The organism is Xanthomonas sp. WHRI 8393 (assembly GCF_040203315.1).
Classification (GTDB): Bacteria; Pseudomonadota; Gammaproteobacteria; order Xanthomonadales; family Xanthomonadaceae; genus Xanthomonas; species Xanthomonas arboricola.
In genome coordinates this window covers 57,672-173,014 of the sequence record NZ_JBEGGL010000003.1, presented here as the reverse complement: position 1 = coordinate 173,014, position 115,343 = coordinate 57,672, and the positions used below count along the sequence as shown (strand labels likewise).

Sequence of the window (115,343 nt, the reverse complement as noted above, 5' to 3'; positions counted from 1 at the left end):
CGGTGTTGGCCAGATCGTCGAAGCGCTTGCCGGACCCGAACAGGCTCGCGCCGACGCCGAATGCACCGAAGCTGCGGTCCGCATCGATGCGCCCGCTCTGCCGCGCGCGCCGCGGCAACCAGTTGCCGTTGTTGACCTCGCCATCGGCCTGCGGCTGCAGCCAGGTCAAGGCGCTGCGTACGGTCCAGCCGGCCAGCTCGGTGTCGTAGCCGGCTTCCACGCCGCGGATGCGCGCCTGATCGATATTGTTCGGCTGCCCGAACGGATGCGCCGCATCCACCAACGACGCGTCGTAGGCGATCAGATCGTCGATGCGGGTCTGGAACGCGCTCAGCGTCCAGGTGCCCCAGCCGTAGCTGCCACGCAGGCCGAGCTCGGCGCTCTTGGAGGTTTCCGGCCCCAGCAACGGATTGCCGAAATCGGGGTAATACAACTCGTTGAAGGTGGGTGCCTTGAACGCGGTGCCGTAGCTGGCGGTAAGGCGCAGATGCTCGGCAACATCCCAGCCCCACAGCAGGCTGCCGGTGGTCTTGCCGCCGAACTGGCTGTTGTCGTTGCGACGCAGGCTGGCCTGCAAGGACTGCGCACCGAAGCTCTGTTGCCACTGCGCGAATGCGGCGCGGTCGATGCGGCTGTCGGCATCGTAATTGTCGCTGCTGGCGATGGCGTCACGCTGCCAGTCGAAGCCGACCGTGAACAGGCCCGCGCCGGCAGCGATATCGGCCTGCAATGCGCCCTGCTTGCGGCGGGTGTCATAGGTGGACAGATACGCGCCGTCGTAATACGCATCGCTGAAGTCGGAACTGCTGCCGACGCTGGCAGTGAGCTTGACCGCATCGGTAGGCGCGTAACGCACACGGCCACCGACCGCCTGCTGCACGCCCTTTGACAGGTTGCCGCCGAAGGCCGAGCCGTCGTATTCGTTGCGGCTTTGCGCGCGCAAGGCATGCACGTCGGCGTCCCACTGGCGATTGAAGCGCCAGCCGCCCTGCATGCTCAGCGAATCGTTGCGGTAGCCATCGCGATCCGGGTCGTAGTCGCTGGAGCTGGTGTCCAGATACGCGTTGATGCCATCGGTTTCGTCATGCACCGCGTTGGCCGAATACCAGCCACCGCTTTCGCTCAGATCGCCTTCGCTGCGCCCGGCCAGGCCCGCGCTATAGCGGCGCGCATTGTCGCTTCCGGCCGCCGCGCTGAAGGTGGGTACGAAGCGGCCTTGCGGGCGCCGGGTAAAGATCTGGATCACCCCGCCCAGCGCCTCGGAACCGTACAGGCTGGAGAACGGACCACGCACGATCTCGATGCGCTCGATCTGCTCGATCGGCAGATCCTGCAACGCCGCCCCGCCCGAGGTGGCCGAGCCGATGCGCACACCATCGATCAGCACCACCACCTGATCGGACTCGGTGCCGCGCAGGAACAGCGAGGTCGGCTTGCCCGGGCCGCCGTTGTTGGCCAGCGCCACCCCGGCTTCGCCACGCAGCAGGTCCTGCAGCGAATTCACCTGGCGACGCTCGATCTGCGCGCGGTCGATCACGGTGACCGGCGCCAGCGTCTGGTCCTGGGTCTGCGCAGTACGCGAGGCGGTGACCACGACCTGGTCGAGATCGATGGCGGCCTCGGCATGGGCCAGGGTGGCCACGCACAGCGACAGCCCCGCGGCCAGCACCGCACGACGCGGCAAAACGGAAGAAACGGACATCGATTGCTGCTCCTGGAACCGCGCCTACCCGCGCGGGGGCAATGGGGACGGCAGGCAGCAACGGGCCAGCCGTCCAACGCGGCAGCGCCAGACGATCAAGGCCACGCCCACCGCGTGCCGGTTCAATCCCTCAGGCCGGTCTCCGGGCTCGCGAGTGGAAGCCTGCGCCTCCGATGCCGCGCCTTCCCATGCGACTGCACAGTGGCGTGTTGCGGCATCTGACCTCGCCCACCGTTGCGGGGGCAGCTCCGGCATTGCAGTTCGCCAAGGCGATCCGCGCACCGGATTCCCGTTTAAACCACCGGCAAACCGGCAGTCACCTCAGGGGCGCGCATGGTAGCAGGATTGGCCAGAGGCGCTTCCGAGGTCTGCGGCAGGCGGCCAGGCGCAACGCGTCTCCACGCACCGGGGGGACCAACCCCTTCTCCCACCGGGAGAAGGTGGCGCGCAGCGCCGGATGAGGGTACGGAGCGAAGCCTCATGCCATGGATGGAAGCAGCATGCCGGGACTACCGGCATGGCCGCATGCCTGCCACCGAGCGTCATCTCGCACATGCGAGTGGGCTTCGCCCCCGTACCCTCACCCCACCCCCCGCTCCGCGCCCCAGCCCGCGCTTGCGGCGCGGGCGCTCCCTGGCACGCGCGCCATGGCGCGCCAGCTGTGCCTCATCTCCCCGACGGGAGAGGGGCTTCGGGTAACTTCGTCATGACCGCGTTCAGCACTTTTCGAAGTCGCGGCAACAACGTGCCGAGGCGGCAGCGGGGCCGGGGATTGGCGGAGAGCGGCACAGGGATGTGCCGCGACGGCGAGTCAGACAGGATGTCTGCCGAGCCGAAGAGCCGATCCCCGGCCGCGCTGACGCCCTGACCGAAGCTAGTACCGACAGGCAGTGTGCTTCGCCGTACCCTTACACCTCACCCCTCACCCCTCACCGCTCACCCCAAGCCCCACTCCGCGCCACGGCCCGCCCTGCCAGCGCGGGGGGCACCAAGTCACGCGCCGGTGGCACGCAAGCTGCGCCTTGGCGCCACGTTGGAGGGAGGCCAGCTCGCTCTTCGCCTATTCCAACCCAGAAAGGGGCTCTAAAACTTCACGCCCTCTGCAGCGCCTGCTCCAGATCCGCAGCAGATCGTCGATGTGCTCGATGCCGACCGACAGCCGCACCGTGTCTTCGCTGACCCCGGCATGTTCCAGTTCGGCCGGGCCCAGCTGACGGTGCGTGGTCGATGCCGGATGCGTTGCCAGCGACTTCGCATCGCCGATGTTCACCAGCCGCGTGAACAACTGCAGCGCATCCAGAAAACGCGCGCCGGCCGCGCGCCCGCCGGGCAGGCCGAAGGTCAGCACGCCCGAGCCATGCCCGCCCAGATACTTCTGCGCCAACGCATGCTCCGGATGATCCGGCAGCGCGGCGTAATTGACCCAGGCAACCCGCGGGTGCTGTTGCAGATACGTCGCAATCGCCAGCGTGTTGGCATTGATGCGCTCCATTCGCAACGGCAGCGTTTCGATGCCTTGCAGGATCAGGAATGCGTTGAACGGCGACAGCGCCGCGCCGGTATTGCGCAGCGGCACCACGCGCGCACGGCCGATGTACGCCGCCTCGCCGAGCGCTTCGGTGTAGACCACGCCGTGATAGCTCACGTCCGGCTCGTTGAGCCGTGCAAACCGCTGTTTGTGCGCCGCCCACGGGAAGCGCCCGCTGTCCACGATCGCCCCGCCGATGCTGTTGCCATGGCCGCCCAGATACTTGGTCAGCGAGTGCACCACGATGTCGGCGCCGAAGTCGATCGGCCGCAGCAGCGACGGCGTGGCCACGGTGTTGTCCACGATCAGCGGCACGCCATGCGCATGCGCCACCGCGGCCACGGCCTCGATATCGGTGATGTTGCCGCGCGGATTGCCGATCGACTCCACGAACACCGCCTTGGTACGTTCATCGATCAAGCCGGCAAACGCCTGCGGATCGCGATAATCGGCAAAGCGCGTGCTGATGCCGAACTGCGGCAAGGTATGCGCGAACAGATTGTAGGTGCCGCCATACAACGCACTGGAGGAGACGATGTTGTCGCCGGCCTCGGCGATGGTCTGGATCGCATAGGTCACCGCAGCCTGCCCGGAGGCCAGCGCCAATGCACCGATGCCGCCTTCCAGCGCAGCCACGCGCTGCTCCAGCACGGCGTTGGTTGGGTTCATGATGCGGCTGTAGATATTGCCCTGCACCTTGAGGTCGAACAGGTCCGCGCCATGCTGGGTATCGTCGAAGGCGTAGGCGACGGTCTGGTAGATCGGCACCGCCACCGCCCGCGTGGTGGGATCGGGCTGGTAGCCGCCGTGCACGGCGATGGTTTCGGGCTTCCACTGCGGATCGGTCATGGCGCGGCTCGCTCGGACAGGACATTCGACAATACCCGGCTACCGGCCCGCACCTCATGCCAGCACGCCATGACGACATCGCCAGCGGTTAGTTCCGTTGACGCCCGGTTTGACTACGCGATTGCGTACCCAGTGCGCGACGATCAACGCACTGGCGTGTGATACGTCTCTTGCAGCATCCGCTTGTAATCGGCAATGGACGGCAACCCCACTGCGCGCCGCCGCGCATCGAGTCCCGCTTCGTCCTCGGTAGGTTGCAGCGACATGTGCCCGTCTGCTTCGGTCTCAAACTGCGTTCCGTAACGCTGCGGTTTGCCTTGTGCACGCAACACGCGATCAGTCAGCAACGCAACATGGTCTGCCGCTACATCTCTGCGGGAAAGCGCCGCTTCCAGCAACGGCAACATCTGCGCCTGAAACGTCGGATCTGCATCGGCATGCTGTACCAGTATCCACGCGGCCTCTGCGCCGTCCTCTCCAACCAGTTCATTGCCTGGCCAGCCTTGGCGTGCGACGACTTGCTTCAACCATGCGGTGTTATCGCGATCGACCGGTGCGATGCGTGCCCAATCTTCCGGCTTTCCGCCGGCAGCAATCGCGGCGCGACGGACCTGCTGGTCTTTTTCGACACGCGCCAGCAGTTCCTGTCGCAGCGCTTGATCCAAAAAAGCATTTTGCTGCGCACCAAGACGCTCTGCCTTCGCCAACAACGCTGGCCACGCCTCGGTCTTGCGTAGTCGATTGAGTCCGGGACGATCTTTACCACGCAGGTCTTCGACAGAGATACGACCGTGCGGAATCTCCGAATCGAGATAACGCAACGCTTCATCGGTGCGGCCAGCTGCCGCAAGACACTCCACCTGCAACAGCTGCGCATTTTGTGGAAACGGGATGGAAGCGCGTTGCAGCGAGCCTAAAATCTCCGCGCAGCGCGAATAGTCCTTTGCTTCATAGGCATCGACGGCAGCCACGAAATCCGGTGATTGGGCGGCGTGGCCCGCAACTGCCGAGCCTGTCCACATGACGATACCGATGATCAGATCAGCCATGCGCATCTGTGTTTCTTCCGTGGGTCTCTGGCCCGATAGTACCGGGAGACTGCTTGCCCCGGAACACCATCCGAACACGTTGCCCGACGTCAGCGGATCGTCCCGCATTCTGCGGGACGATCCTTACTCACTCAGCCCTTGCCAAACACCAGCCGCCCACCCTCGGCACGCACGCGCACGGTGTCGCCGCAGAGGTACTGGCCGGACAGGATCTGCTGGGCCAGCGGGTTTTCCGCCTGCGACTGGATCGCACGCTTGAGCGGGCGCGCGCCATACACCGGATCAAAACCGACATTGCCGAGTAATTCCAGCGCGGCATCGTCCAGGTCCAGCTTGAGGCCGCGCTCGGACAGGCGTTTTTCCAGCCCATGCAACTGGATGCGCGCGATCGACTTGATCTGCGCCTTGTCCAGCGGATGGAACACCACGATGTCGTCGAGCCGGTTGATGAACTCCGGGCGGAAATGCGCTTGCACCACGCCCATCACCGCTGCCTTCATCTGCGTATAGGCCTCGGCACTGCCGTCGCCGGACAGCTCCTGGATCTGGTGCGAGCCCAGGTTGGAGGTCATCACGATGACGGTGTTGCGGAAGTCCACCGTGCGGCCTTGGCCATCGGTCAGGCGGCCGTCGTCGAGCACCTGCAGCAGGATGTTGAAGACATCGGCATGCGCCTTTTCCACCTCGTCCAGCAGGATCAGCGAATACGGGCGCCGCCGCACCGCCTCGGTCAGATAGCCGCCTTCCTCATAGCCCACATAGCCTGGAGGCGCGCCGATCAACCGCGAGACCGAGTGCTTCTCCATGAACTCGCTCATGTCGATGCGGATCATCGCCTCGGTGCTGTCGAACAGGAAGTCCGCCAGCGCCTTGCACAACTCGGTCTTGCCCACGCCGGTCGGGCCCAGGAACAGGAACGAGCCGCTCGGGCGATTGGGATCGGACAGGCCGGCGCGCGAACGCCGCACCGCGTCGGAGACGACCTTGATCGCCTCGTTCTGGCCGACCACGCGCTGGTGCAGCTCGTCTTCCATGCGCAGCAGCTTGTCGCGTTCGCCCTCGAGCATCTTGTTGACTGGGATACCGGTCCAGCGCGACACCACCTCGGCGATTTCCTCGGCGGTCACGCGGTCCTGCACCAGCTTGAAGTCGTGATGTTCGACCTCGTTGGCCAGCGCCATCTGCTTTTCCAGCTGCGGCAGCACGCCGTACTGGATCTCGCTCATCTTGGCGTAGTCCTGGCGCCGTTGCGCGGCTTCCAGCTCCAGCTTGGCGTGCTCGATCTGCTCCTTGACCTTGGTGGTGCCCTGCAGCGCGGCCTTTTCCGACTTCCACAACTCGTTGAGGTCGTAGAACTCGCGCTCGAGCTTGTCGATGTCGGTTTCCAGATCGGCCAGGCGCTGACGCGAGGCGTCGTCCTTTTCCTTCTTCAGCATCTCGCGCTGGATCTTGAGCTGGATCAGGCGGCGCTCCAGGCGATCGAGTTCCTCCGGCTTGGAGTCGATCTCCATGCGGATGCGCGATGCCGCTTCGTCCATCAGATCGATCGCCTTGTCCGGCAGCTGGCGGTCGGTGATGTAGCGGTTGGACAAGGTGGCGGCGGCAACGATCGCCGGGTCGGTGATTTCCACGCCGTGATGCACCGCGTAGCGCTCCTTCAGCCCACGCAGGATCGCGATGGTGTCTTCCACCGTCGGTTCGCCCACGAACACCTTCTGGAAGCGCCGCTCCAGCGCCGCGTCCTTTTCGATGTACTTGCGGTATTCGTCCAGCGTGGTGGCGCCGATGCAATGCAGCTCGCCGCGCGCCAGCGCCGGCTTGAGCATGTTGCCGGCGTCCATCGCGCCATCGGCCTTGCCGGCGCCGACCATGGTGTGCAGCTCGTCGATGAACAGGATGATCTGGCCTTCGTTCTTGGACAGGTCGCTGAGCACCGCCTTTAGCCGCTCTTCGAACTCGCCGCGGAACTTGGCGCCAGCGATCAGCGCGCCCATGTCCAGCGACAGCACGCGCTTGCCGCGCAGGCCTTCGGGCACTTCGCCGTTGATGATGCGTTGCGCCAGGCCTTCGACAATGGCGGTCTTGCCCACGCCGGGTTCGCCGATCAGCACCGGGTTGTTCTTGGTGCGCCGCTGCAACACCTGAATGGTGCGGCGGATTTCTTCGTCGCGGCCGATCACCGGATCGAGCTTGCCGCTCTCCGCACGTGCGGTCAGGTCGATGGTGTATTTTTCCAGCGCCTGGCGTTGTTCCTCGGCATTTTCCGATTGCACGGTCTCGCCGCCGCGCAGCTTGTCGATGGCGGCTTCGATCTTCTTCTTGTCGCCGCCGGCCGCGCGCAAGGCCACGCCCAGCGGGCTGGCATCATCGGCGGCGGCCAGCACGAACCACTCGCTGGCGATGAAGGCGTCGCCATGTTGCTGGGCCAGCTTGTCGGTCTGGTTGAGCAGGCGGTTGAGATCGTTGCCGATCGACAGGTTGCCTTCCTGCCCGGAGACCTTGGGCAGCGTGTCCAGCGCCTCGCCCAGCCGCTCGCGCAGCAGCGGCACGTTGACGCCGGCCTGCGACAGCAGCGGGCGTGTGCTGCCGCCACTCTGGTCGAGCAAGGCGGCGAGCACGTGCACCGGCTCGATGATGTTGTGGTCGCGGCCCACGGCCAGCGACTGCGCGTCGGCCAGCGCCTGCTGGAACCGCGAGGTGAGCTTGTCCATCCGCATGGGGATAATCCTCTGAACTGGTGGCCGGCGACGCCGACGATACCGTGCAGATGCGGCTGCCGTGCGGGGTTTCAAGGTTTGGCGGCTGCGCAGGTGCCGATGCGGGACAGCCGGACCGGCTCACACGCGGTGGCGCCTGGGCTGGGCGGTGTGGGTTCGCCCACTGGCCTGGACCACCCCAGGCCGACGGACACGTCGTTACACGATCCGCCGCAGCGGCTGCGATGCAGGCGCCGCAGCAGGATTCTCCGCAGCCGCTGGCGCCGGCACGTGCGACGCCCCCAGCAGACGCGACAGCACCTGCGCCTGGATTGCCGCCAGGGCCGGCGCGCCGGGGGCACGCGGATGCGGCACCGGCACCGGCAGATCCAGGCCGATCTGGCCGTGTTCGATCAGCACGATGCGATCGGCCAGCGCACTCGCCTCGGCCACATCGTGGGTCACCAGAACCAGGGTGAAACCGTACTGCCGCCACAACTGCACGATCAGCTGCTGCATCTCGATGCGCGTCAACGCATCCAGTGCGCCCAGCGGTTCGTCCAGCAACAGCAGCCGCGGCCGGTGTACCAGTGCGCGCGCCAGGGCCACGCGCTGGCGTTGACCGCCTGACAGCGCCGCCGGCCACTCGCCACCGCGTGCACCCAGCCCCACCGCGTCCAGCGCCGCCTGTGCCTGCGCACGCCCGGCACGCCCCAGGCCCAGCGCCACGTTGTCGATCACGCGCTTCCACGGCAGCAGCCGCGCGTCCTGGAACATCAGCCGCACCGCATCGCGCTGCGCAGCCAGCGCTGCATGACCGCTGTCGACGGTGCCGGTATCGGCTGCTTCCAGCCCGGCGATCACGCGCAGCAAGGTGCTCTTGCCGCAGCCGCTGCGCCCGACCACCGCCACGCAGGCGCCAGGCGCGATCTCAAGGTCGACGCCACGCAAGACCTCGCTGTCGCCGTAGCGCTTGCCGATGCCGCGCAGGCTCAGCGGCAGGCCGGTGTCGGCCGCGCTCACCGGCGCAGCTCCGCACGCTGTTGCTGCGCCGGATGCCAGCCCAGCCACCAGGCTTCCAGCCCGCGTGCGGCCAGATCGGCCAGCTTGCCGAGCAGCGCGTACAGCACGATGGCCACCACCACGATGTCGGTCTGCAGAAACTCGCGTGCGTTGGTGGCCAGATAGCCGATGCCGGAACTGGCGGAAATGGTTTCGGCCACGATCAGGGTCAGCCACATCAGGCCCAACGCAAAGCGCAAGCCGACCAGAATCGACGGCAATGCGCCGGGCAACAACACATCGACAAACAGCTGCGGGCCGCGCAAACCGTAATTGCGCGCCATCTCGATCAAGGCCGGGTCCACGCTGCGGATGCCGTGATAGGTATTGAGATAGATCGGGAAGAATGTGCCCAGCGCCACCAGGAACAGCTTGGCGCCCTCGTCGATCCCGAACCACAGGATCACCAGCGGAATCAGCGCCAGATGCGGCACGTTGCGCAGCATCTGCAAGGTGCTGTCGAGCAGGCGTTCGGCCATACGCGACACGCCGGTGAGCAGGCCCAGCGCAAACCCGATGCTGCCGCCGATGGCCAGGCCCACGGCCGCGCGCCAGCTGCTGATGGCCAGGTGTTGCCACAACTCGCCGGTTTGCACCAACGTCACTGCGGCACGCAATACCGCATCCGGTGCGGGCAGGATGCGCTGCGGCAACCAGCCGCTAAAGGCCGCGATCTGCCAGGCCACCAGCAAGGCCAGCGGCACTAGCCAGGGCACCAGCACGTTGCCTAATCGCTGCGAGCGGCGACTCATCGCACGGCCTTGTTGGTTGGGCGATGCAGCGAAACAACGGCGTGCGCCCGCCCGCTCACGGATGCTGAGCACGCGTTCTGGCCTGCGCATGCGCTCCTGCGTGCGAGTGTATTCCTGCTTCCACGCATCACTTGCCCGCCGCCTGCTTGCCTGCCGCTGGCACCGCGGCAACCGCGGGCGCACGCCATACCGCCGGGGCCACCAGCACGCGTTTGGGCAGCAGACGTTGCGCGTAGAACAGATCGGCAGTGGCCTGCTGCGCCTTGATGACCTCGGCGCTGAGCGGTTGCACGCTGGCCGGCGGACGATGCGTCAGCGTGCGCTCGACCACCGCAGGCGACAGCCCGCTGACCTGCGCCAGCACCTTGATGCTGCCGGCGCGGTCGCGCTCCAGCAAGCCATCGGCCTGGTTGAGCTGCAGCATCACCTGCTGCACGAACGGACCCCACGCGGTGGCGTAACGCCGCGAGGACAGAAAGAACCCGCCGGTCAATCCCAGCCCCTCGCCGTTGGCGAGCAGGCGTGCGCTGCCATCCAGCGTCAATGCCGAATACCACGGGTCCCAGATCGCCCAGGCATCCACCTGCCCGGCCGCGAATGCCGCACGTGCGTTGGCCGGCGACAGATACAACGGCGTGATGTCGCGCATGCTCAGGCCGGACTTGGCCAACAACCGCAGCAGCAGGTTGTGCGCGCTGGAGCCCTTCTGGAAGGCCACCCGCTTGCCCTTGAGGTCGGCCACGCGCCGCAACGTGCTGCTGGCCGGCACCAGGATGGTCTCGGCCTTGGGCGTGGGCGGCACCCAGCCCACGTACAGCAGATCGGCACCGGCGGCCTGCGCGAACAATGGCGGAATATCGCCCGCACCGCCCAGGTCGATGCTGCCCACGTTCAAGGCTTCCAGCAGCTGCGGGCCGGCCGGAAACTCGACCCAGCTGATTCTGGTGCGCGGGAAGCGCTGCTCCAGCAACCGATGCTGCTTGGCCAGCACCAGGCTGGACACCGCTTTCTGATAGCCGATACGCAGCTGCGCCGGCTCGGCCGCCGCTGCGGGTTGCAGCCATGCGAGGCCGGACAACAGCAACGCAGCAATCAAAAAGCGGTAGCGCATCGGAGCGTTCCTCATTGCCAATCGGTGGACGGTTTTTCCCAGAGGTTGACGCCACCCTCGACCGCAAAGCGGTCGATCTCGGCCAACTCGTCCGCACTGAACCCGGGCGTCTGCAAGGCCGCGACGTTTTCGATCAACTGCTCCGGGCGGCTGGCGCCCAGCAATGCCGAGCTCACCCGCGGGTCGCGCAGCACCCAGGCCAGGGCCAGCTGCGCCAGGCTCTGCCCACGCCGCTGCGCGATCGCATCCAGCCCACGTGCGCGCTGCAGGTTGGCCTCGGACAGATGTTCCGGCCGCAGCGACTCGCCACCGGGACGATTCACGCGCGCATCGCTGGGTACGCCATTGAGGTACTTGCCGGTCAACAGGCCCTGCGCCAGTGGCGTGAATGCAATCACCCCCGCGCCGACGTCGTCGGTCGCATCGAACAGCTCATGCTCGGCCCAGCGATTGAACAGGTTGTAGGCCGGCTGGTGGATCAGCAGCGGCACCTTCCACTCGCGCAGCAACGCGGCGATCTCGCGCGTGCGCGCCGCCGAATACGACGACACGCCCACATACAGCGCCTTGCCCTGCTGCACCGCGCTGGCTAATGCGCCGGCGGTCTCTTCCAGCGGCGTGTCCGCATCGAAGCGGTGCGAGTAGAAGATGTCCACGTAGTCCACGCCCAGCCGCTGCAGGCTCTGATCCAGGCTGGACAGCAGGTATTTGCGCGAACTGCCGCCCTGCCCGTACGGACCCGGCCACATGTCCCAGCCGGCCTTGGTGGAGAGGATCAATTCATCGCGATACGGCTTGAAGTCTTCACGCAGCAGGCGGCCGAAGTTGATTTCCGCGCTGCCATACGGCGGGCCGTAGTTGTTGGCCAGATCGAAATGGGTGATGCCCAGGTCGAAGGCGGTCCGCAGCAATGCGCGCTGCGTGTCGATCGGTGTGCTGTCGCCGAAGTTGTGCCACAGGCCCAGCGACAGCGCAGGCAGGACAAGGCCGCTGCGGCCGACACGGCGGTAGGCGATGCGGTCGTAACGATCGGGATGTGCGAGATAGGTCATCAGGGTATCCGGTGAGTCAGCGTGCGCTGAAGCGATTGATGGGGCGTGCCAGCCCCAGATGATCGCGCAGGGTGCGTCCTGCATATTCACGCCGGAACAGTCCACGCCGCTGCAGCTCGGGCACCACGTGCGTGGCCACATCGGCCAGGCCGCCGGGCAGATGCGGCACCAGCACGTTGAAACCGTCCGCGGCCTCGCCTTCGAACCAGGCCTGCAGCTCGTCGGCAATCTGTGTCGGCGTGCCGATCAGGCTGTAATGCCCGCGTCCGCCTGCGATGCGCCGACCGAGCTGGGCAATGCTCAGTTGCTCCTGTCCGGCCAGCTCGGTAAACAACTGCTGGCGGCTGCGCTGGCCGGTTTCGGTGAGCGGCAGCTCCGGCAACGGGCCATCGGGGGGATAGCCGGACAGATCGAAGTTGCCCAGCATGCGCGACAGCAGCGCGATGCCGACCTCCGGCTCCACCAGCTCCTGGAACTGCGCGAACTTGTCCTGCGCCTCGGCCTGGCTCTGCCCGACCACGATGAACACACCCGGCATCACCTTCAACGCATCGCGCGCGCGCCCGAACTGTTCCAGCCGCCCCTTGATGTCGGCATAGAACGCCTGCGCCTTGGCCAGCGACGATTGCGCGGTGAACACCACCTCGGCGGTTTCCGCAGCCAGCGCGCGCCCGGGCTCGGACGAGCCGGCCTGCACCAGCACCGGATGCCCCTGCGGCGCGCGTGCGATGTTGAGCGGGCCGCGGACCTGGAAGTGCGCGCCGCGATGATCCAGCACATGCAGCCGCGCCGGATCGTAGTGCACGCCTGCAGCGGTGTCGGCGATGAAGGCATCGTCGTCCCAGCTGTCCCACAGCCCCGCGACCACCTGCTGGAATTCGCGCGCCCGCGCATAACGCTCGGCATGCACGTAATGCGCGTCGCGGTTGAAGTTCAATGCTTCGTCGGCGGCATCGGAGGTGACCAGATTCCAGCCGGCACGCCCACCGGACAGATGATCCAGCGAGGCGAACTTGCGCGCCACGTGATACGGCTCGTTGTAGCTGGTGGTCATGGTGGCGATCAGGCCGATGCGCTCGCTCACCACCGCCAACGCGCTCAGCAGCGTGAGCGGTTCGAACAGGCTGGAGCGCGCCATCCGCGACGCCACCGGCCCACCGGCCGCAGCCAGGCTGTCGGCGACGAACACCGCATCGAACTTGGCGGCTTCGGCGATGCGCACCATCTCGCGATAATGGTCGAACACCAGCGGGTCGGCACTGGCATGCGGGTGCCGCCATGCGGCCACGTGATGGCCGGTGGCCATCAGGAACGCACCGAGCGAGAGCTGTCGTGCAGCGCTCATCGCAGCCCACCGTGCGGTGCGCCTGCATTGCTCGAATCAGCATCAACAAACATCACGGACATCGTCAAAAATCCTTGTGCAGTTGCAGCCCGACATAGCGCTGGTCGTCGCGCGGCACCAGCCGGAACACGTTGCCGGTGGCATTGGCCAGCAACGGGGCGTATGAGCGGTCGCCGAGATTGCGGCCGAGCACCGCCACCCGCCAGCCATGCACATCGTCGGCCAGTGCGATGCTGGCATTCCAGATCGCATACGGGCCCTGGATGGTCTGCGGGGTCTGGCTGAGGTCGTACTGCACGCTGTCCTGCCAGCTCACGTCTCCGTTGAATTCCAGTGCCAGGCTGCCGCGCAGCGGCACCCGGTAACCGGCGCGCAGATTGCCCTTCCAGTCCGGCGAAAACGGCAACGGCCGGCCATCGACATTGCAATTGGCCGCCGCTGCGGTGGGGCAGGCAAACCGCTGGATGCGCGCCTGCGTGTAGGCCAGCGAGGCGGCCAGGCTGAGCCGCTCGGTGGGCCGGTAGTCCAGATCCAGTTCCAGGCCCTGCGTACGCACCTGCCCGGCGTTGATCAGGCGCGTCACCACCTGCCCGGCCACGGTGTCGAAGAAGTTGGCCTGGTAGTTGGCGTATTCGGTATGGAACAGCGCCACGTTCGCACTGAGGCGATCGTCCAGGGCGCGCGCCTTCAGGCCCAGCTCCCAGGCATTGGAGGTCTCCGGTTTCAGCGCCGGCGTATCGCGCGGCTGCATGTTGAAGAACACGTTGTAGGCCGGGCCCTTGTAGCCGCGCGAATAGGTGATGTAACCGGTGGTCCGCGCATCAAAGTCGTATTGCAGGCCGGTGCGGCCGGACACGCCGTTTTCTGCGGTGCTGCCGCTGCTTGCGGTGGACGGCTGGATGCCGGTGACTGCGGTTGCCGAGCTGGACAGGCGCTGATGCCGGTAGTCGAGCGTGTCACGTGTGAAGCGTGCGCCCAATAGCGCACGCAGATCCGGGCGCCAATGCCAGGTGGCCTCGCCGAAGGCGGCATAGGTTTCCGCGCGCGTGGCGTAATCGGCCACGCCCACATTGCTGGCGGTGGGCGTCGTCACCGTGCGGCGGTAGGTTTCGTCGTTACGCGCATGCAGGTAATACAGCCCGGCGACCGCCTCCACCGCACGATCGCGCGGGGTCTGGATGCGCACTTCCTGCGAATACTGCGTGTAGCCCAGGTCGCCACGGTCGTGCGAGGACGGGAACGCCGCGCTGCGTTGCGCGGTGCGATCGCCATCCTGGAACTGGGTGTTGTCCCATTGCCGCCATGCGCTGATCGAGGTCAGCAGCGCATCGCCGAGTTGCTGGTCCAGCTGCAGCGAGGCGCCCTTGTTGATGTCGTCCAGATACGTGCGGTAATCGCTGTTGATCTGCCGGTTGTCGTCCCTGGCGACGACCGGTGCCAGCGCCGCGGCGAAGTCGGCACGCGTGCTGTCCACCACCACACCGCTGGGCGCGTCGCTGTGCGATTGCAGGTAGTCAGCGAGCAACGTCGCGTTCAAGTCAGGGTTCGGGCTCAGGTCCAGCCGCAAGCGCGCGCCGGCGCGCCGGTAGCCATTGACGGTCTGGCCGTCGGCCACATTGCGCACGTTGCCGCCGTACTCGGCCCACACTGCCGACACGCTGGCCTTGAGCAGCTCCGGCACCAGCGTGCCGCCGACACTGGCACGCACGCGGTCTTCGTCGCCGCCACCGAAGTGCGAGTAATCCACATAGCCGCCGAACAGCTCCGGCGCCGGCCTGCTGACGATATTGAGCACGCCGGCGGAGGCGTTCTTGCCGAACAAGGTGCCCTGCGGCCCGCGCAGGACCTCGATGCGCTCGACATCGAGCAGGTCCAGCGTGGCCTGGCCCGGACGCCCCAGCACCACGCCGTCGATCACCGTCGCCACGCTGGGCTCGACCCCTGGCGAGGTGGAGATGGTGCCCACGCCACGCAGGAACAACGAGGTGTCCTTGTTGGAGGCACCGTTGCGAAAGCTCAGGCTGGGCACCAGCGCCGGCAGGTCGGCCACGCTGTTACGGTTTTCGCGCTCCAGCGTCTCGCCCTGCACGACGGACACCGCCACCGGCACATGCTGCAAGGTGGTTTCGCGACGCGTGGCGGTCACGGTGACCGCGCCCAGGGTCTGCGCGCCGTGCTCCGGTGTCGCAGCAGCCTCGCCCACTTCATCGGCCAGCACCGGCGCACATGCCCACACCAGACTCCAAGCAAGCACCTGCGGCCTGGCCAACCATCTCGAAGCAGCGAGGATCCTTGCAGGGGTCCGGTGTCGCGCAGGCATGTACGTCCTTTCGTGGCGTCGGCTGTCGTGCAGCAGCGTGGGGAGATTTCTTGCGAATTGGCCAGCGCCATGCATGCACGACGACCCGTCCGCAGTGCAGGCCGACACGGCGCTGCAATGCAGTAGCGCATGCTGTTTGCAGCGGCCGCGAGCGTCAAATAACCAATGTTTAGGTGGTTATTCACTCACGCGCCGCCGCGTGTCGACCACCCGTGCCCAGCGCTCGCCAAGATCTTTGCTGCATGACACCAGGCCAATGGCGATAATGGGCCCATGGATGCACCCAAGCCCTGGCACCTCTATCTGCTGCTATGTCGCAACGGCAGCTATTACGCCGGCATCACCAACGATCTGGAGCGGCGCTTCCAGGCGCATCAGCGCGGGACCGGCGCGCGCTATACCCGCGCAAACCCACCGCTGGAGCTGCTTGCCAGCCATCCGTATGCGGACCGCGCCGCCGCCTCGCGCGCAGAGTGGCAGCTCAAGCAGCAACCGCGCGCGCGCAAGCTGGCCTGGCTGCTGGCGCAGCCGCACGACGGCACCGGGTCACAGCCCGCTGACGCTTCGCTCACGCCCGCCTAGCCGCGCGGTTTCTACGCTGTAGCGCCATCGATCGCGGAGCAGCGCATGCACTATCAGCTCTATTACTGGACCGGTCTGCAGGGCCGTGGCGAATTCGTCCGGCTCGCACTGGAAGACGCCGGCGCCGACTACACCGACGTGGCGCGTGTCGAAGGCGATGAGGTGATGAATGCCTTTCTGGAAGGCCACCAGGCCGGCGCGCAGCCATTCGCACCACCCTTCCTCAAGGCCGGCGACACGGTGGTTGCGCAGGTGGCGGCCATCCTGCATGTCATCGGACCGCAACTGCAGCTGGTGCCGAACTCGGACGCACAGCGCATCCAGGCATTGCAGTTGCAGCTGACCATCGCCGACCTGGTGGCCGAGGTGCACGACAGCCATCATCCGATCGCCACCGGCCTGTATTACGAAGACCAGAAAGCCGAGGCAGCAAAGCGCGCCAAGGATCTACGCGACAACCGCCTGCCCAAGTTCCTGGGCTACTTCGAGCAGGTGCTGCAACAGGCCGGCGGCACGCATGTGCTGGGCACGCATTCCTATGTGGATCTGTCGTTGTTCCAGCTGATCAGCGGGCTGGAATACATGTTCCCCAAGCGCATGAAGACGCTGTCAGCCGAGCTGCCAGGCCTGAAAGCGCTGCAACAGCGCGTGGCCGCCCGCCCACGCATCGCCGGCTATCTCGCCTCCGAACGACGCGTGGCGTTCAATACCAACGGCATCTTCCGCCACTATCCGGAGCTGGATGCGGCGTAAGCGATGGCGGCGCGTGATGCACCGCGTGCCGCCGAAGTTGCGTTGTTTCCCTGCTGGGCTGGCGCACGACGCTGCATCCATGCATGCAGGGCCGCATTCGGGCGGCCTTCTCCTCACGTCATCCCACGCCGCGTCAGCGTCCCTGCAGCAACGCCGTCCGGATCCGCTGCAACTGTGCCTTCACTGCAGCCGCTTGCGCTGGCCCCAACCGCAGCAGCGCCTTTTGACCGACCGACAGCGACTCCAACGCGGGATCGACAAAACGATAACGGCCACGCTCGTCGCGCTGCACCTTGATCGGCCGTACCGGGTCGGGCGTGCGCAGCAGATGATCGATCACGTCGATCACGCGGTCGTTGAAGTAGCGGTCCGGCGCACCAAGATCGGCGTAGGCCTGCTGGAACAGCGGATAGAAACGCACATAACTGCGCACCAGCGCCTGCGCATCCACCTGGGTGAACGCCGCCACGTAAGGCGCATACCGCGCCGCATTGGCCTGATCGATCACCACACTGCCGCTGGCATCGGACACTGCCAACTCGCCCGCCACCGGCTGCAGCACCGAGGCGCGACGGCTGATGCTGGGCTGGGTGAGATTGTCGATCATCACCACCACGCGTTCGATCAGGTGCTTGCGCAGCACGATCGACAAGGCGCCATCGTCCTGCACCAGTTCCAGCAAGGCCTGCCACGCAGCGGCATCGCTCTGTGCCAGCGCAGGAATCGCGGCATCGGCGGCATCGGCCGAGGGCTGCTGCACCGGATGGCGCGGCCCGGCCGGTGCCGGCGGCGCGGGGGTCACCGCCGCTGCCACGGCGCTGGCGGTCTGGCTGATCGGCGCAGGCAACGTGCCCGGCGCCGTGGGTGACCCGCTGAATAGCCACCAGGCGGCGCCAGCCACCACCGGCACCGCCAGCAGCCACGGCCAACGCGAAGACTTGGATTGCATCGTGAAACTCCTTACATCGACGACATCCATGGTGTGACAACCAGATATCGCGGTGGTTCCATCGATGTGCGGCGATGACGCGATCAAGCAGACCATGTGCATCGCACAAGAGCGATTGGCCGCGAGGATGCCTGTCTCTGGCAGGAAACGCTGGCTGCAGCGCTAGAACTGGCAACGACATACGCGTGACCACCCTCCTCATTGCGAACCGATCACGCGCGCAGCGAAGTCCGATGCAGTCACAACTCAGTGATCGAGGGGCGCGATGCCCTCACCGCTTGCGGGACACGCCGTGAATCCGTCCGTGGAGGCTCCTTGGCGGCATCCATGCCGCCAAGAGTCCCGCAACCGGCAAGGACACCGCACCAGGAAGTTGGTCGACTGCTTTGTTAAAAGCCTGCCTGTCGCTCGGCTTGCGGTGGCGTGCTCAGGCGCTGGTCGACGCACACCACTCCGACCAGCGGATGCCATGCACCGCTTGCAACCATGCACACCGACCATCTCGACAGGTCCTTGCCGGCCCACCGTCGCGGGACCTTACGCGGCATGGATGCCGCGTAAGAGCCTACATGGACGTACTTGCGGCGTGTCCTGCGATGGTGGGCGGGCAAGGGCCCCGCAGCCACCCGGCAGATCATCCGAACAAGATGCATCGTGCATTGCTTGCACCATGCACACCGACCATCCCGACTGGTCCTTGCCGGCCCACCGTCGCGGGACCTTACGCGGCATGGATGCCGCGTAAGAGCCTACACGGACGTACTTGCGGCGTGTCCTGCGAGGGTGGGCGGGCAAGGGCCCTGCAGCCAAGCGGCAGATCAGCCGCTCTGCAGCTGATACATCGGCGTCGTCCAGTCCTTTGGAGCACAGCACCAAAAGCAATCTCGTGAAAAGCCGCTTGTCGCGCGTGTGTCGGACGTCGAGTATCGAACAACGCGCATCACGCACTGCTCTTACCGTGCACACAGACCATCTCCACTGGTCCTTGCCCGCTCACCGTCGCGGGACCTTACGCGGCATGGATGCCGCGTAAGGTCCTACAGGGATGTACTTGCGGCGTGTCCCGCGAGGGTGGGCGGGCAAGGGCCCCGCAGCCATCCGCAGATCACATGCTCTGGCTCTGGCTCTGGCTCTGGCTCTGGCTCTGGCTCTGGCTCTGGCTCTGGCTCTAGCTCTAGCTCTAGCTCTGGCTTTGACTCTCGCTCACCCACATCGCCAACGCTCGAACCAGAACGCCCAGCGTTGCCGCATCAAACGACAACACCGCCCGCCCGATGGCCGCGAGTGGCTGTCTCCGCCGCTCTCAGCTTGCGAAATCCAGCCGCGCGTTCACCCAGGCCGCCACGATGGCGGCGGCCGCCTGCTCGGCCTGCTTCGCAGGCAGGCGCTTCTCGCGCACCAGCCATGCGGCCGTGTCGGCGCGCACCTTCGGCAGTAACGCGCGCACGGCCTTGCGCTGTGCCGCCGGCCAGTCGCTGTCTTCCCCGGTCCAGGCGGCAATCGCCTTGTCCGGATCCTCGCCGTAGCGCTTGCGCAATGCCGGGGTCAGGTACAGCAATGGCGATACCGACGCGCGTAACGCGATGATTTTCCACTCGGCGTAACTGGCGTAGCGAATGGTGCCGGCGTCCTTGCTCAGGGCCTCGATCAACCCGTCGAAGCCGGCATCCAGCTGCTTCCAGCTGGCCAATGCAAACAGACCGCCCGGCGGCTCGCAGATCGGCGCGAACCCATCGCGTGTCGAGCCATACAGCGACCCGAACGCCTCATACGCCGGCTCGCCCACTGCAGCAAAGATGAAGCAATGCACGTAAGGACGATGATCGCTGTTGTCGCGTTCGATCCACATCCGCAGCAATGTCAGCACGCGTTCCTGCGCCTGCATGGCGGGCATGCCATCCACATCGTCGAGCAAGGATGCGGCGAAGTCGTCGACCTTGCGCAGCGCCTTGCGCGCACTTTCAAACCGCGCACTCGCCAGCTTCGCATCCACGCCCGCGGCGGGGACAAACTGATGCAGATACGCCAGCCACGCCGAAGCCAGCGGCGTGTCGTAGCCCTGCAACTGGCGCGCGGCGTCGGCAGGCGCAGTGGGAATCAAGGCGATGATGCGATCCAGCGCCTGTTGCTGCACAGTCAGCGCCTTGGCCAGCACATCGGCCCTGGCCTTCAATGTGCGTTGCAGGCAGTCGTCCGGCTTGGCGTCCTGCGCGCAGGCATTGCGCTGCCGCAGCCAGGCGCGTTGCTGATCACGCACGCCCGCGACCGCGCTACGCGGCGTGGTGTCCAGCAGCGCCCGATAGGACTCGTCCAGCTGATCGTCCAGATTGCCCAGCGCCGGCACCGCGCACAGCCGTTTTTCGACCGCCGTGCCGGCCTGCTTGCAATCGAACGACGCCGCCCAGGCACCGCCGGCGCCAAACAACAGCGCGCCGCCGATAGCCACCCGCAACACGCTGGAGCAGGCTGTCATTGCACTGCCTCCTTGCGTGCGGGCAGCAGCGAGAGCAGCAGCAGAGTCACCGCCAGCGCGACATAGGCACCCACGAACTGCCAGCTGATCACACGCGCCAGGCCGTGCAGCGACCACGGCAGATAGATGCCGCCGCGCGGGTCCACCGAATGGATCAGACCGAACAGCGTCAGCCCCGCGGCCACCAGCAGGAACACCGCGCCGCGTCGCAGGCGGCCATCGATCATCGCCGCCACGGCGGCGATCCACAGCATCGCGGTGATGATGAAGCCATTGCCCAACGCGAAGATCACCGCCAGCTCCGGCAGGCCATGCCCATCGAGTTTGGTGGTGAGTGCGACCAGTTGATCCGGCGCGATCCAGCCTGGTGCCTTGATGGTCAGCAGGTAGGCCACTGATGGCAGAAAGCCCAGCACCATCGCACCGGCATGCTGCCTGGGCGTGGCCTGGAACGCCTGCGTGGTGATGTCGATCGACACGTACACGATGATCGGTGCCAGCACCGCCAGCGGCAGCCATTGCACCAAGCCGGAGATCACACCGAGCATGCCGCCGATGCCGACGAACAGGCCGGTCAGCAGCGTGTAACCGGAGCGCGCGCCCATATGCTTGTAGGCCGGCTGGCCGATGTAGGGCGTGGTCTGCGCCACCCCGCCGCAGACGCCTGCGACCAGCGTCGCCAAGGCTTCCACCAGCAGGATGTCGCGGGTGCGGTAGTCATCGCCCGCGGCGCGTGCGCTCTCGCTGACATTGATGCCGCCTACCACCATCAACAGGCCGAACGGCAGCAGCAGCGGCAGGTACGCCAGCGTGGCGGGCAGGCCGTCGATGAAGCCCAGGTTCGGCAGCGGCAACACGATCTGCGGCGGCGTCCATTCCGGCACCGCGAAGCCCGGTGCGCCCAGGCCGGCCAGTCCCAGCCCGTAATACAACGCAGTGCCGATCACGAATGCCACCAGCACGCCGGGCAACTTGGTCGGCAACCGGCCCTTGGCCAGCAGCACGTACAGCAACAAACCCAGGGTGACGAAGCCAGCCACTGGCGAACGCAGGGTTTCCAGCAGCGGCAGCAGGCCCATCAACACCAGCGCGATGCCGGCGATGGAACCCAGCAAGGCCGCGCGCGGCAGCGCGCGCGTGACCGCCTCGCCAACGAACGACAGCACCAGCTTGAGCAGGCCCATCACCACCAACGCGGCCATGCCGAGTTTCCAGGTGGCGATGGCAGCCGCCTGCGGGTCCAGCCCCTGTGCCTTGAAGCCGACGAATGCCGGGCCAAGCACCAACAGCGCCATGCCGATGCTGGTCGGCGCATCCAGGCCCAGCGGCATCGCGGTGACGTCGTCGCGCCCGGTGCGTGCAGCCAGCCGCCGCGCCATCAAGGTGTAGAGCAGGTTGCCCACCAGCACGCCGAACGCGGTGCCGGGAAACATGCGCCCGAACACCACCTCGGCCGGGAACTGGAACATTCCGACCAATGCCATCGCGATGAAGCCGAGGATGGAGAGATTGTCGACGACCAGGCCGAAGAAGCCATTGAGGTCGCCGGCGACGAACCAGCGCGGCGATGCCGCAGTACGCGAGGAAGGGGCCGACATGGGAGCCAGGAAGCGTGGGGATCGACCGATGGTAGCCGCTGCTCCGCACGCGCGACAGCGGCGCGGTGGATCAGAGCGTGTCGCCGCGATTGCGCCGGTCTGTTCCATGCCAGGCGGCTGCGTGGCGGAACGGCCCTACTTCATCGCCGCAGCAACCTCGATCCAGCCGACGATGTCGCCACGGCCGGCACTGCGATAGCGCACCTGCACGCGCGTGGCATCGGCGCTGACATCCAGCGCGCCGGCCCGATCGCCTTGCACCAGATAGCGCTTGGTGCCGGTCGCCGTAGGGGTGGCGTAGAGCGGCAGACGCGCCACCTGCACGCGCAGTTGTACCGGCATCGGCGCGTCCAGGGTGGTGCCGATCTCGCTTGAAACCTTCGCCCCGCGCGCGTCGTAGCTGGGCCACACCGAGAGCGGCATGCCATCGCCGGTGCCTGGATCCAGCAAGGTCTGGATGTCGGGCGAGGCGATCGGCTGCTGCGTCCTGGCCACATACAACCGCCCATCGGCCGCGTAGCGATACACATCGGCGTACCACATCGGCCCGCTGCGGCAGGAGCTGGTCAGGCTGCGCTGCTGCCTGTCGGGCGTCAGATTGAAGAAGCTTTCGCACTGCACTGCCGGGCGCGTGGGCGCGGTCAGCGCACGAAAGCGCCGTTACGCCGGATCGAACACAAAGACCAGCACCGCTTCGTTGACCTGGCCGAGCATCGCCGACACCGCCAGATCCGCATGTCCGTCGAAGTTGTAGTCGTCGCTGTCCACACCAGCGCCGCCTTCGCCCTCGTCCAGGTTCGCGTCGAACCATTGCTCCTTGCCGCCCGGGCCCAACACCACATGCAGGCGCGCGCCGACCAGTGTGGCGGTCGCCTGTGTGTTTGCGTCCAGCGTCACCTGCACGCTGGTGTCGCGTGCAAAGCACGCAAACGACAGCCCACCCAGTGCGGCGAACAGCAGCTTGCGCGCAGCGCTCACGCGGAGCCGGTGCAGATGTTCAAGCCGCATGGTCGCCAGACTCAGAACGACACCTCCACCGCCTGCCGCGACCACAGCACCGACTGGTGGCCGGTGGCCTGCTTCCAGGCCAGGCGGATCGCCTCGATGTCGTTGCGCCGCTGCGGGGTGTCCTCGTGCAGGATCACCAGCACCTTGGTGCCCAGCCGGTTCGGCTCCTTGGCGCCGCGGAACAGCCATTGGCCATAAGCGTCGAACACGGTCAGGCCGTCGGGAAAGCGCGGGGTCACTTCCTTGTCCAGAAACGCGCGCCATTGGGTTTCGTCGATGGTACGGGTCTGCGGGCGATCGGCCGGGCCGGTTTCCTCGCCCACCCCGAAGTAAAGTTCGCTGCGCACCCAGCCGCGCGCCGCCGCCGGCCGCGCCGCATCGCCCTGCAGGCTGGCAGTGGTCGGGCCCGGCGCGCCGCCGGGGGTGGTGGCGCAGGCGGACAGCGCCAGCATGGCGGCAAGCAGGCAGGACGGCAGCAACTTCATCGACTTCTCCACAACGGGTACGTTTACGACGGATCGGGGGCGGGCTCATGCAGGGCCGGCATCAGCTGATGCCGGCGTGCGCGCACTGTGCCATCTCGCACGCGCCTGAACAACGCGATAATATCTCTCCATCCGGATGAATGTGGACGATCCGAACCCCCTTTGCGCCCCTGCCCGGCCGGATGCCGTCCGCGCGGCGCGTTCGCAGTTGCTGTCGCAGGAGAGAGAGATGACCCGCCCCACCCTTTCGGCTATCGGCCTGGCCGTGGCCGCCGTGTTGAGCGCCAACGCCCAGGCCCAGCAGGCCGCCCCCGGTGCCACCACGCTGGACACCGTGATCGTCACCGGCACCCGCGCCAGCGACCGCACCGTGCTGGAATCGACCGTGCCGGTGGACGTGCTCACCGCCGAGGACATCCGCAAGGCCGGCGTGGTCAACGGCGAGCTGGGCAGCGCGCTGCAGGCGTTGCTGCCCTCGTTCAACTTCCCGCGCCAGTCCAACTCCGGTGGTGCCGACCATATTCGCGCCGCGCAGCTGCGTGGGCTCTCGCCCGACCAGGTGCTGGTGCTGGTCAACGGCAAGCGCCGCCACACCTCGGCGCTGGTCAATACCGACAGCAAGATCGGCAAGGGCACCACGCCGGTGGATTTCAATTCCATCCCGATCAACGCGATCAAGCGCATCGAAGTGCTGCGCGACGGTGCCGGCGCGCAGTACGGCTCGGACGCGATCGCCGGCGTCATCAACGTGATCCTGGACGACAACCCGGAGCGTGGCGAGCTGGAAGCCAGCTTCGGCGCCTACAACACCGACGTGGAGCCGATCAATCGCCGCGTCACCGATGGCCAGACCAGCTACGCCAGCGCCAAGGTCGGCAGCCTGCTCGGCGATGACGGCGGCTTCTTCAAGGTCGGCCTGGAGCTGAAGAATCGCGAGGCGACCAACCGCGCCGGCTTCGACCAGATTCCGTCGTTCGAGGAGCAGACCCCGGCCAACCTGGCGCTGGCCGGCAAGCGCAATTACGTGCTCGGCGATGGCGCCACCAAGGGCCTGAACGCCTGGCTCAACACCAAGGTGCCCTTCAGCGCCACCGGCGAGTTCTACGCCTTCGGTACCTACAATCAGCGTGACACCGAAGGCGCCAATTACTTCCGTTACCCGGACGGTAGCGCCAACTGGCGTGAGATCTATCCCAACGGCTACCGCCCGATTTCCGAAGGCGAGAACCGCGATCTGCAGATCGCCGCCGGCGCGCGTGGGCAGCTCGGCAATTGGGACTACGACGCCAGCGTCAACTACGGCCGCAACGACTTCACCTACCGGCTGCGCAACTCGCTCAACGCCTCGCTCGGCCCAGGCAGCACTACCCGCTTCAAGACCGGCGATTTCGCCTTTGCGCAGACCGTGGGCAACCTGGATCTGACCCGCGTGTTCGATGCGGCCGGCGCCACCCACACCTTCGGCACCGGTGCCGAATTCCGCCGCGAGCAGTACCGCACCCATGCCGGCGACCCGGCCAGCTATGCGGCCGGCCCGTTCACCGATCGCCCCACCGGCTCGCAGGCCGGCGGCGGCCTGACCCCGCAGGACGAGGCCGACCTGTCGCGCAACGTGGCCAGCGCCTATGCCAACGTGTCCAGCCAGTTCGGCGACAAGTTCTCCACCGACCTGGCCGGCCGTTACGAGCATTACCAGGATTTCGGCAGCCAGTGGACCGGCAAGCTGGCCGCGCGCTACGCCTTCGCCCCGGCGTTCGCGCTGCGCGGCGCGGTCTCCAACAACGTGCGTGCGCCCTCGCTCAGCCAGATCGGCTACGAAGCCACGTCCACCGGTTATGACGCCGCCGGCCGCCTGACCCAGGGCCGCCTGCTGTCGGTCAACAACCCGATCGCACGCGCGCTCGGTGCCACCGACCTGAAGCCGGAAAAGTCGCTCAATTACAGCCTGGGCTTCACCAGCCAGCTGGGCGATCACTTCGACCTGTCGCTGGACTTCTTCCAGATCGATATCGACGACCGCATCGCGCTGTCCGAAGACATCACCGGCACCACGCTGACCGACTTCGTGCAGCAGAACTTCGCCGTTGCCGGCGTGCAGAGCGCCAGCTATTTCCTCAACGCCGCCGACACCCGCACCCGCGGCGCCGAGCTGGTCGGCAACTGGCGCCAGTACGCCTTCGGCGGCGACCTGCTGCTGACCGGCACCTACAGCTACGCCAAGACCGAGTTGAAGAACGTCATCGGCACCCCGGCGCAGCTGCTCGCGCTGGACCCGGACTACGTGCTGTTCGGTGTCGAAGAGAGCAACACGCTCACCGATGCCGCACCACGCACGCGCGCCGCGCTGGCCGCCAACTGGAACAACGAACACTGGAACCTGCAGACCCGGGTCAATCGCTACGGCAGCGCCACGCGCGTGTTCGACTTCGGCGGCGGTTTCGTGCCACGCCAGACCTACGGCGCGGAATGGCAGCTGGATCTGGAAGCCGAGTACCACCTGGGCACGCAGTGGACGCTGGCGGTCGGCGGCCAGAACATTCTCGACAACTACTCGGACCGCTCCATCGACGACATCGCCTACTTCGGCAACCTGCCGTACGACGTGCTCTCGCCGATCGGCAGCAACGGCGCGTATTGGTATGGGCGGGTGCGCTACTCGTTCTGACGCCGGGATGGGTGGATTGGGGATTCGGGATTGGCAAGGGCGGCGCATCGCCAATCCCCACTCCCGAATCCCCACTCCCCGCTGTTGCATAACCTGAATATCACATCGCCTTGCGCACACTAGCGCGATGGCAGACGTGCACTCCCCCCTTCCGTCGCCGCCATTGCTGGACGATGCCTGCGCATTGTTTCTGGACGTGGACGGTACCCTCATCGACTTCGCCGACAGCCCCGAGGCTGTGCGGCTCCTGCCCGAGGTCCGCGCGGCCATCGGCCAGTTAAGCGACCGCCTGCAGGGCGCCGTGGCGCTGGTCAGCGGCCGACCGCTGTCGCAACTGGACGCCTTGTTCGCGCCATTGTTGCTTCCGGCCGCCGGCCTGCACGGACACGAACTGCGCAGCGACATCGCCGCACGTGCGGCGATGCCGCAGGACACCTCCGAGTGGCTGCATGGCCTGCATCAGCGTGCCGCCGCACTCACGCACCGGCACCCCGGCGTGCTGGTCGAAGACAAAGGCGTCAGCGTCGCGCTGCATTGGCGCGCACAGCCGCTGGCCGGCCCCGACGTGCTCGCCTTTGCGCAGCAGGAAATCGCCCAGCTTTCCGGGTACCGCCTGCAACCGGGCGATCACGTGGTCGAATTCGTCCCCGAAGGCAGCAACAAGGGCCTGGCGGTCGAACAACTGATGCAGCAGGGCGCATTCGCCGGCCGCACGCCGGTGTTCGTCGGCGACGACCTCACCGACGAATTCGGTTTCGAAGCGGCCAATCGTCTCGGCGGCTGGAGCGTGCTGGTCGGCGATCGCGCCGAAACCAGCGCGCGCTTCCGCGTCGACGGTACCGCCGACGTGCATGCGTGGCTGCAACGCAACGCGCGTCAGGTCTGAGCGCGGCGCGCCTTCCCCTCTTCTCTTCAAAAGGATCGTTCGCACTCCATGACCGAGCCAAACCTGGATCTGGGCGTCATCGGCAACTGCAGCTTTGGGGCATTGGTCGATCGGCAGGCACGCGTGGTGTGGAGTTGCCTGCCGGCCTTCGACGGCGACCCGGCGTTCTGTTCGCTGCTCTCGCCCAAGCGCGAAGGCGGCGACTTTGCCGTGGAGCTGGAGGACTTCGCCAGCAGCGAGCAACACTACCTGCCCAATACCGCAGTGCTGCGCACCGTGTTGCGCGACCACCACGGCGGCGAAGTGGAAGTGATCGACTTCGCACCGCGCTGGCGCAATAACGGGCGCTTCTACCGGCCCGTCAGCATCATCCGGCAGATCCGCCCGCTCGCAGGCAACCCGCGCATCATCGTGCGCGCCCGCCCGCTGGCCGACTGGGGCGGACGCAGCCCGGAAACCACCTGGGGCAGCAATCACATCCGCTGGGTGCTGCCCGAATTCACTCTGCGCCTGACCACCGACGTGCCGGTACGCTTCGTGCGCGACGGCCTGCCGTTCGTGCTCAGCCACCCGGTCAACCTGGTGCTGGGCGTGGACGAATCGCTGACCCGCTCGCTCACCGGCTACGTGCAGGAAGCGCAGGAACGCACCGAAGAATACTGGCGCGAATGGGTGCGCTACCTGTCGATTCCGCTCGACTGGCAGGAAGCGGTGATCCGCAGCGCAATCACGCTCAAGCTGTGCCAGTACGAAGACAGCGGCGCCATCATCGCGGCGATGACCACCTCGATCCCGGAAGCCCCCAACACCCCGCGCAACTGGGATTACCGCTATTGCTGGCTGCGCGACGCCGCATTCGTGGTGCGTGCGCTGAATCGCCTGGGCGCCACCCGCACGATGGAGCAGTTCATCGGCTACATCTTCAATATCGCCACCGCCGACGGCACCATGCAGCCGCTGTATGGCATCGGTTTCGAATCCCAGCTGGAAGAGCACGAAGTCGAAACGATGGACGGCTACCGCGGCATGGGCCCGGTACGCCGCGGCAACCTGGCCTGGATCCAGCAGCAGCACGATGTCTACGGCAGCGTGGTGCTGGCGTCCACCCAGCTGTTCTTCGACCTGCGCCTGAAGGACCAGGGCGATGCGGACACCTTCCGCCGCCTGGAGCCGCTGGGCGAGCGCGCCTTCGCGCTGCACAACGTGCCCGATGCCGGCCTGTGGGAATTCCGCGGCCGCGCCGAGGTGCATACCTACACCGCTGCGATGTGCTGGGCTGCCTGCGATCGCCTCTCCAAGATCGCCGACCGGCTGGTGCTGCCTGAGCGCAGCGTGTACTGGCGCGAGCGCGCCGACACCATCCGCGAACGCGTGCTGGGCGAGGCCTGGAGCGAAGAACGCGGTCATTTCACCGATACGCTGGGCGGTCATCGCCTGGACGCATCGCTGTTGCTGCTGGCCGATATCGGCATCGTCGCCAACGACGACAGCCGCTTCGTGCGCACGGTCGAAGCGGTTGGCCGCGTGCTCAAGCATGGCGATGCGCTGTATCGCTACATCGCACCGGATGACTTCGGTGAGCCGGAAACCAGCTTCACCATCTGCACGTTCTGGTACATCGACGCGCTGGCCGCGATCGGTCGCAAGGAGGAGGCGCGTGAATTGTTCGAACGCATCCTCTCGCGCCGCAATCACCTCGGCTTGCTGTCGGAGGATCTATCGTTTGAAGACGGCGAAGCCTGGGGGAATTTCCCCCAGACCTATTCGCATGTGGGCTTGATCATCGCAGCGATGCGCTTGTCGCGGAGCTGGCAGGAGGCGTCATGAGTCGTTTGGTGGTGGTATCCAACCGCGTTGCAGTGCCCGGCGAAAACCGCGCCGGCGGGCTGGCGGTTGGTCTGTTGGCTGCACTCAAGGAGCGCGGCGGTGTGTGGTTCGGCTGGAGCGGCAAGACCGTCCGCGGCGACAGCGGCGGCATGCACGAACAGACCGAGGGCGACATCAAGTTCGTCACCATGGACCTCAACAAGCGCGACATCGATTCCTACTACAACGGGTTCGCCAATCGCACGCTGTGGCCGCTGCTGCACTTCCGCCTGGACCTGGTCGATTACGACCGCGCCACCCGCGAAGGCTATATGCGCGTCAACCGGCTATTCGCCGAAAAGCTGGCGCCGTTGTTGAAGGACAGCGACACGCTGTGGATCCACGATTACCACATGATTCCGCTGGGCGCGATGCTGCGCGAGCTGGGTGTAGGCTGCAAGATGGGCTTCTTCCTGCACGTGCCGATGCCCTCGGCCGACCTGATGCAGGCGATGCCGGATCACGCGCGCTTGTTCAGCACGTTCTATGCGTACGACCTGGTCGGCTTCCAGACCCAGCGCGATGCCGAGCGCTTCAAGGCCTATGTGCGTCTGTTCGGCGGTGGCCGCATTCTTGAAGGCGACATCGTCGAAGGCCCCGGCGGGCGTCGCTTCAGTGCCGCGGCGTTCCCGATCGGGATCGATACCGACCTGATCGCCAACCAGGCCAAGGCCTCGGTCGGCAAGCAGGCGGTGCGCGACCTGCGCGAAAGCCTGCGCGGCCGGCAACTGGCGATCGGCGTGGACCGGCTGGATTATTCTAAGGGCCTGCCGGAACGCTTCCAGGGCTTTGAGCGCTATCTGGAGCGTTATCCGGACCAATCCGGCAGCCTGACCTATCTACAGATCGCGCCGGTATCGCGCGGCGACGTCAACGAGTATCGCCAGTTGCGCGGGCAGCTGGAACAGATCGCCGGCCACATCAACGGTGGACATGCCGAGCCGGATTGGACGCCGCTGCGCTACGTCAATCAGAACTTCAGCCATGCAACGTTGACCGGCTTCTATCGCGCAGCCTCGGTCGGCCTGGTCACGCCACTGCGCGATGGCATGAACCTGGTCGCCAAGGAATTCGTCGCGGCGCAGGATCCGCAGAATCCGGGCGTCCTGGTGCTGTCGTTGCTGGCCGGTGCAGCGGACGAAATGAAAGAGGCACTGCTGGTCAATCCGCACGATCTGGACGGCGTGGCCGACGCGATCGCCACTGCGGCAAGCATGCCGCTGGCAACACGCATCGAACGCTGGAGCGCGATGATGGATCATCTGCGCAAGAACAACATCAATCACTGGCGCCAGCGCTACCTGCAGGCACTTGCAGATATCTGACTCCGTTGTCCGCAACGCAGGCTGCCAGCACCACGCTATCAGCACAGACGCGCTGCGCACCGGCAGCGCCCCCATCTTCTCCCCTCGGGAGAAGGTGCCCGAAGGGCGGATGAGAGTACGCGTGCACGTACAAGTGGAAATGTCCGAAGCGCAAACTCCCAGCTTCTACAAATCCCTACTCCCGAATGCCAAATCCCGCCTCACCGCTTGAGTCAATAACTCAATAGAACTACTGCAGGATCCTGCATTTGTCGCCACATGCGAATGCACCCAACACCGCCTGACACCCACAGCAATCTTCAGCCGCATCGAATTTGAGTAATTCCAGCGCCTCAACCGCATGGCCTGGAACGTTGGTTCTCATTCCGTCACGGACACACGCGTCATTGCGGTCTAAAATATCTGCATGAGTAGCGCTGAGGACCCTGGGAGGGGCTGCGCGTTCATATCCGGACGTTCTGCTTTAGGACGTTTTTGTTGGATCCAAGGCCGCCCTTTGCCAGCCTGTGATCTTGCTCCCTCCACGACTCGCCACCGCCTGCCGGTGCCTGGGTCCTTCCTGACATCTCAAAATGACTGATCAATCCTCAAAACGTGGACTAGGCACCTGGTTGCTGGTGGTCTATGCCGTGGTGATCGCCGTGCTCGGTGCGGTGCTTGCCTACGAGGGCGGCCGCCTGGTCGCCGTCGGTGGCTCCTGGTATTACCTGCTGGCGGGCATCGGCCTGTTCCTGGCCGGCGTGTTGCTGGCACTGGGCAAGCGTGCCGGCCTGTGGCTGTTCGGCGCCACGCTGGCGGCCACCATCGCCTGGGCGCTGTGGGAAGTGGGCCTGGATGGCTGGGGCCTGGTCCCGCGTCTGGCCTGGATGTCGGTGCTGGGGCTGGTGCTGCTGCCGTTCTGGGGCGTGGCCCGTCGCCGTATGCAGCCGCTGTCGGGACTGGGCTATGTGCTGGTGACTGGCGTGCTGCCGATCCTGGGCGCGACGCTGATCCTGTGGCCACTGCTGGTGCCGCGCAATGTCGAACTGGCCGATGCCTCCAAGCTGCCGGCCGAGAATGCGACGCCGTTCAGCCGCGCCAACGTGCCCAGCCCGGACGGCAACGTCGCGGCCAATCACGATGCCAGCAACTGGACCTCGTACGCCGGCTCCAACCTGTCCAACCACTACACCCCCGGTGCGCAGATCACCCCGGAGAACGCCAAGAACTTGAAGGTGGCCTGGGAGTTCCATACCGGCGATCTGAAGCCGGCCGGCTCCAAGCTGGGCTACGCTTTCCAGAACACCCCGCTCAAGGTCGGCGAGCTGCTCTACATCTGCACCCCGACCCAGAAGGTGATCGCGGTGGAAGCGGCCAACGGCAAGGAGCGCTGGCGCTTCGACCCGCAGACCAACCCCAAGGCGATGGCCGGCGTTGCCGCCACCACCTGCCGCGGCGTGTCGTACTACCAGGCCCCACAAGGCACCGCCGAGTGCCCGACGCGGATCTTCTGGCCGATGGTCGATGGCCGCCTCGGCGCGCTGGACGCGCAGACCGGCAAGCTGTGCACCAGCTTCGGCAACAACGGCTTTGTCGATCTCAATGCCGGCACCGGCAACACCAAGCCGGGCTTTGTCGGCCCGACCTCGCCGCCGGTGGTGATGCGCGGCGTGGTGATCCAGCCCACCGGCCAGGTGCGCGACGGCCAGGAAGGCGATGCGCCGTCGGGCGTGGTGCGTGGCTTCGATGCGCTCACCGGCCAGCTGCGCTGGGCCTGGGACCTGGGCAACCCGGCGATCACCGCCGAGCCGCCGGCGGGGCAGACCTATACCCGTTCCACCCCGAACGTGTGGTCGCTGATGGCCGCCGACGACGAGCTGGGCCTGGTCTATCTGCCGACCGGCAATGCCTCGGGCGATTTCTTCGGCAAGGGCCGTACCCCGCAGGATGAGGAATACACCGCCTCGCTGGTTGCCGTGGATGCGGCCACCGGCAAGGAGCGTTGGCACTTCCGCACCGTCAACCACGACCTGTGGGATTACGACATCGGCCCGCAACCGAACCTGGTCGACTGGCCGGTCGCCGGCGGTGGTACCCGTCCTGCGGTGATCCAGGCCACCAAGTCCGGCCAGGTGTTCGTGCTGGACCGCGCCACCGGTGCCCCGCTCATGCCGGTCAAGCAGATCGCCGTGCCGCAGGGCACCGATCACGGCGACTGGACCGCGGCCACCCAGCCGATCTCGCCGGGCATGCCCAATACCGTGGGCGCACCGAGCCGCGAGTACGAAACCATCGTCGAATCCGACGCCTGGGGCATGACCCCGTTCGACCAGCTGGCCTGCCGCATCCAGTTCAAGCAGCTGCGCTACGAAGGCATGTTCACCCCGCCGACCCTGCAGGGCTCGCTGGCCTTCACCGGCAACCACGGCGGCATCAACTGGGGCGGCGTCTCGGTCGATCTGCAGCGCGGCATCATGGTGATGAACAGCAATCGCCTGCCCTACACCCTGCAGGTCTACACCCGCGAAAAGATGAATGAGCTGGGCGTGGTGTCGGTGTTCGACGGCAAGAGCAAGACGCCGGGCTACATGGCGCAGAAGGGCCTGGCCTACGGCGCCCGCAAGGAGCCGTGGATGTCGCCGCTCAACACGCCGTGCGTGGCACCGCCGTGGGGCTACATCTCCGGCGTGGACCTGCGCACCCAGCAGGTGCTCTGGCGGCGTCCGCTGGGCACCGGTTACGACCAGGGCCCGATGGGTATCCCGTCCAAGACCAAGTTCGAGATCGGCACGCCCAACAACAGCGGTTCGCTGGCCACCGCCGGCGGCGTGACCTTCATCGGCGCGACCCTGGACGACTTCATGCGCGGCTTCGACACCCGCACCGGCAAGCAGGTCTGGGAGACCCGCGTGCCGGCCGGCCCGCAGGCCGCCCCGCTGAGCTACACCATCGACGGCAAGCAGTACATCGTGGCCGCCGTGGGTGGGCACGACCGCATGGAAACCAAGTCGGGCGACAGCGTGATCGCCTGGGCGCTGCCGGACGACGCGGGCGCCAAGCCGGCGAAGTAAGCCGGTGTAACGTCAGCTAGTTGGGCATCGATAGACCGGTCATCGTGAGATGGCCGGTTTTTTTTTGGGAATCGGGAATCGGGATTCGGGAATGGGAAAGGCGCTTTTCTGTCGTCTTTCAGGGCTGGGCTGGATTGATGGCGCGCCCGATTCCCCAATCCCCACTCCCGATTCCCCGCGCTTCGATGCGTGTTCGTCGCGTTGCACCGATGGCGCCGCTGGCCAGTCTTGGTGGCGTGCATGCGATCGGACTGCGTGGCGTCGAGGTCTACGAAGTGTTTACGGAGCCCGCCGATATTTCACGTGAAATTTACAATTCCAAGACCGGTATCCGGCTGCAAATCACGGTTCCGCAGCACATCGGGACGTACTGAAACCGCTTCCAAATCAACTACATCGGTGTTTTCGGGGGTCTGGTCGGCAGATTCCGACGAACGGTGATTTCACGCCGTCATGATTCGGGCTCGGCCGCCGATACCCCATAGCAGCCCATGCAGCGCAGGACGCCGCTCCCCACTCCGAATCACTCAGTTGGACTCAGCCTATGTCGCCCTCACCCGATGCCACCGCCGTCTCCCGCCCGCCTTCCGGCCGGAACCTTGCGCGTGCCAGCACGGCCGCATGGCTGCCTGCCGCTGCACAGATCGGGCTGCTGGGCTTGCTGGCGCTCTACGCCGCCACGCTGCTGCCCGGCGGTGTCTGGAGCGGCTTGGGCCGCTTGCTACCGGCGCTGCTGGTGCTGGGCGCGGCAAGTGCCGGGCTGTGGTGGTGGGCACGCCGTCGCGGTCTGGCGCAACTGCAACAGGCGATCGGCACGGTGACCGCCATCGGTGAAGGGCGCTTTCAGCGCCTGGATCTGCGCACCGCCTCCGGCGAACTCGCGCCGTTGCTGCACGCCCTGCAGGCGACCCAGGACAAGCTGGCCATCCGCCTCGATGTGATGGAACAGGGGCTGCGCCACGGCCAGTTCGTGATCAAGGCGCTGGACGATCTGGACACCATGATCCGCATCGCCGACGACGACGGCCAAGTGCTGTTTGCCAACCGCAAACTGCTGGCGATGCTCAAGCTGATCGAGCCGGATGTGCAGAGCTTCCGCCCCAGCTTCCATGCCGAAGGCTTCGTCGGCGGCAGCATCGGCGACATCTATCCCGACAGCCAAGCCGCGATCGACCGCATGCGTGCGCTGAACGCCTCCAAGGCGGTGCGCGCGCCGTTCTTCGGCCGCCAGATCGACTTCGTCTACAGCCCGATCATCGCCGCCGACGGCACCAAGCTCGGCACCATCGCGCAGTGGATGGACGTCACCGCGCAGGTCAACGCCGAGCAGGCGCTGATCCAGATCATCGATGCCGCCGCGGCCGGCGATTTCAGCCGGCGCATGCAGATCGACGGCATGGATGGCGTGCTGCTGTCGCTGGCGCAGGGCATCAACCGCATCTACGACTCGGTGGAAACCCACCTGGCCGCCTTGGCGCGGGTGATCGGTGCACTGGCCGAAGGCGACCTCACCCAGCGCGTGGAGGGCGATGCGCACGGCATCTTCGCGCGCCTGCGCGACGACACCAACCAGACCGTGACCCGGCTGACCGAGATCATCGGCGACATCCAGATCGCATCGGACACGATCCGCCGCGCGGCGGTGGAAATCGCCGCCGGCAACGCCGACCTGTCCGAGCGCACCGAGCAGCAGGCCGCCAATCTGGAGGAAACCGCCAGCTCCATGGAAGAACTCACCTCCACCGTGAAGCAGAACGCCGACAGCGCGCTGCAGGCCAACCGGCTGGTAGTGGGCACCGGCGAAGTCGCGCACAACGGCGGCCAGGTGATGGACGATGTGGTGTCCACCATGGGCCAGATCAGCACCGCCTCGCGCAAGATCGGCGAGATCATCGGCGTCATCGACGGCATCGCCTTCCAGACCAATATCCTGGCGCTCAACGCCGCGGTGGAAGCGGCACGCGCCGGCGAACAGGGCCGCGGCTTTGCGGTGGTCGCCTCGGAAGTGCGCGCGCTGGCGCGGCGCTCGGCCGATGCGGCCAAGGAGATCAAGACGCTGATCGCCGACTCCACCGACAAGGTCGAACTGGGCTCGGGCCTGGTGCACCGCGCCGGCGCGACCATGCGCGAGATCGTCGGCTCGGTCAAACACGTCACCGACATCATGAGCGAGATCACCGCCGCCAGCGCCGAGCAATCCAGCGGCATCGAACAGGTCAACCGCACCGTCGCGCAACTGGACGAAGTCACCCAACGCAACGCCGCGCTGGTGGAAGAAGCCACCGCCGCCGCGCGCAGCCTGGAAGAACAGGCCGTGGAACTGGCCGATGCGGTGTCGATCTTCCGCCTGCAGCCTGCGCACAGCGGCAACCCGAGAGCAGCGCCCGCAAGCTTCAAAAACGCAGCCGCGTAAGCCGCCGTCACGGAATCACCGTAGGAGCGCACCAGGGCGCGACGAAGCCTTCCCGGTAACGCCGCATCGCGCCCAGGTGCGCTCCTACACAAAGCAGGCGTGCCTGTCCGCCACCTCAGATCCAGCACACGCGGCCGAACAGCACTCCGTATCGACAAGCCATCATAGAAATCAACGCGCAGTCGTAGGAGCGCACCCGGGCGCGACGAAGCTTTATCGGTAACGCCCCATCGCGCCCAGGTGCGCTCCTACACAAAGCAGGCGTGCCTGTCCGCCACCACAGATCCAACGCACGCGGCCGAACAGCACTCCGTATCGACAAGCCATCATAGAAATCAGCGCGCAGTCGTAGGAGCGCACCCGGGCGCGACGAAGCTTTCCCGGTAACGCCCATCGCGCCCAGGTGCGCTCCTACACAAAGCAGGCGTGCCTGTCCGCCACCACAGATCCAGCGCACGCGGCCGAACAGTACTCCGTATCGACAAGCCATCAGAGAAATCAGCGCGCAGTCGTAGGAGCGCACCTGGGCGCGACGAAGCTTTATCGGTAACGCCCCATCGCGCCCAGGTACGCTCCTACACCGAGCAGGCCTGCCTGTCCGCCACCACAGATCCAGAGCACGCGGCCGAACAGCACTCCGTATCGACAAGCCATCAGAGAAATCAGCGCGCAGTCGTAGGAGCGCACCCGGGCGCGACGAAGCTTTCCCGGTAACGCCCCATCGCGCCCAGGTGCGCTCCTACGTCTAGCTGGGGCGCTAGTCGAGAAACCGCTCGCGCTGCTCCGGTGTCGGCAGCATGCAATGCTCGGTGCGACCGAACCAGCGGTAGCGATGGCGTGCGATCAGGCGATAGCCGATGTCGCGCACGCGACGCGGCACCACGCGCAACACCGTGGCCAGCCGCCAGAAGCCGCCCAACCCGGCCAGCACCCGCACGATCGCGTCGCTGTCGGTCCACGCACCGCGGTCATCCACCAACAGAAACGACAACGGGTCGTCCGGATCCAGCCCATGCTGCTGCAACAGCGCACGTCCGGCCTGGCCCTGCATTGCGGCAAAGCGATAACGCCCGCGTCGATCATGACGCAGCAGGAACCTGACCCAGCCATTGCACAGCAGGCACACGCCATCGAACACGATGGTCGCGGGCACAGCACCTGGCTGACGGCCGGGCGGCTCCACGCGCGACGGCTTCAAGTGAGGAGTCTCCAACCGAGACGACTCCAGCTGAGATACGTCAACGAGCGGTGGATCAACGCGGTTCAAGCCAGCCCTCGTAGCGAATGAACGGGCCGACCAGCGGCAAGTGCACGTCGACCAGGAATCCGTAACACCCGGCGTCGGCATGCTCGCGGCAACGCACCTGCTCGAACCAGCGCGCAGGCAACCGGATCCAGCCCAATGCCCATACCCGCGTAGCCTGCCAGTACAGCGATTGCGCGTCGGCGCGCAGCGCGAATTCAAACCGCACCGCGCCCAGATGTTCGCGCAAGCGCGTCCCCTCGCGCCACAGGCGCGAATGCATCGGCAGGCCGCCGAACCGGCGATGCCAGCGCTCGCCCGCCGCGTCTGCGAGAAACTCCACTTCGACCTCCACCTCGCCACTGCGCGGCAAGCGGCTCAGCAGCGCCAGTAACGGGACCAGCGCATGCGTCCCGCGTTGAATCCTTGCCCGGCCGGCGAAGGTCTGCCGCTGCTGCACCGAATGCAGCGCGCGCACCGGCGCAGGCAGCTGCGCGAACGCGTCCTGCCCCAGCACCTGCGCAAATAACGGCACGCTCAGGGCGCGATCCATGCCAGCGTGGCCATGCGTCCGCTGCGACGGTCGCGACGATGCGAGAAGAAACGTTGCGGCTCGGAAATGGTGCACAGCCCGCCGCCATGGATGGCGCTGGCCGGCACACCGGCATGCTGCAGGCGCTGACGCGCCAACGCATACAAGTCCACCCGCCAATGCCCCGGACGGGTCGCGACAAACGCGCGTTGCGCCTGCGCATCGTGCGCGACGAAGGCGTTGAACACGTCTTCACCGATTTCATAGGCCTGCGGCCCCGCTGCCGGCCCCAACCATGCCATCACCTGCTGCGGCGGTGTGCGCATCGCCGCCACGCTGCGCTCCAGCATGCCGTCGGCCAGGCCGCGCCAGCCTGCATGCGCGGCGGCCACTTCGCTGCCATCGCCAGCGGCTAACACGACCGGCAGGCAATCGGCGGTGAGGATCGCCAGCACCACGCCGGGCACGGCGGTCACCGCTGCATCGGCGACCGGTTCCCGCGCGCCTGGCGCGACAGTGCCCGCTGCAGGCGGCTGTTCGCCGGGCGCGAGCACGGGCGCGTCGACACGCAGCACCTCCACCCCATGCACCTGACGCAGCCACTGCGGGGTACCGGGCAGTACCAGCGCCTCGACCAGCAGCGCCCGGTTGCGTTCCACCTGCTCCGGCGCGTCGCCATCGGCACTGTTGCGGTTGCCGAGGTTGAGCGTGTCGAACGGCGCCAGCGAGCCGCCCAGGCCGTGACGCAGCGTGGTCAGCGCATGGATGCGTGGTGGCGCCGGCCAGTCGGCCGGCAGCACGAAGGGCGCGGCAGCGGCCACGTCAGCGGCGTGCCAGCTCGGCGGCGCGTGCGCTGTCTTCGCGCAGGGCCGTCATCAGCCGCTGCAGGTCGGCCGGCACCGGCGCGCTGGCGCGCACCGGCTCGCCGCTGACCGGGTGCAGGAATTCCAGGGTTTCGGCATGCAGCGCCTGGCGCTTGAAGGTGCGCAGCTCGTGCACCAGTTCGTCGGTGGCGCCCTTGGGCAGCTTGAGCGCGCCGCCGTACAGCGGGTCGCCGACGATCGGCGACTTCAGATGCGCCATGTGCACGCGGATCTGGTGGGTGCGCCCGGTTTCCAGCCGGCATTCCAGCGCGGTGTGTGCGCGGAAGCGCTCGCGCAGGCGGTAATGGGTGACCGCATCGCGGCCATCGTCGCGCACCGCCATCTTCAGCCGATCGCGCGGATGGCGGTCGATCGGCGCGTTGGCGGTGCCGCCGGAGACCAGCGCGCCCACCACCACCGCCAGGTACTGGCGATGCACATCGCGTGCGGACAGCTGTTCCACCAGCGCGGTCTGCGCCTGCACGGTACGCGCCACCACCATCACCCCACTGGTGTCCTTGTCCAGCCGGTGCACCACGCCGGCGCGCGGCACCGCCGCCAGCGCCGGGTCGCGGAACAGCAAGGCGTTGACCAGGGTACCGTCCGGATTGCCCGCGCCCGGGTGCACCACCAGCCCGGCCGGCTTGTCGATCACCAGTACCTGGTCGTCTTCGTACAACACGCTCAGCGGGATGTCCTGCGGCGCGGCGTGGGTCTGGGTTTCCAGCACCACCTGCACCTGCACGCTCTCGCCGCCGCGCAAGGTGTCGCGCGGGCGCGCCATTTCCCCGTTCAGCAGCGCATCGCCGGACTTGATCCACTCAGACAGGCGCGAGCGCGAGAATTCGGGGAACAGCTCGGCCAGCACCGCGTCGAAACGGCGTCCAGCGGCGTTGTCGGGCACGATGGCCTGGCGGATGGACGGGTCGAGGGGGTCGGCAGATGGGTCGGACATGGACACGGGCACTCAGGCAAAAGCGGGAATTTGGCGGTCCGGGCGGCGGGAGTCAGTCGCCGGACAGGCCACTAGGCTATCATCGCGCTCTCGTTTTCCTGATGCGTCCTGCCCAGACCCATGATCCGACGGTCCACGTTTTCCGCGCCTGCGCGCCTGATTGCCCTCATGCTGGTCATGGCGTTCGTCGTCACCGGCTGCCACCGCGGCGCCAAGGACAAGAATCCCGATGAGGGCATGCCGGTCGAGCAGCTCTACGGCAAGGGCCACGGCCTGATGGAGAAAGGCAACTGGGCCGGCGCCGAAGCCAGCTACAAGCGCCTGATCGCCCAGTACCCGTACGGCCCGTACACCGAGCAGGCGATGATCGAAACCGCCTATGCCCAGTACAAGGCCGGCAAGCACGACGACACCGTCTCCAGCGTCGACCGCTTCATCCGGACCTATCCGACCCATCGCAACATCTCGTATCTGTACTACCTGCGCGGGCTGGCTAACAGCAACCGCGACACGGTGTTCCTGCGCCGCGTGTGGTCGCTGGATCCGAGCCGTCGCGACCTGTCATCGCCGCAGCAGGCCTACAACGACTTCAACACCGTCACCGACCGCTATCCGAACAGCCGCTACGCGCCGGATGCGCGCAAGCGCATGATCGAGCTGCGCGACGTGTTCGCCCAGCATGAACTGGACAACGCGCTGTACTACCTGCGGCGCAACGCCTGGGTCTCGGCGGCCGGTCGTGCCAACTACCTGCTGGAAACCTATCCGCAGAGCGCCTACCAATACGACGCGGTCGCGGTGCTGGCCGAGGCCTACACCCACCTGGGCAACAAGACCCTGGCCGCCGACGCACGCCGCGTGCTGGAGCTCAACAGCCCGCAGCACCCGTGGCTGACCGGCGACTGGCCGAAGTATCCCTGGGCCATCCGCAAGCTCAACCCGTTCGCCGGCGAGAAGTCCGCCGCCACCGGCCAGCGCAACGCACAGATGAGCCGCGACTGAGACAGTAGTCGCCGGTGTAATGAGAAAAAGGGGCCGCAAGGCCCCTTTTTATTGCGGTAACGCGCCTGCGGCGGTGACGGCGCGCCGGCTGCCGCAGGCACTCGCGATGCCTGGCGACAGTGACGCCTGATCGACCGGGAGATCGGCCGTCCCGCATTCCGCGCCCGCGCCCCACCCTCTCCCGCAACGCGGGGCGCGCCTGCCCGCGACAGCTGCAGGCACCTCGCCAGACCCGGCACCAGGTCACCGAACCGCGCCTGTGCGCTGCCTATACTCGGCCCTGAAGAAGACCCGACTCCCCGCTGGCGCCCGCCCAGGAGGCCGCATGTCCCGCTGCATCGTCCCGTTCCTGCTCGCCCTGTTGCTGGCGGCGATGACCAACACCGCCACCGCGGCGCCGATCGTCTACGGCGTCAACGCTCACGACAATCGCCCCGGCTATTCCATGGCCCAGGCCGAGGCCCGCTTCCAGCTGCTGGCCGCACGCAATCTGCGCAGCTACCGCTTCGATGTGGACCCGCGTGACTACGCAACGCTGGATGCGCTGGTCCCGCTGGCGCGCAAGTACGGCATCACGCTGCGCCCGATGGTCTACCCGATGTCGCGCGAGATCGGCTACCAGCTGGCACGCCGCTATGCGGCCGACATCAAGGTCTGGGAGATCGGCAACGAACAGGACCTGGTGCGCGCCGAGGCCGATGCCCGCATCGCGGCAATGACCACGATGTACCTGGGCATGCGCCAGGCCTCCAACGAACTGGGCGCCGGCCTGCGTTTCACCATCAACATCACCGCCTGCAACAGCGACGACCGCAGCGCCAACGCACGCTGCCCCGGCGATCGCAATGGCTCGCTGTGGTTCCTGGCCAAGGCCAAGGCGGCCGGCTTCAATTTCGACCACATCAGCTTCCACTACTACGCCTTCCACCAGGATGCCGGCTACTGGAGCGCGTTGTACCTGGGCCAGCTGCGCACCGCGGCGCAGACCTACAAGACCCCGGTGTTCTTCAACGAGCTCAACTGTGCGGAGATCTACACCGGCAACACCACCGGCGGTGCGGAAGGCGACCGCGGCTGCTACGACAGCCTGGCGCAGTTGCTGCGCAACGTGCGCGACAACTATGCCGACGTGGTGTCCGAGGTGAACGTCTACGAATTGCTGGACCAGACCACCATCCAGGGCGCCGAAGGTCATTTCGGCCTGATGTACGACCTGACCCGGCCCAAGCCGACCCTGGACCTGCTCACCCGCTTCGCACAAACACCGGCCACCGCAACGGCAGCCAATGCAACGGGCGACCGACCGCAATAGCCGTTCGGGCTACTGGCCGGAATAGCCATTGGTGATCGGGTAACGCCGCTCGCGCCCGAACGCGCGCCGCGACACCTTGGGCCCGGGCGCGGCCTGGTGGCGCTTCCATTCGTTGAGCCGCACCAGCCGCAGCACGTGCTCCACCGTGTCGGCGGCATAGCCGGCCGCGACGATGTCATCGCGCGACTGCTCCTGGTCGACGTAGCGGTACAGGATGCCGTCCAGCACATCGTACGGCGGCAGCGAATCCTGATCGGTCTGGTTGTCGCGCAACTCGGCCGAGGGCGGGCGCGAAATCACGGCCGGCGGTATCACCGGCGCCCCGCCCACGGTGTTGCGCCACTTGGCCAGGCCGAACACTTCGGTCTTGTATAGATCCTTGAGCGGGGCGTAGCCGCCGCACATGTCGCCGTAGATGGTGGCGTACCCCACCGCGTATTCGCTCTTGTTGCCGGTGGTCAGCAGCAGCCCGCCGAACTTGTTGGACAGCGCCATCAGGATCACCCCGCGGCTGCGCGACTGCAGGTTCTCTTCGGTGATGTCCGGCTGGGTGCCTTCGAACATCGGCCCCAGCGCGGCGAGCAGGCCTTCGAACGCCGGCTCGATCGCGATGGTTTCCAGCTTGACGCCCAGCGCGCGGCATTGCTCGTCGGCCAGATCGTTGGACAGGTTGGCGGTGTAGCGCGACGGCAACCGCACCGCGGTGACGTTGTCGCCGCCCAGCGCATCGACCGCCATCGCCAGTACCAACGCCGAATCGATGCCGCCGGACAGGCCCAGCCAGACTTTGGTAAAGCCGTTCTTGCGGCAATAGTCCTGCAGCCCGCGCACCACGGCGCGCCAGGCCAGCGCATCCATGCTCTCGTCGCCATCGTCCACCCACACCACCGGGGTGAAACTGCGCTCGCCGGCGGCGTAGTCCACCACCAGCCACTGATCGACGAAGGCGGCAGCGGCCGGATGCACGGTACCGTCGCCATCGGCCACCACCGATGCGCCGTCGAACACCAGCGCATCCTGGCCGCCGACCACGTTGAGGTAGGCAATCGCCGCCCCGCTCTCGCGTGTGCGCTCGGCCAGCAGGGCATCGCGCTGCGCATGCTTGCCGCGCTCGTAGGGCGAGGCATTGGGCACCAGCACCAGCTCGGCGCCGGCCTGCACGGTCCTGGCCAGCGGTTCGGCAAACCACAGGTCCTCGCAGATCACCACGCCCACCTGCACGCCCTTGACCGTGACCACGCAGTTGTCGCCATCCGGGTCCACGTCGAAGTAGCGGCGCTCGTCGAACACTGCGTAATTGGGCAATTCGCGCTTGCGATACGTCGCCTCGATACGCCCGTCGCGCAACACGCTGGCGGCGTTGTAGACCACGCTGCCGGCACTCTGCGGCCAGCCGACCACCGCCACGATGCCGCGCGTACTGGCGGCGATGCGCGCCAGCGCTTCCTGGCAATGGGCGAGAAAACCGGGCCGCAGCAGCAGATCCTCCGGCGGGTAGCCGCTGATCGCCAGCTCGGGAAACAGCACGATGTCCGCATCGAACTCGTCGCGCGCTGCCGCGATGAAGTCGATGATGCGATCGGTATTGCGCGCCACGGCGCCGACCGGGAAGTCGAACTGCGCCATGGCGATGCGGAGCGTCTGGGACATTGGAAGGCCTATGCGAATGCAGCGGGGAAGGCGTGGCTGCGCCGCATCCCGCAACAGACCGGGATGCAGACCGGCGTCGCCGCCAAGCCTGCATTATTCCAGAAGCGCAGCGGCGTGCAGGGATCTGCCGCGCCTCGGTGCTACTCGTTCGCTGCATGCACGGCGCCTGCGCGGATGATGTCCGGCTGCGCCGTCATCGCATCAGCCCCACTGCATCTCGCCGGTGGCGACCTTGGCGCCGATCTGCAATGCCACCGTCATGCCGGCATCGGGGTAGCGCGCGGTCATGGCCTTGATCAGGTCGGCACTGTTGCTGTGCCTGGCCAGCTCTTTCTCGAAGGCCAGCAGATAATCGCGCGTGTAGGCGATGGCCGAGGCATCGGTGGGCGCGCCCGGCAGCAGATGGCCGGCTACCACCACCGATGGCGAACGCGCCGCCATGCTGTCCAGCGTCTTGCGCCAGGCGGCACGGCCTTCGGCGCCGTGCGTATCGGCGGTCCACACATGCGTGCCGGAGAACACCAGCACGCCACCGAAGATCGCCTTCAGTGCAGGCACCCAGATATAGCGTCGGTTGGCCAGACCGTCGGCCTCCACGATCTCCAGCGCGTGGCCTTCCAGTGTGAGCGCAGGGCCATCGAAGGCCTCCGGCATCACGATGTCGGTCAGGCGCTGCGGGCCGTTTTCCTTCAGCTGCGGGCCCCAGGTGGCCAGTTTCTTTTCGACATTGCCCTTGATCGCCGCGATGGTGGCCGAGGCGGCGATGACGCGTGCCTTGGGGAAGGCAGCCTTGATCGGCGCCAGGCTGAAGTAGTAGTCCGGGTCGCTCTGGCTGATGTAGATGGTGGTCAGCGTCTTGCCGCTGGCGCGGATCGCCTCGACCAGCGCCTTGCCGTCAGGCAGGGTGAAGCCGCCATCGATCAGCACCGCATCGTGCGTGCCGGAAATCAGCGCCGGCGCGCGGAAGAACCCATGTTCGCCGGCGGGGAAATGTTGATACGTCAGTGTGGTCGGTGCAGCCATGGCGGTATTCGCTCCAGGGAAGGCGGTTGCGACACTCGCAACGGCCAGGGTTTTGATGACGTCTCGTCGGGTTGGCATTGGTTTGGCCTTTGGGGATGGCGATGGTTGGGGTGAGGGTGCGGCGGAAGACAGCCAAGTCACTGGAGACGAGTGTGGGGAAAGGTCAGCTGCAAGAAAGCCAACCCCATGGCGAGAAACCAGTCCCCCAGATGCCTAAAAATGCCCAGCATCCAACTGCCGCAGGACGACATCGGGGTTGCTATAACCCGCCCCGACATCCAGCAACCACCGCTTGCCGGACGACTGCGCAACCAGCGTCGGCACGCCGCGCACATCGAATTCCTGCAACAGCTCCAGCGCGGTGTCGATGCGCGCCTGTGTCAGCGCAAGCAGCTGCGCATCCGGCGCGGCGATCTGCTTCGCGGCCTGCTCCAGCCCAAGCGATTGCAGCAGGCCCACCAGCGTGTCCAGCGCGGTCACATCGTCGCCTTCGACATAACGCGCCCGCTGGATGGCCCCCAGCACCTGCACTTCGCGCGACGGATCGACACGCGCTACCGCCGTCAGTGCCAACGTCGCCGGACCGCTATCGAAGCGCTGCTGACGATCGCCGAGCACGCGTTGCCGATACTAGGCGCTGAAACCCTGGCCGGTCAGCTGCGCAATGCGTTGGTCGTTGGACCAGGCGTAGCCGGCGAAGGTGTCGTCCATCGCCCTGGCGCCCGCGCCCAGAAACAGCCCGGCTGGCAGCAGTTGCAGCGCGACATCGGCCCGTGCCTGCAGCGCCGACACCACCGCGCTGGCGCCATAGCACCAGCCGCACAGCGGGTCGTAAATGTAGTGAACGGTAGTGGACATGTCAGCGGCATCCGGTGGCGAGGAAGGCATCCTAGGCCCGCGCCGTTGACTCTTAAATCCATCCGCCATAAACATACCGTATGCCAAAGACACACAATCGAAGCGAGACCGGACCAGGCGGCTTGGGCAATCTGCGCCGCCTGGCCTACTTCGTCGCAGTGGTGGACACCGGCTCCTTCACGGCGGCCGCCGAGCGCCTGGGCATCACCAAGGCGGTGGTGAGCCAGCAGGTCGCCCGCCTGGAGCGCGAATGCCGCACCTCGCTATTGGTGCGCACGACCCGCAGGGTGCGCACCACCGAACTCGGGCAGGCGTTCTACCAGCGCTGCGCGGCCATCCTGCGCGATACCGACGACGCCTTCGACGCGCTTACCGACACCGCCGCCGAACCGTCCGGCCTGCTCCGGCTCACCGCCCCGCTGGACTACGGCGTGCGCGTGGTGGTGCCGGCGATCGCAGCCTTCACCCGGCGCCATCCGGCCTGCAAGGTCGACGCAATCCTCAGCGACCAGACCCTGGACCTGATGACGGCCAACATCGAGCTTGCGATCCGGGTCGGCTGGCTGGCCGAAAGCAGCCTGCAGGCACGCAAGATCGGCGCGTTTCGACAGTTGCTGGTCGCCCCTTCCACGATGGCCGCGCAGCTGGCCCGAATCGCATCGCCGCAGGACATCGCCATCCTGCCCTTCGTGGCCAACACCGCCCTGCGCGATCACCAGCGCTGGCAATTCGCGCACGCCACGCATGCGCCGCAGAGTGTGGAGGTGCAGCCGGGCATCTTTCTCGACGCCACCCTCGCCGTGCGCGAAGCGGTGTGCCAGGGCGCAGGCATCTCGGTGCTGCCCGACTATGTGGTCGCTGACGATCTGGCTGCGGGTCGCTTGCTGCATGTACTGCCGCAGTGGCAGTTGCCGTCTGGCGGCATCCACGCCGTGTTCCCGGCAACGCGCTTTCGGCCCGCAAAAGTGCGCGCGTTCGTGGAGCTGTTGCTTGAGCACAATGCACAGCAGCACGAGCCCTGAATCGAACGCTGCAAGCCGATCGAATCCGCCGCCAAGCCGCGGCAGGCAACAGCGGCCGGCGAAGGCGCTGGCACCAGCCAGCCATTGGCCAGCGGAAATGGCCACGTCGGCCATTGCCACAAACGGCTAGCTACGAATGGCTAGCAACAAAAAAGGCCGCCCGAAGGCGGCCTTTCTGACGCTCACACGCTTGCGCGCAGCGTGCTTACTTCACCAGCGCAGCAATCGCCGCACCCAGATCGCCCGGCGAACGGACGGTCTTGACGCCGGCAGCTTCCATCGCCGCGAACTTGCCTTCGGCAGTGCCCTTGCCGCCCGATGCGATCGCACCGGCGTGGCCCATGCGCTTGCCGGCTGGCGCCGAAGCACCGGCGATGAAGCCGACCACCGGCTTCTTCACGAACTGCTTGATGTACTCGGCACCGGCTTCCTCGGCGTCGCCACCGATTTCGCCGACCATGATGATGCCTTCGGTCTGCGGATCTTCGTTGAACAGCTTGAGGCAGTCGACGAAGTTCAGGCCGTTGATCGGGTCGCCACCGATACCGATGCAGGTGCTCTGGCCCAGGCCCACTTCGGTGGTCTGCTTGACCGCTTCATAGGTCAGGGTGCCCGAACGCGACACGATGCCGATCTTGCCCGGCTTGTGGATGTGGCCCGGCATGATGCCGATCTTGCACTCGCCCGGGGTGATCACGCCGGGGCAGTTCGGCCCGATCAGCACGGTGTCCGGATGCGAGCGGGTCAGCACGTTCTTGACGCGCAGCATGTCCAGCACCGGGATGCCTTCGGTGATGCAGACGATGACCTTGATGCCGGCCGCGGCCGCTTCCAGGATCGCATCGGCCGCGTACGGCGGCGGCACGTAGATTACCGACGCATCGGCGCCGGTGCTCTGCACGGCATCGGCCACGGTGTTGAACACCGGCAGGTCGATATGCGTGGTGCCGCCCTTGCCCGGCGTCACGCCGCCGACGACCTGGGTGCCGTACTCGATCATCTGAGTGGCGTGGAAGGTGCCCTGCTGGCCGGTGAAGCCCTGCACGATCACCTTGGTGTTCTTGTTAATCAAAACGGACATGGATAGTTCCTTCGGTGTCGTGGATCAGGCGGCGTTCTTGACAGCTTCGACGACCTTCTTGGCACCGTCGTTGATGTTGTCGGCCGGGATGATGGCCATGCCGCTGTCGCGCAGCAGCTGCTTGCCTTCTTCCACATTGGTGCCTTCCAGGCGCACCACGACCGGGACCTTGACGCCCACTTCCTTGACCGCAGCGATGATGCCCTCGGCAATCATGTCGCAACGGACGATGCCGCCGAAGATGTTGACGAAGATGCCTTCGACCTTGTCCGAAGACAGGATCAGCTTGAACGCCTCGATGACGCGCTGCTTGTTGGCGCCGCCGCCCACGTCCAGGAAGTTCGCCGGCTCGCCGCCGTTGAGCTTGATCACGTCCATGGTGGCCATGGCCAGGCCCGCGCCGTTGACCATGCAACCGATGTTGCCGTCCATGGTGACGTAGTTGATGTCCAGCTCCGAGGCGGTCACTTCGGTCTCGTCTTCCTGCGTCTTGTCGCGCATGGCGACCAGCTGCTTCTGACGGAACGCGGCGTTGTCGTCGCTGTCGAACTTGCCGTCCAGTGCGTACAGGTTGCCGTCGTCCAGGATCGCCAGCGGGTTGATTTCAACCAGCGCCAGATCCTTTTCGTTGAACAGGCGATACAGGTTCACCATGATGCTGGCGAACTGGCCGGCCTGCTTGGCGGTCAGGCCGAGCTTGAAGCCGAAATCGCGGCCGTGGTAGCCCTGCACGCCTTCGACGAAATCGACGTTGAGCGAGTGGATCAGCTCCGGCGTCTCGGCGGCGACCTGCTCGATCTCCACGCCACCCTCGCTGGAGGCGATGTAGGTGATGGTCTTGGTGCCGCGGTCGACCAGGATCGACAGGTACAGCTCCTTGACGATCTCGCCGGCGGTGGTCACCAGCACCAGGTTGATCGGCAGTTCGACGCCGGCGGTCTGGTAGGTGGACATCTTGGTGCCGAGCATCTTGGCCGCTGCGGCCTTCACGTCGTCGGTGGTCTTGCAGAACTTGACGCCGCCAGCCTTACCGCGACCGCCCGCGTGGATCTGCGCCTTCACCATCCAGGGGCCCTTGCCCAGGGAATTGGCGACTTCAACCGCTTCGTCCGGGGTCGCCGCGACCTTGCCGGCCGGAACGGGGATGCCGTACTCGGCAAGCAGCTGTTTTGACTGGTATTCGTGGAAATTCATGCGTCACCGTGGGAAAAGGAAACGACCGCTGCGTGCAACGCAGACCGCCTGGGCGGCACGTCAAGAGACGCGAACGGGCCGCCTATTGTGGCCGACCACGCCGTGCGGCGCAAAAGTCGGCGCGGGTGGCCCGCCGTTTGCGGCGCTTGCGTGCAGCCCGGCACTGTGCGCAAGCGCTGCGCGGGCCGCGCACCTGCCTATACTCGCGGCTTGCTCCAGCGGGGAATCGGCTTGCCATCCAGCCCATCGCTTATCGACCGGATCCAGTCCGCGCCGCAGCGCGAGCTGTACTTCTTTTCGCTGTACCGGGTGCTGGTGGCCGGGCTGATCGCCGCGCTGGTGTTCAGCCCCCTGTCCGACGCGATCCCGGAGCCGCGTTACCCGCGCCTGGCGGCCGGCGTGGCGATCGGCTATCTGTCGGTGGCGATCCCGCTGCTGTTCTGGGGCCGCAGCGAGCGCCGGCTGACCACCACCGTGTTCTGTTCGGTGCTGGCCGACATCGCCGCGGCGACCCTGGCCACGCATGCGCTGCCCGGCGCCAGCGCCGGCATCGCGATGATGCTGCTGTTCAATGTCGCCGCTGCTTCGATCCTGCTGCGCCTGCGCTACGGCATGAGCATCGCGGTACTCGCCAGCGGCGCCATCGTGCTGGAATACCTGTGGACCCTGCTCGAAGGTGGCGGCGCCGCCCGCCCGGTCGCGGAACTGGCGATGTTCGCCACCAGCTACGTCGCGGTGGCCTTCATCTGCGAACAGATCGGCTCGCGTGCGCGCCGCAATCAGGTACTGGCCGAAGAACGCGGCGCGCAGGTCGCCAACCTCTACGAGATCAACGAACTGATCATCCGCCGCATGCGCACCGGCGTGCTGGTGGTCGATACGCACAACCGCATCACCCTGGCCAACGAGGCGGCGCTGGCGCTGCTCGGCGACGGCGACCAGCGCAACGCCCCGGTCAACCTGTCGCTGGCCGCGCTCACGCCCGAACTGTTGCGCCGCCTGCAGCGCTGGCGCAGCGGCTGGCGCGAGGAAGAGGCTCCGCTGCAACTGGGCGCCGACCGCCCGGAAGTGCAGCCGCGCTTCGTGCGGCTGCTCGCCGACAGCGACCTGGTGCTGGTGTTTCTGGACGATGCCAGCGTGGTGTCGCGGCGCGCCGAATCGCTCACCCTGTCGGCGATGGGGCGCTTTTCGGCCAGCCTGGCGCACGAGATCCGCAACCCGCTGGCGGCGATCAGCTACGCCTCGCAGCTGCTGGAAGAATCCCCGGACATCGGCGATGCCGACCGCCGCCTGCTGCAGATCATCCACCAGCAATGCCAGCGCACCAACGGCATTGTCGAGAGCGTGCTCGCGCTGGCCCGCCGCGAGCGCGCAAGCCCGGACAACCTGGATCTGGCCGCCTTCGTGCGCCGCTTCGTGGTCGAGTACCGGCAGACCCTGTCGATGGAGACCGACATCCTGGAGGCCAGCATCCAGGGCAATGCCGTGCATGCCTTGATCGACCCCAAGCACCTGCACCAGATCCTGACCGCGCTGGTGCACAACGCGCTCAAGTACGGCCGGGTCATGGACGAACCGGCGCGGGTGAAACTGCGCGTGGAGCGCATGGAGCGCATGGCGGTGATCGACGTGGTCGACCGCGGCCCCGGCATCCCGGAGACGGTGGCCGCGCAATTGTTCCGCCCGTTCTACACCACCTCCGAGCACGGCACCGGGCTGGGCCTGTATATCGCCCAGGAACTGTGCCGCGCCAACCAGGCGCAACTGGACTACGTGTCGGTGCCGGGCGGCGGCGCCTGTTTCCGGATCCTGTTGCAGGGGCCCAATAGCCTGCGCGGGAAATAAGCTGGATCGTCGCGTCATGCCAGCAGCAAGCCAATGGCGCTGTGGCCTGCGCTAGCGCTGCGATCGTGTCCGTGCAGCCAGCCGCTGCGCATCGTGCTGCGCCCGCGCACCATCGTGTGATCGCGTGAATCGTTACGCCCGGACCCGGCCGGCAATTGTCGACGGTCATCGCCGTGGGCTATCGTGCGCCACATGAACGAACCGAAAAGTGCCCTGGTTGTCGATGACGAGCGTGACATTCGCGAACTGCTTGTTCTCACCCTGGGCCGGATGGGCCTGCGCATCAGCACCGCCGCCAACCTGGCCGAAGCACGCGAGCTGCTGGCCAACAATCCCTACGACCTGTGCCTGACCGACATGCGGTTGCCCGACGGCAACGGCATCGAGCTGGTCACCGAAATCGCCAAGCACTATCCGCAGACCCCGGTGGCGATGATCACCGCGTTCGGCAGCATGGACCTGGCGGTGGAAGCCTTGAAGGCCGGTGCCTTCGACTTCGTCAGCAAGCCGGTGGACATCAGCGTGCTGCGCGGCCTGGTCAAGCACGCGCTGGAATTGAATAACCGCGACCGCCCCGCCCCACCCGCGCCGCCACCGGAACAGGCCAGCCGCCTGCTCGGCGACTCCGGCGCGATGGAAGGCCTGCGCGCCACCATAGGCAAGGTCGCGCGCAGCCAGGCGCCGGTCTACATCGTCGGCGAATCGGGCGTAGGCAAGGAACTGGTCGCCCGCACCATCCACGAACAGGGCGCACGCGCGGCCGGCCCGTTCGTGCCGGTCAACTGCGGCGCCATCCCCGCCGAACTGATGGAAAGCGAGTTCTTCGGCCACAAGAAGGGCAGCTTCACCGGCGCACATGCCGACAAGCCAGGCCTGTTCCAGGCCGCGCACGGCGGCACGCTGTTTCTGGACGAGGTGGCCGAATTGCCGCTGCAGATGCAGGTCAAGCTGCTGCGCGCGATCCAGGAAAAATCGGTGCGCCCGGTGGGCGCCTCCAGCGAGTCGCTGGTGGACGTGCGCATTCTCTCGGCCACCCACAAGAACCTGGGCGACCTGGTCTCCGACGGCCGTTTTCGCCACGACCTGTACTACCGCATCAACGTCATCGAACTGCGCGTGCCGCCGCTGCGCGAACGCGGCGGCGACCTGCCGCAACTGGCCGCGGCCATCATCGCGCGCCTGGCACATAGCCACGGCCGGCCGATTCCGCTGCTGACCCAGTCCGCGCTCGACGCGCTGGACCAGTACGGCTTCCCGGGCAATGTGCGCGAGCTGGAAAACATCCTAGAACGCGCCCTGGCCCTGGCCGAAGACGACCAGATCAGCGCCACCGACCTGCGCCTGCCCGCCCACGGCGGCCATCGCCTGGCCGCCACCCCCGGCAGCGCCGCCGTCGAACCCCGCGAAGCGGTGGTCGACATCGACCCCGCCTCGGCCGCCCTGCCTTCCTACATCGAGCAACTGGAGCGCGCCGCGATCCAGAAGGCGCTGGAAGAAAACCGCTGGAACAAGACCAAGACCGCCGCGCAGCTGGGCATCACGTTTCGGGCGTTGCGTTACAAGTTGAAGAAGTTGGGGATGGAGTAGCTGGAAGGCTGGGATTGGGGATTCGGCATTGGGGATTCGTAAACGCGAGTTGGCTGCGTTTCTTCTGAATGCTCCGTTCTGACCTCTACGTCTCCATGACCCTAGAAGACGGCATTCATAGCCTTATGCTGTTCACCAATAAAAAACGGCGCTCCTCTTACGAGGAAGCGCCGTTTTTATTGGGGCTTTGCAACTTTGCCCAGTCTCGCCAAAACCGGTGAGCAAAAGCTTGGGTGAGAGGGATTACCGCCGTAGCCAGCTTTTCCGATTCCCCGATCCCGATTCCCAATTCCCAATTCCCGGCCTTAGTCCTTGGTCACCCGATTGATCTCGGCCAGGCTGATCACCCGCGCGACCTTCATCCAGTCCCCTGATGCAGGTTGCCAGTAACGATCCAAGACAGACAGCTGCCCAGCCCGCCGGTCGGGGGCTCTTGCGAATCCCCAATCCCGAATCCCCAAATCCCAGCCCTTAGTCCTTCGTCACTCGGTTGATCTCGGCCAAACTGGTCACCCCGTGCGCGGCCTTGACCAACGCTGACTGGCGCAGGTCGCGGATGCCGATACTCTGTGCCGCCTCGGCGATCTGCATCGCGTTACCGCCTTCCAGCACGATCGCGCCGATCTCGTCGGTCATCGGCATCACCTGGTAGATACCGGTACGGCCCTTGTAGCCTTCGGTGCACTCGTCGCAACCGACCGCCTCATACAGCTCGATCCCGGCAGCGATCTGCGCAGGCGTGAAGCCTTCCGCCAGCAACGCATGCTCGGGCAAGGTCGATTTGCGCTTGCAGTTGTTGCACAGGCGCCGCGCCAGACGCTGCGCGATCACCAGGGTCACCGACGAGGTGATGTTGTAAGGGGCAATGCCCATGTTCATCAAACGCGCGATGGTCTGCGGCGCGTCGTTGGTATGCAGCGTGGACAGCACCATGTGACCGGTCTGCGCGGCCTTGATCGCGATCTCGGCGGTCTCCAGGTCGCGGATCTCGCCGACCATGATGATGTCCGGATCCTGGCGCAAGAACGAACGCAGCGCCGCGGCAAAGGTCATGCCGCGCTTGTTGTTCTGCTGCACCTGATTGACGCCAGGCAAGCGAATTTCAACGGGGTCCTCGGCGGTGGAGATGTTGCGCGTCTCGTCGTTGAGGATGCCGAGTGCCGTATACAGCGACACCGTCTTGCCCGAACCGGTCGGCCCGGTCACCAGCACCATCCCGTAGGGTTTGTGGATCGCCTCCAGGAACAGCTTCTGCTGGTCCGCCTCGTAGCCCAGCTTCTCGATGCCCAGCTTGGCCGCGCTGCCGTCCAGGATACGCAGCACCACCTTCTCGCCGAACAACGTCGGCAAGGTGCTCACGCGGAAGTCGATCTGCTTGGTCTTGGACAGGTTGAGCTTGATGCGCCCGTCCTGAGGCACCCGCTTCTCGGCGATATCCAGCTGCGACATCACCTTCAGACGCGCCGCGATGCGCTGGTTCAGCTTTACCGGTGCCTTGGCCACATTCTTCAGCAACCCATCGATGCGCAAGCGCACCCGATAGTCATCTTCGTACGGCTCGAAGTGGATGTCGGAGGCTCCCCGCCGGATCGCATCCACCAGCACCTTGTTGACGAACTTCACCACCGGCGTGTCGTCGCCCTTGGCATCGACCCCGGAATCCCCGCCGGCGCCCATGTCCTCGTCCCCGGCCGACACGTCCAGGTCGCCCATCCCCTCATCGTCGTCACCGAGCGACGAGCCAAGCGCCGCATTGCTGGCTTGCCATTGCTCCAAGGTGCGACGGATCTGGTCCTCGTCGACCAGGATCGGCTCGACCACCAGGTTGGTATGGAACTTGATGTCGTCCAGCGCCCGGGTCTGGGTCGGGTTGCTCACCCCCACGAACAACCGGTTGCCGCGCTTGAACAGCGGCAGCACCTGGTACTTCTGGAGCAACTCCTCACTGACCAGCTTGACCGCGTTCTGATTGGCGTCGAACGCCGACACATCCATCAGCGGCATCCCGAACTCAACGGCGTTGGCGGCAGCAAGCTGCGCGGCCGATACCAGTTTTTTTTCGGCAAACCACTGAGGAAGCGGGATCTTGGCGGCCGCAGCCTGGTCCATGGCGCCGCGAGCAGCGGATTCGTCAATCGAACCGTCCTGCACCAGGCGACGAGCGATTCCCGTGATACCGACTAGATTCGTCGTAACAGCGGTGTTCATGGATTTGTGGACCTTTTCAATTGGCTGCAGTGGTAGTGTGCCGCCGAATGTGAGGCATCGACAATGGCGGTAAAGCCGATCGCTCCTCGGCGCTACGGATCTGGGGCGTCGGCGACGAAAAGCACCTGCAACTCATGGTGGGGTAACCAGTCCCCCAGCACGCGCATATTGCCCGGATAGTACCGCCGCCGGCTTAACCGAAACCCGGCATCTGCCAGCAATTCCGGCCGGGAGAGGAAATCGGCATCCACGAAGGTCCGATGCGTGGCATCGGACGCGAATCCCTTCTGCCCCGGCACCACTACTAGGATCCGTCGTACACCGAGCCGGCGAGCAGCGGCAGCGAGCTTTCGTAAGACCTCCCGCGGCTGCTCCAGGTGCTCCAGCACATGACTGATCACCATCGACTCGAAACGAGCGCCGCCGGTCAACAATCGAAGACTCCAATCGTCACTCTCGCCATCGTAGTGATCCACGGGCAGACCACGCTCACGGCAATAGCGGACAGTCGCCTGGTTGTATTCCATCCCTCTCGACCCTTTGGGAAGACGCTCCAGCAATTCGCCGACGCCACACCCGAAGTCCAGCGTTGGCCCACGCAACAATGCCTGCGCACTACGCAAGTAGGCTCTGCGCACCAGCTTCCTGAGCCGACTCCGGTTTACCTGATACTCCGTGTAAGCAGCGCCGAACTCACTCATGCCGTCCCTCCCGGCGCAATGCCGCTCCCCGCAGCAAGACATGTAATGGCCGCACCGGAACCGATGCGATGTCGTAGGCAAGAAATCCGAGAATCAGCTGGATGCCCACGATGATCTGAATCGCCGCAAGCATGACGCTGCCCGCTGAACTGAAGTAGCCCGTTTGCGCTGATTGCAGCCAGAAAAATGCACCGGTCAACGCACCGGACACGAGAAATGCCATTCCAGCGACGAGCTCAAGCGAGGCCAGCGACAAGTCCCGCAGGAAGTAGTTGTAGAAGATCCGCTTGCCGAAACTTCGCAAATGGCGGATGGAGAAGTCCACGGCGATCCGCCGAATACTGAGGTTGCTGACTTCGTCTCCATAGCGCGCGTCCATCGGGACATCTACCACGACCGCGCGAATGGTATTCAACCGGAACAGCATGTCGCTCTCGAAGAAGTACCGCCGACTGATCTTGTCCAATGGCAGGCGCGCAAGCACGCTGGCGTGCACCGCCGTATAGCCATTGGTCGGATCGAAGATATCCCAGTACCCGGACGAAAGCTTGGTCAAAAAGGATAGGGCCGTGTTGCCCACGATTCTGACAGCGGGCATGCGACGGATTTGCGTCAAATCATAGAACCTGTTTCCCTTGGAATAGTCGGCCTCGCCTCTCACGATCGGCCCGATAAGCTCCAGCAGGGCAGCCGGGTCCATTTGGCCGTCACCATCCATCTTGACGATGATATCGGCATCTCCTGCCAGCGCCGCACGATACCCAGCCACGGTGGCGCCCCCGACTCCTAGGTTCACCGGATTGCGGACGACGACGACCCTGTCATCAGTACAATTCTGTTGCACGAAGTCGCCGCTCGCGTCCGGGCAATGGTCATCGACCACGTAAATCGACCCAACCTCTGACGGAATCGCTGCCAGTACGTCCAGCACGTGCGCCTTGACCCGGTAACACGGAATCACGATCGCCAATCGCAGCGTCTCCAATCGCGCCTCGCCCGTTTGGACGTACACAGTCGTTGCAGACACGCTCACGTCCCAGCACTGTAGGAAAGACGATAGATCCAGGCCAACAAGGTGGCAATCGGGCGCGGCCAGAAGCGGCAGAACATCATCAAATCCTCTTTGGCACGCATGCCCGATAGCACGCCATCTGTCGTCGTACTTTCTGCGTGGACACGATGCAACATCGAAACACGCTTGATCCGCACGAAACTTCCCGGTTGATCCGCAGCCCGCGTCCAGGCATCCCAATCGAGATTCAAGCGTAAATCTTCCCTGAAAGCACCCCAGCTTGCCGGAGTGCGCATCGTCACCGATGGACACGGCACCGCACACCCGAACATGAGCAGACGTCGCTTTGCTGCCCTGGAGCGCCGAACCGACAGGCCGAAGAACGCTAGCTCCTGTAATAGCCGCTTGACCACAAGCATCGAGGTGATCTGCCGCGTAGACTCTCCGACCAGTTCGCCATAGCCGGTCATGATAAGCGACGCGTCCGGCGCACCTTCCATCGCCGCTTTCGTGTCGCGGGCGAAGTCAGGCAGATAGACGTCATCTTGGTGCGCTAGCGTCACCCAACCTGCCGGCACGGCTGTCAACGCGAGATTCCAGTCCACGCCGATGCCACGACGCTCGCTATGATGTTCAACCAGGGTCGCGCCGAACCGGTCCGCCAGTTGTCGGATAGCGGACGTCGGCGTCGAGGTACTAATCCATATCGGCGATGGCGAGGACTGCGTACTCAGCGAGCGCAGACACACCTCCAAATGCGGCGAATCCCCATATGCCGGAACGACGAAGACATGACTGAGTGCAAGTGACGCCACCTCACCCCCCCTGTGCGTTAAGGGAAACCAAGGCCACACCCACGGAGATCAGCACCAGTCCTACCCATTGCCACAGTGCGAGGCGCTCGCCGTAGAGCAGCCAACTCAGCAACGCGAGCAGTAGATAAAAAAATGCCCCGGAGATCGCGAATGCCACTCCCAGTTTGACCTGGCGGACCACTAGCATCCAGACGATGAAGCCAATGCCCTGGATTGCCACCGCGGTGATTACGCTGGGCGAAAGCACTGCCGCGATCAGCCATGCTGAGCCTTCGGGTGACGGAGTCCTCGCGGCCACCTGCGCCAGTGCGCGTTTGACGAGCAACTGACTGCCAATGGTCGAACACGTCACAAAAAAAATCAGTAATATTTCGCGATACATCACGCCACGCCTGCAGATGACGCCAGTGCCAACGGATGTACACCGGTCGTCGACAGCATAAGTGGTGTGAACCAGATGCACCACTGACCTGAAAATGCTTGGCAGCTGACATTTTTTGTCACTCTGTGACTCCCCCGGACGGACGGTTCTCACCGCCCGCTAGTTGTGCCTCCAGCCAAACCGCGCCCTGGCGAGCGACGCAAAAGTTGGCACAGTCCATGCATCAATCCAGACGTGGTGATTCTGCATGCCACGATCAACCTACAGTCGAGGGAGATCCACGTGCGCTCATCCGTCCTATCCAACCAGCCGAGATTGAACTCATGAAGAAGAATGCACAGGGCTTCACCCTGATCGAACTGATGATCGTGATCGCCATCATTGCCATCCTGGCCGCCATTGCGCTGCCGGCCTATTCGGACTACACCAAGAAGGCCAAGGTCTCGGAAGTCGTGCTGGCAGCGTCGTCGGGCCGCACTACCATTTCGGAGTATGTCGCTGCGAACAACGGCAACTGCCCCAGCACCAGCGTGCTCGAGAGCCAATCGTCGACCTACGTTAGCGGTGTCAGCAACAGCGGCTGCGTGATCACCGCAGTCAGCACCGTGTCGGGCGCGACCGGTAATATCGTCCTGACCGGCACGGTGAATGCGTCCACCTTCCAGGTCGACTGGACCTGCGGTGGCAGCGTGCAGTCCAAGTACCGTCCGGGTTCCTGCCAGGGCACTAAGCAGTAATAGGTACGCTTTGACAAAGAACCCCGGGAAACCGGGGTTTTTTTTGCTCGAGAATAATGCCAATGGACAAGAGATCCCGTAATCCGACAATCTTGCTGCTCGGCATAACGCTGTTGACCGCCATACTTTACTGGCCGGGGCTAAATGGTCCTTTCCTGATGGACGATCAGCAGCATCTGCTATTGGTGCAATCCTGGCACCAGGGACAGATCGGCTTCTGGGACATGGCCGCCGGCAACGGCAACTGGCTGCTCCATCGCTCGCTTGCCATGGCCAGCCTGGCATTGAATGTCGCCATCGGCGGCGACTCCAGCACCTCCCTCAAGCTAGGCAATCTACTAGGGCATTTGTTATGCGCCTGGATCGCCTATATCATGTTTCGCCGCCTCCTTGGCCGCGATCGCAACCTCGCAGGTCATGCCGGGCTGATCGCCGCACTGATCTGCAGCCTCTGGCTGCTGCACCCGATCAATGTCAGCACGGTGCTGTATGTCGTGCAGCGCATGAGCGAAATCGCCACCATATTCCCTTTATTGGGAGTGGCACTCTACGCAACCATCCGCAACCGCATGCTGGCAGGGCGCCTTAAGGCAACCCAAGCCCTGGTACTTCTATTCCTCGGCATTCCACTGCTGACCCTGCTAGGCATCCAGGGCAAACAGAGTGCCGTAGTGCTCATCGGGCTGTGCCTGGTGGTCGAGCTCGGGTGGTTCCAGGAGCCGCGCGACTGGCCCTGGGTATTGAAAAGTTTCTATCTGGTATTCGTCGCAGTACCGCTACTGGCCCTCCCGCTGGTACTGCACCACTACTGGCAGCCACTTGAGGCTGCCATGCTTGAGTGGGGCATGACCCCTACCGAGCGACTGCTGACCGAGCCACGGGTGCTCTGGCAGTACCTGCGCATGCTCGTCGCTCCTTACTCGCCGGCGATGGGCATTTATAACGACGATATCGCCATCTCAAGCAGCCTGCTCAGCCCAGTGTCGACCCTGCTCTCGGTCGCCGGGCTCATTCTGATCAGTGTGGTTGCCTGGCGCGTGCGCAAGCGTCTTCCGGCGACGTTCGTCGGCTGGTTCTGGTTTCTGGTGGCGCACTCGGTCGAGGCAAGCATCGTGCCGATCGAGCTCTACTATGAGCATCGCAACTACCTGCCTCAATTCGGCCTCTGGCTCATGCTCATCGACCTCGCCGCAGCCGCGCTTCGTCACCTGGACAAGTCGGGGATGAAGGTCCGTATGCTGGGGTGGACCCTTGCCGGCGGATTCATCATGGTGCTGAGCATCCAGACATGGCAGAGGGTCATGGTCTGGCAGACCTCACTGGGCATCAGTTTGACAGCGATCGAAACCCACCCAAATTCGGCACGAGCTCACGTCGCCTTCGGTTTTGCGGCGATGCAGGCAGGGCTTGTCGGGGATACGTATCGGGTTTTCGAGCAATTGGCCGCCAACCCCGATCCTGCGCTTGCTGCGATTGGCAAGGTCGAACTCACCGTGCTGAACTGCCATTTGAAAAGCGACAGCGATCCCGAGCTGCTGCTGCAAGCCGGGCGCCAGTCCACCGCTTTCATCAATCCGGTACTGCCATACGCAATCTCGAACCTGATGGAAGTCCATGCACGCAAGGGCTGCGGTCGCGTCACCTCGGCGGTATTGGCCGAGACGATCGAGGACGTTCTCGCGCGGGCAACAGGCCAGCGCGAAGCCTCCCAGGCAAAATGGTCCCTGCGATACAACGCGGCGCTAGCGCACGACCAGGCAGGCGACTGGCGCGACGCTCTCAATCAGACAAGGATTGCATGGTCGCGCAGCCCAGATCCGACAATTGCATTGTTTCATGTGAAACTTCTCCTCCGGGCCGGCGACCTGAATGCTGCCAAGGCCGCATTCTGGGATGTCATGCGTCGCGCCCGCTACACCAGCGTAAGCGAGCTGGAGGGCGCGTCGCGCGGCGCTGCTCTGCGCGCGATGCTGAAAGAAATCAACACCTACGCGGCGGAGCATGGCCAGCAAGGCTTGCACTGAAGAAGCAGGATGAAGGCAGGCCGGTTCGTGCCGCTGCTGGTGCCAGCAGGTGCGCGACCCGCTATCATCATCACGTATACCGGCATGGGGTGCCGGTGGGGAGACTTGGCAATGTCAGCATTGGGCAGCACTGTGAAAAAGGGGGCTAAACCGGCCAATCGTATAAACGCGATGACGTCTTTTATCTGGGAGGGGACAGACAAGCGCGGCGTCAAAATGAAGGGGGATGAGCTGGCTCGCAATGCAAACATGCTGCGCGCCGAACTCCGCCGCAGGGGGATCAATCCCACTGTTGTCAAAACAAAGCCCAAGCCGCTGTTTGGCGCAACCGGCAAGCCGATCAAACCTAAGGACATCGCATTTTTCAGTCGCCAGATTGCGACCATGATGAAATCCGGTGTCCCGATGGTCGGCACACTGGAAATCATCGGCGAGGGCTCCAAAAATCCCCGCATGCGAAAGATGGTTGGCGAAATCCGTACCGACATCGAGGGCGGATCATCGCTCAATGAAGCGATTAGCAGACATCCGGTGCAGTTTGACGAGCTTTATCGCAACCTGGTCCGTGCCGGTGAAAGCGCCGGCGTGCTGGATACTGTGCTGGATACTGTGGCGACCTATAAGGAAAATATCGAAGCACTGAAGGGCAAGATCAAGAAAGCCCTCTTTTATCCTGCAATGGTGATGGCAGTAGCGTTGATCGTCAGTTCCATATTGCTGATTTGGGTGGTACCACAGTTCGAGACAGTATTCTCCAGCTTCGGTGCGGAATTACCTGCATTCACCCAAATGATCGTGAATCTTTCACGATTCATGGTTTCCTGGTGGCTCCCAATCTTGCTGGTGATCGTTGGGTCGGCGGTAGGGCTGACCATGGCCTACAAGCGCTCACCCCGAATGCAGCACCTGTTTGATCGTCTAGTTCTAAAGGTGCCGGTCATTGGCAAGATCATGCACGACAGTTCGATTGCCCGATTCGCACGAACAACCGCCGTTACCTTCAAGGCAGGCGTTCCGTTGGTCGAAGCGCTGGGAATCGTCGCAGGCGCGACGGGTAACAAGGTCTACGAGGAAGCAGTCCTGCGGATGCGAGACGACGTATCGGTGGGCTACCCTGTCAATCTGTCGATGAAGCAAGTAAACCTCTTTCCGCACATGGTGATTCAGATGACTGCGATTGGTGAAGAGGCCGGTGCGCTGGATGCCATGCTGTTCAAGGTCGCTGAATACTTTGAGCAAGAAGTCAACAATGCCGTCGATGCACTGAGCAGCCTGCTTGAGCCTATGATCATGATCTTCATTGGCACCATCGTAGGCGGCATGGTCATCGGCATGTATCTTCCGATCTTCAAACTTGGCGCAGTGGTTGGATAAGACGTAATGGCATTTCTCGACCAGCATCCCGGTCTCGGCTTTCCCGCCGCGGCCGGACTGGGACTGCTGATCGGCAGCTTCCTGAACGTGGTGATCCTGCGCTTGCCCAAGCGCATGGAATGGCAGTGGCGGCGCGACGCGCGCGAGATCCTGGAGCTGCCGGACATCTACGAGCCGCCACCGCCGGGGATCGTGGTGGAGCCCTCGCACGACCCGGTCACCGGCGACAAGCTCAAGTGGTGGGAGAATATCCCGCTCTTCAGCTGGCTGATGCTGCGCGGCAAGTCGCGCTACAGCGGCAAGCCGATCTCCATCCAGTACCCGCTGGTGGAGCTGTTGACCTCGATCCTGTGCGTGGCCAGCGTCTGGCGGTTCGGCTTTGGCTGGCAGGGCTTCGGCGCAATCGTGCTGAGCTGCTTCCTGGTGGCGATGTCGGGCATCGACCTGCGCCACAAGCTGCTGCCGGACCAGCTGACCTTGCCGCTGATGTGGCTGGGTCTGGTCGGCTCGATGGACAACCTCTACATGCCGGCCAAGCCCGCCTTACTGGGCGCGGCGGTTGGCTATGTCTCGCTGTGGACGGTGTGGTGGCTGTTCAAGCAGCTCACCGGCAAGGAAGGCATGGGCCACGGCGACTTCAAGCTGCTGGCCGCGCTCGGTGCCTGGTGTGGGCTGAAAGGCATACTGCCGATCATCCTGATCTCCTCGCTGGTCGGTGCCATCCTCGGCTCGATCTGGCTGGTGGCCAAGGGTCGCGACCGCGCCACCCCGATCCCGTTCGGCCCCTACCTGGCAATCGCCGGCTGGGTGGTGTTCTTCTGGGGCAACGACCTGGTGGACGGTTACCTGCACTTCGCAGGCCTGCGTTAACCGGGGCACGGCGATGAGCGACTTCATCGTCGGCCTCACGGGTGGCATCGCCTCCGGCAAGAGCGCCCTCTCCGCCGAGTTCGAGAAGCTTGGCGTGCCGGTCATTGACGCGGATGTTGTTGCGCGGCGGGTTGTGGAGCCCGGCCCCATTCTTGATGCCATCGCCGATCGCTTCGGACGCGCCATCTTGTTGCCGGATGGCGCGCTAGATCGCTCCGCCTTGCGCCAAATTGTCTTTGCCGATCCACTTCAACGGAAGGCGCTCGAAGCCATCACTCACCCCGCCATCCGCGACGAACTGCGTCGCGCCGCACTGGCTGCCCGGGGACCGTACACCATCGTGGCGATCCCGCTGCTTGCCGAAGCCGGAGGACGTGCCACCTACCCGTGGCTGGACCGTATCCTAGTAGTCGATGTCCCGGCCGCCTTGCAGCACGCGCGCCTCATGCGCCGCGATGGCGCAACACCCGAATTGGCGAGTCGGATGATCGCCGCACAGGCGACGCGCAAACAGCGAGAAGCCATCGCCGACGATATTGTCAGCAATGAAAAGACTCCGGAGCGATTGGAGCAGATCGCGCGCAGGTTGGATGTTGCCTATCGGGTAGCCGCTTCAGAGCATTAGCGTTTGATCATAGACAGTGGTGGTGAGGCCGTGGTTGCAAATCCATGTCACGAGCATCGGAGAGACACGCTACTTTTTCGCGCTGCAGGAATGCGAACAATGCGCCCAGTGAGACTTCGGGCATAGTCGCAGTGAATTCCTCCCCTTATCCCGGCCTTTATTTAGCAGTCAAGGAAGAAAGCAATGCACACCCAAAGCAATGATTCATCCGCCACCCCATTGAATGGGTCGTCGTTATTTTCTCAAAGGCGATTCACTGCAATCGCGCTACAACAAATATCAAGCCTTGTTTTAATGACGGCGCTTTGCTTCCCTACCTTTTCCGTACTCGCTCAAGACTTCGAAGTTAGCAAAATCCCACCGCTACCCGGTGAATTCAATCCTGAGATTAACATTTATGGAGGTGGCTGCCTTGTCCTCCGATGTGGAGGACAAGGCAACGGGCTATGGGATGGACAACCAGCATCAATCGTAGTTATGACGTATACGGGGCCGGAACAGCTAGAACTTCGTCCATACTTGGCGGTCGGATTCTTAGGGGCGAATAACTGCACTACAACGGCCGAGTATACGTGCCGACCGTCAGACAGCGGTTACTTCCCTGCGCTACTGGCGAAAAAATGGGAATGTCCCGCTGGATTTGATCCTAATCCAAACAACTTCATGACATGCATTCGTCGGCCAATCGATCCAGGCAAGAACAACGAATGTGATGCCCCAACATCAGGCTCCTGCACCGCAGGAAATCCGGTCAATTTTTTCACTGGCGCCAAACTACAGAAAGATATTGATTTCTCTGCGCCCGCAACCAAACTCCAATTCGTTCGCTTTTACACCAGCGGAAATATTGGGCTTGATGCCGGCTCTCCGCTAGGCATTGAGTGGCGGCACTCTTACATGCGGTCCATCAGAGCCAACTTAACATCGGGCTCGAAAACCGTTCTGCTCACAAGACCAAGTGGCAACTCTTACTTGTTTAAGAACGAGGGAAGCGGCAAATGGCATGCAGAAAGCGACGTGCGCTACGTACTCGAGGAAGTTAGGGAGGACGGGGCGCTGGTCAACTGGCATGTCCACGCTCCCGATCAGACCATTGAAGAGTTTGATGCAGCTGGCAACTTGCAGAAAATTGACTACCCTGACGGCGATTTTGTAACCCTTCGCTATACAGAAGGAAAAATCTCAGCAGTGACTGATGCGACCGGACGGAGTCTTAATTTTGCATACAAATATGGGCAACTAGACTTTATCACGCTACCGGATGGACAGAGCCTGACGTACGCTTTTGATGATAAGAACCGATTGCAAAGTGCTTCAACGCAGGGCGGCTCAGTCAGATCATATCTTTACCAGAACAAGGAGTTCCCCAGCGCCCTAACGGGAATCGTTGATGAGCAAGGCATCCAATTCGCATCCTGGGAATACGATCAATCAGGTAGAGGAGCACGCAGCTATCATGGCGCAGCCTCGGATCCGATCGATGACACAAAGATCGCCTATGACCAAAGCTCGGCAACGGTAACAAGCGCGCTAGGCGCTTCCTCTTCGTTTGCCATGAACGTTAGCTACGGGCGGGCCAAATTTGCGTCGGCGACTGCCCATTGCCCCGCATGCGGTACCTCGCAGAGCATCAAGAGCCAAACCTACGATGTCTTGGGCTATGCCGATGTCAAGCAGTACTTCAATGGCACGAAGGTAGATGAAGATTACAACGCGCGCGGACTTCGCACCCTGGAAACAACATCGCGCGACGGCCTCACCATAAAAACTGTTGCAGTCGACTGGCATCCCACCCTCCCCACTCCTGTCGCCAGATCGATTTATTCTAGCGCTGGCGACATCTATCAGAAGCAAGAGTGGACGCTCACCCAACGTGGACAGATCCTGACTTCCACTATCACGGATGGTAAAACCGGTACTGTCAGAAAGGATATGAGCAGCTTCTGCGAACAGTCAGATGTTGATACGGGCTCTAGTTGCCCACGCATCGGACTGCAGCTGACCGCTCAGCACTACGATGGTGCTCTATGGCAAGCCACACGCTTCAACTATTACATGGCCGATGACGCAGGCTGCGCTTCTACCACCAGCAGCTGCCCGCACCGCAAAGGCGACCTATGGAAAGTCACCAACGCCCTCGGCCAGGTCAACGAATACCTCGCCTACGACGGCGCAGGCCGCCCGTTGTCCATCAAGGACACCAACGGCATCGTCACCGACTACACCTATCACCCGCGCGGTTGGCTGACCGCCAGCAAGGTGCGCGGCGCCGATGCCTCCAGCGAGGCCGATGACCGCATCACCCGCATCGATTACTGGCCGACCGGCCTGGTCAAGCAGGTCACCCAGCCCGATGGCGCGTTCACCGTCTTTACCTATGATGCGGCGCATCGGCTGACCGACATCGCCGATAACGCAGGCAACACCGTCCACTACACGTTGGACAATGCCGGCAATCGCGTCAAGGAAGACACCAAGGACGCGGCCGGTACGTTGAAGCGCACGCTCTCGCGCGTCTACAACCAGCTGGGGCAACTCAAGACGCAGGCCACCGCGGCCAGCGACCCCACCGACTTCGAGTACGACGCCAACGGCAACGCCACCAAGGTGACCGATGCGCTGGCAACCGCAACGCAGAGCGAATACGACCCGCTCAATCGCCTCTCGCGCACGCTGCAGGATGTGGCCGGGATCAAGGCCAACACCACCTTCGACTACGACGCGCTGGACAACCTCACCAAGGTCACCGACCCCAAGGGCCTGGATACCAAATACGAGTACAACGGCTTTGGCGATCTGGTGAAGCTCACCAGCCCGGACACCGGCGTCACCAGCTACACCTATGACAGCGCCGGCAACCGCGCCACCCAGACCGACTCGCGCGGCAATACCACCGGCTACGGCTACGACGCGCTCAATCGCCTGACCAAGGTCACCTACCCCACCACCAACCTCAACGTGACGTACACCTACGACGTGACGCAGACAATGTGTGCGAGCGGGGAGACCTTCTCCATCGGCCGCCTGACCAAGATGCAGGACGGCGGCGCCATCACCCAGTACTGCTACAACCGCTTCGGCGATCTGGTGCGCAAGGTGCAGACCAGCAACGGCAAGGCGCTGGTACTGCGCTACGACTACACCGTCGGCGGCCAGCTGCGGCGCATGACCTATCCCGATGGGGCGGTGGTCGATTACGTGCGCAACACCCAAGGCCAGACCACCGAGGTCGGCGTGACCCCGGCCGGCGGCAGCCGTCAGGTGCTGCTGGGCAATGTCAGCTACTACCCGTTCGGTCCGGCCGCCGGCTGGACTTACGGCAATGGCCGCACCCTCGCCCGCCGCTACGATCTGGACTACCGCCCGCAGGCGATCCAGGACACCCGCCCGGGCGGGCTGGACGTGGGCTTCGGCTTCGACCCGGTTGGCAACCTCACCGCGTTGACGCCCGCTGGCAATCCCACGCCGGAGATCGGCCTGGGCTACGACACCCTGGGCCGCCTGACCGGCCTCAAGGACGGCCGCACCGGCACCCTGATCGACGGCTACAGCTACGACGCCACCGGCAACCGCCTCAGCGCCAAGGTCGGCACGGCCACGCAGGCCTACACCTACCCGGCCGACAGCCACCGCCTCAGTGCCGTGGCCGGCGTGGCCCGCAGTTACGATGCCACCGGCAACACCACCGCCATCGGCGGCACCGCGCGGCAGTACACCTACGACACCACCGGCCGCATGACCCAGGCCCGCCGTGGCGGCGCGGTGACCATGAACTACCGCTACAACGGCCGTGGCGAGCAGGTGCGCCGCTTCCTCGGCACCACCAATACCTACACGCTCTACGATGAAGCCGGCCACTGGCTGGGTGACTACGACAACAACGGCGCGCCCAAGCAGCAGGCGATCTGGCTGGACGGTCTACCGGTCGGCCTGCTGGCCAACTCCAACACGCTGCACTACATCGAACCCGATCACCTGGGCAGCCCACGCGTGGTGATCGACCCCACCCGCGATGTGGCGGTGTGGACGTGGAGCTTGAAGGGTGAAGCCTTCGGCAACACCGCGCCTGATCAGGATTCCGATGGGGATGGCGCGGCGCTGGTGCTGGATATGCGCTTCCCGGGGCAGCGGTACGATGCGGCGAGTGGATTGAATCAGAACTACTTCCGGGACTATGAAGCAGCTACTGGGCGGTATGTGCAGAGTGATCCGATTGGCTTAGGGGGTGGAGTTTCAACTTATAGCTATGTTTACGGATCTCCTCTTAACTCGACAGATCCGCTAGGACTACAAACAACAGTTGATATATGGTGTAGGCAGCACCCGGTAGAATGCGCAGCGATTTTCGCAATGGGTGCCATTACGGCAACTCCTAAAACAGGAAGCATCGCTCTTCCCAAACCCGACACACAAGAGAAATGCAAGACGTGTTCGGACATTTATCCTGAGTATGACGAATGTTCGGAAATGTCACGCTACTATCCGTATGCATCATCCGCCCACTCACTCCTTGACTTTCCGAGAGGCAGCAGAGCTAGACCTGCCACACCTGCAATGGGTGGAATATGCTCAATGAAGGGGGGGCATCAGACGGTATTCCTAAATGGCGCGTACATGGGGTCTATATTTTCTTGCCGATGCTGCACAAATACCGGCGGCGGACCAGTGATTAGTGAAATATGGGGAAATAACCGTGGCCGATAATAATCTATTTGACGAAATTAAAATGATAGCAATCAAGCTATCGCCAAGCTTGAAAATATTTAAAATAAGAAATAAAGATGGGATTATACAACTGGGATTTAGTGATTCCAATGCATTTGCGGCTGCGGTAGTGGCCGCAAGCGGCGCAAATATTAAAGCAGGAATTACTGGAACCTTTCTTAAGGGCGAAATTTTTCCATCAATTGAAAATTGCATAATTGAACTATATCTAGATCATGAATGCAGAGACATCAGGTTGATATTTTTTCTATACGAAACAATTCAAATAAAATTTGAAAATAAATTAATCACATCTAATGAATTTGAGGAATATAGAAAAATTCTAAAGCTTCACGAGCTAGCTTTAGATACTCAGCCGTCCGCCCCCTTTGACCAATGACGCCCGCACATGAGGCCACTGCGTCAGCACTTACCATGAACTACCGCTACAACGGAAAGGGCAGCATGTGCGCCGCTTCCTCGGCACCACCAATACCTACGCGCTCTACGATGAAGCCGGCCACTGGCTGGGTGACTACGACAACAACGGCGCGCCCAAGCAGCAGGCGATCTGGCTGGACGATCTACCGGTCGGCCTGCTGGCCAACGCCAACACGCTGCATTACATCGAACCGGACCACCTGGGCAGCCCGCGCGTGGTGATCGACCCCACCCGCGATGTGGCGGTGTGGACGTGGAGCTTGAAGGGCGAGGTCTTCGGCAACACCGCGCCGAATCAGGATCCGGATGGGGATGGCGCGACGCTGGTGTTGGATATGCGGTTTCCGGGGCAGCGGTTTGATGCGGCGAGTGGGTTGAATCAGAACGGATTTCGAGATGGATACGACTCAGGAAGCGGTCGATACACGCAACCCGATCCGATTGGCTTAAAAGGTGGAATTAGCGCATATGGATATGCTCAGCAGACTCCATTGATTGCCGTTGATCCGACTGGCCTTGCTGCATTCCTAACTCCCATTCCACCGGCAAATCAAAGACCAGCAGGAAGCATTTACTGCGTCGACGGCGTGATTAAGCCATATTTCAATTACGATCTTTGGCCTAAAGAGTTCCAGGAGTGCAAAGACGTTTCGGATTGTTTGATGGCACATGAGATGTCTCATGTCGGAGATGCTAATCGAGCCAGTCCCGGACTGTGCCGCAGAGGCCCCTTGCAATGGATGGGAATTGGTACAACGCCAATGAGCGTCACTTTTCCAAGCACACCTTATCCCGGGAGCAACTACAGTGAATTAGATGTGTCCGAATTCAGAGCACACACTGTTGAACTGTATTGCCTGATGAGCAAGTTGAAGTCAATGAATGGTCAGTGCGATGAAAAATGCAAGGCCGCTGTCGTACGCAGAATCAGGCAAATTACGCGCAGCTCCATACCTGCAATAGAAGGGGACACCTATGGGCAGTAAAATATCTATTTTTTCATTCCTGATTCTCCTTCCTCTTTCGGCTGCGGCAAGTCAGGACATGAAAGTAAATGTCAGCGTTATTTGCAGCAAACCCACGTCCCTACTGCTATCCGTTAAAAATACCGCCTCCACGCCAGCAGAGGTATCGGAAGCTGCATTACCATGGAATTACTCAAAGGTACTTTATACAGAAGCATTCAAAATTTCAGATGGAAAATCAGAAAAACTGATCCGAGTTGCACCAGCCGCCAACTACCTGAGGAAAATAAAATTCGCACCACAAGAAATACTTAAAGGCGAAATAAACCTGACGCAAATATTTTCCAGATTTGACAATGCAAACGAAAGCGCAAATATAGTCGTATTTTACCAGATAAGAGAAATAACAGAGCAAGGCATAAAATTTAAGGGCCGGTCTGGCGCGGTCTTTATTCCCAAGAAGAGCTTTTTCGCACAGGATTGCCCTGTAGCATTAAATCCACAATTACAACTCTCACCATGAAAGTAATTCATCGGTCGCAGTGACGAGTAGGCACTCAACAACAAAGACGTGCAGATCTTGAGTTTTCAGGGTTACGAGTAATCTACTACGGCAGTGGATCAGCCCTCATGTCCCCTACATCATGTAGTTGACATCCCAATCAACCAGTAGCACCTCTGCCTCAAGGAGCGTAAAACTCCTCTAGTAGCGGCACCCACCTCCGTCAAACCGGTGGGTTTTTTGTGCCTGCTTGCAGGCGCAAGCCGACGCGATGCCTGCGTCGGGAGGGCGGCTAATACAACACTCCTTAGGGAGGAATACGCCCGCCGGCTATGAGCGGTTTCTAACCTCCCGACATCCCGTCGCCGGCCGGCGACGGTGCTTATTTTTCGAAGGAGGCGTTGTCATGACAGATGCATCGGTATTGCAGGTTGGTGGGCGTCGTCGCCCCGTGGTGCTGGCGGAGGTGAGGCGATGAGCCGGACGCAGTCTCCAACCGCCAAGCGGTCCAAATCAAATGCCAAGCGCGCCGCTTCCGCCAAACGAGCAGCCACGCCGGTAAAGGACACGCAGCCCATGCGGCTGGTGCCGTCACCCACGTTCGATGTGGACAACCTCGCCTTCGACCGTCGCCACAGGCCTCCCGTGGACGACCTGCCGCCGCGGCCACCGCGCAAGGCACGCACGCCCACGCGCTGCACGGTGGGCTATGCGTTCTACGATGCAGAACCCGGCCGACCACACAGCCAGCGGATTCCCAGTGTGCGCTTGCGTGGGCTGTGGCTAGAGCAGTTGGGGTTTGCGGTTGGGTGCAAGCTGCAGATCACTGCGCGTGCGGGCGAGTTGGTGGTGACGGTGGTGGAGCGCTGAAAGGTGTTTTGGGTGCGGATGTTGTTTGGATGCCCTGCAGTGGGAAGGACGATACGTGTCAAGCCCTCGCGCCCGGGTGCGCTCCTACGGGAGTGTGGGTGGTGGTTAGCGGTGGAAGGCTAGTGTTGCGATGACGCCGCGCTGCTGGCCTGGGCGCACGCTGACGCGCCAGCCGTAGAGGTCGCACAGCCGGCTGACGATCGACAGGCCGATGCCGCCGCCTTGCGAATGGCCGGCGTGGGTGCCGCGGTAGCCGCGCTGGAACAGTTTGGCGGCGTCTTCTTCGCTCAGGCCGGGGCCGGAGTCGATCACTTCCACCGCATCGCCAAGCACGCGCACGCGCACCTGGCCATCCTGGGTGTACTTGACCGCGTTGCCGATCAGGTTGCCCAGCGCCACCGACAAGGCGGATTCGGGCGCGTCGATGACCAGGTCGCGCTCGCCTTCCAGCAGCAGCTCCAGCTGCTTGCCGCCCAGCTGGGCGCGGTGCGCGTCGATCAGTTGTTCAGCCACCTTGGCGACATTGCTGCTGCCCTGCCCGCGTTCGTTGCGCGAGAGCAGCAGCAGCGAGCCAATCAGGTCGCTGCACTGCAGTTCGGCGCGCTGGATGCGCTGCAGGCGTTGCAGCATCTTTTCGTCGAGATTGGGCTTGGTGAGCAGCAGTTCGGTGGCGCCGCGGATCACCGCCAGCGGCGTGCGCAGTTCGTGGCTGACGTCGGCGTTGAATTCGCGGTCGCGCTGCACCACCTCGGTGAGGCGGGCAGAGTAATCGTCCAGCGCTTCGGCCAGCTGGCCTACTTCATCGTCGGGGAAGTGCGCGGCCAGCGGCTTGGGTTCGCTGGTGCCGCCGCGGTAGGCGCGCAGGCGTGCGGCCAGGTCCGACACCGGGCGCATGACCTTGGACGCGGACCACCAGCCGATCAGCAGCGAGAAGCCGCTGAACACCAGCACCGAAAGCATCAAGGTGCGCTTGAGCTGGATCTCGCCCTTGATGGTCTGAGTCATGTCGTAGGCGAGGAAGAACCACTCGCTCGGCGTCTTGCGCACCGCCAGCTTGTACGAATACGCGTTGCCGTTCTCGTCCACGCCGGAGATGGTGTGGATGCCGTCCGGGAACTGATACCACTCCGGCTGTTCCAGCCGCAGCGCTTCGAACTTGTCGCTTTTGACCACCCGCCCACGCATCTGCTGCACCGGCAGGTCGGGGTTGCGCAGCGGGTCGGAGTAGAAACGCTGCGCAAAGGCGTCGATGTTGCGGTTCATCACGTCTTCCACCAACTGGTTTTCCACGCGCGAGCGCGCCCAGTTGGTGGCGAAGGCGAACAGCGTGGTCAGGCAGAAGCCCAACAACACGAACGACAGGATGATGCGGCTGCGCAAGCGCCGCCGGTAGCGGCCGCGCCTGCGGGCGGGCCGCGCGCCGTTATTGCTTTCAGGCATCGGGCGAGGCGATGCGATAGCCGATGCCGTGACGGGTCTGGATCATCGGCACATCGAAAGGTTTGTCGACCACCGCACGCAGGCCGTGGATATGCACACGCAGCGAGTCCGAATCCGGCAGTTCTTCGCCCCAGACGCGGGTTTCCAGCTCCTGGCGGGTGACCACGGCCGGCGAGGCCTCCATCAGCGACTGCAGGATCTTCAAGGCAGTGGGGTTGAGCTGCAGCAGCTTGCCGCGGCGACGCACTTCCAGCGTGTCCAGGTTGTATTCCAGATCGCCGGTCTCCAGCACGCGGGTGTGCACGCCCTTGCCACGACGCGACAGCGCGTTGAGCCGCACTTCCACTTCCTGCAGCGCGAACGGCTTGATCAGGTAGTCGTCCGCGCCGGAGTCGAAACCGGCCAACTTGTTGTCCAGCGAATCGCGTGCAGTGAGCATCAGCACCGGTGTCTGCTTGCGCGCTTCGTTGCGCAGCTTGCGACACACCTCGATGCCATCCATGCCGGGCAGGTTGAGGTCGAGCACGATGGCGTCGAACTCGTGCACCACGGCCAGGTGCAGACCGGTCACGCCGTCGGCGGCAAAGTCCACCGTGTGGCCACGGTCTTCGAGATAGTCGCCCAGATTGGCGGCGATATCGCTGTTGTCTTCGATTACTAGAATTCGCACTGAAACCTCAATAACTATGGTCGGGGTGGACTTAGGAGCCCGGGTCGGTGGCCTTGTGTCTCCGCTGCATGGAGCTCATGTCACGCTCGCCGCTGTCACGCAAGCGTCTGCGTTCGGCAACGGTTTTGCAGATCGAAGTGGTGTGATGAGAACCCGTCGCCTTTTCACGCGTGCAAACCAGGCGACTTTCCTCACCCGCCCTCGTCAAAATTGTATTGATGAGCTCTTGGTCGTTGTAGACCGCTGCCTTTCGGTCCGGCGTCAACGCCTGTGCATCACCATTTTCTGCCACTGCAATTTCTATTCTCGTGAGCGCAGAAAGCACCTTAGCGCGGTCTTCCTGACTGATCTCGGAGTACTTGGTGCCGCCGTCCAGCTCGTTGCGCACTTGAGCGGCCTGCTGGGCGAAAGGCTTCTTGACGTCTACTGTTGCCGAGGCATCCGCAACATTTGCTAGCAAAAGCACAGACAAAGATGCCGCATAACAGAAAGCCTTGAGCATGATCGTTCCTTGTTCCATCGTCCGTTTAACATTTCCTCACTTTAGACTCGACATCGCTGGTGGAGCAAGCGTGCCTAAGTAAAAAGGCCCAAGTGCGACAACGCACTTGGGCCAAAAGTTCATCCCGATCACCGTCACTGCCGAGAGCGGAGCTACGGTCGGGTGAGGCTAGCGAGGAAAGGATTAGATTTTCGTTAAATTTTTGCTAACAACACTCCCGGTCCGATCAGCGGATCGACTGCTCCAGGTGCTGGATGATCGCCGCCGCCACGTCCACCTCGCAGACCCCTTCCACGCCCTCCAGTCCGGGAGTCGAGTTGACCTCGAGCACCAACGGCCCGCGCCTGGAACGGATCAGGTCCACACCGGCCACGGCCAGGCCCAGCGCGCGCGCCGAGCGTACCGCGACCTCCTGCTCCTGCTCGGTGGCCTGGGCCACCGCAGCGCTGCCGCCCAGATGCAGGTTGGAACGGAAGTCGCCCTCGGCCGCCTGCCGGCGCATGGCGGCAACCACCCGGTCGCCGACCACGAAGCAGCGCAGGTCCGCGCCCTCGGCCTCGCCGATGAATTCCTGCACGATGAAGTTGGCATAGAGCCCGCGCAGCGCCTCGACTACGCCGCGCGAGGCGCTGGCTTTCTCGGCGAGGATCACCCCGGCGCCCTGCGCGCCCTCGTTCAACTTCACCACATGCGGCGGCGGGCCCAGCATCGACAGCAGATCCTGGGTGTCGTCCGGGTTGTCGCCGAACACGGTCACCGGCATGTCGATGCCTTGCGCGGCCAGCAACTGATGCGCGCGCAACTTGTCGCGCGAGCGCAGGATGGCGTCGGACGGGTTGGGCGTGTAGGTGCCCATGAATTCGAGCTGGCGCAACACGGCGGTGGCATAGCGCGTGACCGAGGCGCCGATGCGCGGGATCACCGCATCAAAGCCGGTGATCGGCTTGCCCTTGTAGTGCAGGCTGAAACCGTCGGCGGCGATGCGCATGTAGCAGCGCAGCGGGTCGAGGATGCGCACGGTATGACCACGCTTGCGCCCGGCCTCGATGAGCCGCCGGGTCGAATACAGCTTGCTGTTGCGGGAAAGAATGGCGATTTTCATCGCGGCAGGTGTACGGCGCGGCCTGGACATGGTCGGAGTCTGATGACGGAGTGACCCAAGTCCGTAGGTCTGCCGGTCGATTGGACGCGCGGGCAGCGTCCCTGCCCTTGCACGTTGCGTTCGACGGGTGTGCGACGGCCCCGAGAATGGGAGGTGGAAGTGACGCAGCAAGGCAGCTGTAAGACTGCACGCGCGGCGTGGCTGCGACGGCCCGGATGCTAGCAGGGCGGCTGCGCAGCGCTCAAGCGCGCTGACGTACCTCGGCACAGGTGATGCACGGCGCAGGTTTGCCCGCGACAGTCGCGCAGACAGCGCAGCAGACATGCGCGACTTAACGTCTCAGCTCCATCCGCGTCAGCGCGCGCGCTTCCGTCACCTCCGGCGGAATGACCGGCCGCCGCGTACCGCATCGACCGCCCTCACGCCGCCCCCCTGTCGTCGTGACGCAGTTTGCACAGCGCAACCCGCAATGCTTGAGTTCCCTCAATGCCGGCATGCCGGCGCACCCGAGACTCTCAATGCGACGTCCAGCAAGCGCGGCTTACGCCAACCCCTCCCGCATCCGTCAAGGACGCCCGTTTCCGCGCGGTGCCGTCTTCGATGGCCAGGGCACCAATTTTGCGTTGTTTTCCGCGCATGCCACGCGCGTGGAGCTGTGTCTGTTCGACGAACAGGGCACCGAAGTGCGGGTGGATCTTCCGGAATACACCAACGAGATCTGGCACGGCTACCTACCCGACGTCAAACCCGGCCAGCGCTACGGCTACCGCGTGCATGGCCCGTATGAGCCGACCGAAGGCCACCGCTTCAACCACAACAAGCTGTTGATGGACCCGTATGCACGCGAGATGGATGGCGACCTGATCTGGGCAGACGAACTGTACGGCTATACCGTGGGTCACCCGGACGGCGATCTGAGTTTCGACGAGCGCGACAGCGCGCCGTTCATGCCCAAGTGTGTGGTGGTTGAAGACACCTACGACTGGGAAGACGACGCGCGCCTGCTCAAGCCCTGGAACGAGACGGTGATCTACGAGACCCATGTGCGTGGCTATACCATGCGCAACCCGCAGGTACCGGAGGCCGTACGCGGCACCTTCGCCGGCCTGGCGCAGCCGCAGGTGCTGCAATACATCAAGGACCTGGGCATCACCGCAGTGGAGCTGTTGCCGGTACACGCGTATCTGGACGACCAGCATCTGCTGGACAAGGACCTGCGCAATTACTGGGGCTACAACACCATTGGCTTCTTCGCGCTGAAGTCGCGCTACCTGTCCAGCGGACATCGCGATGAGTTCCGCGACATGGTCAAGGCCATGCACAAGCAGGGCCTGGAAGTGATCCTGGACGTGGTCTACAACCACACCGCCGAAGGCAGCGAGCTGGGACCGACGCTGTCGTTCAAGGGCATCGACAACGCCAGCTATTACCGCCTTGCCGAAGACAAGCGTTACTACATCAACGATACCGGCACCGGCAATACGCTCAATCTGAGCAACTCGCGGGTGATCCAGTTCGTCAACGACTCGCTGCGCTATTGGGCCGGCGAGATGCATGTGGACGGCTTCCGCTTCGACCTGGCCACGATCCTGGGACGCGAGCCGAGTGGCTTCGACCAGCGTGGCGGTTTCCTGGATGCGTGCAACCAGGATCCGTTGCTGTCGGAGGTCAAGTTGATTGCCGAACCCTGGGACTGCGGCCCCGGCGGCTACCAGGTCGGTCACTTCCCGCCGGGCTGGTCGGAATGGAACGACAAGTTCCGCGACAACGCGCGCGAGTTCTGGAAGGGCGAGGATGGCAAGCTCGCCGAGTTCGCCACGCGCTTCACCGGTTCGGCCGATCTGTTCGATCGTCGCGGTCGCCGCCCGTGGGCGTCGGTCAACTTCATCACCGCGCATGATGGATTCACCCTGCGCGACCTGGTCAGCTACAACGAAAAGCACAACATCGCCAATGGCGAGGACAATCGCGACGGTTCGTCCAACGACGGTTCCTGCAACTATGGCGAGGAAGGTGATACCGACAACGCGGACGTGCTGCAGATCCGGGAGCGGCAGATGAAGAACCTGCTCGCCACGCTGCTACTCTCGCAAGGGACGCCGATGATGCTTGCCGGTGACGAGCGTGCGCAGTCGCAGGGCGGCAACAACAACACCTATTGCCAGGACAACGAGATCACCTGGCTGGACTGGGAAAACGACCCGACCGATGGCCGCCTGACCGACTTCGTCAAGGCACTGACACAGTTGCGCAAGCGCTATCCGATCCTGTCGCGCGGCCGCTTCCTCAACGGCCAGTACAACGAGGAGGCAGGCCTGCGCGATCTCACCTGGCTCAATCCGGGTGGCACCGAAATGGACGACGCGCACTGGACCGATGCCGGCGCGCGCTCGGTGGGACTGCTGCTGGAAGGCAAGGCACAGACCTCCGGTGTCAAGGAGCTGGCCAACGACGCCACGTTGTTGATCGTCATCAATGCCTACCACGAAGGCGTAACCTTCACCCTGCCCTCGGCCGACGAACCGGTGCACTGGAAGCTGGCGCTCTCGACCGACGAAGCACTGGAGGTGGACATGATGCCGGCCGGCGCCAGCGAATTCCTGGCCCCGCCGCGCAGCGTGTCGGTGTTTGAGTGCAAGAACGACCAGTAACACTGATGCGGTAACACGAACTCGCGGCCTGCCGGAAACCGGTAGGCCGCGAGTTTTTTATTGCTTCGACAACGGCGACGGAGGCTACGGCTTTAACAGGATCTGCGCTATCGATTCATGGATGTCGATGCAGCATTCAACCCTGAAGGTGACAGCCAGACTCTGCGTCGAGCGCGGGGAAGCAGAATCGCTGCTGGCGCGCCGCCATCGCAGATAGAGCTGCAATGGCTTTGCTTGCCAAAGCGCTTGGAGCAGCGGCTTGGTCTCTAGTGACGCGCGTGGCGATGCGGCCTGGTGCGGTATTTATCGAGTTACCGCTCGCCTTTATCGATAGCCGATCAACCAACTTAAAAAAACGAAACAGCCGCACCCGACAATCACGCATTTCGAGTACATCTATCGAAAAGCCCGCCGCTTAATCGCGACGCACTGTGCTTAAACAATCACATCGCCACAGCAAGCTGGACGCGCAATTCTCTGGCTCCGGCCTAAAACACGGCGACATCGGCAAGCATCACCACACCCAGATGTGATTGCACGATCCGGCAGCGTCTCGAATGCGGCAATGACGGCGATAACACCAAAGTGCACGACGGCCATGGATCGCTAAGCGTTACGCGCCCTGGCCAGACCTTGAAGACGCAAAACTCAGCCCGGATATAGCGGAAATCGCTTGTCCGGATGATTGGCCTTCCATTCCTTGTAGGAGCTGGTGCCTTCCCAGGCCTTGAACGCACGCGGCGTGCGACCACGCCCGGACCAGGTCTCGCCGGAATGCGGAATCCAGTACTTGGCCACCACTTCGCCTGTGGACGACAACGGCCCCTTGGATTTGCCAGTCATTGCCAGCGAGGCAATCTGGGACTTCTGCTTGGCATTGAAGCGGCTGCCGAATTGGGTCAGCACCTCGACCACCTGGTCGAAGGCTTCCAGCGTCTGGGCGTACTTGAGTTGGGCTTCTTCCTGCTCGAGCTTGCGCAGCTCTTCCAGCAATTGGGCTTTGGCGGCGGCAGAGGGTGAAGCGGGCGGAACCTGGCGCATTGGCAAAACTGAGGTTGGACGGGTCAGCGAGTATTGCCGTTGCGCCGGCTAGCGTAAAGCGGCAGGACGCGCCCGAGTCTGGCTGCGCTCAGCGATGGCGCAGCAAGGCATGCTCGCGGGCCATGGTCAGCACCGGCCCGATGCGCCCGGCCCGGATCAGCTCACCGCAGTGCTTGCCGACAAACTCGACCCTGGGCGCCGAAAACCACTGCACCACCCGATCCAGCTCGCCGGCGTTGATGGACCAGGCATGGCAGACCGCTTCGCCCAGCTCTTCCACCCCCACCAGCCCCAGCTCGCGAATCTGCTCGGAATCCAGCGCGAACATCTCAAGCACCTTGCCAGCATCGTCCGGCGTGCCGTAACCAAAACGCATCTGCTCGGCGCGGTGAGCAACCGAGGCTGCCCGCGCGGATTCGGCGCGTCGTATGCCCTTCAGAAGTGCGCCGATGAGTTGAGGATGCGTGGCGGTCATGGTGCTCGCTCGATGATGGCTGCCACTATGCCCATCGCCGCAAACCCGCTCAATCAGGAGGTTCCTGACCAAGGAGAAGGAAATAGCGAAGCGCGCAACTGGCGTTATTCGCTCCAAGCGCGCTGCAATCGGTGCCGGTCCAAACACTAAATGTTATATCCGGCTGCATTGTCGCAATCGGTTGTAGCCGACGAAAACACCCCATCCAGGGTTAAAAAGCCGACAGCTGAAAAACAATCGTTACCATCGACTGCGGAGGCTTAAGCTGCGCCCTGAAATTGCATGTCAGGGAGTAAGTGCAATCGCGCAGCGACCGACCCAGAGGGTAAGCAATTCAGTTAGGACGGATCGGATATCGAGCAATCCGCGCTGGCCTAGTGGACAAGATCGTCAGAGGCCACTGCCGGACATGGAGCGGGCGATGGGAATCGAACCCACGTCAGTAGCTTGGGAAGCTACAGCTCTACCATTGAGCTACGCCCGCGCGGCGTTGCGAGAGTTTAGGCGGGTGCGGGGGCCGGGCGCAATGCGTAGATGTGACGAGGGCCGGTTGCCCGGCCCTCGTTTGCAACGCGTGTGGTGCTTGGATCAGAAGTTGCCGCTGAAATTCACGAACAGCGTCGCGTCGCGGGCGCTGCGCTGGGCGGTGGTGGTGCTCAGGCCGATATTGCTCTGCAGGCCCCACAGGCCGGTGCGGGCGCCGAGCACGACGGTCGCATAGTTACGATCGAAGTTCTGGCCCGGGACGGTGTACATGCCCACGTCCGGCATCGACTGCAGCCAGGCGCTGGCTTCGGTGCCGTCCTTGAACTCGTGGTCATAGGTCGCCTGCAGGTACGGCTTGACCGCAGCACCGTCCAGGCGCACCTGGAAGCCGATGCGGCCGACCATCGAGTCGATGTCCTGATCGGCATAGCCCAGTGCGGTGGAGCTTTCGTTGCTCTCGGTGTAGCCGTCGAGCTTGAGCTTCTGCCAGGTCAGGCCGACCACCGGGCCGTACTTGACGTTGCCTTCGCCCAGCGAATAGCCGGCGTTGACCGCGGCGGTGAGGTTGCTGCCGTCCGGCGAGCCGCTGTGCACGCGGGTGGCCGGCCCGAGCTGCACTTCGCGGTCGACGTCGTAGCTCAGCCAGCTGTAGCTGACCTGCGCATTGACCCAGACCGGGCCGGTGTACCAGCCGAAGAAGCCGCCCAGCGTGGTGTCGTCCTGCTTGAAGCTGCCGTTACGGTTGCCGAAGTCGGCGTCCATGCTGCCGAAGCCGGCAAAGCCGCCAAACACCAGGTCGCCCGCAGTCCAGTCCACACCGAACAAGCCGGCCGGGGCCATGCCGTCGTACAGATCGGCATGGTCGTAACGCTGCATGTCGCCACGCACGCTGCCCCACCAACGCAGGCCATCGGCATCCGGCTTGCCGTCCAGATGCCAGGCCACCTGGTCGGCGCGCGCGCGGCCAATCGCCTGCGCCGAATGCGTGAGCACCTGCTGCAGGCGCGGGGCTTCCAGCAGCGAGATGGCGTACTCGCCCAGGATCTGGTGGGTGGCGGTGGTCGGGTGGATGCCATCGGCGAACACATAGGTGTTGGGCGCGTTGGCGGCGACCAGGCTGGTCGGGTTGCAGGCCGGCAGCGGCACGGCCGGGTTGCAGGCGGTGCTGGTGACGTTGCTGAAGCCGTAGGTGCCAGGATTGGCGACCACTTCCTGCAGGATGTGGAAGGTGTCGACCGGGATCACGCGCAGGCCGGCCGACCGCAGGCCATTGAACAATGCGGTGTTGTAGGCGGTTGCCGCAGCAGTGCCCTGCGCCATCGCGGCGGCACCGCCGGCACGGAAGCGCGGGGTGATGCCCACGTCCGGAATGGTCGGCACCATCACGTAGCGCGCGCCGGCGGCCTGCAAGGCGCCGACTGCACCGACCTGCGCGGTGACCGCGTTGCCGATGATGGCCTGCGCCTGGGCCGGCACGGCTGCAGCGGCGAGCAGATCGTTGGCGCCGCCCCATACGGTGTAGAGCGCATTCGGGTTGGCCTGGCCGCCGTTGGCGCTCAGGTAGGTGTTGATCTGGCTGGTCACCGAAGGCGCGGCACCGAGCACGCTGGTCGAACCAGCCTGGATGCGGGCGCCGCCGGCGGCGTAGTTGTCGCCGGTCTGGCCATTGCCGTTGGGCGCGGCATTGGTGCCGTAGTGGTCGGCGACGTACTCGGCCCAGACCCAGCCCGGGTTGGTGGTGAACTTGCCGGTGACCGCGCGCGAGGCGGCCGGCAGCAACGGGTTGTAGTAGCCGCTGTCGGTGAGGCTGTCACCGAAGAACACGGTCTGGTCGAACGCAGACGCGGCCATGGCCGGGGTGGCCGCAATGGCGATGGCCACGGCCATCAGGGAACGGATCGGGCGAAGGGTTGAAGCCATGGGAGTGCCTGCTCAAGGTAGTGTGGAACTGGACCGGACCTGCTGACGTACGCCGGCGAATGGCACATGGTTTCACCCTCGCCGCCCGCGCTCACGCTGCATTGCCGCATAACGCAAAAACGCGCGCCCTGGCGGCACGCGATGCCACAATGATGACATGAACATTCAACTCAACGGCACCCCGCGCGACGTTCCCGACGATCTGCTGCTGGCCACCCTGCTGGAGCAGGAAGGTCTTGCACAACGGCGCGTGGCAGTGGAGATCAATGGCGAAATCGTGTCGCGCGGGCGGCATGCCACGCACCGGTTGCGTGCCGGCGATGTGGTGGAGATCGTGCATGCGCTGGGCGGCGGTTGATGCGGCACACAGGCCGGCGCAGCTGCGCGCGATCGGTGATAATTGCCCGATGACCAATACCGCCCCCTCTGATGCGCTGATCATTGCCGGCAAGCCGTACCGTTCGCGCCTGCTGACCGGCACCGGCAAGTTCAAGGACCTGGACGAAACCCGCCTGGCCACCGAAGCGGCCGCCGCGCAGATCGTCACCGTGGCGATCCGCCGGGTGAACATCGGCCAGGACCCGAACGCGCCCAGCCTGCTCGATGTGCTGCCGCCGGATCGCTACACGCTGCTGCCCAACACCGCCGGCTGCTACACCGCCGAAGACGCGGTGCGCACCTGCCGGCTGGCGCGCGAGCTGCTGGACGGCCACAACCTGACCAAGCTGGAAGTGCTCGGCGACGAGCGCACGCTGTATCCGGATGTGGTGCAAACGCTCAAGGCTGCCGAGCAGTTGGTGGCCGATGGCTTCGACGTCATGGTCTATACCTCCGACGATCCGATCCTGGCCAAGCGCCTGGAAGAGATCGGCTGCGTGGCGGTGATGCCACTGGCCGCGCCGATCGGCTCCGGGCTGGGCATCCAGAACAAGTACAACCTGCTGGAAATCATCGAAAACGCCAAGGTGCCGATCATTGTCGATGCCGGCGTGGGCACGGCATCGGATGCGGCGATCGCGATGGAGCTGGGCTGCGACGGCGTGCTGATGAACACCGCCATCGCCGGTGCGCGCGATCCGATCCTGATGGCGAGCGCGATGCGCAAGGCGATCGAGGCCGGACGCGAAGCCTTCCTGGCCGGGCGGATTCCGCGCAAGCGGTATGCCTCGGCGTCGAGTCCGGTGGATGGCGTGATTGGATGAGTGGGTGGACTGCGTTGACATTGCCGTCGATGCGCACCGCTTGGCCGTGTGACATGCCGGATGTGGCCGTTGCTGGATCGCGCGTCGCTGCACGTGCTCCCTTACGCCGTACCCTCACCCCAACCCCTCTCCCCAAGGCAGAGGGGCTTTTGTTTTTTGATGTGACTTCCTCATGACTGATCCTTTCACCAGCGACGGCGCCAAGATGCCGCCCAAGCCCTTCACCATCGAAGAGGGCCGCCGGCAGGTGCGCAGCTTCGTGCTACGCCAGGGCCGCTTCACCCCGGCGCAGCAGCGCGCGTTCGACGAGCTGTGGCCACGCTTCGGCCTGGACTACAGCGGTGCGCCGCGCGATCTCGATGCGGCCTTCGGCCGTCCCGCACCCAAGGTGCTGGAGATCGGGTTTGGCAATGGCGCGGCATTGCGCTTTGCCGCGCAGCAAGACCCCAGCCGCGACTACATCGGCATCGAGGTGCATGCGCCCGGCGTCGGTCGCCTGCTCAATGCGCTGGACGAGGATGGCAGCACGCATGTGCGCCTGTATCACCACGACGCAGTGGAAGTGCTCGAACACGAGATCGCCGATGGCGCGCTTGACGAGGTGCGCATCTACTTCCCCGATCCGTGGCACAAGAAGCGCCACAACAAGCGCCGCCTGATCCAGCCGGCGTTCGCGCAGCTGGTGGTGCGCAAGCTGCGCGATGGTGGCCGCCTGCATGCGGCCACCGACTGGGCCGATTACGCCGAACAGATGTGGGACGTGCTCGACGCCACCCCGGGCCTGGTCAATCGCGCCGGTCCGCGCGGCCACGTCGAACGCCCCGTCTGGCGCCCGCAGACCCACTTCGAAACCCGCGGCCAGAAGCTCGGCCACGGCGTGTGGGATCTGGTTTATGACCGGGATTCGGGAGCGGGGATTGGGGATTCGTAACAGCGCTACCCCGCATACTCGACGCCGCAGTCGCTTGACCAATCCCCACTCCCGAATCCCGAATCCCTGCCCCGATGGACACCGCGCTGACACTGACCAACGATATGAAGCTCGTCCTCGGGCTGGTCGGTTTCACGATGGCGATGTTTTTGTTCGAGCGCATCCGCGCCGACGTGGTGGCCTTGATCGTGCTGGTGGTGCTGGGCGTCACCGGGCTGGTGGCGCCGGAAGAACTGTTCGGTGGTTTTTCCGGTAACGCGGTGATGAGCATCATCGCCACCACCATTCTTGGTGCGGGGCTGGAGCGCACCGGTGCGTTGAATCGGCTGGCGACCTGGTTGCTGCGGCGCTCGCACGGCAGCGAACAACGCCTGATGATGATGACGCTGGCCATCTCCGGTTTGAATTCGTCCTTCATGCAGAACCCGTCGGTGATGGCCTTGTACCTGCCGGTCGCCTCGCGGCTGGCCACGCGCACCGGGCTGACCCTGCAACGCATGCTGCTGCCGATCGCCGCAGCCATCGTGATGGGCGGCGCGCTGACCATGGTGGGCAATTCACCGCTGATCCTGCTCAACGATCTATTGGTCTCCGCCAACAACAACCTGCCCTCGGGCATGGCCAGCATCGAGCCGTTGACGATGTTCGCGCCGCTGCCGATCGGCGTGGCCTTGCTGATCGCCGCACTGCTGTACTTCCGCTTCTACGGCGACCGCAAGCTGATCGAAGAAGAACGCCTGATCAACGAAGGCGTCACGCCCTCGCGCACCGAAAGCTATTTCGCCAAGACCTACGGCATCGACGGCGACGTGTTCGAGCTCACCGTCAGCGCCGAAAGCCCATTGGTCGGCATGACCCTGGGCGAGGCCGAAGCGCTGCACGACGCGCCGTTGCTGCTGGCCCTGAAGACCGGCAACGACACCCGCCTGGCGCCGCCGGCCGACATGCGCATCTGGGTCGGCAGCGTGCTCGGGGCGATGGGGCCGCGCCAGGAAGTGACCGACTTTGCGCAGAACCAGTTCCTGCGCATGTCCTCGCGCCTGCGCAACCTGGGCGATCTGTTCAACCCCAGCCTGGCCGGCATTTCCGAAGCATTGATCCCGCCCAACTCGCGGCTGATCGGCAAGACCGCGGCCGAGTTGCGCCTGCGCAAGCAGAGCGGCATCAGCCTGCTGGCGATCAACCGCGACAAGCAGGTGATCCGCGAGGACGTGCGCAACGTGCCGCTGCGTGGCGGCGACATGCTGGTGTTCCACAGCATCTGGCAGGACCTGGCGCAGGCGGCGGAAAGCCGCGATTTCGTGCCGGTGACCGACTTTCCCAAGGGCGAGCAGCGCCCGCACAAGTTCAAGATCGCCATGGCGATCTTCGCCTTCACCATCCTGATCGCGCTGACCTCGCGCTTGCCGGTGGCACTGACCTTGATGACCGGCGTGGCCTGCATGCTGGTCAGCGGCGTGCTGCGCATGGACGAGGCCTATGCCTCGATCAACTGGAAGACCATCTTCATGATGGCCGGCCTGATTCCACTCGGCTGGGCGATGGACAGCAGCGGCACCGCGGCCTGGGTGGCCGGCCATACCATCGACCGCCTGCCCGAAGGCATTCCGGTATGGGCGCTGGAAATCAGCCTGGCGCTGCTGACCACCGCGTTTTCGCTGGTGATCAGCCATGTCGGCGCCACCATCGTGATGGTGCCGATTGCGGTCAACTTGGCGCTGGCCGCCAATGGCAACCCCACCGCATTCGCGCTGATCGTGGCGCTGTCGGCGTCCAACAATCTGATGACGGCCTCCAACCCGGTGATCTCGATGGTGGCGGGCCCAGCCAACTATCAGCCGCGCGAGCTGTGGCGCGTGGGCGCACCGCTGTCGCTGATCTACATCGTGGTGATGGTGTCGATGATCAACCTGATGTTCTGGTGGGCAGCGCGCTGAGCCGGACCACCTTCAGCAGTCACCCAAGCACCACCTGCTCACCCTCGATGCGCGCCGGCACCGCCAGCAGTGACTGACCGCGGCACGGGCCGCTGATGCATTCGCCGCCGGTGAGCTCGAACGCTGCGCCATGCGCTGCGCACACCAGATGGCCGTCCTTGGTCTTGAGGAACTGGCCCGGCGCCCAGTCCAGCCGGCGGCCGGCGTGCGGGCAGACGTTCAACCAGGCGCGCACCTGGGCACCGTCGCGATACAGCACCAGGGACTCCGGGCCGCCGTCCCAGACCGCTTCGACTTCCAGAAATCCGGCGTCGGGAATCTGCGCCAGTTCGACAAGCGTGGTGGACGGTGACGAAGACATGCGGTCTGCTGTTCGAGAACGGACTGCGATTGTGGCATGCGCCTGCATCGCCCCGACGCCACACGGCGGGCTGCAATTCGTCGCTTGCCGGCCCGTACGGGCGGTGCTCCGGGCTGCCAGAGCGACAATCGCCCAGCACACCCGATGTGATGGATTTAACAAAACGAGCGACCGTTTAACGAAGTTTTCACTCAATGACATGAAACCGCAACGATACTGCCTGCCTGTTTCCTGCCCGGCAGCCCACCGCCATGCCTGCACGCATCTTCCAACTCGGTAACCTCCACCACCTGTTTGCCCCGCGCAAGCCGCGTCACCCGCTGGTGCGCGTGGCCGCCGGCCTGGCTGGTCTGGTCATCCTTACGGTGCTGATCTTCTTCAGCGTGTTCGTGGGCGCGGCGATGATCCTGGGCGGCATTGCCTGGAAGCTGCTGAGCAAATCGAACCGTCGCACGCCGCAGCACACCCGCGTGGTCGAGGCCGAATACCGCGTGGTGCGCAAGCCTGCGCTGCCGTTGTCGCACTGAGGCACCAGTCCACCGCCTCCAGCGCGGTGAGCATCCAATCCCGAATCAGTCGCGCAGGTATTGACCAGTCTGCGCGAGTCTGCATGCGCCGATGCAAGCCGTGATCGCAGACCTGCCAGCCAGACGTTGCGCCGCACTGCACGCTGCAGCGCGGCGGTTCCGTCATGCACGGGCAAACGGCTAGACTCACGTGCCCCGTTCCCCAAGGATGCGTGCATGACCCACGATGTGATTCCCGCCGCCGATGTTCCGCGCATTCCGGTGGTTGGTGGCGGCAACTTTCCGGTGCACCGCATCTACTGCGTCGGCCGCAACTTTGCCGATCACGCGCGCGAGATGGGCGCCACTGCGCCTGCCTCCAAGGCCGAGCGTGGCCAGCCGACCTTTTTCATGAAGCCTGCCGATGCGATCGTGGTCGGCCACGGCGACCACATTCCGTACCCGCCGGGCACCAAGGAACTGCACCACGAAGTGGAACTGGTGGTGGCACTGGGCAGCGATGCGCCGGCCGGCGAGTTGCCGGTGGAGCAGGCAGAGGCGCTGATCTATGGCTACGGCGTGGGCCTGGACCTGACCCGACGCGATCTGCAGGCAGCGGCCAAGGCCAAGGGCCTGCCGTGGGACATCGCCAAGGGCTTCGACCACTCCGCACCGATCAGCGAGCTGGTGCACGCCGGCGAAGTGGGTGCGCTGGAGGCCTTGAACCTGTCGCTGGAAGTCAACGGCCAGGTGCGTCAGCAGTCGTTGCTGGATCAGATGATCTGGAACGTGCCGGAGATTTTGCATGAGCTCTCCAAACTCTATGCATTGCGCGCGGGCGACCTGATCTTCATGGGCACGCCGGCCGGTGTCGGCCCGCTGCTGCCCGGCGATCAGTTCAGTGCGCGCCTGGAAAACGTTGCCGAGCGCCACGGCATCATCGCGGGCTGACACGCGGCCCGCTACGATCACCCTGCGGCAGTTGGTCCGCGACCGCATCTGGAGTGCGCTATGGGAATGGTCAGCGAATTCAAGCAATTCGCGATGCGTGGCAATGTCATCGACCTGGCGGTCGGTGTCGTCATCGGTGCAGCGTTCGGCAAGATCGTCACTGCACTGGTGGAAAAGATCATCATGCCGCCGATCGGCTGGGCCATCGGCAATGTGGATTTCTCGCGCCTGGCGTGGGTGCTCAAGCCGGCCGGCGTCGATGCCACCGGCAAGGAAATTCCGGCAGTGGCGATCGGCTACGGCGATTTCATCAACACCGTCGTGCAGTTCGTGATCATCGCCTTTGCGATCTTCATGGTGGTCAAGCTGATCAACCGCCTGACCCACCGCAAGCCGGATGCTCCCAAGGGCCCGAGCGAAGAAGTGCTATTGCTGCGCGAGATCCGCGATTCGTTGAATAACGACACACTGAAGACACCGGGCGTGCCGTAAGCGGACACATCCGCTGCGCAACTTCGCGCGGGAGGATGACCTTTCGCACGCAGACGGGGGACCTCGCGCTGATAAGCTCGGGGTCCCCTTGTCGTTGGAGCCGCCCTGCATGCGTCGCCTCGCTGTTGCCATCTCTGCCCTACTCGCCTGCACACCCGCGCTTGCCGCACAGACCACCATCGCCGATGGCGCGCTGCGCACCGCCGCGCAGCTGCGCGAGCAGGCCCTGGCCGACACCACCGGCTTTGCGGTGGTGGAATCGTTGACCACCGAAGTGGGCCCGCGCATTGCCGGTGGCGAGGCCGATCCGCGCGCGGTGGCCTGGGCCAAGGCCAAGTTCCAGTCGCTGGGCTTCGACAAGGTGTGGACCGAGCCGGTGAGCTTTCCCAAGTGGCAGCGGCGCAGCGAACAGGCGGCGGTGATCGGCGCGCATGCGCAGCCTTTGCACATCACCGCACTGGGCGGCAGCCCGGGCGGCACCGTCGAAGGCGAGGTGGTGCGCTTCGAAAACCTGGCCGCACTGCAGGCCGCGCCGGCCGGCTCGCTGGCCGGCAAGATCGCGTTCGTCGATTACCAGATGACCAAGGCGCGCGACGGCAAGGATTACGGCAATGGCGGCGCGGTGCGCAGCAAGGGTCCGTCGGAAGCGATCCGCAAGGGCGCGATCGGCTTCGTGATGCGCTCGGCCGGCACCGACTCGCACCGCGTGCCGCATACCGGCATCACACGTTTCGATGAAGGCGTGACGCCGGTGCCGGCAGCGGCCTTGTCGGTGCCCGATGCCAACCAGCTCGCGCGCCTGACCGCGCTGGGCAGCACGCGTGTGCGGCTGGCGCTGGATTGCGGCTGGGACGGCACCGCGACCTCCTACAACGTGATCGGCGAAATCACCGGACGCAGCAAGCCGAAGGAAGTGGTGGTGATCGGCGGGCATCTGGATTCGTGGGATCTGGGCACCGGCGCGATCGACGATGGTGCCGGCGTGGCGATCACCATGGCCGCGGGCCACCTGATCGGCCAACTCAAGCAGGCGCCCAAGCGCAGCATCCGCGTGGTGGCCTTCGCCAACGAGGAGCAAGGCCTGTACGGCGGCAAGGCGTATGCGGCCGCGCACGGCAAGGATGCCAAGGACATGGCGCTGCATCAGATCGGCGCGGAGAGCGACTTCGGTGCCGGGCGCATCTATGCGTTCAACACCGGCTCGGCGGCACCGGACGCGTCGCGCGCAGCGACCAGACAGATTGCCGAGGTACTCGCGCCGTTGGGCATCGCGTATGAACCGAGCAAGGGCGGCCCCGGCCCGGATGTCGGGCCGATTTCCGCCAAGGGTGGCGCCTGGGCATGGCTGGCCCAGGACGGCACCGACTACTTCGATCTGCACCACACCGCCGACGACACGCTGGACAAGATCGACCCCAAGGCGCTTGCGCAAAACGTCGCGGCCTACACGGTGTTTGCGTACCTGGCGGCCGAAGCCGATGGCGATTTCGGCAGCCGCGCAAAAAGCGTGCAGCCGCCGAGCGAATAACTGCATTTGCAGACGTCGCGGGCGCCCCTCGGTTGAGTGCGCGCGGCACAGGGCACGCGCACGCTGCGCGTGATCTGTGCCGATACCGACATCGCAGCGACGATTGCCAGCGGCCAGGCACGTCCTGGTCGCTGCAGGTCTCAAGCACGCCACCCGCCTTTCGCTTCCACTCCAGGACGAGCACACACAATGGCGGCCAAGCGCCAACGCAGTGCGAACAACGCGGCAACCCTGCTGGATGTCGCCAAGCACGCCGGGGTCTCGCCGATGACCGCTTCGCGCGTCATCAACCGCCACCCGCATGTCGGCGAGGAGATGCGCGTGCGTGTGGAAGCCTCGGTCCAGGCATTGGGGTATCGCCCCAACCTGGCCGGCCGTTCGTTGCGCACCAGCGGCCTGTTGCGCATCGGCGTGCTGTACAGCAATCCCAGCGCGGCCTACCTCAACCAATTCATGCTCGGGCTGCTCGAACAGAGCAGCCTCAATGGCAGCCAGGTGCTGGTGGAAAAATGCGGCGCCATCCGCAGCCAGCGTGCCGCCACCGAGCGGTTGCTGGCGGCCGGCGTGGACGGCGTGATCCTGCCGCCCCCGCTATGCGATTCACGCCAGACCATCGCCGAACTCGACGCACGCGGCATCCCGGTCGTGGCGGTGGCGAGTGGCGCACCGATGGCGCAGATCAGCTCGGTGCGCATCGACGATTACCAGGCTGCGCGCGCCATCGTCGATCACCTGATCGAACTGGGCCATCGCCGCATCGCCTTGATCAAGGGCGACCCCAAGCACACGCCCAGTGCATTACGTGCCAACGGCTATCTCGACAGCCTGCAGGCTGCCGGCCTGCCTGTGGCCGAAGAGTTGATGGCAGACGGTCTGTTCACCTATCACTCCGGCCTGCTCGCCGCGCGCAGCCTGCTTGCGCAGGCGCAACCGCCTACCGCCCTGTTCTGCAGCAACGACGATATGGCGGCAGCCGCCGTTGCGGTCGCACACGGACTGGGCTTGCGCGTGCCCGAAGATGTATCGGTCGCCGGTTTCGACGACACCCCGGTCGCCACCACCATCTGGCCCGAGCTCACCACCGTGCATCAACCGGTCACCGCGATGGGCCGCGCGGCGGTGTCGCTGCTGGCCGACGCGATCCGCCAGCGACGCAAGGGCGATCCCGCGCAGGGCGTGCATCAGGTGATGAAGTACACCGTGGTCAAGCGCGGCTCGACGGCGGGGCCACCGGCGCGCTAAGCGCCGCATCGATCGGCATCGTGTAACGCCTGCGGCATCACGCTAAAAAAACGGCCACATCGCTTCCCGACGATGCGGCCGAATGGGAGGGTGCCCGACGTTGCCGTCAGGCGTACTGCAGCGCCGCACTCAGCGGCGACGGGAAGAAAGCGCAATGACCGCTTGGAGAGCGACAACAGCGAAACATGCGCGACCCAGCGCGGGGTGCGCTGGGTCGCACAACGGTGCAGCCGGATCAGAAGCGCAGACGCAAGCCCGCGTAGTAACGACGCTCGAAGATGTTCTGGTCGTAGTAGTGGTTGGTCCACTGCGCGTAGCGCCGCTCGCTTTCGCCGGTCAGATTGGTGGCCTGGGCGTACAGGGTCAGGTGATCGTTGACGTCGTAGCTGAAGGACGCATCGAGATAGCCCACGTCGTCGTTCCAGATCGCCAGCTCGTCGCCCCAGGCACCGCTGTTGACCTGGCTGAAGCGCTTGCTGCGCCAGTTGTAGGCCACACGCGCCTGCAGCTTGTCCTTCTGGTACCACAGCACCGCGTTGGCCTGGTGCTTGGAGTTATCGCCGATCGGCAAGGTGTTGCCGTCGATATCGGTGTTATCGGTGTCGGCGTCGGAGAAGGTGTAGTTGATGTTGGTACCGAAGCCGCTCAACCAGCCGGGCAGGAAGTCGAAGGCCTGCTGATACCCCACTTCAAAGCCCTTGATCTTGCCGCCACCGCCATTGACGATGCGCTCAACCGGGCCACCCAGCCGCGCCACGCCATCGGCATCGGGCAACAGTTCGATATTGGTCACCGTGGTGGGGAACGACTTCACATCGATCAGGAACGCACCCACGCTGACCAACGACGCATCGGAGAAATACCATTCCCACGAGGCGTTGTAGTTGGTGGCGCGATACGGATCGAGATCCGGATTGCCGGAGCGGCCATTGAGGAACAGCACCGCATCCGAAGGCAACGCGGGGTTGCGCGGTGGCGTGCCGTTGACCGCATAGAAGCTCACCAGCCCGCGCCCGAGATCGGGCAGGTCCTGGCGCGCCACCGCCTTGTTGTAGGCAAAGCGCAGCTTCTGCGCATCGGTGATGTCCAGCGACAGGTTGGCGGTGGGCAGCACGTCGGTGTATTGGCGGTTCAATCGATTGGTACCGATCGCCGGGCTGACGCCGTTCCATTCGACATTGCCGATGAACACATTGCCGCTGCTCAGGTACTGGTCGATCGCCAGCTTGGTCTGCACGATGCGCGCGCCGATGTTGGCCGTCCACGGGACCGCGCTGCCGGTACCGCCTTCCAGATTGGCCAGAAAATACGCTGCGGTGCTCTTTTCGGTGACCTTGTACGAATCGGCGGCCTGCTGGTAGGCCACGTTGCCGGGGTACAGGCTGTTGAGATAGCCCACCGGGTCCTTCATGACCTGCGGGTTGATCGCCGGCAGGCCCTGGCTGCCCAGGCCGGTGACCTTGAGCGGATCGAAATCGTTGAAATACGCCCAGTAACCGGGAATCGAATTGAACGGCAGCAGGCGCGCTTCGGACACGCCGCTGCAGGTGTCCACGATCAGCGGATCCTTGAAGTAATACAGCGAGCGGTTCGGGTCGGCGCAGTTGGTCGATACCGGCGACAGATAGCGATAGGTATCCAGCTTGACCTCGCGCTCGCCGTAGCGGATGCCGAACTGGAAGCCGCGCACCACGCCCTCGTCGAACTCGAAGGTGCCATCGGCGCGGAAGGCGTCCATCGTCGCTTCGATCTTGTTGCCCTGCGCCCAGGTCGACATCAGCTGCCAGTTGTCCGGGTTGGACACGTCGGTGCCGAGGTTGACCGCCGGATAGGTGCCACGGAAATCCACCGAGGCATCCACTGTCGGCAAGCCGTTGGCGTTCGCCCACTGCGTGACGCCGCCGGCGCGCGTGATCTGGTCGCCACGCGTCACCACCGCATCGGCACGCGCTTCGTCGTAGGTGCGCTGTGCATCGCCATGCACCCAGCGGAACGAGGCACGCAAAGGGCCACCATCGTCGAAGCGCAGCTCCAGATTGGTGTTGAGCGCGTCCGAGTCGGCAACGCCGGCCATCGAGTGGGCCTGGAAGCGGTTGTAGCGGAACTGGCCGTATTCCAGCACGCCGTTGGAATCGACCACCGACCCGGGCTGCAACTGGTTGGTGGCCCAACCGGTGTGCAGCTGCGCGGCCACCGAGGTGTCCTGGTCTTCGAGCTTGGTGTAGGCCGCATCGGCCAACACCGTCCACGAATCGTTGATGTTGAACTGGAACGAGCCGTTGATGCCGGTGCGCTGGCGATCGGTGCTGCGGTTGTCCAGTTCGGTGGCGACCCAGTTGTAGAAGTAATCGCGCGGCAGATTGCTGGGGTCGGTGTTGCTGCCGATGCGCCCGTCCCCGTTGAAATCGAAGCCCACATTCTGCTCGGTGGATTTCTGCGCGCCGTTGGAATACACGCTGGGGTGCTTGTTCTCCAGCGTGGCGTCGGAGTACGACACGGCCAGCAACGCGCCCCAGCGCTCGGTGCGGAAGCTGGCCAGCCCCGAGTACAGCTCGTTGAGTTCCTGCACGCGGTCGCCGTAGGAGCCTTCGGCCTGGCCGCTGAAGGTCCAGCCTTCCGGCAGGTCGAACGGGCGCCGCGTCTTCAGCGAGACGGTACCGCTGATGCCGCCATCCAGATCGGCGGCGGTCGGCGACTTGATCACATCCACGCCACTGAACAGCGTCGGCGGGATATCGACGAAATCCGGCTGCGCGCGGCCGATGTTCGGCTGGCCGTATTGATCGCCGCCACCGGCACTCAGGTACAACTCGCCGTTCATGGTGGTCTGCACCTGCGGCATGCCGCGGATATTGAGCTGCGAGCCCTCGCCGGCCGAACGCCGGATCTGCACGCCGGGCACGCGTTGCAGCGAATCGGTGATGGTGACGTCGGGCAACTTGCCGATGTCTTCAGCAGAGATCGAGTCGATGATCTGCGCAGCGGTGCGCTTGTTCTCGATGGCCTCTGCCTGCGCGCCGCGCACGCCCTTGACCATGACCTTGTCCAGGTCGGTGACCCCGGCGGCATTGCCGGCGTCCTGTGCGCCTGCGCTGCCGGCAAGCAGGGTGAGTGCAGCCGCGAGTGCGGCGGCCAGTGGGGTGTGGCGGGTGTTCGAATGCAGCTTGTTCATGGTCCCCTCCCAGGGATGACGACAATCCACGACCGTTTCGAATGGCATTGCAGCAACGGCAATGCGGTATTGGCTGACGCGCAATCGGCGCGTCAGTGCGAACGCCGTGCGGGGGCACGGCGCGGCAACGCGCTGGCGCCGCTACGGAGGCCCGTTGGCGACGCCTGTTGATGGTTCGACATTCCAGCCGCGCACCTGCAGCGTGGCATTGCGCAAGCTCGCCGCGGACGGGCCGCGGATCTCGATCTCGCGCTGCTCGCCCGGCACCAGGCTGAGGTAGTTGTCGCTGTAATACGCCGGCAGGATGCGTTGACCTTGCGCATCCACCAGGGTCAGCTTGGTGTTGAGCGCAACCTGCTGCGAGGCATTGCGCACGCTGGCGCGCAGCACCGGTTCGGCGCCCTCCTGCAGCTGCGTGCTGAGCTGTACCGGCACTGCCGCCAGCGCATCCAGACCGCGCATGGCCGCCGCATCGCGCGCCACCCAGTAGAAATTGCGCGAACGCACGGCCGCGTCGCGATCGAGCAATTGCAGCCGCACAAAGCCAAGGCCATTGGTGTCCTTGAGCAACGGCGCCAGTTGCAGCACCGGTGCCGATACCGCAACTGCCGCGGCCTCCAGCGCTTGCTCGCGCTGCTGCAGCAACTTTCCGTCGGCGGCATAGACGTCTGCGCGCACGCGCAGGCCGCTTACCGGCTCGGCCGCATTGTTGACCACCACCACCTCGTGGCCGGGCAGGTTCATCTGCACATGCAGCATCTCTGCCGCATTGCGTACGCCGTAGTAGGCCGCGTGGGTGTCGTAGTCGTGGCTGTAGATCTGCCACATGTTGCTGGGCCAGGCCGGATGGCTCATCCATAGCAGCCGCCCGCTGTTCTTGCTCCACAGCTGGGCGTTGAAGCCCTCGAAGATGGCGCGATGCGTTTCGTAGTTGAGCAGCTGCGCCTTGCGTTCGAAGTCGGCCAGGCTGGTCGGCGCGCCGAGCTTGTCGGTCAGCGAGCGCATGAAACTGGCGGTGTCGCCGTTACCGGACTGGTGCCAGTCGTGATACGCCCAGACATCGCTGATCGGCCACTGGTCCTGCGCCGCAGGTACCGATGCTTGGAACGCCTCCAGGGTGGAGAACGAGGGCGTGCCCACCTCCACCGAAAAGCCCTGCGCCAGCTTGTTGAAGTACGCCACCGGCTCGCGGTAGTTGTACGGGCCGCTGCCCTGCAGATTGATCTCGTTGGAGCTGCCGGTATACCAGCGCGTGCCATCGAGTTCGGCCACCAGCTGGTCCAGGCCTTCGTTGAGAATCGGCGCTGGCACGCCTTCGTTGCGCCCGAACCACAGCACGATGGAAGGATGATTGCGGAAGCGCTTGATCACCTCGGCGGCGTTGTCCAGGAACAGCGCCGCGTCGGCCGGCTCCATGTTGTAGTTCTGGGTGGACTGCCAGAAGTCGTTGAGCACCAGCATGCCGTATTCGTCGGCCAGCTCGAAGAAGCTGGCTTCGGTGTTCTGCCCCACCCAGTTGCGCACCACATTGAAATGCGCATCGCGCTGCAGGCGGAAGTATGGCTCCAGCCGCTCGCGCGAGACCCGCTTGCGCCAGTCGTCCATGCCCCAGTTGCCGCCCTTCACCGCAATACGCACACCATTGATGCGCAGTGCCAGATGCGGGGCCAGGCTGCTGTCGTCGAGCTGCTGCACCGCTGGCGAGGACAAGGCGCCGGGATACAGGGATTGCGCATTGCCGCCGGGTACCGGACGGATCGCTGCATGCCGCACGTCGACGATGCGCTCGCCGCGTTGCCGGGCCTGATTGAGATCGACCAGGACGCGGCGCAACGCGCCATCGTCGTCGAACAACGACAGTTCGTAGGTCACCTCACGAATACCGAAGCGCAGCTGCTGCGCGTCCGACGGCGTACCGGCCACTTCGACACTGGCCTGCAAGGTATACAGCGCAGGCTCGCCATAACCGTTTGGCCACCACAGACGCGGATTGGCGACGACCAACTGCGGCGTATCCGCAGCAGTGAGCTTGAGCGTACTGCCACCGGCCGGCACCGTGACGTCGCGCTGGATGCGTACATCGCCAAAGGCCAACTGCAACGTGCCCTGCACTGCTGCGGCAGTGTCGTTGCGCAATGGCACGTTGATTTCGAGTTCCGCGCGGTGATGATCCGGTGCCAGCTTCGCGGTGATCACTTGCGTATCACCGAGCGCCACTGGACCGGTGGCATGCAGCTGCACGTCCTGCCACAGACCGGCATTGCGATCGCGCACCGCCGGAATCCAGTCCCAGCCTTCGCTGGCGATGAAGGTCGGCCCGTCCAACGCCTGCATGCCGCCATTTTCGCCGACACCGGCCGTCATCGACTGTTCGTGCGCAATGCCGGGATGTGGCGGTGGCGACACCCGTACCGCGACGACGTTCCTGCCCGGCTTGAGCTGCTTGCTGACATCGAAGCGACCGCGTGCGAATGCGCCGCGGGTACGGCCGACCTGGGTGCCATTGACCCAGATCTCGCCGGCATAGTTGATGCCGTTGAACAGCAGCTCCAATCGCTTGCCTTGCAGTGCTGCAGGCAGATCGAAACTGCTGCGGTACCACCAGTCCTGCCGGCTCAGCGATTCGGGAATCGCCATGTTGTTGAGGCCGATATCCGGATCCGGATACACGCCACGATCGACCAGCGTGGTGAGTACCGTGCCCGGCACGGTCGCGGCGCGCCAGCGGGTCTTGCCGGCTGCGTAATCGCTACGCGACAGCGTCGCACCGCTGGCCTGACCGAGCTCTGGTGCCGCAGCGAGTTGCCATGCACCGAGCCGCCATGCGGCGGCATCCAGCGGCTGCAGCGCAGGCGCTTCCGACACCGGCCTGGCGACCGGCGCCGGGAAGGGCGCGGCACTGCGCGGCAGGGTCGCCGCCGCTTGCGGTGCGAGTTGCCCTGCCATCTGCTTGACCTGCACGCGCCAGCCGGGCGATGCGTCTTCGAAGCGCTGCAGCGCAGGATCCGGTGCCTGTCTGGCAAGCCGTGCGATGGCTGCCGCATCCAGTGTGCCGGCCTGCGCGGTGAAGCCTGCAATCTCGCCACCGAAGTGCTGCGTATACGCCGCCGGCTGCTGGCGCGGACCGAACACCAGCGTGGGCGCGACTGCGGTTTGCTGCACGTTGCCGCTGGCCACCTGGCGGCCATTGGCATACAGGCTCAGGCGCGTGCCCTGCGCAATTGCGGCAACCTGCGTCCAGACGCCGGCGCGCAGCGGCTGCTTGCTGCGCAGCACATGCTCGGCGCCTTGGGCGAAGCCCAGCAGGCCGTTGTCGATGACGAAGAAACGGCCAGCCGCCTGCGGATCACCGAGCCCGGCAATCAAGGCCGGGCCGGTGGTCCCGCTGGAGGGCCGCACCCAGGCGGACACGCTCCAATCCGCATCCGCGGCCAGCAGTGGGGTTCCGGCAGCGAGCTTCTTGCTCAGCCCGAGACCGCCCGCGAGCACGCGCACGTCGTAGGGACCGGGCGGATCGGCATCGGCAGGTGCAGCCTCCACTGCAGTCCAGGCGATGCAAGCACACAACAACCACAGCGCTCCACGGCGGAACGCCTTGCGAACCATCAGCATTAGAGGCCTCTCCCAAGCTCTACTGCCAAGCAACGGTGCACACCACATCGACGCAACCGCCAAGGCGACGCGTCGTCGCCTTGTCATTGCATCTGTCGTGATGCCGCCCGTGGCTGCCGCCCCTGTTTCAGCGGCCATGGTGCGAGGTAACGTTACCCCAGGTGGATATCGACGACAACCGTTCTGCGTTAGGGTTGGCGCTCCCAGGAGGAGGGGCTCATGCGAAACCTGATCCAGTCCGCATTACCGGCGGCGTGCGCGCTGCTGTGTTCGATCGCGTTGCCTGCAGCTGCGCAGCGTTTGCAGGTGCAGTCGCCCGACGCACGTACGCAGGTGGAATTCACGCTGCGCGCGGGCGGCGTGCCGAGCTATCGCGTGCTGTATCGCAACAAAGTCGTGCTCGACGACGCTCCGCTCGGACTGGATCTGGGCCGCGCCGACACGCTCGGCAAGGCGATGACGTTGCAGGGCAGCACCACCGAAACGCATGACAGCCGCTTCGCCCTGGCCGTGGGCAAGACGCGTCAGGCACGCGATCACTACCGCCAATTGCGCGCGCAGTTGTCGGACCCCAAACAGCGACGCCTGACAGTGGAATTGCGCGCCTACGACGACGGCGTTGCGCTGCGTTATGTGCTGCCCGACGCCGGTGAGGTGCGGATTCGCAATGAGCTCACCAGCTTTGCATTCCCCAGCGATTACGCATGCTGGAGCTTGAACCTGGGCCGCTTCGGCACCAGCCATGAGGGCGAATACGATGCGATCGCCGCATCCAGGTTGCGCCCGCACAATCTGCTCGAGTTGCCACTGGTGTGCCAGACCGATGCCAGCGGCACCACGCTGGCAATTGCCGAGGCGAACCTGCGCGATTATGCCGGCCTGTATCTCACCGGCCGCGAGGATGGCAGCCTGGGCGTGTCGGCGAAATTATCGCCACGCCTGGACGACCCCACGCTGGCCGTCAGCCTTGATGCCAAAGGCCGCGATTTCGCCACGCCGTGGCGGGTGATCATGCTGGGCGACAGCCCGGCCAGCCTGATTGAATCCAATCTGATTTCCGCACTCAACCCACCGCCGGCCTTCGATGCGAGCTGGGTGCGCGCGGGCAAATCGGCATGGGATTGGTGGTCCGGCTCACTGGCCAGTGGCGTGGCCCAGCCGGGCATGAATACCGCCACGATTGAGCGCTACATCGATCACGCGCAGCAATTGAAACTGCAATACATGCTGATCGACGATGGCTGGTATTTCGGCAGCACCGGCGATGGCCAGTACAACGTCGATGCCGATATCCGCCGGCCGGTGGAGCAGCTCGACCTGCCGGGTCTGGTGGCCTACGCACGGCAGCGCGATGTCGGGCTGTGGCTATGGGCGCATTGGCGCGCGCTGGATGCGCACATGGACGAAGCACTCGCCTGGTATCAGCAACTCGGCATCAAGGGCATCAAGGTCGACTTCATGGACCGCGACGACCAGCAGATGGTGGATTTCTACCACCGCCTGTTAGCCAAGGCCGCCGAGCACAAACTGCTGGTGGATCTGCATGGCGCCTATCACCCGACCGGCCTGACCCGCACCTATCCCAACTACCTCACGCAGGAAGGCGTGCTCGGCGCCGAGTACAACAAGTGGACCACGCGCATCACCGCCACCCACAATCTCACGCTGCCGTTTACGCGCATGTTGCTGGGGCCGATGGATTACACACCGGGTGGCTTCCGCAATGTGCGCCCGGCCGAGTTCAAGATGCAGCACATCGCACCGCAGGTGATGACCACGCGTGCGCAGCAACTGGCGATGTATGTGGTCTACGAAAGCCCGTTCGCAGTGGTCGCCGACAGCCCGGAACAATACGAAAACGTACCGGCAGCGCAGTTCCTGCGCGATGTGCCGGCGAGCTGGGATGAAACACGCGCACTCGATGGCGCCATCGGCAAACACATCGCACTGGCGCGGCGTAGCGGCAAGGACTGGTACGTGGGCGCAATGACCAACGAGCAGGCACGCACGCTGAGCTTGCCGCTGGCATTCCTAGGCAAGGGCAGCTGGACCGCCACCATCTATGCCGACGGCGCGGCCCCGACGGAGGTGCGTATCGATACGCGCAAACTCACCTCCAACGACAGCCTGCAGCTGCCATTGGCTGCAAACGGCGGCGCCGCCGTGCGACTGCAAAAAAAATAAGCTCGGCGGGACGGGCTGCGTCCGCTGAGTTGAGCCAAGTCGAGTTGAGTCAAGCGCGCGTACCGTGGCGGTACGCGCGATCGATTACGGCAGGTCCACGCCTGCGCACATCGCCGGGCGTGCATCCTTGAGCGGGCGCACGCCACTGGCGTCGAACTGCAATGCCGCATGCGTGGGCGCAAATGCCGGCCAGGCCGGCAAGCCCTTGGTGTTGGGATTGCCACGCTGCACGAACGCGGCCCAATAGCGCTGCAGACTCACCGGCGGCTGGCCGATCGGCAGATCCTTGAACAGGAACGGCAACTCGGCGCTATGCGTGACCTGCCCGCCCGGTGCGGCGGTATCGAACACGTAATGCCACACCGGCACGCCGAGCGCGGCCTGATGCTGGGCCACAGTCACTGCCGGGCAACGGAAGGTCAGATCGGTGGACAGCTGCATCGCTGCATCGCCCTGCCGTGCGGCACGCTGCGCCGCATGCGTGCGTTGCGCCTGCAGCACGGCATCGGCCTGCGCCGGATAGTCGCGACGCAGCCGCGCCTGCGCACCCTGTTTGCCGCCGTATTCCAGCTCCTGCACCACATAGCCGATCAACAGCGGCACCCTGGCCTGCGCGCCCTCGGCCAGCAACGCGGCCGGCGCACGCGGCAGCACGCGCCCATCGACGACCGCCTGCAGCCAGATGTAGCCATCGTCATCCAGTGCCGGCACGTCGACATCCTGCCCAGCCTTGATCAGCTGCTCCACCGGCAGCGCGCGCAACTGCGCCAGACGCGTGGCGGGGTCGTCGATACCTGCACGCTTGCCGATCTCCACACCCAGCGCGCGATTGTCTTCCAGCGAACGCGCCGGCAATCCGAACCCGGCGGTGCCGCTCTGCTCGATCGCCGCGGAAAACAGGCCGCGTGCCAGCGGGCTGAGCATCAGCAAGCCCACATCCTGACCACCGGCCGACTGCCCGGCGATGGTGACCCGCGCAGGGTCGCCACCGAACTGCGCGATGTTGTCGCGCACCCATTGCAGCGCGGCGATCTGGTCGAGCAAGGCGTAGTTGCCGGCGGCTTGATGGTCGCCATTGCGCAGTTCCGGCAGCGACAGGAAGCCGAGCGCACCGAGCCGGTACTGCAGCGTCACCACCAGCATGTCCTGTGCGACCAGGTTGGTCGGCAGATGACCATCGGCGCCGCCGGCCACATTGGCGCCGCCGTGGATCCAGACGAACACCGGCAGCGGCTTGGCCGGCTGCAGCGTTGGCGTCTGCACCTCGACGTAAAGACAATCTTCTGTACCGCGGCTGGCCATGGCGTCGTTCCAGCCCAGCGCCGGTTGCACGCACGGGGTGGCGGCCTGGGTGGCATCGCGCACGCCCGACCAGGCAGCGGCCGGTTGCGGCGGCTGCCAGCGCAGCGGGCCCAGCGGTGGCGCGGCAAACGGAATCGCGCGAAACACCGCACTGCCGTCGTCCTGCCACTGCCCGCGCACCAGGCCGTGATCGGTGCGTACCTGCGGCGGTGCGGCAGGCGTGGAGGCTGCTGCGGCATGCGCGCTGACGCTCAACGCACAAGCGGCGGCAAGCAGACCGGCACACAGGCGCATCACGACTCTCCACCCAACGCACGGGCACGCCAGGCGGCCTGGAACACGGCGGTGGCCGAGGCCACGTTGAGGCTTTCGACCTTGCCGCTGCCGCGGATCGACAACTGCAGGTCGCAATCGCGCGCGAACTGGCGGTCCATGCCCTCGCTCTCCGCGCCCATCACATACACCAGCCGTTGCGGCAGCGCGGCGGCGAACACGTCCTGGCCGCCCTCCACCAGGGTGGCCGCCACTGCGAAACCGGCCTGACGCAGCTGCGCCATCGCCATTGCGGTGTCGGGCAGCTGCACCAGCGGCACCGCTTCGGCGCCACCCTCGGCCACGCGCGCGGCTGCGCCGGACAGACCCAGCGTGGAGCCGGCAGGCAGCAGCAGACCGGCCACCCCGAAGTGCGCGGACGAGCGCAGGATCGCGCCGAAGTTGTGCGGGTTGCCCACGCCATCCAGCCACAGCGCCAGCACTGGCCCCTGCGGCAACGCAGCCAGCCAGTCCTGCAACGGCTGCGGGGCGACGCGCAGCACATCGGCCACCACACCCTCGTGGTGGGTGCTGGCAGCGAGCTTGCTGAGATCGGCTTCCTCGACCACGCGGTAACCGATGCGCTGGGCCACGCACCAGGCCAGCAAGGCCTTGAACTGCGGGATGCGCGCCTCGCTCAGGTACAGCTTGCGCACCGCCTCCGGGCGCGCCTTGAACACGGCCTGCACTGCGTTGATGCCGTACAGCCGCAGCTCGCGCGCATTGCCGCCGGACGACGAAGCCACGGACTGCGCAGCAGCAGGCGTGTACGCCGTTGGCGCCTGTCGTGCCGGCGGGCGCGCTGCCGGTGTACGCGGCGCGGCGCGGCCCCAGGGATTGTGCGAGGCGCCGGAGCTGCCGCCATCGCGCGGCGGTCGTCCGCCGCGTCCATCATGCTGTGTCATCGTCGTATCCAGGGTTCGTGTTGCTTGCCGGCGCTGCGGGGATCGTGTCTCCCCTTTTGCCACCAGCGTTGCTCGTCATCCTGCAGGCCGGCGCAGCCGGCGGTGCAGACGCATTGGCGACGATGGTAAGCCACTGGCGCAACGAGCCGTATACGAGGTAGCAGAGGCGCTGCTTTCGAGGCTCTGCAACACAGGGACTCAGGTTGACGTTGCCGCTATGCAGGACACGCGGGATCGGTGCCGATGCCGGTGACGGATCTGCGCCAACCCACAGCGTGCAGATGCGCCTGGCCCACGCGTTCGCCAGCGCACGTGGCCGGGATCAGTCCAGATCGGCCGGCACCCTCACCCGCGCGAACACGCGCAAATCGTGCAGCCCATCCGGCCGCATGATCGCGCAGCGGCTGCAGCCTTCTTCGACGAAGCCGTTGCGCAGCAGCACCCTGGCCGATGCCGGGTTAGTGTCGAGCACGGTGGCCTGGACGCGATAGAGCGGCAAGGTCTGCATTGCCCAGGGCACGTATGTGCCCACGATGCGCGTCATCCAGCCACGGCCCCAGTACGCACTGCCGATCCAGTAGCCCAGCTCGGCCGAAAAGCGTCGCTCGCCCTGCCCCGGACGCACCGCGATCGTGCCGCAGGCCTGGCCGTCGATCTCGATGGCCAGCACCGGATGCTGCAGGTCGACCACGCGTCCGGCCAGGAAGGCCTCGCCGTCGGCGCGCGTATACGGATGCGGGAAGCGCTCGCTCAATCCACGCGGCACCAGCGGGTCGTTGGCATGCCGCAGCAAGGCGTCCAGGTCGTCCTGGCGCCAGCGACGCAGCACGAAACCCTCTCCGTGCAGTGTCAGTGATTCGTCCATCGCTTCGGCCCTGTAATGGCTGATGACACCTGGCGAGCAGGCGCCAAATGGTTGCGGACGGCGCGCCCAGACCGGCTATGTGCGCGTGGCACATGCCGATTCCGGACAGTGGGCGCGCGCCTGGCGATGCGCGCTGTCGTCTTGTCAGCTGCTCCGATGTGCGCGGTATCGCCACTGCCGATACCGCGCACCCGGGCCGCAGGCCGCGGCTCAGCGCTTGGTGGTTTGCGCCTGCTTGAGCGCGGCGCACAGGCGGATGGTCTCGCCGGTCTGCGCCATGCCGCGGTCGGCACCGCTGAGCATGGCCAGGCGCGGCTTGAAGAACGCATCCAGGCGGTCGGCTTCTTCCACGCTGCAACCGCCGGACGCGCCCAGCGCCGGCAATCCGCCGCCGTCGAACGAGCCGCTGCGCTGCACGATACGGTCGAAGTTGGCGGTGAACCACGGCCACATCGACGCGTGCGAGGTCTCGTAACTGTGACCGCGCATCAGCAGGCTCTTCATCTCGCCCACCTTGATCGCATCGGTCAGCGCGAAATCACGCACCTGCTTGAGCAGCGCCGGGTCCTGCAGCGTGCCCAGGGCGGCGATCATGGCGTTGCGCTGCGCCGGGTCGGCATGCGTGCGCAATGCGTCGATCAGGCTCTGCACCGCCGGTGCGCCGCGCTCCTGCGCGGTCACTGCCAGTGCGGTGCCGAGCAGATCCGGATTGGCTTTGGAGAAGTCCAGTGCACCATTGCCGCCGGCCAGGACCGCATCGCCCTGCGCCAGCAGTGCCTTGCGTACTTCCGCATTCTGCAGGCGCAGCGCGAACAGCCCGGCCAGCGCCGAGCGCAGGCTGGTGTCGTCGATCGACTCGCCGCTACGTCGCGTGTAACCCAGCTGACGCAGACGCGGCAGATACGCCTGTTCGGCGGCCTTGCGCAGTACGTCGCGCTGGGCCTGGCTGGTAGCCTGGTAACGCCAGATCCACACGAAGCGGTTCAGCAGCGCCGTGGACACATCGGCCGATTCGGACGGCGCCAACTGCTTGAGCGCTGCCAGCACGGCATCGCCGTCGGTATCGCCGTGGCGGTAGGCCGCATCGATCGCATCGGCATAGGCCAGCTGTTCGTTGTCGTCGAGTTGGCCGACTTGCTTGCCCAGTTCAGCCAGCTGCTTCTTGGGCAGGCTGAAACGGTAGTAGCCGGCGCCACGCGCGTTCGGGAACACCCAGGTGTTCTTGCCGGCACCATCCAGCACGATGCTGCCGCTGCCGTCTGCGAGCATCTGGCAGGCAGTGCCGACCTGGTTCTTGCCCTTGCCGTACTTGACGCACACCGGCACGCCCCATTGCTGCGCGGTGGAGCCGGTGGAACCCAGCGGCAGATAGCGTTGCTGCTGCAGCTTGACCACGGTCTTGCCGCCTTCGCGGGCGAGCTGGGTCTGCAGATACGGCACGCCCGGCTGATTGAGGAAGCTGCGGAAGGCGGCCTTGAACTCCTCGCCCTTGCCGGCGGCATCGGCGATCGCATCGACCAGATCGTCGGCGGTGGCGCTGCCGAACTTGTGTTTGGCGATGTAGGCGCGCATGCCCTGGCGGAACACGTCTTCGCCGACGAAAGCCTCGAACATCGCCAGCACCGCCGCACCCTTCTGGTAGGTGATGCCGTCGAAGGCGGTCTCGATATCGCCGTTGCCCGTGATCGGCTGACGGATCTTGCGCGCGCTGACCAGGCTGTCATTGTCCATCGCGTACTGCGCACCGCCGATGCGGTCCAGATTGGCGCGGTATTCCGGGTGCAGCTGCATGGTGATCTTCTGCTGCATCCAGGTGGCGAACGCCTCGTTCAACCACAGGTCGTCCCACCACTCCATGGTGACGGCATCGCCGGTCCACTGGTGAGCCAGCTCATGCGCATTGGTGTTGAAGGAGCGCTGCACGTTCTCGGCCGGCGAGTCCTTGTCCAGCAACAGCAGCCAGTCGCGGAAGGTGACGAACCCGGGGTTTTCCATCGCACCGGCGCTGAAGTCCGGGGCGGCGACCAGATCGAGCTTGTCGAACGGATAGCCGAAGGCGTAATAGTCCTCCAGCGCGGCGATGATCGCCGGGGTCTGGTCCAGCGCCGGGGTGATGCGCGGGCCCTGGCCCTTGGCGGCGATGCCGCGCAGCGGGGTCGGGTTGGGGCGCTGCGGGGTGGCCGGCATGGCCGGCACGTCCACCACATCCCAGGGGCCGGCGGCATAGGCGACCAGATAGGTCGGCAGCGGCACGGTCGGAGCGAAGGTCACCGTCTTCCAGCCCTTGCCGGCCGGCTTGCTCGAGGTGGCGATGGTGTTGGCCAGCGCCTGGTCGTCGGTGGGCACGGTCAGGCTGAGGTCGAACGGGGTCTTGAATGCGGGTTCGTCGAAACCGGGGAACGCGTAGCGCGCGCTGATCGGCTCCATCTGCGTCATCGCATAGGCCTGGCCCTGGTACTTCACCTGATACAGGCCCTGCAGCTGCTGATTGAGCGGCGCGCTGTAGACGATGTCCACGGTGAGCGTCTGCGGCTGCAGCGTGCGGCCGAAATCCAGCCGCACCACACCGGCCTGCGCATCGGCTTGCACGTAGCGTGCGGTCAGCGCCTTTCCCTTGACCGGCTTGACCGTGACCTTGCTGACCTTCAATTCCTTGCCGTGCAGCCAGAGGTGATCGGAAGCCTGCTTGAGCTGCACGCGGATGCTGGTGCGGCCGCTGAACTCGCTCTGGTCCGGATCGATCTTGAACGACAGGCTGTAGCGCTCGGGCACCGCCCAGGTCGGCAGGCGGCCATTGGGCACCGGCTCGCCGGAGGACTGCGCCAGCGCGGTGCCGCAGCACAGCGCAAGGAGGGAGGGAGCAAGCAGGCAGGCAAGACGACGCATTGGCGATTCCGGGCAGGGTAACCGCCGAAGTCGACCACAGCAGGCCATGACTGTCATGTGACCTTAGTCATTGCGTGGCCGACGCGATGGGGCGCAGACACGCCGCCACATCGGCGCAGCCAGCCCGCGTTACGGCAGCGGCCACAGCACGAACATGTCCACCACCAGCAGCACCAGCGCAATGCTGCCGAGCAGGGCTGCGCGCAGGATCGGGCACTGCAGTGGCGCGATGCGGCGTGCTGGTTCGACCGAGCGTTGCCGATGCGTGGCCGGCTGCACGGACGCTACTGCAGTGGCGTCGGGCGGTTGCCCTGTTCCCGGTGTCGCAGCGCGTGCCCAGAGCGCAGCGACATCGCCAGCGCGCGATGCACCGCAATGCGGGCACGGCATCTGCGCAGCCTGCCCCTGCGCAAACCGCAGCGTGGATGGGTCGTCATTGACGCAAGGCAGCGTCTGCATCGCATGCACTCCTGGGCTGGATTGCGGCGTCCGGTTCGATCACGCGGCAGTGCTGCCGGCGTTGGCGAAAGACGCTCCCGGCAAGAAGACACCGGGCTGCGCAGCGTCACCGCATCGATGACGCTGCCTGGCGCCGACACGTTCGATGGACACAGCCTGCGCCCCGATGTTTGGGTTTTGTTTGCAATGCAGCCAAATGCAAACGCGGCGATCAACGCCGATGCCGCAGCATCCCCGCTCATCGACCACCGGCAGCAGCGCACCGCTGCCGGTATCGCTCAGGCGTGACCGCCTACCGACGGCGTCTGCGCCTCCAGGGTTTCCAGCTCGCGCGCCACCGCTTCGGGCGACTTGGTGAATGGCGCAATCAGGCTGTAGAACGCAGGCACCACGTACAGCGACAGCAAGGTGGACAGCGACACGCCGAAGATCACCACCACGCCGATCGTGGCGCGGCTGGCCGAGCCGGGCCCGCCGGCCACCACCAGCGGAATCGCGCCGACCACGGTGGCGATCGAGGTCATCAGGATCGGACGCAGGCGCACCGATGCCGACTCCACGATCGCCTCATGCACGCTGCGGCCTTCGTCGCGCAACTGATTGGCGAACTCCACGATCAGGATGCCGTTCTTGGCCGCCAGCCCCACCAGCATCACGATGCCGATCTGACTGAACAGGTTGAGCGTGCCGCCGGTGACCCACAACCCGACCAGCGCGCCCAGCACCGCCAACGGCACCGTGAGCATGATCACCAGCGGATGGGCGAAGCTTTCGAACTGTGCGGCCAGCACCAGATACACCACCAGCAAGGCCATGCCGAAGGTCAGCAGCACCGCGCTGCCGGACTGCTGGTATTCGCGCGATTCGCCCTTCCAGTCCACCTGCGCATACTCGGGCAATTCCTCGCGTGCGGTCTGCTGCGCCCAGGCGATCGCCTCGCCGAGCGGGTAGCCCGGCGCCAGGCCGGCACTGATGGTGATCGCACGCAGGCGGTTGAAGCGATTCAGGGTGCCGGCTTCGGCCACTTCGCTGAGCGTGACCAGGTTGGACAGCGGAATCAGCTCGCCACGCGTGGAACGCACGCGGATGGCGGTGAGGTCTTCCGGCGCCATGCGGCCTTCGCGGCCGGCCTGCAGCATCACGTCGTATTCCTCGCCGTTGTCCACGAACGTGGTCACACGGCGCGAGCCCATCATCGCCTCCAGTGCGCCACCGATCGCGGTGACCGGCACGCCCAGATCGGCCGCACGCAGGCGGTCGATGTTGACGCGCATCTGCGGGCGGGTTTCCTTGTAGTCCGAGTCCGGGCCGACCAGGCCGGGATTGGCTTCCATGCGCTGCAGGATGCGATCGCGCCACTGCGCGATCTCCGCATAATCCGGCCCGCCCAGCACCAGCTGGAACGGCTGGCCGCGGCTGCGCACCAGGCCGCCGCTCACCTGCGTGCGCGCACGCACGCCGCTGAGCACATTGAGCTTCTGCTGCAGTTCGTCGGCCACTTCGGTGGTCGGGCGCGTGCGTTTTTCCCAGTCCTGCAGGAACACGCTGACCCGGCCGGTGTGCATTTCCTCGCTGCTGCCGAAGCCGCCGGGCACGCGCGGGTTTGCCCGTACGATGGGCTTGTCCGGACCCACGTAAGGGCCAAGGATCGCCTCGACCTGATGCATCTGCCCCACGGTGTAATCGAAACCAGCGCCTTCGGGCCCGTCGATCATGATCTGGAAGTTGCCGCGGTCTTCGGCCGGCGCCAGCTCGGAGGGAATCCGGCCCATCAACCACGCGCTGGCACCCAGTGCCAACAGCATCAGCAGCGCAAAGATCCAGGTGCGATGCACATGCCGCTCCAGCGAGCGCCCGTACGCACCGGACACCGCCTGCATGCGGCCATCGAACCAGCGATGGAAGCGGTTGGGCCTGGCCTGCCCGTGCGAGCGCAACAGCTTGGACGACATCATCGGCGTCAGCGTCAGCGCCACGAAGGCCGAGATCGCCACCGCCGCGGCCAATGCCACCGCCAGCTCGCGGAACAGGCGCCCGGTATTGCCTTCCAGAAAGCCCACCGGCAGGAACACCGCCACCAGCACCGCGGTGGTGGCAATAACCGCGAAGGCGACCTGGCCGGTGCCGCGCTTGGCCGCCACCAAGGGCGGCTCGCCCAGGTCGATGCGGCGCTGGATGTTCTCCACCACCACGATGGCATCGTCCACCACCAGGCCGATACACAGCACCAGCGCAAGCAAGGTCAGCAGGTTGATCGAAAAATCGAACGCGTACAGCGCGATGAATGCGGCGATCAGGCACACCGGCACCGTCACCGCAGGAATCAGCGCCGCGCGTGCGCTGCCCAGAAACACCCAGATCACCACCAGCACCAGCACCACCGCTTCGATCAGCGTGTGATACACGCGCTCCACCGCCGCATCGATGAAGGTAGTGGTGTCGAAGGCGACGAAGATGTTGGTGCCCTGCGGCAGCGATTTCTGCACTTCCTCGGCCTGCGCGCGCGCCTCGCGTGCAACGTCCAGCGCGTTGGCGGTGGAGTTGCGCACGATGCCCAGGCCCACATTGGGCACGCCGTTGCTCTGGAAGTAGGCGCGGCGCTCGGCCGAGGTCAGCTCGACCCTGGCCACGTCGCCCAGGCGCACCACATAGCCGCCCTCGCCCTTGCTGAGCGGCAGCTTGGCGAAGTCCTCGGGCTTGAGATAACTGCGCTCCACGCGCAAGGTGAAATCGCGCTGCGCCGATTCGATGCTACCGGCCGGCAGCTCCACGTTCTCGTTCTGCAGCGCCGCTTCCACGTCGGCCACGGTCAGTTCGCGCGCGGCCAGTTGATCGCGGTCCAGCCAGATCCGCATCGCATAGCGCTGGCGCCCGCCGATACGCACCTGCGCCACGCCGTCCAGGCTGGAGAAGCGGTCCACTACATAGCGCTCGGCGTAGTCGGACAGCTGCAGCGTGTCCATCGTGCTGGAGCTCATGTTGAGCCACAGGATGGGGTCGGCGTCGGCCTCGACCTTGGAAATCTCCGGCGGGCGCGCCTGGTCGGGCATGCGGTCGGAGACGCGGCTGACCGCATCGCGCACGTCGTTGGCGGCAGCTTCCACATCGCGCGACTGCACGAATTCGATACTGATATCGGAAGAGCCGTTGCGGCTGCGCGCCTCGATGGTCTCGATGCCTTCGATGCCGGCCAGTGCGTCTTCCAGCACCTGGGTGATGCGGCTTTCCACCACCGCCGCCGATGCGCCGGTGTATTCCACATCCACCGACACGATCGGCGGGTCGATCGCCGGCAACTCGCGCAAGGTCAGCCGGGTGAACGACATCACCCCCAGCACGATCAGCAGCAGGCTCATCACCACCGCCATCACCGGGCGGGTAATGGACAGGTCGGAGAGCTTCATCGTGCTGCCTGCGGGCGCGCCGCTGCCGGCGCTGGCGCGGCTTGATCGACCACCTTCAGGCCCGGACGCAGCTTGCCGGTGCCGTCCACCACGATGCGCTCACCAGCCTTGACCCCGTCGAGAATTTCCACCTTGCCGTCGCGGCGCTCGCCCAGGCGCACGTCGGCGCGCTCCACGCTGCTGTCGGGCTTGACCCGGAACACGTAGGACTCGCGCCCCACCTGCACCACCGCAATCTCCGGGATCACCACCGCCTGCCGCGCCGGCTGGAACAGGCGCACATCCAGCAACATGCCCGGGCGCAGCCGGCGATCGCCGTTGGGGAAGTCCGCCCGCACCGTCACCGAGCGGGTGGTCTCGTCGATACGCGAATCGATCGCCGCCACCACGCCTTCGAACTGCTCGCCCGGATACGCCGCCGCGGTGCCATTGACGGTATTGCCGAGCTGCACCAGGCCGAACTGCGACTCGGGCACCTGGAAGTCCACGTACATGCGCGCCACATCGTCCAGCGTGGCGATCACCGTGCTCGAGGTGATCAACGAGCCCGGGCTGATCTGGCGGATGCCGAGCACGCCGGAAAACGGCGCGCGCACTTCGCGGTCGGTGATTTCCGCGCGCATCTGCTGCACGCGCGCCTGCGCCGCATCGCGCAGCGCGCGTTGCGTATCGACAGTGGATTTGGCCACCAGTTGCTGACCAACCAGGCTCAACTGGCGCCGGTACAGCTGATCGGTTTCCTCGAAGGTGGCCTGCGCGGCCGTCAGTGCCGCCTGCTGCGAATTGCCGCGCAGACGCAGCAGCAGCTGCCCGGCCTTGACCTCGTCGCCGCTGTCGAAATTGACCTGCTCCACCACATCGCTCACCGCCGCGGTCAGCGCCACCGATTCGCGCGCACGCACGGTAGCGATCGACTGCACGGTCGAGTTCCAGGGCTGGGTGGTCACCGCCTGCACAGAGACCGGGATGGGTTTGGCGGCGGCCGGTGCGGCGGCCTCACGGCTACAACCGGCCAGCGCGACGGCCAACAAGAGCGCTGCGCCGAAACGCGCGCTGGGTCGAACAAGCATCAGAACATCCTGGCGGGGTACGTCGAAAGTTTAACGACCTAGCCGCCATGGAGTTGACAGAAAGGGCCTGCTTTGCACCATGACCAAAGACCCTTGCTGTCGTCGGCGCGATGCGCTGGCCAGCGCAGCCACCGACACGGCGGCGTGGCTGCCGGACGGGTGCGGCCACCGCTCGGCCGCTGCATGTACGCATTCATGCATTGCGGCTTCGCGTTGCCCACACCCGCCTGACGCCTGCCGCTATGTCCTGTCAGCCCCGCTCAGCGTTCCAGCCCGAGAAACTCGAGCACATGACGCGCCAGCGCCTCTACGTTCTCACCATCGGCGTGAAGATGGACCTCCGGCGCCTCCGGCGCCTCGTAGGGCGAATCGATGCCGGTGAAATTGGGAATCTGCCCGGCCCGCGCCTTGCGGTACAGCCCCTTCACATCGCGCGCTTCGGCGACCGCCAGCGGCACGTCCACGAACACCTCGACGAACTCCCCGGCATCGAAGCGCTCGCGCGCCAGCTGCCGCTCGGCGCGGAACGGCGAGATGAAGCTCACCAGCACGATCAGGCCGGCATCGGCCATCAACCGCGCCACCTCGGCCACGCGGCGAATGTTCTCCACGCGGTCTTCGTCGGTGAAGCCCAGGTCGCGGTTGAGCCCGTGGCGCACGTTGTCGCCGTCCAGAATGAAGGTGTGGTAGCCCAGCGCATGCAGGCGCTTGTCGACCAGGTTGGCGACAGTGGACTTGCCCGCGCCCGACAGGCCGGTGAACCACAGCACGCGCGGAGTCTGGCCCTTGATGCGCGCGCGCGCGGCGCGGTCCACGTCCAGATGCTGCCAATGCACGTTGCCGGCACGACGTAGCGCGAACTCCAGCGTGCCGGCGGCCACGGTGGCATTGCTCTGCCTGTCGATCAGGATGAAGCCGCCCAGCACGCGGTTGCGTGCATACGGCGAGAACGCGATCGGCTCGTCCAGCGCCAGATTGCAGTAACCCACCTCATTGAGCTCCAGCCGCTTGGCGGCCAGCCGCTCCTGCGTGTTCACATCGACCTTGTGCTTGATCTCGCTGATGCTCGCAGTGACCGTGCGCGTGCCGATCTTGAGCCAGTACGGTCGCCCCGGCAGCAAGGCGGCATCGTCCATCCACAGCAGATGCGCGGCGAACTGGTCGGCCACTTCCGGCGGGTCGTCGACGGCGGCAATGATGTCGCCGCGGCTGATATCGATCTCCTCGCGCAAGGTCAGCGTGACCGCCTGGCCGGCGCGTGCGCTGTCCACCTCGCCGTTGGCATCCAGCACCGATGCCACCTGCGTGCGCCGCCCGGACGGCACCACCACGACGGCATCGCCCACCCGCACCTGCCCAGCGGCGATGGTGCCGGCGTAGCCGCGGAAGTGCTGATGGGGGCGATTGACCCACTGCACCGGCAACCGGAAGCCGCTGCCGGCTTCCGGCGTCTCCACGTGCACGGTGTCGAGATGCTGCAGCAGATGCGGGCCGCGGTACCACGGCATCCGCGTCGATGGGCTGGACAGATTTTCGCCAGCCAGAGCCGACAGCGGAATGCACTGCACATCGGCGATGCCCAACTGCGCGGCCAGCGCGCGGTAGCCCTCGGCGATGTCGGCGAAGACCTGCGCGTCGTAGTCCACCAGGTCCATCTTGTTGACCGCCAGCACCACGTGGCCGATGCCCAGCAACGACACGATGTAACTGTGCCGGCGCGTCTGCGCCAGCAAGCCCTTGCGCGCGTCCACCAGCACCACCGCGACATCGGCAGTGGATGCGCCTGTGGCCATGTTGCGCGTGTACTGCTCATGTCCGGGGCAGTCGGCGACGATGAACTTGCGCTGGTCGGTATCGAAGTAGCGGTACGCCACATCGATGGTGATGCCCTGCTCGCGCTCGGCGGCCAGCCCGTCCATCAACAACGCATAGTCGATACCCTCGCCCTGCGTGCCGTGCCGCCGGCTATCGCTCTCCAGTGCGGCAAGCTGATCGTCGAACAGCCGCTTGCTGTCGTACAGCAGGCGCCCGATCAAGGTGCTCTTGCCATCGTCCACGCTGCCGCAGGTGATGAAGCGCAGCAGCGGCTTGGCTTCGTGTTGATGCAGGTAGGCGCTGATCGCGCCGGGAATCGGGAATCGGGAATCGGGAATCGCAAAGGCGCCCTCCTCCGTCGTAACGTCTGCAGCAGACTGCTGTTGCGAATCCCCAATCCCGAATCCCGATTCCCTGCCCATCAAAAATACCCCTCAAGCTTCTTCTGCTCCATCGACGCGCCTGGCGCATGATCGATCATGCGGCCCTGGCGTTCGGAGCTGGTGCTGACCAGCATTTCGGCGATCACCGCTTCCAGCGTGTCTGCGGTCGATTCGATCGCGCCGGTGAGCGGATAGCAGCCCAGCGTGCGGAAGCGCACCGAGCGCAGTTGCGGCGTCTCGCCGTCGTGCAATGGCAGGCGGTGGTCGTCGACCATGATCCAGGCGCCGTCGCGCTCCACCACCGGGCGCGGCGCGGCGAAATACAGCGGCACCACCGGTATCCGTTCGCGGTAGATGTACAGCCAGATATCCAGCTCGGTCCAGTTGGACAGCGGAAACACGCGCACGCTTTCGCCGGGTTTGGTGCGCGCGTTGTACAGATTCCACAATTCCGGGCGCTGGTTCTTGGGGTCCCAGCGATGACGCGCGTTGCGGAACGAGAACACGCGCTCCTTGGCGCGCGATTTCTCCTCGTCGCGGCGCGCCCCGCCGATCGCCGCGTCGAAGCCGCCCTGCTCCAGCGCCTGCTTCAGGCCCTGGGTCTTCATGATGTCGGTATGCACCGCCGCGCCATGGCTGATCGGGCCGACGTCCTGGGCGATGCCGTCGGGGTTGATGTGCACGCGCAGGTCCACGCCGGTCTCGGCCACGCGGCGGTCGCGGAAGGCGATCATCTCGCCGAACTTCCAGCGCGTGTCCACATGCAGCAGCGGGATCGGTGGCGGCGACGGCGCGAACGCCTTGAGCAGCAGATGCAGCAACACCGAGCTGTCCTTGCCCACCGAATACAGCATCACCGGGGCCCGGAACTCGGCGGCGACCTCGCGCAGGATGTGGATGCTTTCGGCCTCGAGCCGATCCAGGTGTGACAGGGGCAGCAGAGTCATCAGGGTGTCGTGGGCGTCGGCGGGCAGACCAGCCGATGGTAGGGCAAGGCGCCGCAGTGTGTGGCGCGGGCCGCCCGCACCCAAATAAGCGGCCGGCATAACGCGATAACGGCTCATCCTTTCTGGCCGCGGCAACGCTTCCCTACCATCACGGGTCTCATCAACCGCCCTGGATCCGAATGACCGCCGCCAGTTCCGCGCTACCGCCCAGCCCCTTGCCCGACGAGCGCAAGGCGCTGCTGGAACGGTTGGTCGACGGCCTGGATGCCGCATCGCTGTGGTGGCTGTCCGGCTACACCGCCGGGCTGGCACAAGGCCAGCCGCCGCGCTCACTGGCGGTGTTGCCGGGCGGCCAGCCGCACGCGCCGGCACAGGAAAGCCAGCGCCTGACCGTGCTGTACGGCAGCCAGACCGGCAATGCACGCCGGGAGGCCGAGCAGCTGGCAGCCGAGGCCGGGGCCGCCGGCCTGAGCGTGCGTCTGCTGCGTGCCGACCAGTACCCCACCCGCGAACTGGCCAGCGAGCGACTGCTCTACGTGGTCATCAGCACCCAGGGCGAAGGCGACCCGCCGGACGATGCAATCGGGCTGGTGGAATTCCTGGCCAGCCGCCGCGCGCCCAAGCTGCCCGAGCTCAAGTACGCGGTGCTTGGCCTGGGCGACTCCAGTTACGCCGATTTCTGCGGCATCGCACGCCGCATCGACGATCGCCTGGCCGAACTTGGCGGCAGCCGCGTGCAGCCACGCGGCGAAGCCGATCTGGATATCGACAGCGTCGCTGCGCCCTGGCGCACGCAGGCGCTCAAGCATGCACGCGAGCAGCTCAGGAGCGGCCCGCCATCGGCCACCATCACGCCGTTGCGCAGCAGTGCAGCCGCACCGGTGTGGTCGCATCAGCAGCCCTTCCCCGCCGAATTGCTGGCCAACCAGATCGTCAGCGGGCGCGACTTCAAGGGCCCGCAGTTCCGCGTCTACGCCTTGCCGAGCAAGCGCGTGCGCCATCTGGAATTTTCGCTGGAAGGCAGCGGGCTGAGCTACGAGCCCGGCGATGCGCTAGGCATCCGCCATCGCAATCCGCCCGCGCTGGTGGATGCGGTGCTGGAAACGCTGCGCCTGGATGGTCATGCCGCGGTCACCGTCGGCGAAGAGACTCTGGCCCTGCACGAGTGGCTGGCCACCCGGCGCGAACTGACCAAGCTGTCGCGGCCGCTGCTGGCCGCCCATGCCGAGCGTGCGCGCGCCGACGAGTTGCAAGCGCTGCTCGCCCCGACCCAGACCGCCGGCCTGGCGTCGCTGCTTGCCGATCACCAGTTGATCGACGTGCTGCGACGCTGGCCGGCGGATTGGGACCATGCCGGCCTGCTGGCCGCGCTGCGTCCGCTCACCCCGCGCCTGTACTCGATCGCCTCCAGCCGCAAGCGCGTGGGCGAGGAAGTGCACCTGGTAGTGGACGAACTCACCTACCAGGCGCACGGGCATGCGCACCTGGGCTCGGCCAGCGGCTTTCTGGCCGCATTGCGCGAAGGCGATACCGCACCGGTCTACATCGAGCCAAACGAGCGCTTCCGGCTGCCGGCCGATACCGATCGCGACATCCTGATGATCGGCCCGGGCACCGGCGTGGCGCCGTTCCGCGGCTTTGTGCAGGAGCGCGCCGAAACCGGGGCCAGGGGCCGCAACTGGCTGTTCTTCGGCGCCCAGCATTTCAATACCGATTTCCTGTATCAGGCCGAATGGCAGCAGGCCTTGCAACGCGGCGAACTGCACGCGCTGGAAGTCGCGTTCTCGCGCGACCAGGCCGAAAAGATCTACGTGCAGCACCGCCTGCGCGCACACGGCGCCGAGGTCTACGCCTGGCTGCAGGGCGGTGCGCATCTGTACGTGTGCGGCGCCATCGGCATGGGCAAGGACGTGCACGCCGCCCTGCTCGACATCGTCGCCACCCACGGCGCACTCGATGCCGAAGCCGCCGCGGCGTATCTCACCCAGCTGCAGGTGGAGGGGCGGTATGCGCGTGATGTCTATTAGTGCCGGGATTGGGGAGTTGGGATTGGGGATTCGTAATTGCGGGCTCCCCGGGTCTGGTTGTTGTCGTGCTGCTGCTTGTTTGTTTTTGCCAATCCCCAATCACGAATGCCGAATCCCGTCATGAGCCACTCTGTCGAAGACATCAAATCCGAAAGTCGCCGTCTGCGCGGGTCGCTGGAACAGAGCCTGGCCGATGCGGTGACCGGTGCGTTGCGCGAGGACGATCAGACCCTGATCAAGTACCACGGCAGCTACCAGCAGGACGATCGCGACATCCGCGATGAGCGGCGTCGGCAGAAGCTCGAACCGGCGTATCAATTCATGATCCGCACCCGTACGCCGGGCGGGGTGATCTCGCCCACGCAGTGGCTGGCACTGGATGGCATCGCCACGCGGTACGCCAATCATTCGCTGCGCATCACCACGCGCCAGGCGTTCCAGTTCCATGGCGTGATCAAGCGCGAGCTCAAGGCGACCATGCAGGCGATCAACGCCACCTTGATCGATACGCTGGCCGCCTGCGGCGATGTCAATCGCAATGTGCAGGTCGCGGCCAATCCGCTGCTGTCGCAGGCGCATGCCACGCTGTATGCCGATGCCGCGCGGGTGTCCGAGCATCTGTTGCCCAACACCCGTGCGTATTACGA

General features: G+C 64.9%; 84 protein-coding genes, 1 tRNA gene, 1 other RNA gene, 3 pseudogenes and 1 riboswitch (2 of these 90 cut by a window edge). Of the genes and pseudogenes, 38 read left to right on the top strand and 51 right to left on the bottom strand.

What is annotated here, in order from left to right:
* From btuB to ABQ137_RS11180, 10 genes and pseudogenes are all read right to left on the bottom strand, one after another.
* On the bottom strand, positions 1 to 1,702 hold the 5' portion of the coding sequence (gene btuB / locus ABQ137_RS11225; protein WP_184608744.1) for a TonB-dependent vitamin B12 receptor. 176 nt of this gene lie to the left of the window's left edge; the window shows 1,702 of its 1,878 coding nt (coding positions 1-1,702); it begins with the start codon at positions 1,700 to 1,702; its stop codon lies off the left edge, out of view.
* Between the two features lie 116 nt (positions 1,703 to 1,818).
* Positions 1,819 to 2,041: riboswitch (cobalamin riboswitch) on the bottom strand.
* 752 nt (positions 2,042 to 2,793) lie between these two features.
* Positions 2,794 to 4,079 (bottom strand): annotated as a pseudogene (locus ABQ137_RS11220) (O-acetylhomoserine aminocarboxypropyltransferase/cysteine synthase family protein).
* Between the two features lie 143 nt (positions 4,080 to 4,222).
* Positions 4,223 to 5,134 carry a DUF6624 domain-containing protein gene (locus ABQ137_RS11215; protein ID WP_184608740.1) on the bottom strand — a complete coding sequence of 304 codons (912 nt, stop codon included), beginning with the start codon at positions 5,132 to 5,134 and terminating at the stop codon, positions 4,223 to 4,225.
* Positions 5,135 to 5,259: 125 nt separating this feature from the next.
* The gene (gene clpB / locus ABQ137_RS11210; protein ID WP_349782490.1) at positions 5,260 to 7,845 is read right to left on the bottom strand and encodes an ATP-dependent chaperone ClpB; all 2,586 of its coding nucleotides are present in this window, start codon (positions 7,843 to 7,845) and stop codon (positions 5,260 to 5,262) included.
* A 198-nt stretch (positions 7,846 to 8,043) separates the two neighbouring features.
* Entirely contained in the window at positions 8,044 to 8,847 is an 804-nt protein-coding gene (locus ABQ137_RS11205) for an ATP-binding cassette domain-containing protein (protein WP_349782489.1), read from the bottom strand.
* Positions 8,844 to 9,638 carry an aliphatic sulfonate ABC transporter permease SsuC gene (gene ssuC, locus ABQ137_RS11200; RefSeq protein ID WP_104568087.1) on the bottom strand — a complete coding sequence of 265 codons (795 nt, stop codon included), beginning with the start codon at positions 9,636 to 9,638 and terminating at the stop codon, positions 8,844 to 8,846. Before ssuC ends, ABQ137_RS11205 begins: the two co-directional genes overlap by 4 nt.
* A 127-nt stretch (positions 9,639 to 9,765) precedes the next feature.
* The gene (locus ABQ137_RS11195; RefSeq protein ID WP_349782488.1) at positions 9,766 to 10,749 is read right to left on the bottom strand and encodes an aliphatic sulfonate ABC transporter substrate-binding protein; all 984 of its coding nucleotides are present in this window, start codon (positions 10,747 to 10,749) and stop codon (positions 9,766 to 9,768) included.
* Between the two features lie 11 nt (positions 10,750 to 10,760).
* Positions 10,761 to 11,801 (bottom strand): L-glyceraldehyde 3-phosphate reductase, encoded by a 1,041-nt coding sequence (mgrA, locus tag ABQ137_RS11190; protein ID WP_349782487.1) that lies wholly within the window; start codon positions 11,799 to 11,801, stop codon positions 10,761 to 10,763.
* A 16-nt stretch (positions 11,802 to 11,817) separates the two neighbouring features.
* Positions 11,818 to 13,146 (bottom strand): LLM class flavin-dependent oxidoreductase, encoded by a 1,329-nt coding sequence (locus tag ABQ137_RS11185; RefSeq protein ID WP_349782486.1) that lies wholly within the window; start codon positions 13,144 to 13,146, stop codon positions 11,818 to 11,820.
* A 64-nt stretch (positions 13,147 to 13,210) separates the two neighbouring features.
* Positions 13,211 to 15,466 (bottom strand): TonB-dependent receptor, encoded by a 2,256-nt coding sequence (locus ABQ137_RS11180; protein WP_349782485.1) that lies wholly within the window; start codon positions 15,464 to 15,466, stop codon positions 13,211 to 13,213.
* Between the two features lie 273 nt (positions 15,467 to 15,739).
* Between ABQ137_RS11180 and ABQ137_RS11175 the strand changes: the two genes are divergently transcribed.
* Positions 15,740 to 16,048: a GIY-YIG nuclease family protein gene (locus tag ABQ137_RS11175; protein ID WP_104553566.1), complete on the top strand. Its 309-nt coding sequence runs from the start codon at positions 15,740 to 15,742 to the stop codon at positions 16,046 to 16,048.
* Positions 16,049 to 16,093: 45 nt separating this feature from the next.
* Complete coding sequence (locus ABQ137_RS11170) at positions 16,094 to 16,801, top strand: glutathione S-transferase (RefSeq protein WP_349782484.1); 708 nt, start codon at positions 16,094 to 16,096, stop codon at positions 16,799 to 16,801.
* Positions 16,802 to 16,934: 133 nt separating this feature from the next.
* Here ABQ137_RS11170 and ABQ137_RS11165 read toward each other — a convergent pair whose 3' ends face one another.
* The 5 genes and pseudogenes from ABQ137_RS11165 to ABQ137_RS11145 all read right to left on the bottom strand — a co-directional run bounded on the left by ABQ137_RS11165 (position 16,935) and on the right by ABQ137_RS11145 (position 23,314).
* Positions 16,935 to 17,750, bottom strand: coding sequence for a DUF3014 domain-containing protein (locus ABQ137_RS11165; protein WP_349782483.1), 816 nt, complete (start codon positions 17,748 to 17,750; stop codon positions 16,935 to 16,937).
* A 1,303-nt stretch (positions 17,751 to 19,053) separates the two neighbouring features.
* Positions 19,054 to 20,223 carry a lysozyme inhibitor LprI family protein gene (locus ABQ137_RS11160; protein ID WP_349782481.1) on the bottom strand — a complete coding sequence of 390 codons (1,170 nt, stop codon included), beginning with the start codon at positions 20,221 to 20,223 and terminating at the stop codon, positions 19,054 to 19,056.
* Entirely contained in the window at positions 20,220 to 21,821 is a 1,602-nt protein-coding gene (locus tag ABQ137_RS11155; protein WP_102580633.1) for a SulP family inorganic anion transporter, read from the bottom strand. Before ABQ137_RS11155 ends, ABQ137_RS11160 begins: the two co-directional genes overlap by 4 nt.
* Before the next feature lie 135 nt (positions 21,822 to 21,956).
* Positions 21,957 to 22,829: pseudogene (locus ABQ137_RS11150) on the bottom strand (XAC2610-related protein).
* 11 nt (positions 22,830 to 22,840) lie between these two features.
* Entirely contained in the window at positions 22,841 to 23,314 is a 474-nt protein-coding gene (locus ABQ137_RS11145; RefSeq protein WP_024939416.1) for a DUF3574 domain-containing protein, read from the bottom strand.
* A 229-nt stretch (positions 23,315 to 23,543) separates the two neighbouring features.
* Here ABQ137_RS11145 and ABQ137_RS11140 point away from each other — a divergent pair, with 229 nt between their 5' ends.
* The 7 genes from ABQ137_RS11140 to ABQ137_RS11110 all read left to right on the top strand — a co-directional run bounded on the left by ABQ137_RS11140 (position 23,544) and on the right by ABQ137_RS11110 (position 35,519).
* The gene (locus ABQ137_RS11140) at positions 23,544 to 25,979 is read left to right on the top strand and encodes a TonB-dependent receptor plug domain-containing protein (RefSeq protein ID WP_349782479.1); all 2,436 of its coding nucleotides are present in this window, start codon (positions 23,544 to 23,546) and stop codon (positions 25,977 to 25,979) included.
* Between the two features lie 127 nt (positions 25,980 to 26,106).
* Complete coding sequence (gene otsB, locus ABQ137_RS11135) at positions 26,107 to 26,865, top strand: trehalose-phosphatase (RefSeq protein WP_349782477.1); 759 nt, start codon at positions 26,107 to 26,109, stop codon at positions 26,863 to 26,865.
* A gap of 48 nt (positions 26,866 to 26,913) precedes the next feature.
* Positions 26,914 to 28,692, top strand: coding sequence for a glycoside hydrolase family 15 protein (locus tag ABQ137_RS11130; RefSeq protein WP_039525842.1), 1,779 nt, complete (start codon positions 26,914 to 26,916; stop codon positions 28,690 to 28,692).
* A complete protein-coding gene (gene otsA, locus ABQ137_RS11125) occupies positions 28,689 to 30,056 on the top strand; it encodes an alpha,alpha-trehalose-phosphate synthase (UDP-forming) (RefSeq protein ID WP_047127075.1) in 1,368 nt (455 codons plus the stop codon). Before ABQ137_RS11130 ends, otsA begins: the two co-directional genes overlap by 4 nt.
* A 611-nt stretch (positions 30,057 to 30,667) precedes the next feature.
* A complete protein-coding gene (locus tag ABQ137_RS11120) occupies positions 30,668 to 33,106 on the top strand; it encodes a glucose/quinate/shikimate family membrane-bound PQQ-dependent dehydrogenase (protein ID WP_180970464.1) in 2,439 nt (812 codons plus the stop codon).
* A gap of 209 nt (positions 33,107 to 33,315) precedes the next feature.
* On the top strand, positions 33,316 to 33,480 hold the full coding sequence (locus ABQ137_RS11115; RefSeq protein ID WP_349782475.1) for a hypothetical protein: 165 nt from the start codon (positions 33,316 to 33,318) through the stop codon (positions 33,478 to 33,480).
* A gap of 170 nt (positions 33,481 to 33,650) precedes the next feature.
* Entirely contained in the window at positions 33,651 to 35,519 is a 1,869-nt protein-coding gene (locus ABQ137_RS11110) for a methyl-accepting chemotaxis protein (protein ID WP_349782473.1), read from the top strand.
* A gap of 757 nt (positions 35,520 to 36,276) precedes the next feature.
* On the opposite strand, the gene ABQ137_RS11105 is transcribed toward ABQ137_RS11110, so the two are convergent.
* The 4 genes from ABQ137_RS11105 to rluD all read right to left on the bottom strand — a co-directional run bounded on the left by ABQ137_RS11105 (position 36,277) and on the right by rluD (position 39,112).
* The gene (locus ABQ137_RS11105; protein WP_166767399.1) at positions 36,277 to 36,702 is read right to left on the bottom strand and encodes a thiol-disulfide oxidoreductase DCC family protein; all 426 of its coding nucleotides are present in this window, start codon (positions 36,700 to 36,702) and stop codon (positions 36,277 to 36,279) included.
* Positions 36,703 to 36,772: 70 nt separating this feature from the next.
* Entirely contained in the window at positions 36,773 to 37,297 is a 525-nt protein-coding gene (locus tag ABQ137_RS11100) for a DUF4166 domain-containing protein (RefSeq protein ID WP_184429109.1), read from the bottom strand.
* A 2-nt stretch (positions 37,298 to 37,299) separates the two neighbouring features.
* Entirely contained in the window at positions 37,300 to 38,115 is an 816-nt protein-coding gene (gene pgeF, locus ABQ137_RS11095; RefSeq protein WP_184518093.1) for a peptidoglycan editing factor PgeF, read from the bottom strand.
* Between the two features lies 1 nt (position 38,116).
* Positions 38,117 to 39,112 carry a 23S rRNA pseudouridine(1911/1915/1917) synthase RluD gene (gene rluD, locus ABQ137_RS11090; protein ID WP_054592204.1) on the bottom strand — a complete coding sequence of 332 codons (996 nt, stop codon included), beginning with the start codon at positions 39,110 to 39,112 and terminating at the stop codon, positions 38,117 to 38,119.
* Positions 39,113 to 39,232: 120 nt separating this feature from the next.
* Between rluD and ABQ137_RS11085 the strand changes: the two genes are divergently transcribed.
* Both ABQ137_RS11085 and ABQ137_RS11080 read left to right on the top strand, forming a co-directional pair.
* Positions 39,233 to 40,114, top strand: a complete 882-nt coding sequence (locus tag ABQ137_RS11085; protein WP_024939405.1) for an outer membrane protein assembly factor BamD — start codon at positions 39,233 to 39,235, stop codon at positions 40,112 to 40,114.
* Between the two features lie 325 nt (positions 40,115 to 40,439).
* Positions 40,440 to 41,426: a glycoside hydrolase family protein gene (locus ABQ137_RS11080; RefSeq protein ID WP_184518091.1), complete on the top strand. Its 987-nt coding sequence runs from the start codon at positions 40,440 to 40,442 to the stop codon at positions 41,424 to 41,426.
* A gap of 9 nt (positions 41,427 to 41,435) precedes the next feature.
* Here ABQ137_RS11080 and ABQ137_RS11075 read toward each other — a convergent pair whose 3' ends face one another.
* From ABQ137_RS11075 to ABQ137_RS11060, 4 genes are all read right to left on the bottom strand, one after another.
* Positions 41,436 to 43,076, bottom strand: coding sequence for an NAD+ synthase (locus ABQ137_RS11075; RefSeq protein ID WP_039519390.1), 1,641 nt, complete (start codon positions 43,074 to 43,076; stop codon positions 41,436 to 41,438).
* A gap of 201 nt (positions 43,077 to 43,277) precedes the next feature.
* Positions 43,278 to 44,099, bottom strand: a complete 822-nt coding sequence (locus ABQ137_RS11070) for an MBL fold metallo-hydrolase (RefSeq protein WP_349782470.1) — start codon at positions 44,097 to 44,099, stop codon at positions 43,278 to 43,280.
* Positions 44,100 to 44,312: 213 nt separating this feature from the next.
* Entirely contained in the window at positions 44,313 to 44,717 is a 405-nt protein-coding gene (locus ABQ137_RS11065) for a hypothetical protein (RefSeq protein ID WP_349782468.1), read from the bottom strand.
* Between the two features lie 12 nt (positions 44,718 to 44,729).
* Positions 44,730 to 44,957, bottom strand: a complete 228-nt coding sequence (locus ABQ137_RS11060; RefSeq protein ID WP_349782466.1) for a hypothetical protein — start codon at positions 44,955 to 44,957, stop codon at positions 44,730 to 44,732.
* A 122-nt stretch (positions 44,958 to 45,079) separates the two neighbouring features.
* On the opposite strand from ABQ137_RS11060, the gene ABQ137_RS11055 reads away from it, so the two are divergent.
* Complete coding sequence (locus ABQ137_RS11055) at positions 45,080 to 45,979, top strand: LysR family transcriptional regulator (RefSeq protein WP_205408447.1); 900 nt, start codon at positions 45,080 to 45,082, stop codon at positions 45,977 to 45,979.
* A 205-nt stretch (positions 45,980 to 46,184) separates the two neighbouring features.
* Here the strand turns inward: ABQ137_RS11055 and sucD are convergent, their stop codons facing one another.
* Together sucD and sucC are read right to left on the bottom strand one after the other, a co-directional pair.
* Positions 46,185 to 47,060: a succinate--CoA ligase subunit alpha gene (sucD, locus tag ABQ137_RS11050; protein WP_011038208.1), complete on the bottom strand. Its 876-nt coding sequence runs from the start codon at positions 47,058 to 47,060 to the stop codon at positions 46,185 to 46,187.
* A gap of 24 nt (positions 47,061 to 47,084) precedes the next feature.
* Positions 47,085 to 48,254, bottom strand: coding sequence for an ADP-forming succinate--CoA ligase subunit beta (sucC, locus tag ABQ137_RS11045; protein ID WP_016901264.1), 1,170 nt, complete (start codon positions 48,252 to 48,254; stop codon positions 47,085 to 47,087).
* 231 nt (positions 48,255 to 48,485) lie between these two features.
* Between sucC and ABQ137_RS11040 the strand changes: the two genes are divergently transcribed.
* Complete coding sequence (locus ABQ137_RS11040) at positions 48,486 to 50,099, top strand: sensor histidine kinase (RefSeq protein WP_184518089.1); 1,614 nt, start codon at positions 48,486 to 48,488, stop codon at positions 50,097 to 50,099.
* A 192-nt stretch (positions 50,100 to 50,291) separates the two neighbouring features.
* Positions 50,292 to 51,686 carry a sigma-54-dependent transcriptional regulator gene (locus ABQ137_RS11035; protein WP_051634076.1) on the top strand — a complete coding sequence of 465 codons (1,395 nt, stop codon included), beginning with the start codon at positions 50,292 to 50,294 and terminating at the stop codon, positions 51,684 to 51,686.
* A gap of 471 nt (positions 51,687 to 52,157) precedes the next feature.
* Here the strand turns inward: ABQ137_RS11035 and pilB are convergent, their stop codons facing one another.
* The 5 genes from pilB to ABQ137_RS11010 all read right to left on the bottom strand — a co-directional run bounded on the left by pilB (position 52,158) and on the right by ABQ137_RS11010 (position 56,885).
* Complete coding sequence (gene pilB / locus ABQ137_RS11030) at positions 52,158 to 53,894, bottom strand: type IV-A pilus assembly ATPase PilB (RefSeq protein ID WP_184518087.1); 1,737 nt, start codon at positions 53,892 to 53,894, stop codon at positions 52,158 to 52,160.
* Between the two features lie 92 nt (positions 53,895 to 53,986).
* Positions 53,987 to 54,595 (bottom strand): class I SAM-dependent methyltransferase, encoded by a 609-nt coding sequence (locus ABQ137_RS11025; protein ID WP_184518085.1) that lies wholly within the window; start codon positions 54,593 to 54,595, stop codon positions 53,987 to 53,989.
* A complete protein-coding gene (locus ABQ137_RS11020) occupies positions 54,588 to 55,556 on the bottom strand; it encodes a glycosyltransferase (protein WP_425523799.1) in 969 nt (322 codons plus the stop codon). Before ABQ137_RS11020 ends, ABQ137_RS11025 begins: the two co-directional genes overlap by 8 nt.
* A 68-nt stretch (positions 55,557 to 55,624) precedes the next feature.
* Positions 55,625 to 56,422 (bottom strand): glycosyltransferase, encoded by a 798-nt coding sequence (locus tag ABQ137_RS11015; protein ID WP_181120652.1) that lies wholly within the window; start codon positions 56,420 to 56,422, stop codon positions 55,625 to 55,627.
* Between the two features lies 1 nt (position 56,423).
* The gene (locus ABQ137_RS11010) at positions 56,424 to 56,885 is read right to left on the bottom strand and encodes an EamA family transporter (protein ID WP_311770011.1); all 462 of its coding nucleotides are present in this window, start codon (positions 56,883 to 56,885) and stop codon (positions 56,424 to 56,426) included.
* 242 nt (positions 56,886 to 57,127) lie between these two features.
* Here ABQ137_RS11010 and ABQ137_RS11005 point away from each other — a divergent pair, with 242 nt between their 5' ends.
* The 10 genes and pseudogenes from ABQ137_RS11005 to ABQ137_RS10960 all read left to right on the top strand — a co-directional run bounded on the left by ABQ137_RS11005 (position 57,128) and on the right by ABQ137_RS10960 (position 69,916).
* A complete protein-coding gene (locus ABQ137_RS11005; RefSeq protein ID WP_104567528.1) occupies positions 57,128 to 57,541 on the top strand; it encodes a pilin in 414 nt (137 codons plus the stop codon).
* A 62-nt stretch (positions 57,542 to 57,603) separates the two neighbouring features.
* Positions 57,604 to 59,565, top strand: a complete 1,962-nt coding sequence (locus tag ABQ137_RS11000) for a hypothetical protein (protein ID WP_184518081.1) — start codon at positions 57,604 to 57,606, stop codon at positions 59,563 to 59,565.
* A gap of 171 nt (positions 59,566 to 59,736) precedes the next feature.
* The gene (locus ABQ137_RS10995) at positions 59,737 to 60,939 is read left to right on the top strand and encodes a type II secretion system F family protein (RefSeq protein WP_258077866.1); all 1,203 of its coding nucleotides are present in this window, start codon (positions 59,737 to 59,739) and stop codon (positions 60,937 to 60,939) included.
* Between the two features lie 6 nt (positions 60,940 to 60,945).
* Entirely contained in the window at positions 60,946 to 61,809 is an 864-nt protein-coding gene (locus tag ABQ137_RS10990) for a prepilin peptidase (protein WP_016849610.1), read from the top strand.
* 13 nt (positions 61,810 to 61,822) lie between these two features.
* Entirely contained in the window at positions 61,823 to 62,434 is a 612-nt protein-coding gene (gene coaE / locus ABQ137_RS10985; RefSeq protein ID WP_184518079.1) for a dephospho-CoA kinase, read from the top strand.
* Between the two features lie 663 nt (positions 62,435 to 63,097).
* Positions 63,098 to 67,138 carry an RHS repeat-associated core domain-containing protein gene (locus ABQ137_RS10980; RefSeq protein ID WP_349782459.1) on the top strand — a complete coding sequence of 1,347 codons (4,041 nt, stop codon included), beginning with the start codon at positions 63,098 to 63,100 and terminating at the stop codon, positions 67,136 to 67,138.
* Complete coding sequence (locus ABQ137_RS10975) at positions 67,128 to 67,538, top strand: hypothetical protein (protein WP_184433715.1); 411 nt, start codon at positions 67,128 to 67,130, stop codon at positions 67,536 to 67,538. The genes ABQ137_RS10980 and ABQ137_RS10975 overlap by 11 nt, the downstream gene beginning before the upstream one ends.
* A gap of 20 nt (positions 67,539 to 67,558) precedes the next feature.
* Positions 67,559 to 68,106, top strand: a pseudogene (locus tag ABQ137_RS10970) (RHS repeat-associated core domain-containing protein); the annotation flags it as partial.
* 448 nt (positions 68,107 to 68,554) lie between these two features.
* The gene (locus tag ABQ137_RS10965; RefSeq protein WP_184518077.1) at positions 68,555 to 69,067 is read left to right on the top strand and encodes a hypothetical protein; all 513 of its coding nucleotides are present in this window, start codon (positions 68,555 to 68,557) and stop codon (positions 69,065 to 69,067) included.
* A 453-nt stretch (positions 69,068 to 69,520) separates the two neighbouring features.
* On the top strand, positions 69,521 to 69,916 hold the full coding sequence (locus tag ABQ137_RS10960; protein WP_184518075.1) for a SymE family type I addiction module toxin: 396 nt from the start codon (positions 69,521 to 69,523) through the stop codon (positions 69,914 to 69,916).
* A gap of 105 nt (positions 69,917 to 70,021) precedes the next feature.
* On the opposite strand, the gene ABQ137_RS10955 is transcribed toward ABQ137_RS10960, so the two are convergent.
* From ABQ137_RS10955 to rimK, 4 genes are all read right to left on the bottom strand, one after another.
* Positions 70,022 to 71,356 carry a sensor histidine kinase gene (locus tag ABQ137_RS10955; protein WP_016904089.1) on the bottom strand — a complete coding sequence of 445 codons (1,335 nt, stop codon included), beginning with the start codon at positions 71,354 to 71,356 and terminating at the stop codon, positions 70,022 to 70,024.
* Entirely contained in the window at positions 71,349 to 72,026 is a 678-nt protein-coding gene (locus ABQ137_RS10950; RefSeq protein ID WP_006448355.1) for a response regulator transcription factor, read from the bottom strand. Before ABQ137_RS10950 ends, ABQ137_RS10955 begins: the two co-directional genes overlap by 8 nt.
* A 31-nt stretch (positions 72,027 to 72,057) precedes the next feature.
* Positions 72,058 to 72,528 carry a hypothetical protein gene (locus ABQ137_RS10945; RefSeq protein ID WP_064485041.1) on the bottom strand — a complete coding sequence of 157 codons (471 nt, stop codon included), beginning with the start codon at positions 72,526 to 72,528 and terminating at the stop codon, positions 72,058 to 72,060.
* A 226-nt stretch (positions 72,529 to 72,754) separates the two neighbouring features.
* The gene (gene rimK / locus ABQ137_RS10940) at positions 72,755 to 73,630 is read right to left on the bottom strand and encodes a 30S ribosomal protein S6--L-glutamate ligase (protein WP_503021218.1); all 876 of its coding nucleotides are present in this window, start codon (positions 73,628 to 73,630) and stop codon (positions 72,755 to 72,757) included.
* Positions 73,631 to 74,148: 518 nt separating this feature from the next.
* On the opposite strand from rimK, the gene glgX reads away from it, so the two are divergent.
* The gene (glgX, locus tag ABQ137_RS10935) at positions 74,149 to 76,281 is read left to right on the top strand and encodes a glycogen debranching protein GlgX (protein ID WP_065032736.1); all 2,133 of its coding nucleotides are present in this window, start codon (positions 74,149 to 74,151) and stop codon (positions 76,279 to 76,281) included.
* Positions 76,282 to 76,929: 648 nt separating this feature from the next.
* Here glgX and ABQ137_RS10930 read toward each other — a convergent pair.
* The 4 genes from ABQ137_RS10930 to ABQ137_RS10915 all read right to left on the bottom strand — a co-directional run bounded on the left by ABQ137_RS10930 (position 76,930) and on the right by ABQ137_RS10915 (position 80,170).
* Positions 76,930 to 77,322: an H-NS histone family protein gene (locus ABQ137_RS10930; RefSeq protein ID WP_023904915.1), complete on the bottom strand. Its 393-nt coding sequence runs from the start codon at positions 77,320 to 77,322 to the stop codon at positions 76,930 to 76,932.
* A gap of 88 nt (positions 77,323 to 77,410) precedes the next feature.
* Positions 77,411 to 77,797, bottom strand: coding sequence for a hypothetical protein (locus ABQ137_RS10925; protein WP_026064907.1), 387 nt, complete (start codon positions 77,795 to 77,797; stop codon positions 77,411 to 77,413).
* A gap of 410 nt (positions 77,798 to 78,207) precedes the next feature.
* Positions 78,208 to 78,281: transfer RNA gene (locus tag ABQ137_RS10920), tRNA-Gly, on the bottom strand.
* A gap of 104 nt (positions 78,282 to 78,385) precedes the next feature.
* The gene (locus ABQ137_RS10915) at positions 78,386 to 80,170 is read right to left on the bottom strand and encodes an autotransporter outer membrane beta-barrel domain-containing protein (RefSeq protein ID WP_154832529.1); all 1,785 of its coding nucleotides are present in this window, start codon (positions 80,168 to 80,170) and stop codon (positions 78,386 to 78,388) included.
* A gap of 190 nt (positions 80,171 to 80,360) precedes the next feature.
* Here ABQ137_RS10915 and thiS point away from each other — a divergent pair, with 190 nt between their 5' ends.
* The 4 genes from thiS to ABQ137_RS10895 all read left to right on the top strand — a co-directional run bounded on the left by thiS (position 80,361) and on the right by ABQ137_RS10895 (position 84,273).
* Complete coding sequence (thiS, locus tag ABQ137_RS10910; RefSeq protein ID WP_024939391.1) at positions 80,361 to 80,561, top strand: sulfur carrier protein ThiS; 201 nt, start codon at positions 80,361 to 80,363, stop codon at positions 80,559 to 80,561.
* Between the two features lie 49 nt (positions 80,562 to 80,610).
* On the top strand, positions 80,611 to 81,405 hold the full coding sequence (locus tag ABQ137_RS10905; RefSeq protein WP_016903327.1) for a thiazole synthase: 795 nt from the start codon (positions 80,611 to 80,613) through the stop codon (positions 81,403 to 81,405).
* A gap of 172 nt (positions 81,406 to 81,577) precedes the next feature.
* Positions 81,578 to 82,336 (top strand): tRNA (guanosine(46)-N7)-methyltransferase TrmB, encoded by a 759-nt coding sequence (trmB, locus tag ABQ137_RS10900; RefSeq protein WP_349782453.1) that lies wholly within the window; start codon positions 81,578 to 81,580, stop codon positions 82,334 to 82,336.
* Between the two features lie 74 nt (positions 82,337 to 82,410).
* Entirely contained in the window at positions 82,411 to 84,273 is a 1,863-nt protein-coding gene (locus ABQ137_RS10895) for an SLC13 family permease (protein ID WP_024940321.1), read from the top strand.
* A 19-nt stretch (positions 84,274 to 84,292) separates the two neighbouring features.
* On the opposite strand, the gene ABQ137_RS10890 is transcribed toward ABQ137_RS10895, so the two are convergent.
* Positions 84,293 to 84,634, bottom strand: a complete 342-nt coding sequence (locus ABQ137_RS10890; protein WP_349782451.1) for a Rieske (2Fe-2S) protein — start codon at positions 84,632 to 84,634, stop codon at positions 84,293 to 84,295.
* 251 nt (positions 84,635 to 84,885) lie between these two features.
* Between ABQ137_RS10890 and ABQ137_RS10885 the strand changes: the two genes are divergently transcribed.
* The 5 genes from ABQ137_RS10885 to ABQ137_RS10865 all read left to right on the top strand — a co-directional run bounded on the left by ABQ137_RS10885 (position 84,886) and on the right by ABQ137_RS10865 (position 89,353).
* On the top strand, positions 84,886 to 85,161 hold the full coding sequence (locus ABQ137_RS10885; RefSeq protein WP_349782449.1) for a hypothetical protein: 276 nt from the start codon (positions 84,886 to 84,888) through the stop codon (positions 85,159 to 85,161).
* Positions 85,162 to 85,377: 216 nt separating this feature from the next.
* Entirely contained in the window at positions 85,378 to 86,091 is a 714-nt protein-coding gene (locus ABQ137_RS10880) for a fumarylacetoacetate hydrolase family protein (RefSeq protein WP_039525784.1), read from the top strand.
* A 60-nt stretch (positions 86,092 to 86,151) separates the two neighbouring features.
* Positions 86,152 to 86,583 carry a large-conductance mechanosensitive channel protein MscL gene (gene mscL, locus ABQ137_RS10875; RefSeq protein WP_184517979.1) on the top strand — a complete coding sequence of 144 codons (432 nt, stop codon included), beginning with the start codon at positions 86,152 to 86,154 and terminating at the stop codon, positions 86,581 to 86,583.
* 109 nt (positions 86,584 to 86,692) lie between these two features.
* A complete protein-coding gene (locus ABQ137_RS10870) occupies positions 86,693 to 88,111 on the top strand; it encodes a M28 family peptidase (protein WP_039519353.1) in 1,419 nt (472 codons plus the stop codon).
* Positions 88,112 to 88,300: 189 nt separating this feature from the next.
* Complete coding sequence (locus ABQ137_RS10865; RefSeq protein WP_039525778.1) at positions 88,301 to 89,353, top strand: LacI family DNA-binding transcriptional regulator; 1,053 nt, start codon at positions 88,301 to 88,303, stop codon at positions 89,351 to 89,353.
* A 235-nt stretch (positions 89,354 to 89,588) separates the two neighbouring features.
* Here the strand turns inward: ABQ137_RS10865 and ABQ137_RS10860 are convergent, their stop codons facing one another.
* Both ABQ137_RS10860 and ABQ137_RS10855 read right to left on the bottom strand, forming a co-directional pair.
* Positions 89,589 to 92,525: a TonB-dependent receptor gene (locus ABQ137_RS10860; RefSeq protein ID WP_184517975.1), complete on the bottom strand. Its 2,937-nt coding sequence runs from the start codon at positions 92,523 to 92,525 to the stop codon at positions 89,589 to 89,591.
* Positions 92,526 to 92,666: 141 nt separating this feature from the next.
* The gene (locus tag ABQ137_RS10855; RefSeq protein ID WP_349782446.1) at positions 92,667 to 96,137 is read right to left on the bottom strand and encodes a glycosyl hydrolase 2 galactose-binding domain-containing protein; all 3,471 of its coding nucleotides are present in this window, start codon (positions 96,135 to 96,137) and stop codon (positions 92,667 to 92,669) included.
* A gap of 219 nt (positions 96,138 to 96,356) precedes the next feature.
* Between ABQ137_RS10855 and ABQ137_RS10850 the strand changes: the two genes are divergently transcribed.
* Positions 96,357 to 98,321, top strand: coding sequence for a glycoside hydrolase family 97 protein (locus ABQ137_RS10850; protein WP_349782444.1), 1,965 nt, complete (start codon positions 96,357 to 96,359; stop codon positions 98,319 to 98,321).
* A gap of 84 nt (positions 98,322 to 98,405) precedes the next feature.
* Here the strand turns inward: ABQ137_RS10850 and ABQ137_RS10845 are convergent, their stop codons facing one another.
* The 6 genes from ABQ137_RS10845 to ABQ137_RS10820 form a co-directional block, all read right to left on the bottom strand.
* On the bottom strand, positions 98,406 to 99,920 hold the full coding sequence (locus ABQ137_RS10845) for a carboxylesterase/lipase family protein (RefSeq protein ID WP_349782442.1): 1,515 nt from the start codon (positions 99,918 to 99,920) through the stop codon (positions 98,406 to 98,408).
* The gene (locus ABQ137_RS10840) at positions 99,917 to 100,840 is read right to left on the bottom strand and encodes a TrmH family RNA methyltransferase (RefSeq protein WP_349782440.1); all 924 of its coding nucleotides are present in this window, start codon (positions 100,838 to 100,840) and stop codon (positions 99,917 to 99,919) included. Before ABQ137_RS10840 ends, ABQ137_RS10845 begins: the two co-directional genes overlap by 4 nt.
* 322 nt (positions 100,841 to 101,162) lie before the next feature.
* A complete protein-coding gene (locus ABQ137_RS10835; protein ID WP_349782438.1) occupies positions 101,163 to 101,705 on the bottom strand; it encodes a GNAT family N-acetyltransferase in 543 nt (180 codons plus the stop codon).
* A 17-nt stretch (positions 101,706 to 101,722) separates the two neighbouring features.
* Positions 101,723 to 101,799: non-coding RNA, sX9 sRNA (locus tag ABQ137_RS10830), on the bottom strand.
* Between the two features lie 116 nt (positions 101,800 to 101,915).
* Entirely contained in the window at positions 101,916 to 104,591 is a 2,676-nt protein-coding gene (locus ABQ137_RS10825; RefSeq protein WP_349782436.1) for a M1 family metallopeptidase, read from the bottom strand.
* A 129-nt stretch (positions 104,592 to 104,720) separates the two neighbouring features.
* The gene (locus tag ABQ137_RS10820; RefSeq protein ID WP_349782434.1) at positions 104,721 to 105,050 is read right to left on the bottom strand and encodes a hypothetical protein; all 330 of its coding nucleotides are present in this window, start codon (positions 105,048 to 105,050) and stop codon (positions 104,721 to 104,723) included.
* Positions 105,051 to 105,167: 117 nt separating this feature from the next.
* On the opposite strand from ABQ137_RS10820, the gene ABQ137_RS10815 reads away from it, so the two are divergent.
* Entirely contained in the window at positions 105,168 to 105,338 is a 171-nt protein-coding gene (locus ABQ137_RS10815) for a hypothetical protein (RefSeq protein WP_349782432.1), read from the top strand.
* Here the strand turns inward: ABQ137_RS10815 and ABQ137_RS10810 are convergent.
* The 4 genes from ABQ137_RS10810 to cysD all read right to left on the bottom strand — a co-directional run bounded on the left by ABQ137_RS10810 (position 105,329) and on the right by cysD (position 112,669).
* Positions 105,329 to 108,454, bottom strand: a complete 3,126-nt coding sequence (locus ABQ137_RS10810) for an efflux RND transporter permease subunit (RefSeq protein ID WP_024940307.1) — start codon at positions 108,452 to 108,454, stop codon at positions 105,329 to 105,331. The two genes, ABQ137_RS10815 and ABQ137_RS10810, sit on opposite strands and share 10 nt — an antisense overlap.
* Complete coding sequence (locus ABQ137_RS10805) at positions 108,451 to 109,524, bottom strand: efflux RND transporter periplasmic adaptor subunit (protein WP_065032745.1); 1,074 nt, start codon at positions 109,522 to 109,524, stop codon at positions 108,451 to 108,453. The genes ABQ137_RS10810 and ABQ137_RS10805 overlap by 4 nt, the downstream gene beginning before the upstream one ends.
* 260 nt (positions 109,525 to 109,784) lie before the next feature.
* Positions 109,785 to 111,761 (bottom strand): sulfate adenylyltransferase subunit CysN, encoded by a 1,977-nt coding sequence (gene cysN / locus ABQ137_RS10800; protein WP_349782430.1) that lies wholly within the window; start codon positions 111,759 to 111,761, stop codon positions 109,785 to 109,787.
* Positions 111,761 to 112,669, bottom strand: coding sequence for a sulfate adenylyltransferase subunit CysD (gene cysD, locus ABQ137_RS10795; protein ID WP_349782428.1), 909 nt, complete (start codon positions 112,667 to 112,669; stop codon positions 111,761 to 111,763). Before cysD ends, cysN begins: the two co-directional genes overlap by 1 nt.
* Positions 112,670 to 112,848: 179 nt before the next feature.
* Between cysD and ABQ137_RS10790 the strand changes: the two genes are divergently transcribed.
* Both ABQ137_RS10790 and cysI read left to right on the top strand, forming a co-directional pair.
* Positions 112,849 to 114,696 carry an assimilatory sulfite reductase (NADPH) flavoprotein subunit gene (locus ABQ137_RS10790; RefSeq protein WP_349782426.1) on the top strand — a complete coding sequence of 616 codons (1,848 nt, stop codon included), beginning with the start codon at positions 112,849 to 112,851 and terminating at the stop codon, positions 114,694 to 114,696.
* 105 nt (positions 114,697 to 114,801) lie between these two features.
* On the top strand, positions 114,802 to 115,343 hold the 5' end (the start) of the coding sequence (gene cysI, locus ABQ137_RS10785; RefSeq protein ID WP_349782424.1) for an assimilatory sulfite reductase (NADPH) hemoprotein subunit. 1,180 nt of this gene lie beyond the right edge of the window; 542 of the gene's 1,722 nt are visible here — the first part of the coding sequence; the start codon lies at positions 114,802 to 114,804; its stop codon lies beyond the right edge, outside the window.

What these genes read in the sequence shown, in the direction of transcription:
- ABQ137_RS11215 (WP_184608740.1), bottom strand. Translation starts at nt 5,134, where the DNA reads ATGCGCATGGCTGATCTGATCATCGGTATCGTCATGTGGACAGGCTCG.
- clpB (WP_349782490.1), bottom strand. Translation starts at nt 7,845, where the DNA reads ATGCGGATGGACAAGCTCACCTCGCGGTTCCAGCAGGCGCTGGCCGAC.
- ssuC (WP_104568087.1), bottom strand. Translation starts at nt 9,638, where the DNA reads ATGAGTCGCCGCTCGCAGCGATTAGGCAACGTGCTGGTGCCCTGGCTA.
- ABQ137_RS11195 (WP_349782488.1), bottom strand. Translation starts at nt 10,749, where the DNA reads ATGCGCTACCGCTTTTTGATTGCTGCGTTGCTGTTGTCCGGCCTCGCA.
- mgrA (WP_349782487.1), bottom strand. Translation starts at nt 11,801, where the DNA reads ATGACCTATCTCGCACATCCCGATCGTTACGACCGCATCGCCTACCGC.
- ABQ137_RS11185 (WP_349782486.1), bottom strand. Translation starts at nt 13,146, where the DNA reads ATGAGCGCTGCACGACAGCTCTCGCTCGGTGCGTTCCTGATGGCCACC.
- ABQ137_RS11180 (WP_349782485.1), bottom strand. Translation starts at nt 15,466, where the DNA reads ATGCCTGCGCGACACCGGACCCCTGCAAGGATCCTCGCTGCTTCGAGA.
- ABQ137_RS11175 (WP_104553566.1), top strand. Translation starts at nt 15,740, where the DNA reads ATGGATGCACCCAAGCCCTGGCACCTCTATCTGCTGCTATGTCGCAAC.
- ABQ137_RS11170 (WP_349782484.1), top strand. Translation starts at nt 16,094, where the DNA reads ATGCACTATCAGCTCTATTACTGGACCGGTCTGCAGGGCCGTGGCGAA.
- ABQ137_RS11165 (WP_349782483.1), bottom strand. Translation starts at nt 17,750, where the DNA reads ATGCAATCCAAGTCTTCGCGTTGGCCGTGGCTGCTGGCGGTGCCGGTG.
- ABQ137_RS11160 (WP_349782481.1), bottom strand. Translation starts at nt 20,223, where the DNA reads ATGACAGCCTGCTCCAGCGTGTTGCGGGTGGCTATCGGCGGCGCGCTG.
- ABQ137_RS11155 (WP_102580633.1), bottom strand. Translation starts at nt 21,821, where the DNA reads ATGTCGGCCCCTTCCTCGCGTACTGCGGCATCGCCGCGCTGGTTCGTC.
- ABQ137_RS11145 (WP_024939416.1), bottom strand. Translation starts at nt 23,314, where the DNA reads ATGAAGTTGCTGCCGTCCTGCCTGCTTGCCGCCATGCTGGCGCTGTCC.
- ABQ137_RS11140 (WP_349782479.1), top strand. Translation starts at nt 23,544, where the DNA reads ATGACCCGCCCCACCCTTTCGGCTATCGGCCTGGCCGTGGCCGCCGTG.
- otsB (WP_349782477.1), top strand. Translation starts at nt 26,107, where the DNA reads ATGGCAGACGTGCACTCCCCCCTTCCGTCGCCGCCATTGCTGGACGAT.
- ABQ137_RS11130 (WP_039525842.1), top strand. Translation starts at nt 26,914, where the DNA reads ATGACCGAGCCAAACCTGGATCTGGGCGTCATCGGCAACTGCAGCTTT.
- otsA (WP_047127075.1), top strand. Translation starts at nt 28,689, where the DNA reads ATGAGTCGTTTGGTGGTGGTATCCAACCGCGTTGCAGTGCCCGGCGAA.
- ABQ137_RS11115 (WP_349782475.1), top strand. Translation starts at nt 33,316, where the DNA reads ATGGCGCCGCTGGCCAGTCTTGGTGGCGTGCATGCGATCGGACTGCGT.
- ABQ137_RS11110 (WP_349782473.1), top strand. Translation starts at nt 33,651, where the DNA reads ATGTCGCCCTCACCCGATGCCACCGCCGTCTCCCGCCCGCCTTCCGGC.
- rluD (WP_054592204.1), bottom strand. Translation starts at nt 39,112, where the DNA reads ATGTCCGACCCATCTGCCGACCCCCTCGACCCGTCCATCCGCCAGGCC.
- ABQ137_RS11085 (WP_024939405.1), top strand. Translation starts at nt 39,233, where the DNA reads ATGATCCGACGGTCCACGTTTTCCGCGCCTGCGCGCCTGATTGCCCTC.
- ABQ137_RS11080 (WP_184518091.1), top strand. Translation starts at nt 40,440, where the DNA reads ATGTCCCGCTGCATCGTCCCGTTCCTGCTCGCCCTGTTGCTGGCGGCG.
- ABQ137_RS11075 (WP_039519390.1), bottom strand. Translation starts at nt 43,076, where the DNA reads ATGTCCCAGACGCTCCGCATCGCCATGGCGCAGTTCGACTTCCCGGTC.
- ABQ137_RS11070 (WP_349782470.1), bottom strand. Translation starts at nt 44,099, where the DNA reads ATGGCTGCACCGACCACACTGACGTATCAACATTTCCCCGCCGGCGAA.
- ABQ137_RS11060 (WP_349782466.1), bottom strand. Translation starts at nt 44,957, where the DNA reads ATGTCCACTACCGTTCACTACATTTACGACCCGCTGTGCGGCTGGTGC.
- sucD (WP_011038208.1), bottom strand. Translation starts at nt 47,060, where the DNA reads ATGTCCGTTTTGATTAACAAGAACACCAAGGTGATCGTGCAGGGCTTC.
- sucC (WP_016901264.1), bottom strand. Translation starts at nt 48,254, where the DNA reads ATGAATTTCCACGAATACCAGTCAAAACAGCTGCTTGCCGAGTACGGC.
- ABQ137_RS11035 (WP_051634076.1), top strand. Translation starts at nt 50,292, where the DNA reads ATGAACGAACCGAAAAGTGCCCTGGTTGTCGATGACGAGCGTGACATT.
- pilB (WP_184518087.1), bottom strand. Translation starts at nt 53,894, where the DNA reads ATGAACACCGCTGTTACGACGAATCTAGTCGGTATCACGGGAATCGCT.
- ABQ137_RS11025 (WP_184518085.1), bottom strand. Translation starts at nt 54,595, where the DNA reads ATGAGTGAGTTCGGCGCTGCTTACACGGAGTATCAGGTAAACCGGAGT.
- ABQ137_RS11005 (WP_104567528.1), top strand. Translation starts at nt 57,128, where the DNA reads ATGAAGAAGAATGCACAGGGCTTCACCCTGATCGAACTGATGATCGTG.
- ABQ137_RS11000 (WP_184518081.1), top strand. Translation starts at nt 57,604, where the DNA reads ATGGACAAGAGATCCCGTAATCCGACAATCTTGCTGCTCGGCATAACG.
- ABQ137_RS10995 (WP_258077866.1), top strand. Translation starts at nt 59,737, where the DNA reads ATGACGTCTTTTATCTGGGAGGGGACAGACAAGCGCGGCGTCAAAATG.
- ABQ137_RS10990 (WP_016849610.1), top strand. Translation starts at nt 60,946, where the DNA reads ATGGCATTTCTCGACCAGCATCCCGGTCTCGGCTTTCCCGCCGCGGCC.
- coaE (WP_184518079.1), top strand. Translation starts at nt 61,823, where the DNA reads ATGAGCGACTTCATCGTCGGCCTCACGGGTGGCATCGCCTCCGGCAAG.
- ABQ137_RS10980 (WP_349782459.1), top strand. Translation starts at nt 63,098, where the DNA reads ATGACATGCATTCGTCGGCCAATCGATCCAGGCAAGAACAACGAATGT.
- ABQ137_RS10965 (WP_184518077.1), top strand. Translation starts at nt 68,555, where the DNA reads ATGGGCAGTAAAATATCTATTTTTTCATTCCTGATTCTCCTTCCTCTT.
- ABQ137_RS10960 (WP_184518075.1), top strand. Translation starts at nt 69,521, where the DNA reads ATGAGCCGGACGCAGTCTCCAACCGCCAAGCGGTCCAAATCAAATGCC.
- ABQ137_RS10955 (WP_016904089.1), bottom strand. Translation starts at nt 71,356, where the DNA reads ATGCCTGAAAGCAATAACGGCGCGCGGCCCGCCCGCAGGCGCGGCCGC.
- ABQ137_RS10945 (WP_064485041.1), bottom strand. Translation starts at nt 72,528, where the DNA reads ATGCTCAAGGCTTTCTGTTATGCGGCATCTTTGTCTGTGCTTTTGCTA.
- rimK (WP_503021218.1), bottom strand. Translation starts at nt 73,630, where the DNA reads ATGAAAATCGCCATTCTTTCCCGCAACAGCAAGCTGTATTCGACCCGG.
- glgX (WP_065032736.1), top strand. Translation starts at nt 74,149, where the DNA reads ATGCGACGTCCAGCAAGCGCGGCTTACGCCAACCCCTCCCGCATCCGT.
- ABQ137_RS10930 (WP_023904915.1), bottom strand. Translation starts at nt 77,322, where the DNA reads ATGCGCCAGGTTCCGCCCGCTTCACCCTCTGCCGCCGCCAAAGCCCAA.
- ABQ137_RS10925 (WP_026064907.1), bottom strand. Translation starts at nt 77,797, where the DNA reads ATGACCGCCACGCATCCTCAACTCATCGGCGCACTTCTGAAGGGCATA.
- ABQ137_RS10915 (WP_154832529.1), bottom strand. Translation starts at nt 80,170, where the DNA reads ATGGCCGTGGCCATCGCCATTGCGGCCACCCCGGCCATGGCCGCGTCT.
- thiS (WP_024939391.1), top strand. Translation starts at nt 80,361, where the DNA reads ATGAACATTCAACTCAACGGCACCCCGCGCGACGTTCCCGACGATCTG.
- ABQ137_RS10905 (WP_016903327.1), top strand. Translation starts at nt 80,611, where the DNA reads ATGACCAATACCGCCCCCTCTGATGCGCTGATCATTGCCGGCAAGCCG.
- trmB (WP_349782453.1), top strand. Translation starts at nt 81,578, where the DNA reads ATGACTGATCCTTTCACCAGCGACGGCGCCAAGATGCCGCCCAAGCCC.
- ABQ137_RS10895 (WP_024940321.1), top strand. Translation starts at nt 82,411, where the DNA reads ATGGACACCGCGCTGACACTGACCAACGATATGAAGCTCGTCCTCGGG.
- ABQ137_RS10890 (WP_349782451.1), bottom strand. Translation starts at nt 84,634, where the DNA reads ATGTCTTCGTCACCGTCCACCACGCTTGTCGAACTGGCGCAGATTCCC.
- ABQ137_RS10885 (WP_349782449.1), top strand. Translation starts at nt 84,886, where the DNA reads ATGCCTGCACGCATCTTCCAACTCGGTAACCTCCACCACCTGTTTGCC.
- ABQ137_RS10880 (WP_039525784.1), top strand. Translation starts at nt 85,378, where the DNA reads ATGACCCACGATGTGATTCCCGCCGCCGATGTTCCGCGCATTCCGGTG.
- mscL (WP_184517979.1), top strand. Translation starts at nt 86,152, where the DNA reads ATGGGAATGGTCAGCGAATTCAAGCAATTCGCGATGCGTGGCAATGTC.
- ABQ137_RS10870 (WP_039519353.1), top strand. Translation starts at nt 86,693, where the DNA reads ATGCGTCGCCTCGCTGTTGCCATCTCTGCCCTACTCGCCTGCACACCC.
- ABQ137_RS10865 (WP_039525778.1), top strand. Translation starts at nt 88,301, where the DNA reads ATGGCGGCCAAGCGCCAACGCAGTGCGAACAACGCGGCAACCCTGCTG.
- ABQ137_RS10860 (WP_184517975.1), bottom strand. Translation starts at nt 92,525, where the DNA reads ATGAACAAGCTGCATTCGAACACCCGCCACACCCCACTGGCCGCCGCA.
- ABQ137_RS10855 (WP_349782446.1), bottom strand. Translation starts at nt 96,137, where the DNA reads ATGCTGATGGTTCGCAAGGCGTTCCGCCGTGGAGCGCTGTGGTTGTTG.
- ABQ137_RS10850 (WP_349782444.1), top strand. Translation starts at nt 96,357, where the DNA reads ATGCGAAACCTGATCCAGTCCGCATTACCGGCGGCGTGCGCGCTGCTG.
- ABQ137_RS10840 (WP_349782440.1), bottom strand. Translation starts at nt 100,840, where the DNA reads ATGACACAGCATGATGGACGCGGCGGACGACCGCCGCGCGATGGCGGC.
- ABQ137_RS10835 (WP_349782438.1), bottom strand. Translation starts at nt 101,705, where the DNA reads ATGGACGAATCACTGACACTGCACGGAGAGGGTTTCGTGCTGCGTCGC.
- ABQ137_RS10825 (WP_349782436.1), bottom strand. Translation starts at nt 104,591, where the DNA reads ATGCGTCGTCTTGCCTGCCTGCTTGCTCCCTCCCTCCTTGCGCTGTGC.
- ABQ137_RS10820 (WP_349782434.1), bottom strand. Translation starts at nt 105,050, where the DNA reads ATGCAGACGCTGCCTTGCGTCAATGACGACCCATCCACGCTGCGGTTT.
- ABQ137_RS10815 (WP_349782432.1), top strand. Translation starts at nt 105,168, where the DNA reads ATGACGCTGCCTGGCGCCGACACGTTCGATGGACACAGCCTGCGCCCC.
- ABQ137_RS10810 (WP_024940307.1), bottom strand. Translation starts at nt 108,454, where the DNA reads ATGAAGCTCTCCGACCTGTCCATTACCCGCCCGGTGATGGCGGTGGTG.
- ABQ137_RS10805 (WP_065032745.1), bottom strand. Translation starts at nt 109,524, where the DNA reads ATGCTTGTTCGACCCAGCGCGCGTTTCGGCGCAGCGCTCTTGTTGGCC.
- cysN (WP_349782430.1), bottom strand. Translation starts at nt 111,761, where the DNA reads ATGGGCAGGGAATCGGGATTCGGGATTGGGGATTCGCAACAGCAGTCT.
- cysD (WP_349782428.1), bottom strand. Translation starts at nt 112,669, where the DNA reads ATGACTCTGCTGCCCCTGTCACACCTGGATCGGCTCGAGGCCGAAAGC.
- ABQ137_RS10790 (WP_349782426.1), top strand. Translation starts at nt 112,849, where the DNA reads ATGACCGCCGCCAGTTCCGCGCTACCGCCCAGCCCCTTGCCCGACGAG.